This is a genomic window from Telluria sp. RT2P19 (genome assembly GCF_059685725.1).
On sequence record NZ_JCASIL010000010.1, the window covers coordinates 1 to 114,223 of the forward strand.

Consider the following 114,223-nt stretch of genomic DNA (forward strand, 5'->3'; position numbering starts at 1 on the left):
AGGGTGGAGAGCGTCGAGTAGTTGCAGCCGCTGAGGCTGGTTCAACAATGGCAGTTGTGCAACCAGCTTTTTGAACCGGGGCGCCTTCACGATTCACTCCTATGGACGACGATAGGGTTGGACCGCCGGGCAGCTCAACAGTTCAACGCTCATCCATATTTAACGTGTACATCGCCAACAATTATCGCAAGGCGACCATTTGCCACAGCTATAATTGTCTGATTGCAAGCCGCGTTTGGTCAGTCGAAGATGAACTTCTTGAAGGAAAACCTTGGGCGGCCGCTGGCCTATGTCGGCATCACGACGGTCAGCTTTCTCGTTCTGAACGCGATCAACGAATGGATGTTCCTGGAGCTGGAGCACGCACCTGGCATTAACTGGGTATTCTTGCCCGCGGGGATACGCCTGCTGGCGACCCTGCTGTTCGGATTCGCCGGCTTTGTCGGTCTATTGGTGGCAAGTTTCTACCTGAACTTCCATCATTTTATTTTCCAGGATGACGTGCGCGCAATCAGCGGCGCGCTGGCCGGCGCGGGAGGACCCTATCTCGCCTATCTGGTCGCCAAACACTGGTACAACCTGGGGCCGCGTCTCAAGAACCTGACTGCGCCAAGGCTGCTGATTACCGGGATCCTGTGCGGCGTGGTCAGTCCGGCTTTCCATCACGCGTTCATATGGGTCCAGACCGGGCTCGTGGACTGGTTCGCTCTCGCTGCGATGATCACGGGCGACATCGTCGGCATCATGTTTGCCCTGTGTCTGGCGAAAAGCATCATCAAGCTGACCGATCCGCGCGAAGTCGAGGATTATCATGGCTGATGCAACGGCCCGATATCGACCAGCGCCCCGGGCCGCCATGGTCAGGGCGGTGATGTGCAGCGCTTGCGTTGCTGCCGGTGCGCTCGCACCTTCGACGACCGGACCGGCATGGCGCTGGCGCCACCGCCAGCGCCACCGCTTCCTTCACCGGGTTTGATCAGAACTCTTCCCACTCGGCCTCATTGACCCTGGCTGGTGCTGCCGGCTTGCCAGCGGCCGGCTTTGCTCCCGGCTGGGCAGCTGCAGGCTTGGCCGCCGCACGCGGCGCCGGCCTGGCCAGCGCCGGGCATGCCGGCGGACGCTTGACCGCCACCGCGGGCGCGCTCGGCGTCACATGGCGCGCATCGAGCTTGAACACGTCGACCACCTGCGCCAGGCGTTGCGCCTGTTCCTGCAGGGCGGCCGTGGCGGCGGTCGCTTCCTCGACCAGGGCGGCATTCTGCTGGGTCGCGTTATCCATCTGTCCCATGGCCTGGTTGACCTGGTCGATGCCGGTGATCTGCTCCTGGCTGGCCGACGAGATCTCGCCCATGATGTCGGTCACGCGCTGGATCGAGTCGACCACCTCGCGCATGGTCGCGCCGGTGTGGTCGACCAGCCGGGTGCCGGTGTCGACTTTTTCGACCGAGTCGCCGATCAGCTGCTTGATTTCCTTGGCGGCGGCGGCCGAGCGCTGCGCCAGCGTGCGCACTTCCGAGGCGACCACCGCGAAGCCGCGGCCCTGCTCGCCGGCGCGCGCCGCCTCCACGGCCGCGTTCAGCGCCAGGATATTGGTCTGGAAGGCGATGCCGTCGATGACCGCGATGATGTCGACGATCTTGCGTGACGATTCGTTGATCGAGCCCATGGTGGCGACCACCTGCTCGACCGCCTGGCCGGCCTGGGTGGCGACGCCCGAGGCGGCGATCGCCAGCTGGTTGGCCTGGCGCGCATTGTCCGCATTCTGGCGCACGGTGCCGGTCAGTTCTTCCATCGAGGCGGCGGTTTCTTCCAGTGCCGCCGCTTGCTGCTCGGTGCGGCTGGACAGGTCGAAGCTGCCGGCCGCGATCTCGCTCGAGGCGCCGCTGATGGTCTGCGTGCCGCTGCGCACTTCGTCGACGATCTTCGACAGGGACGTGTTCATATTACCCAGCGCGCGCAGCAGGGCGCCCGTTTCGTCGAGCGCCTTGCTGTCGATGGTGACCGTCAGGTCGCCGGCCGCCACCTGTTCGGCGGCGTGCACCGCCTGGCGCAGCGGACGGGTGATCGAGCGGGTGAGCAGCCAGGCGAACACGCCGCCCAGCAGCAGGGCGCCGGCGGCCAGCGAGCCGATGACCCAGTTGCTGCGGCTGGCGGTATTGGCGATCAGGTCGGCGCTGGCGCTGATGCGCTGGTGCTGCAGATCGACCAGTTCCTTCACGCGTTCCTGGTAGGCCTTGGCCGCCGGGTTGAATTGCTGGGTCAGGATTTGCTCGGCCAGTTCGACATCGCCCTCGGCCTTGGCCTTGACCGCGCCGTCGCGCGCGCGGCTATAGGCGGCGCGGTGCTCCATCACCGACTTGAACAGCGTCGTCTCGTCGTCCCCGCTGATCAAAGGCTCGATCCGCTTGACCAGGTCGGCCGACAGCTTGCCGGTGGCGGCCGCGTCTTCCTTGAAGAATTCGGTCAACGATGGATCGCTGCTCTTGACGATGGCGGCGGTGCGGCGCACGGCGGCGAAGATCTGGGTGTACCACTCGGCGATCATGCGCTCCTTTGCCAGTGGTTCTGCCAGAATCGTCGATGTCTCGTGGGCGACCTGGTTCAGGCGCCAGACGCCGACGGTGGCGATGATGACGGTCATCAAGAGCGTGAGGGCGAAGCCGGCGGCCAGGCGCGTACCGATATTGAGTTTGATGAAATTGCCCATTATTTATCTAATTTGAAGTGGTGTTGGTCGCCAAACCAGCATGATGGTGCACGATATTGTCAATAGTGCATCAGAGTTGTATCAACACCATTGGCGGGAAAATATTGTGTCGCTCTAGCGTAAGAATTATTGCCCAACCGAAACCAAAATGCATCTGGAATAGTGGTTTTGTGTTCGTCCAGCGACAAGCTTTGCTTGCCCGAAACGGGCTAGTTGGCAGCTTGATATGAAGAAGTATTTGCAGGTTTAAGGTATAATTTCTATTTCCCGCGTGTGCCATTCGGCACCATCAGCACAATGACCAAATTCGTATTCGTCACTGGCGGCGTCGTGTCTTCCCTGGGCAAAGGGATCGCGGCCGCTTCCCTCGCCGCGATCCTCGAGAGCCGCGGCCTCAAAGTCACCCTGCTCAAGCTCGACCCCTACATCAACGTCGACCCGGGCACCATGAGCCCGACCCAGCACGGCGAAGTGTTCGTCACCGACGACGGCGCCGAGACCGACCTGGACCTTGGTCACTACGAGCGCTTCATCAGCACCCGCATGAAGAAGGTGAACAACTTCACCACGGGCCAGATCTATGAATCGGTGATCCGCAAGGAGCGCCGCGGCGAATACCTCGGCAAGACCGTGCAGGTCATCCCGCACATCACCAACGAGATCCAGGACTACATCCGCCGCGGCGCCGAAGGCGTCGACGTGGCGCTGGTCGAGATCGGCGGCACCGTGGGCGACATCGAGTCGCTGCCGTTCCTGGAGGCTGCGCGCCAGCTGTCGCTGCGCTCTGGCCGCAAGGGCGCCGCCTTCGTGCACCTGACCCTGGTGCCGTATATCGCCTCGGCCGGCGAACTCAAGACCAAGCCGACCCAGCACAGCGTGCAGAAGCTGCGCGAGATCGGCATCTCGCCGAACGCGCTGCTGTGCCGTGCCGACCGCCGCATTCCCGACGACGAGCGCGCCAAGATCTCGCTGTTCGCCAACGTCGAAGAGCAGGCCGTGATCTCGGTGTGGGACGTGGACACCATCTACAAGGTGCCGCAAGTGCTGTGCGACCAGGGCCTGGACGACATCATCCTCGAAGCCCTGGGCCTCGAGGCGCCGAAGGCCGACCTGACGATGTGGACCAAGCTGATTCACACGCTGGAAAATCCGCAGCACGAGATCACCATCGGCATGGTCGGCAAGTACGTCGACCTGATCGAATCCTATAAATCGCTGACCGAGGCGCTGCGCCACGCCGGCATCCATACCGAGAGCCGGGTCAACATCGAGTACCTGGACTCGGAAGAAATCGAGACCCGCGGCTGCGACCACCTGGCCAAGTACGACGCCATCCTGGTGCCGGGCGGCTTCGGCAAGCGCGGCGTGGAAGGCAAGATCGCCGCTGCCCGCTACGCCCGCGAGAACAAGATCCCTTACCTCGGCATCTGCCTGGGCATGCAGGTCGCGCTGATCGAGTACGCCCGCAATATGGCTGGCCTGCCGAACGCGAATTCGACCGAGTTCGACCCGGAAACCGACCAGCCGGTCGTGGCCCTGATCACCGAATGGCAAAATCATGACGGCAAGGTCGAGAAGCGCGACACCAACTCGAACCTGGGCGGCACCATGCGCCTGGGCGCCCAGACCTGCGCGGTGAATCCGGGCACGCTGGCGGCCGAGATCTATGGCAATGTCGTGACCGAGCGTCACCGTCACCGCTACGAAGGCAATAACTTCTACCTGCCGAAGGTCGAAGCCGCCGGCCTGACCGTGTCGGCGCGTACCCCGAACGAAGACCTGTGCGAGATCATGGAACTCCCGCGCGACGTGCACCCCTGGTACATGGGCGTGCAGTTCCACCCCGAGTTCAAGTCGACCCCGCGCAGCGGCCATCCGCTGTTCACGTCGTTCATCCGGGCGGCGCTGGCGCACCAGGCTTCCAACACCAATACCGCGGCCAAGGCTGAATCCAGCGTCGCGGCCTTGCAAGGAGACGCAGCATGAAACTCGCCGGATTCGACGTCGGCCTCGAGCACCCGATCTTCCTGATCGCCGGCACCTGCGTGATCGAATCGCGCCAGATGGCGATGGACACCGCCGGCACGCTGAAAGAGATCACCTCGGCGCTGGGCATCCCGTTCATCTATAAATCGTCGTTCGACAAGGCCAACCGCTCGTCGGGCAAGTCGTTCCGCGGCCCGGGCCGCGAGAAGGGCCTGGAGATCCTGGCCGCCGTGCGCCGCGAAATCGGCGTGCCGGTCCTGACCGACGTGCACGACGAAGAGATGATCCCCGAGGTGGCGAGCATCGTCGACGTGCTGCAGACCCCGGCCTTCCTGTGCCGCCAGACCGACTTCATCAACGCCTGCGCACGTTCGGGTAAACCGGTCAACATCAAGAAGGGCCAGTTCCTGGCCCCCGGCGACATGAAGAACGTGATCGACAAGGCACGCGCCGCCGCGCGCGAGGCGGGCCTGAACGAGGACAACTTCATGGCCTGCGAACGCGGCGCCTCGTTCGGCTACAACAACCTGGTGTCGGACATGCGCGGCCTGGCCATCATGCGCGAATCGAACTGCCCGGTGGTGTTCGACGCGACCCATTCGGTGCAGCTGCCGGGCGGCCAGGGCACCTCGTCCGGCGGCCAGCGCGAGCACGTGCCGGTCCTGTCGCGCGCCGCCGTGGCGGCGGGCATCGCCGGCCTGTTCATGGAGACGCACCCTGATCCGGCGAATGCGATGTCGGACGGTCCGAACGCCGTGCCGCTGGGCCACATGAAGGAACTCCTGACCACGCTCGTCGAGATCGACCGCATCGTCAAGAAGACCGGTTTCATGGAAACCAAGTTCAAGTAACAGCGCATCCTGGAGGCGTCCCGCGGCATGGCGCCTCCGCCCGATTTCCCCACCTTCTGGAGACTGAGAAACATGAGTGCTATCGTTGATATTATCGGCCGCGAAGTCATTGATTCGCGCGGTAACCCGACCGTCGAATGCGACGTGCTGCTGGAGTCCGGCGTGATGGGCCGCGCCGCGGTGCCGTCGGGCGCGTCGACCGGTTCGCGCGAAGCGATCGAGCTGCGCGACGGCGATCCGAAGCGTTACTTCGGCAAGGGCGTGCTGCAGGCCTGCGAGAATATCAACACCGAGATCTCCGAAGCGATCATGGGCCTGGACGCCAACGAGCAAGCCTTCCTCGACCGCACCCTGATCGATCTCGACGGCACCGAAAACAAGAGCCGCCTGGGCGCCAACGCCATGCTGGCGGTGTCGATGGCGGTCGCCAAGGCCGCGGCCGAAGAAGCCGGCCTGCCGCTGTACCGCTATTTCGGCGGTTCGGGCGCGATGCAGATGCCGGTGCCGATGATGAACGTCATCAACGGCGGCGCGCACGCCGACAACAACCTGGACATCCAGGAATTCATGATCATCCCGGTGGGCGCACCGTCGTTCAAGGAAGCCATCCGCTACGGCGCCGAGGTGTTCCACACCCTGAAGAAGATCCTGCACTCGAAGGGCCTGAACACCGCCGTGGGCGACGAAGGCGGCTTCGCACCATCGGTCGCGAACCACGAGGAAGCCATCAAGCTGATCATGCAGGCGATCGAGCAGGCCGGCTACGTGGCCGGCCAGGACATCGCCCTGGGCCTCGATTGCGCCGCCAGCGAATTCTTCAAGGACGGCAAATACGTGCTCGAAGGCGAAGGCGGCCTTTCCCTGAGCGCGGCCGACTTCACCAATATGCTGGCCACCTGGTGCGACAAGTACCCGATCATCTCGATCGAGGACGCGATGGCGGAAGGCGATTGGGACGGCTGGGCCACCTTGACCGCGGCGCTGGGCAAGAAGGTGCAGCTGGTGGGCGACGACCTGTTCGTCACCAATACCAAGATCCTCAAGGAGGGCATCCAGAAGGGCGTCGCCAACTCGATCCTCATCAAGATCAACCAGATCGGCACCCTGACCGAGACCTTCGCCGCCATCGAGATGGCCAAGCGCGCCGGCTACACCGCCGTGATCTCGCACCGTTCGGGCGAAACCGAAGACGCGACCATCGCCGACATCGCGGTTGGCACCAACGCCCTGCAGATCAAGACCGGCTCGCTGTCGCGTTCGGACCGCATGGCCAAGTACAACCAGCTGCTGCGCATCGAGGAAGACCTGGGCGACATCGCCAGCTATCCTGGCCGCGACGCGTTCTACAACCTGAAGTAATCCACTGGCCGGCAAAACGGGAGGGCGCCCGGCGCCCTTGCTGTTCGCCGGCCAGATCGCATCCATATTCTCCCTGCCATGCGCCTGATCACGATCGCCCTTGCCGCCTTGCTCGTGCTGATCCAGTACCCACTCTGGCTCGGCAAGGGGGGCTGGCTGTCCGTGGCCGACATGCAGGGCCAGGTCGAGGCCACGCGGCTCAAGACCGAGCAGCTCACCGCGCGTAACGCCAAGCTGGCGTCCGAGGTCGAAGACTTGCGGGAAGGCACCGGCGCGGTCGAGGAGCGCGCGCGCTACGACCTGGGGATGATCAAGCAGGGCGAGATCTTCGTGCAGGTGCTGCGCAAGGACGAGTTGCCGGTCGAATCGATGACCGTGCCTCCGCCACCGCCGCCACCGAAGAATGGCGCCAAGCCGGCGCCGACGCACTGATTGAACGTCATGAGCAAACAGAATTCCCCGATCGATCCCGCCAGCCTCGATTCACTCGATGCAATTGCAAACTGCCTGGCCGATGCCTTCGAAGATGGCGATGGCCTGGTCATTGGCGCTGCGTTGAAGGCGGTGGCGCAGGCGCCGGGGCTCGGTGGGCTGGCCGCGGCGGTGGGCGTGCCACGGGAGCAGCTCGCGACGGCCTTGGTGGCGGGGGAGTTCGACCTCGATCTCACGCTCGAAATCATGAAGGTCGTTGATTTGCATATGAGTGGCGGGCGTAGCGACGATTGAGTCGCCTTTACGTCCGCTTCAATCGTCGTTGAACGCGTGGGCGGCGCAGCCGCCCACCCCACGGTGTGCATATGCTGTTGAACGCGTGGGCGGCGTAGCCGCCCACCCCACGGTCTATGCGGATCGTGGGGTGGACGGCTTGGCCGTCCACGCGTTCGTGCGGCCCATACGGACCGCCACATCACATCATCAGCCGCCCACCCCACGGTCTATGCGGATCGTGGGGTGGACGGCTTGGCCGTCCACGCGTTCGTGCGGCCCATACGGACCGCAACATCACATCATCAGTTCTTCGAATCCGACGACGCCTCACCCTGGGTGTGGCCTGCACCTTGTTCCAGGAAGGCGCGCAGCATCCACGCGTTCTTTTCGTGGATTTCCATGCGCGTCGCCAGCATGCCGGCGCTTGGCTGGTCGTCGGCTGCGTCGGCGATGCGGAAGGCCGCACGCGCGGTGCGCGCCACCGCTTCCTGGCCGGCGACCAGCTGGCGGATCATTTCCTGCGCGCCCGGCACGTTCGGTTCTTCCTTGATGGTCGACAGCTCGGCGTAGCGCTGGTAGGTGCCCGGTGCGAAGTGGCCCAGGGCGCGGATGCGCTCGGCGATATCGTCCAGCGCGTTCCACAGCTCGGTGTACTGCTCCTGGAACATCACGTGCAGGGTCTGGAACATCGGGCCGGTCACGTTCCAGTGGAAGTTGTGGGTCTTCAGGTACAGCATGTAGCTGTCTGCCAGGACGTGCGACAGCGAGTCGACGATTTTCGCGCGGTCTTCGGTGCTGATGCCAATATCGATATTCATGTGCTTCCTCCGTGTCAGTGATGGGTACATGGTGTCGCTGTTCGAAAATGCAACAGTGTCATAACAGCATCAGCTTACCATCTTGGGCGAAAACGCGAAGGACGCCATCCGTATCCTGTCAAAACAACAGGGCGCCGAAGCGCCCTGAGAGATACTGCCGAGCCGGCACTAGGCCGGCGCGATCGACCGGCCTAGTGCGTGCTGCCGCTCGGCGGCATCATGGTCTGCAGCGGGCTGTCGCTGGCGAACAGCTGCGCGCAGTCGACCTTGTCGAAGGCGTAGTGCTTGCCGCAGAAGTCGCAGTTGATGCCCAGCTCGCCCAGCTCGGTCAGCGCCGATTCGACTTCTTCCTGGCCCAGCATCTTGAGCATATTGCCGACCTTCTCGCGATTGCAGCTGCAGTGGAACTCCGGGTAGAGCGGATCGAACACGCGGATGGTCTCTTCCCAGAACAGGCGGTGCAGCAGGGTCGAGATATCGGTCGAGAGCAGCTCTTCGCGCTTGACGGTCTGGCCGAGCATGGCGGCGCGATTCCAGGTTTCCAGGTCTTCGGCCTCGGTGGCCTGCTTGGTTTGATCTTCCTTGCCGCTGTGGCGCGGCAGCTTTTGCAGCAGCAGGCCGCGCGCGACCTTGTCGTCGGCCGCCAGCCACAAGCGCGTGTCCATCTGTTCCGAACGCAGCATGTAGTTCTCGATGACGGTCGCCATGTCGTCGCCGTCGAGCGGCACCACGCCCTGGTAGGGCTGCTGGCCCGGCACCTTGTCGGCCGGATCGAGCGTGATCACGAAGCGGCCCTTGCCGTTCACATTGAACATCTGCGACAGGGTGGCGTCGTCCGGGATCTCGACGTCGGGCGCCAGCTTGGCCGTCGCGCGCATGCGCAGGTCGGCGTCACATTCGACCACCAGCAGGCGCACCGGGCCGTCGCCGTGGATCTGCATCACGAGCGCGCCGTTGAACTTGAGGTTGGCCGACAGCAGGGCGCCGGCCGCCACCATCTCGCCGAGCAGCGAACGCACCGCTTTCGGGTAGGCGTGACGGGCCTGGATCTCGCGCCAGGTGTCCGAAATCTCGACCAGCTCGCCGCGCACGGCCGCATTGTCGAAGATAAATTTTTGCAGGGTGTCCCTGTTGGTGGTGCCAGTATCCGTAGTCGTCATTCTTTATCCGATTTTCTTGAGCTGCGTCTTGAACAGCCGGCCGCGCGCCACATAACTCGCGGCAATGCCTTCCAGGCGCAGCAGGTCTTCTTGTGTCAGTGTCCGCACCACCTTCGCGGGCGAACCCAGGATCAGCGAGTGGTCGGGAAACTCCTTGCCTTCCGTAACCAGGGCGCCGGCGCCGACCAGGCAACCCTTGCCGATCCGCGCACCGTTGAGCACCACGGCCTGGATGCCGATCAGCGAACCGTCGCCCACCGTGCAGCCGTGCAGCATGGCCTGGTGGCCGATCGTCACGTTCTGGCCGATGTCGAGCGGGTAGCCCATATCGGTGTGCATCACGGTGCCTTCCTGAACATTGCTGTTCGCGCCGATCGTGATGCGCTCGTTGTCGCCGCGCAGCGTGGCGCCGAACCACACCGACGCATGCGCCCCGAGCGTGACCTTGCCCACCAGGGTGGCCGTATCGGCCACGAAGGCCGATGGATCGATCTCGGGCGCATGCTCGCCCAGCTGGTAAATCGCCATGGATGTGCTCGCGGAAGATGGAAATGGCGCTATTTTACCGTTCCCGCCGCCCCGCCATGCAGCCATGCCACGTCTTGAAGTCGGGCAGATGGGGCCGCGGCGCCCGAATTCAACCGCCAAACCGTATAATCATCCGAACGACCGTACTAAAATTGGGAGATCCATGAAAGCCTCACGTTCCGAATTCCTGACTGTGCGGGGCCTGCGCCTGCACGTGCGCCACTGGGGGCAGGAGGGCGCGCCCAAGCTGTTCATGCTGCACGGCTGGATGGACGTGTCGGCCTCGTTCCAGTTCATGGTCGATTGCCTGGCGGGCAACTGGCATGTGATCGCGCCGGACTGGCGTGGTTTTGGCCAGAGTCAGCGGTCGGGTGCCGACACCTACTGGTTTCCCGACTACGTGGCCGACCTCGAGGTGCTGCTCGACCATTATGCGCCCGCTGAGGCGGTCAACCTGCTGGGGCACAGCATGGGAGGCAATATCGCCGGCATCTATGCCGGTGTGCGGCCGCAGCGCATCGCGAAGCTGATCAACCTCGAGGGTTTCGGGCTCCCGACCACCCGTGCGGCCCAGTATCCGGGGCGCGTGGCCAAGTGGCTGGACGAGTTGCGTGAGCCGCCCGAGATGCGCGGTTATGCCAGTTTGGATGAGGTCGCGGCGCGCTTGCGCAAGACCAATCCGCGGCTGGCGGTCGAGCGTGCGGCTTTCCTGGCGGCGCACTGGGCGGAGCAGGACCGCGATGGCCAGTGGAAGATACTGGGCGATCCGGCGCACAAGATGAGTTCGCCGTTGCTGTACCACGTCGACGAGATCATGGCTTGCTGGAGCGCGATCACGGCGCCGGTATTATGGGTCGAGGCCGAAGAGACGGATATGTGGCGCTGGATGGGGGCGAAGGATCAGGCGCGCGCCGAAGTCGACCGGCGGATGACTTATCTGAGCAGGGTGACGCCGCGCATGGTGCCGCAGGCCGGACATATGCTGCATCATGACCAGCCCGAGATGCTGGCGGCCATGGTCGAGGAATTTCTCGCGCAGTAAGAGCGCTGCTCGACGTTGGTGGCGGGGCTGTCCAGGACGATCCGGCGCACGATTTCCGGCAGCTGGCTGTGCAGCCACCTCCGTTCGGCATCATCCAGCGGCTCGGGCGCCTGCGCCAGCCCGGCGAGCCGCTCCAGCACGTCCGGAGCAATCCCGGCGCCCCTGGCAGCCCCGAGCGCCAGCACGAAGCGCTGCGCCACCGGCCTGATCGGCCCACCTTGCGCGCGATACCGCTGCAGCTCGCCCATCAGATACAGGGCGAGGGCAGGCGGCGGGACATCAGGCGGCGGCGCCGGCGGCATGCAGTTCACGCACCAGCGTTGCCACCAGTTCGGCAGCCGGCAAAGCGCGCGCCAGCGGCGCGCCCTGGCCCGCCCAGTGCGCCGCATAGTCATGGTTGCCGGCCTTGGCCGCGACGGCGTGCAGCTGCTTGGCCGCGTCGTAGGCAACCGGATAGGCAGCCGGCACGCCAGACGCCCCGTGCGCGATCAACCGATTGACGATCCCGCGCGCCGGCCGTCCCGACACCGCCGCCGTGAGTGCGGTGACCGCGGCGCGTTCGCTCTGCAGATTGGCGCGGTAAGCCTCGTTCGCCGCCGATTCGGGACTCAGTATGAAGGCGGTACCGAGCTGCGCGCCGGCCGCGCCCAGGTCGAGCGCGGCCCTGACGCCGGCGCCATCCATGATGCCGCCGGCGGCGATCACCGGCAGCCCCGTCCGCTTGACGAGCAGGCGCACCAGCACCGCCATGCTCAGCCGCTCGTCGGTCGCGTCAGGGTCGAACATGCCGCGATGGCCGCCGGCTTCGATGCCCTGGGCCACGATCGCATCGACGCCAGCCCGCTCGATCTGCAAGGCTTCGTGCAGGTTGGTCGCCGTGGCCATGGTGCGAATGCCGGCCGCGCGCAGGGCCGCCAGGCGTTCGGCGGCAGGCAGGCCGAAATGGAAGCTGACCACTTCCGGACGCAGCTCGAGCAGCATCCGGAACGCCTCTTCGTCATCGTTGAAGGTACGATAGATTTCCTCGAGCGCCGACGGCAGCGGCGCGCCGGCTTCGTCGAACAGCGGCGCCAGATGCGCCAGCCAGGCGGCTTCGACATCGGCATCGCGCCGGGCCGGCGCATGGCAGAACACATTGACATTGATCGGCTTCGCGGTCAGTGCCCGTGTTTCCTCGATCATCGTGCGCGCTTGTGCGACCGTGCCTGCGCCGATTCCCAGGGAGCCCAGCGCGCCGGCGTTCGACACCGCCGCTGCAAGCCGGGGCGTGGCCGTGCCGGCCATCGGCGCCTGGATGATCGGATGTGTGATGGATAACCGGGAGAAGAACGGGTGGGACGGTCGCATGGCTGACTCCTTTCGCGCTTGACTGTAATTCTCAAAAAGAGAATGAAGTGATGGTATCATTCTGTTTTGAGAAAAGATATATGGATACCGAATCTTTACGGATCTTTTGCGCGGTGGCTGCGGAACTGAGCGTGACGCAGGCCGCCGCGCGGCTCGGGCGGGCGCCGTCGAATGTCACGACCCGCATCCAGCAGCTGGAGGCCGACTTCGACGCCGAGCTGTTCGTGCGCATCGGTAAGCGTATCGCGTTGTCGACCGCAGGCGAACAGTTTCTTGCCTATGCCGAACGGCTGCTGGCGCTGGAAGACGAGGCGCGCCAGGTCGTGTCGAATGGCGCCTCGGGCGGCGTGCTGCGGATCGGCAGCATGGAAAGCACGGCGGCCAGCCGGTTGCCGGGCGTGCTGGCCGCCTACCACCTCGATCATCCAGGAACACGGCTGGCGCTGAGCACCGGACCGTCGCGCCAGATCATCGAGGCAGTGAGGACCGGGGCGCTGGATTGCGCGTTTGCCGCCTTGCCCGAAGACGGCGCGGATCTGGCCGACATGGCTCTGCAATCGATGCCGGTCTGGGAAGAAGAATTGCTGCTGTTGCTGCCGCCGGGCGACACGGACGCCGCTGACATCGGCAAGGTGACGGCGCGCTCCCTGGCCGCCTTCCCGCAGGGCTGCACCTACCGCAGCCTGGCCGAGAACCGGCTGGGCATCGCCGGCGCCCCCGACTGGCGCGTGCAAGAGATGAACTCCTACCATGCGATGATCGCCTGCGTGGCAGCCGGCGCCTGCGTGACGGTCTTGCCCGCGAGCGTGCTGGCGCTGAGCGGCGCCCCGGCCGCGCTGCAGACCCTGTCGCTGGGCCGCATGACGACCTGCCTGGTCTGGCGCGAGGGCTTTGCAACACCGGCGTTCCTTGCATTTGCCAGCCGGTCGCGCATGGTTGATACCCAACTGGGAAGACAGGTAAATGCGCGTACAATGTGACGTTCCAGATACTTCATTCGCGCCATGCTGAAAGTCGACCTGCACTGCCACTCCACCGTCTCCGACGGCATACTCGCCCCTGCCGACGTGGCCGCTTACGCGCGCAAGGGCGGGGTCGATGTATGGGCGCTCACCGACCACGACGAGATCAGCGGCATCAAGGCCGCGCGCAAGGCGGCGGGCGAACTGGGCATGCGCTTCGTGGCCGGGGTCGAGATCTCGGTCACCTGGGCCAACGAGACCGTGCACATCGTCGGCCTGCAGGTCGACGAGGACAATCCGGGCCTGGTCGCCGGCCTGGCCGCAACCCGCAACGGCCGCGAGCAGCGTGCCCGCGAAATAGCGGCGCAGCTGGAGCAAGCCGGCATCCCGGGCGCCTATGAGGGCGCGCTGCGCTTCGTCGCCAATCCCGACCTGATGTCGCGCACCCACTTCGCGCGCTACCTGTGCGAGATCGGCGTGTGCGAGACCACCTCCGAAGTATTCCGCCGTTTCCTCACCGAAGGCAAGCCGGGCTATGTGCCGCATCGCTGGGCCACGCTGGCCGAGGCGATGGGCTGGATCCGCGGCGCCGGCGGCATCCCCGTGATCGCGCACCCGGGCCGCTACCGCTTCAGCGACACGGCGCAGGGCGTCCTGTTCGACGAGTTCCGCCAATTGGGCGGCAACGCCATCGAGGTCGTCACCGGCAGCCACACGCCGGACCAGTACCAGACCTATGCCGAGCTGGCACGACGCTACGGCTTTCTGGCCTCGCGCGGGACCGACTTCCATGCGCCGGGCGAGGCGAGGGTCGAGTTCGCCGAGTTGCCGCCCTTGCCATCGCATGTGACGCCGGTATGGCATGACTGGTTTTGACACGCAAGCATCCACAACCCAACCCGCCGATGGCGGGTTTTGTTTTATTGGCAACGTCGAATAATAAATATTGTGCAGCGCAGCACAAGGCGGATATGTGGTCTATACTCCAATCAGAGTATATGAGGAGTATAAAATGCCATGAAGCTCGTAGCCCAGTCCCAAAAATTGCCTGATAGCGACAAGGTGACCGTCAATGTCGGCCTGGTAGACCTGGCCCAACTCGACCTGCTGGTAGAGGAAGGCTTTTATTCCAACCGTACCGATTTCGTCCGGACGGCAATCCGCAACCAGCTCCAGGTACACGCCGACGCCATCCGTCAGACGGTGACGCGCAAACGCTACGTCATGGGCATGTACCGTTACTCCCAGCGTGAGCTGGCCGAACTGGTGGCGTCCGGACAGCAGCTGGAAATCCACGTGCTGGGTCTGGCGGTCATCGAAGACGATGTGCCGGTCGCGCTGGCCAGGAACGCCATTGCCTCGGTCCAGGTCCTGGGCGCCTTCATCGCATCACCGGCCGTGCGCGAAGCGCTGGCCGACCGCATTCAATCCTGACACGGGAGTACAGTATGAAACCTTATGAACAATTTATCGGCCAAATGATGGAATCGGCGCGCCGCGTACAGGCGCGCGATCCGGCAGCGGCGACGGACATCATCCAGCAGGCGCTGGCCCAGGCCGGCCTGCTGGCGCCGCAGGCAGCGCCCGGCGCCGCGCAGGCGCGCCCCGAGTTCGTCGACCTGAATCCGCCCCCCGGCTGGAGCCGCGCCACCGCGCGCGCCCGTCCCGGTCCCAGGCATGGCGCGCGAGGCGTGCAGGCGGCGCCCGACTTGCCCGGCCGTTTCATCGCGGGCAGCCATCGCTGCGAAGCCGGTGCGCGCCGCTACAAACTGTATATCCCGGCCAGGGAGTCGGCCACGCCGCGAGCGCTGGTCGTCATGCTGCACGGCTGCACCCAGAACCCCGACGACTTCGCCGCCGGCACCGGCATGAATGCGCTGGCCGAGGAAGCCGGCTGCCTGGTGCTGTATCCCGAGCAGGACGGCGGCGCCAACCATTCGCACTGCTGGAACTGGTTCGAGCCCGGCCACCAGGCGCGCGATGCAGGCGAGCCCGGCATTATCGCCGACATGACCCGCCAGATCGTGAAGGAGTACGACGCCGACCCGTCGCAGGTCTTCGTGGCCGGCATGTCGGCCGGCGGCGCGATGGCGGCGGTGCTGGGCGCCGAGTATCCCGAGCTGTTCGCCGCGATCGGCGTTCATTCAGGCCTGCCGGCGGGCAGCGCGCGCGACATGATCTCGGGCCTGCAAGCCATGAAGAAGCCGGGGCGGTCGCGCAGCCTGCGCGAAGCGGTGCCGGTGATCGTCTTCCACGGCGATGCCGACCACGTGGTCAATTGCGCCAATGGCGAGGCGGTGCTGGACCAGTTCGTGGGCGCCCACGCCGGCCTGCGCGCCACGCCGCTGGAGGCCGGCGTGGCCGAATCCACCGAGGGCGGCCGGCGCAGCACGCGTCGCAGCTGGCGCGACGAAGCGGGGCGGACAATGGCGGAACACTGGATCGTGCACGGCGCCGGCCACGCCTGGGCCGGCGGCAACCCGGCCGGTTCACATACCGACGCGCTCGGCCCCAACGCCTCGCGCGAGATGTTGCGCTTTTTCCTGCAAAGGTAAATCCAGGCGCCAGGCCCGGCCCGCAATGGCTGGGTCTTGAATTCTGGACGGTGCAACCCAATCTTGGCATCCTGTCATCAACTTGCAGGAGATGTCTGCCATGAAGCGTATCGTGCTGTTCCTTGCCACTAACCTTGCCGTCGTGCTGGTACTGACGCTGGTCATGAACCTGCTCGGCCTGGGTCGCGTCGTGTCCGCGCAAGGACTCAACATTCCAGCCTTGGCGGTCATGTCCATCGTTATTGGTTTCACAGGCGCCTTCATCTCGCTCCTGATGAGCAAACCGATGGCCAAGTGGTCGACCGGCGCGCGGGTCATCGAGCAGCCGGCCAACGCCACCGAACAATGGCTGGTGCAAACCGTGCGGCGCCTGTCGGAACGCGCCGGCATCGGCATGCCCGAAGTCGCCGTGTATGATGGCGAGCCGAATGCCTTCGCCACGGGCGCCTTCAAGAACTCGGCGCTGGTCGCCGTGTCGACCGGCCTTCTGCAAAGCATGAACCAGGACGAGGTCGAAGCCGTGCTCGGCCACGAGGTGGCCCACATCGCCAATGGCGACATGGTCACGCTGACCCTGATCCAGGGCGTGGTGAACACCTTCGTCGTGTTCCTGGCGCGTGTGGTCGGTTTCTTCGTCGACAAGGTATTGTTCCGCAAGGAGGGCGAGGGCCCCGGCATCGGTTACTACGCGAGCGTGTTCGTGCTCGAGATCGTGTTCGGCCTGCTGGCCTCGATCATCGTCGCGTGGTTCTCGCGCCAGCGCGAATTCCGCGCCGACGCCGGCGCCGCGAAACTGATGGGCAGCCCGGTGCCGATGCAGCACGCGCTGGCCCGCCTGGGGGGCTTCGCGCCGGGCGCGCTGCCGCAGTCGATGGCCGCGTCGGGCATTTCCGGCAGCGGCGGCGGCTGGGGTGCGCTGTTCTCGACCCACCCGCCAATGGAGCAGCGCATCGCCGCGCTCCAGCAACTGCGTTGACAGATCAAGCATAAGGATCCACCGATGGGCCAATATTTCCAGATCCACCCCGAAAACCCCCAGGCCCGCCTGATCAAGCAGGCGGCGCAGATCGTCAGCAGCGGCGGCATTGTCGCGCTGCCGACCGATTCCGCCTATGCCCTGGTGTGCCGCCTGGATGACAAATCGGCGGTCGACAAGCTGCGCCGTATCCGCGGCGTCGACGACAAGCACCACCTGACCCTGCTGGTGCGCGACCTGTCCGAGGTCGCGCAGTACGCGCGTGTCGACAATGCGCAATACCGCCTGCTCAAGGCGACCATGCCGGGCCCGTATACCGTCATCCTGGAAGCGACGCGCGAATTGCCGCGCCGCTTGTCGCACCCTTCGCGCAAGACGATCGGCCTGCGCGTGCCCGAGAACCGCATCACGCTGGCGCTGCTCGAAGAACTGGGCGAGCCGCTGATCGGCACCACCTTGCAACTGCCGGGCGACGAGCACATGTTGTCCGACCCGGAAGAAGTGCGCGAGCGCCTGGAAAAGCAGATCGAGCTGATCATCGACGGCGGCGCCGGCCTGCTCGAGGCGACCACCATCATCGACCTGACCGGCCCCGAGCCGGAGCTGGTGCGCGAAGGGCGGGGCGATCCGGCGGCCTTCGGCCTGTAATGCCGGCTTAAGAATTCCACGGGACAAGTGTGTAGCGGCCTCTGTTAGAATCCCCCGTATGGATGAAACAATACGCAACATCGCCGTCTACGCGCTGCCCGTCCTTTTTGCGATTACCCTGCACGAAGCCGCCCACGCCTACGCCGCCAAATTTTTCGGTGACAACACCGCTTATTCCCAGGGCCGCATGAGCCTGAATCCGCTGGTGCACGTCGATATGTGGGGCACCATCGTGATTCCAATCATGATGTATCTGTTCACGCCCTTCGTATTCGGCTACGCCAAGCCGGTACCGGTCGATTTCAACCGCCTGCGCAATCCGAAGCGCGACATGGCCTGGGTGGCCCTGGCCGGCCCGATCGCCAACCTGATCATGGCCGCGATGTGGCTGCTGTTCGCGGCGCTGCTGGTGTTCTTCGGCGTCGGCGAAGCCTTCCCGCGCCGCATGGCCGAGGCCGGCATCCTGACCAACCTGCTGATCATGGCCTTCAACCTGCTGCCGATCCCGCCGCTGGACGGCGGGCGGGTCCTGACCAGCATGCTGCCCAATACGCTGGCCTATCAATTCGCGCGCATCGAGCCGTACGGCTTTTTCGTCGTGCTGGGCCTGGTGTTCCTGCAACTGGTGTCCTACTGGGTGGTGCCGGTGATGCAGCTGGGCCGCTGGATCGTGGACCTGATGGTCTTGCCGTTCACCTTCTTCCTGTTCTGAATGCGATGCAGCCCAACCCGCCGCGCGTGAAGATGCCGCATTTTCCAGCCGCGCTGCCGCCGTCGCCCTGGGTGGAGCGCTTCGTTTCCCTGGCGCCGCCGGGCGAGGCGCTCGACCTCGCCTGCGGCAACGGCCGCCACACGCGCCTGCTGGCGGCGCGCGGCCTGCAGGTGCTGGCGCTGGACGTCAAGCCGGACGCGCTGGCCGCCTGCGCGGGCGAACACGTCACTACCATGGAATACGATCTCGAGGCCGAGGGTTCGCCCTGGCCTTTCGAGGCGGGGCGTTTTGCGGCGATCGTGGTCACCAACTACCTGCACCGGCCCCTGTTCGCCCAGCTGGCGGCGAGCCTGCGGCCAGACGGGATCCTGATCTACGAAACCTTCGCGCAGGGGAACCAGGTGTACGGCAAGCCGTCCAATCCCGCCTTCCTGCTGGCGCCCGGCGAACTGCTGGAGCTGGCGCATGACGGCGGCCTGCAGGTGCTGGCTTACGAGGACGGCCACGTGGAGCGGCCGCATCCGGCCCAGGTGCAGCGCCTGTGCGCGGCGGGGGCGGCATTTGTCAAAACCGAGGCGCAGCTCGACCATATTGTGGTCAGGAATGAACCATAGGGGCGGGCTATCCGCTACAATCAGATTTTTTATTGAATGGCACGGCCAAGATTATGATTAAGGGCAGTATCGTTGCAATCGTCACCCCGATGTTCGAAGACGGCAGTCTTGACCGCGATTCCCTGCGCAAGTTGCTTGATTGGCACATCGCGGAAGGCACGGACGGGATCGTTATCGTTGGCACAACGGGCGAATCCGCCACCGTGTCGCCTGAGGAACATTGTGAGCTCGTCAAGCTGGCCGTCGACCATATCGGCGGCCGCATCCCGGTCATCGCCGGCACCGGCGGCAACTCGACCGCGGAAGCGATCGCTCTGACCCGCCACGCGCAAGAAGTCGGCGCCGACGCCTCGCTGCAGGTCGTTCCTTATTACAACCGTCCGACGCAAGAGGGCATGTATCGCCACTTCCGCACCATCGCGGAAGCCGTCGACCTGCCGATCATCCTGTACAACGTGCCCGGCCGCACCGTGGCCGACATGGCCAACGAGACCGTCGCGCGCCTGGCGCCGATCGACAACATCGTCGGCATCAAGGACGCCACCGGCAATATCGGACGCGGCATCGAGCTGCTCAAGATGGTCGACAAATCGTTCGCCGTTTATTCGGGCGACGATCCGACCGCGATGGCCCTGATGTTCTGCGGCGGCGCCGGCAATATCTCGGTGACGGCCAACGTCGCCCCGCGCGCCATGCACGAACTGTGCGCGGCCGCGATGGCCGGCGATATTGCCCGTGCGCTCGAGATCAACAACCGCGTGCTGGGCCTGCATGGCAAGCTGTTCGTCGAGCCGAACCCGGTGCCGGTGAAATGGGCGCTGGCCGAGATGGGCAAGATGCCGGCCGGCCTGCGCCTGCCGCTCGCGCCGCTGTCCGCTTCCTTCCACGAGACCGTGCGCGCTGCCCTGGTGGAAGCCGGCGTTCATTCCTAATCCCGCGCCCGCAAGGGTTCGGGCTCCTGACCTGATACTGAACGACATGACTAATAGCAAGTATTCGCCTTCCAACATCGCGCGTTCCAACTTCTCGCCCCTGGTGTCCGCTCCTGTCGCTGCGCGCGTGCTGACGCTCACGGCGATCGCTTTCAGCCTGGCGGCCTGCACCACCATCTTCGAAGGGGACAAGGTCGATTACAAGAGTGCCAAGAAGGCTGCGCCGCTGGACGTGCCGCCCGACCTGACCAAGCTGCAGCGCGACAACCGCTATGCGATTCCCGACGGCCGTGGCGTCGCCACCGCTTCCGGCCAGGCAGCTGCTGCAGCCGGCACCGGCGGCGGCTTCGTGCCGGGCGTGGCCGCGTCGAACCAGCAGATCGGCCCGATCTCCACCGATGCGGTCAGCGTGCAGCGCAACGGCGACCAGCGTTGGCTGGTGGTCAAGCAGACCCCGGAACAGCTGTGGCCACAACTGCGCCAGTTCTGGGAAGAGCAGGGCTTCGCCATCGAGTCCGAGTCGAGCACCACCGGCACCATGGAAACCGCCTGGGTCGAGAACCGTTCGAAGATCCCGCAAGACTTCCTGCGTAACGCCATCGGCCGCGTGTTCGACCGCGCCTACTCGACCGGCGAGCGCGACAAGTTCCGCACCCGCCTCGAGCGCCTGCCGGACGGCTCGACCGAGATCTGGGTCAGCCACCGCGGCGCCGAGGAAGTCCTCACCGGTCCGCAAAACGAGACCACCACCTGGACGTCGCGCGCCAACGATCCCGGCCTGGAATCGCAGTTCCTGGGCCGCATGGTCGCGATGCTGACCGGCACCAAGGAAGTGGCGACCGCCGAAGCGACCGTCGCCAACGCACCGGTGTCCCCGCAGCACGCCAAGCTGGTGGGCGACACGGTCGAGGTCGACGAAGGCTTCGACCGCGCCTGGCGCCGTGTCGGCCTGGCGCTGGACCGCGTCGGCTTCACCGTCGAAGACCGCGACCGCGTGCAGGGCATCTATTTCGTGCGCTACGTCGATCCGGACGTGGCCGAAAACAAGGATGGCTTCTTCAAGCGCCTGTTCTCGTGGGGCGGCAAGTCCGAAGACGAGCTCAAGGAAGCGCAGCGTTATCGCGTGCTGGTCAAGACCGAGCAGGGCGCCAGCGTCAGCAAGGTCACGGTGCAGAACAACGAAGGCCAGGCGGATACCTCGCCGACCGCGGGCAAGATCCTGAACCTGCTGCATACCGAGCTCAAGTAATCCCGGAACAGGCGCCGGCTTCGAGCCCGGCCACCTGCTGCCGACCCATCGTCCCCGCGCAGGCGGGGCCCAGGCTGCAAGCGCGTCGATAGCGCAGGCAGTACTTGGGTCCCCGTCTTCGCGGGGATGATGCTTTTGGGCTGACAGCATGGTGGAAGCGGGGGTGGTATTCACCCTGCGAAGGTATGGGCGAAAAAAAACCGGCCATCAGGCCGGTTCTTATTACCGAAGTAACGAATTACTTGGTGGTAGCAGCAGCGTCAGCAGCCTGGTCAGCCGAGGTCTGAGCAGCAGCAGCAGCGTCGGTTGCGGTGGTGGCAGCAGCAGCAGCGTCAGCGGCAGCAGCGTCAGCAGCAGCTGGTGCGGTTGCGTCAGCAGCTGGGGTTGCGGTTGCGTCAGCTGGAGCGGTGACAGCAGCTGGGGTTTCGGTAGCAGCTGGAGCGACTGGAGCTTCTTCTTTCTTAGCGCAAGCAGCCAGGGTCACAGCGAACAGGGAGGCGATCAGCAGGGTTTTTTTCATGGTTTTTCCTTAGTATTTACAAGAGTAGAACACTTGTTGCGAATAATAATTACCGGTAATTATTTCTCGGTCGAATTCTCGTGCCTTTAAACATAGCGTTAACGCCATAGACGCAACGGAACCTTCCTGATTGATATTATAGTCAATTTTACAGTTTCGCAATAGCTAACACATGCCGTAGCGAAAGAAATTTGCGCTTGAATAAGCTTCATATTGTTACAAGATGCAACGTGGCGCGGAAACATCGCTCCATGCGACTTATTGCCGTCTACAAGCCTGTTTTTGCCAGCTGTAATGCGGGCTGAGACTCTTGCCAGATAGCATCAAAACGCTGCTGCGATAACTCGCATGCCGGGGGCTGGTCAAAGGCGGCTTCGCCCCGCATATGGGCGCTATGGAAGCGGCGAACGATATGCCGGTCGTCGCCAATACAGAAGGAATCGGTGAGCTGGCGCAAGCCGCGCGGCGTCTGACGGCACTCGCACAGGTGGCCGTAGTCACGCAGCAGGCGCAGGAAGCGGGAGTAGTGGCGCTCGATGTACGCCGTGTCGTGCAGCGCCAGGCGCAGCCGGCCGCCGCGGGCACACCAGGCGCGCAGCGCCGCATCCATCCTGGTGCTGCCGAGCGGGAAAACGTCGAAGTCGGGATCGAACATGGCGAGCGTGGCCGACGAGGCTGCCACGCAAGCGTGGAAATGCGCCTCGCACTCGCGGCGGGTGTCGAAGGCAATCGACCGCGGCCCGCTCATCGACACCCCATCCATCAGCCGAGCTCGACCCAGCCGTCCTGATACCAGGTGTACAGCGCTTCGAGCACGTCGTCGGTCGCCTTGTCCAGCACGGCGCCGTCGATGCGGCGCGCATTGGCCAGCACGTCCAGCACCGCCTTGTCGGCGCGGCCGACGGCGAACGATTCGCCATTGATGAACACATGCTTGCCGCGGTACAGCATAAGCGTCTTGCTCGACAGCTTGATGCCGCGCTTGGCGGCGGTTTCCATGAACCGGCCGACGGTCAATGGCTTGGTGGGACCGGTGAAGAAGACATTGTGCTTCGGCTCGGACATGTGCTCGCCCAGGAAGACGGTCACGTCTTCTTCGTCCCAGCGTACCTTGTTCAGTTCGTCGATAATCGTTTCCAGCATATCGCGTGGAATCTCGGCCGGGTTCTTGGCGGGTTTCAATTCCGGATCGCCATAACGGCCCGGCAAATCGATCGAGTCGGCCATGAATTGCAGGAACGCTTCGCCCAATTCCTGGAACGAAGGGGAGCGGAAGCCGATCGAATACGTCATGCATTCGCCTTCGGCTATGCCGTCGTGGGCATAATGCGGAGGCAGGTACAGCATATCGCCCGGTTCGAGCACGAATTCTTCTTCCGGTTTGAAATTGGCCAGGATCTTGAGCGGCAAGCCTTCGACCAGGGTCAGGTCTTGCTGCGAACCGATCTTCCAGCGGCGCTTGCCGTGTGCCTGCAGCAAGAAGACGTCATAGGAATCGTAGTGCGGGCCGACGCCGGCGCCATCGGTGGCGAAGCTGATCATCAGGTCGTCGAGGCGGGCGTCCGGCACGAAGCGGAACTGGCGCAGCAGCTCGTCGGCACGCTCGTCGTACAGGTTCACGCCCTGGACCAGCATCGTCCAGTTCGGTTCAGTGCGGGCCGGGAGGTCGGTGAGGGGACCGTGCTGCATGTCCCAGTTGCCGTCGCGCTGGGTCACCAGACGCGATTCAACGTGATTCTGCCGGGCCATTTCTGCCAGTTTCTCGAACTTGAGCAGGGGCTTGAAGCCGGGGATGGCGCCGCGGATCAGAAGTGGTTTCTTGTGCCAGTAATCGCGCAGAAACTCGGCGGGAGTGATATTCCCGAGTAGCGGTAGTTTTTTCATGCGACATTATAACCAGCCGGACAAGTCACGGAACCCATCGGGGGTATAATCCGAGCCTTACAAAGAAAGGATGTGCGATGAAGATTGCCAAAGACACGGTTGTGACGGTTAACTACAAACTGTCCGATGCCCAGAACAACCTGATCGAAGAAGGCGTGCAGCCGATGGTATACCTGCATGGCGGCTACGAAAACACCCTGCCGAAGATCGAAGAAGAACTCGACGGCAAGGAAGCCGGTTATTCGTCGACGATCCAGGTCGAACCGGACGACGCCTTTGGCGACTACGAGCCAGAGCTGGTCAAGGTCGAAGACCGCGCCCGCCTTCCAGAGCCGATCGAGATCGGCATGCAGTTCGAAGGCGTGGCCGAGGGCGGCGACGATGGGCCGGTGATCTTCACCGTGACCGAGATCGCCGAAGACAAGGTGGTCCTGGACGGCAACCACCCGCTGGCCGGCATGGCGCTGCGCTTCGAGCTGTCGGTGATCGACGTGCGCGCAGCCACCGCCGAAGAAATCCAGCACGGCCACGTGCACGGCGCGGGCGGTCATCATCACGAGATGGAAGACAGCGAAGAGGGCGACCACTTCCGTAGCCAGCCGCTGCAGTAATTGCGGTGGTGGTGTGCTGAGTGTGGATTCCCGCCAGCGTGGGAATCACGGTTTCACGTTCAGCTATTACTGGCGAAATGCCCGGCCAGTTGCCTCGGCACGGCGTTCCCGTAAAGGCGGGAACCCGTGTCCCGAGACGGCGTCTCCGCGAAGGCGTCAACCCGGGTTCCAGGCACATCACGCCAACGCAGCGTCACTGTTTCGCCTCCCCCACCACGAACTGGGCATCCTTCCCCACCGTTACATTCACCTCGACCGCCTTCGTTCCCACCGACAGCTGTCCCAGGTTGCCGTTCCACTCGATCTCCGGCTTGCGTCCATGCGGCGGGCCGCTGTCGACCAGCAGCACCTTGCCGTCGAACGCGACCGCGCGCGCCTGGACCTGGCGCCGCACCGCCTCGAAACCATCCTTCTCCACCGGGTCGCGCCGCAACAGGCCGCGCAGGCCCGTCGGCTGGTCCAGGTAGAACGGCCGCACCGCGCCCTCCGAGAACAACACCAGCGCCTCGGCCTTGTCGCTGCGCGCGATCGCGAACAGCCGGTTCAGCCAGAAACGGTTCGCCACCGTGCGGTCTTCATACTCGCTGTTGCGGCCGGCCGCCGGCAGGAAGTGGTTGTTGCCGGCCGGCAGATTGATGGTGGCGTACAGCACCTTGCCGACCTTCCAGTGCGCATTTTCGGCATAGCTGCGAAAACGCGGGCTGGCCGAGAGCTGGGTCAGGTGGATCTTTTCGCGGCCCAGCGATTCCGGCTCGCCATGGAACAGTTCGCGCAGCCGGTTGAGACGCTCGATCGCATTGGTGCGGTTGGCCGAATTGCGGCAGGCGGTCCAGTCGCTGCCGGCCAGCGACACGATCATCGGCCGCTTGGCGCGCTCGAGGATGTCGCGCCGCTGCTGGTAGAGCCGGTCGCCGCAGCTTTCCTTCGCACCCTTGATGCCGTTCAAGACCACGAAAGCCAGCGATTTTTCGGATGAATCGGCCAGCGCCTGTTTCAGCCTCGCTTCGCCGTTGTCGCCGGCGCCATTGCCGATCACCCCGAACCGGTGTACGTGGTCGTCCGCCTTATCCCTGGCGCCGGCGGGCGGGGCACAGGACAGCAAGACAGCCAGCAGTCCGGCGAGCGGCAATGGCAGGCGCGGCGTCGGCATCAGGCGGCCAGGCGCTTGAGCTCGTAGAGACGTTCGAGCGCCTCGCGCGGGCTCAACGCATCCGGATCGATCGTATCGAGCGCGTTGCGCAGTTTGTCGTCCTGCGGCTCGGCAGCGAAGGCCGGGGCAGGGGCCTCGCCGATCTCTTCCTCGGCGATTCGCGCTGCGAACAGGTCGAGCTGTGGCGTCGCATCCAGCGCCTGCGCTTCCAGGCGCGCCAGGTGCTTGCGCGCGGCCTTGATCACCTGCGGCGGCACACCGGCCAGCTGCGCCACCTGCAAGCCATAGCTCTGCGAGGCGGGGCCGTCCTGCACCGCGTGCAGGAACACGATGCTGTCCTTGTGCTCGACCGCCGACAGGTGCACATTGGACGCGCTCGGGTAGGACTCGGGCAACTGGGTCAGCTCGAAATAGTGGGTCGCGAACAGCGTGAAGCTGCGGCTGGTGTCGATCAGGTGGCGCGCGATGGCCCACGCCAGTGCCAGGCCGTCGAAGGTCGACGTCCCGCGCCCGACCTCGTCCATCAGCACCAGCGAGTGCTCGGTGGCGCCGTTCAGGATGGCGGCCGATTCGGTCATCTCGACCATGAAGGTCGAGCGGCCATTGGCCAGGTCGTCGCTGGCGCCGATGCGGGTGAAGACGCGGTCGATCGGGCCGATGGTCGCGCTGGTGGCCGGCACGTAGCTGCCGACGTAGGCCAGCAGCGTGATCAGGGCCACCTGGCGCATGAAGGTCGATTTGCCGCCCATGTTCGGACCGGTAATCAGTAATAAACGGCGCTCGTTGGACAGCTTGCAGTCGTTGGCGATGAAGCGCTCGATCTGGTTTTCGACCACTGGATGGCGGCCTTCGACGATGTCGAGGCACGGCGCATCGCTCAAGACCGGCGCGCACCAGTTGTGGCGCAGCGCGTGGCTGGCCAGGGCGACCAGCACGTCGACCTGGGCCAGCGCGCGCGCGATGGTCTGCAGGCAGCCGATATGCGGCGCCAGGTCGGCCAGCAGCTGGTCGTACAGCATTTTCTCGCGCGCCAGCGCGCGGTCTTGCGCCGACAGCGCCTTGTCCTCGAAGGCCTTCAGCTCGGGCGTGATGTAGCGTTCGCAGTTCTTCAGCGTCTGGCGGCGGCGGTAGTCGTCCGGCACCTTGTCGGCCTGGCCGTTGGTGACTTCGATGTAGAAGCCGTGCACCTTGTTGTACTCGACCCGCAGGTTGGCGATGCCGGTGCGGGCGCGCTCGCGCGCTTCCAGCTCGACCAGGAACTGGCCGGCGTTCTCGGACAGCGCGCGCAGCTCGTCGAGTTCGGCGTCGAAGCCGCACGCGAACACGCCGCCGTCGCGCACCATCGCGGCCGGCTCTTCCATCACGGCGCGCTGGAGCAGGTCGAGGCACTCGCCCGGCGTGGAGAGATCGTCATGGATCTCGCGCAGCAGGCCCGTGTCGCCCGGCACGAAGCAGCGCGCCACCAGTTCGCGCACGGTCGGCAGCGCCTTGACGCCATCGCGCAGGCTGGCCAGGTCGCGCGGCCGCGCGGTGAGCAGGGCCACGCGCGTGGTGATCCGTTCGATGTCCGGTACCTGCGCCAGGGTCGACGACAGCGCATCGTTGGCGTCGGCCTGGACCAGCGCGGCGATCGACTGGTGGCGGCTGCGCGCAACGCACTGGTCGCGGCGCGCATGGTGCAGCCAGTGGCGCAGCAGGCGCGAACCCATCGCGGTGCGGCAGCCATCGAGCAGCGAGAACAGGGTCGGGGACTCCTGGCCGCGGATGGTTTCGGTCAGTTCCAGGTTGCGGCGGGTGGCCGCGTCCAGGCCGATGTATTCGTTCTCGGTTTCGCAGGCAAGCCCGCGCACGTGCTGCAGGCCGCGGCCCTGGGTCGATTGCGCGTAGCGCAGCAGCGCACCGGCCGCGCCGAAGGCGGCGCCCAGGCCATCGGCGCCGAAGCCGGTGAGGGTGGCCACGCCCAGCTGTTCCAGCAGCGCGCCGTGGCCCTTGACCACGTCGAAATGCCATTCGGGGACGCGCTGGAGATGGGCGTTCGCGCCATCGGTCTCGAACATGTCGGCGCAATCGGCGCGCAGGATTTCGGCCGGCGCGATGCGTTCGAGTTCATGCGCCAGGCGCTGTTCGACGCTGCGGGCGTCGCCCGAGAATTCCATCAGGCGCAGGTTGCCGCTGGCGAGCGACAGCCAGGCCAGGCCGGCGGTGACGGTCTTGCGCTGGTTGATCAGGCACAGCGCCAGCAGCGGGCGTTCGGCCTTCTCGGGCAGCAGGTCGGAATCGGTCAGGGTGCCGGGCGTGACCACGCGCACGACCTTGCGCTCCACCGGGCCTTTCGACAGGGCCGGGTCGCCGATCTGTTCGCAGATCGCGCACGATTCGCCCAGCTTGACCAGCTTGGCCAGGTAGCCATCGAGCGAGTGGAAGGGCACGCCGGCCATCTTGATCGGCTGGTCGCCCGACTTGCCGCGCGCGGTCAGGGTGATGCCGAGCACGCGCGAGGCTTTCTCGGCGTCGTCGAAGAACAGCTCGTAGAAGTCGCCCATGCGGTAGAACACCAGCATGGTGGGGTAGTCGGCCTTGATGCTCATGTACTGCTGCATCATGGGAGTGAGCTTTTCCGTCGCGCTGTGCTTGATCGCGGCGGCGTTGATTTCTTTGGGGGCGGTGGTCATGTCGTCTGAATCGGTACGGCTTGGCGCGTGGAAGGCCAGGACTTGCCATTTTACCCCGATCGACCCGGCGGTTCGCTGCAAACATCATCTTCCTGAACAAGAAGATACGCAGCGAACGCCGGGTCCACCGCGCCCGGATCAGGGTTTGGCCGCCGCCTTCGCCTGCGCAATCCAGCTATCGAACAGTTGCTGGTGGAATGTGATCCAGCCTTCCGTATGACGGGCGATATCGGCCTGCGATCCCTGGCCATTGCGCACGCGCTCGTTCTGCGCGCTGATGTCGGCGATCGGCAGCCGCATGACCTCGAACAGCTTGGCCGCCGCCGGGTTCTTCTCGGCCCAGGCGCGGTTCACGATGATGCGGGTCGTATTCACCGAGAAGCCATAATTGCTGCCATCGGCCAGGCGGGTGTCGGCGTTGCGCGGATTCGACGAGAACGGCACCTGCAGCCACACGACATCCTTGCCCGGCACCAGCACGCTGCTCACCCAGTACGGCGTCCAGGTGTAGTACAGGATCGGTTCGCCGCGCTGGTAGCGGCCGATCGTATCGGCGATCAGCGCCGCATAGCTGCCCTGCACATGCTTGACCGTCGCGCGCAGTTTGTAGCCGTCCATATGGTGCTCGACCATCGCCTCGCAGCCCCAGCCCGGATCGCAACCGGTCAGGTCGGCCTTGCCGTCGCCGTCATGGTCGAACAGCCTGGCGATGGCCGGGTCGCGCAGCTGGTCGATATTGGTGATGCCGTATTTGTCGGCCGTGGCCTTGTCGATCATGTAGCCCTGGGCGGCCGGGCCGGCATACTGGCCTGTGCGCAGCAGCTTGGCGTCGCCGCCCGCATTGTCGTAATAGTCCTGGTGCAGGGGGTCCCAATGCACCGCGAGAAAGGTCGCGTCGCCGTTGCCGATGGCGATGTGCGCGGTCGGATACGCCACTTCCTTGATCGGCTGCGTTTCATATCCCAGCTTTTCCAGGGCGCGATTCACGAGCATGGTCTGGAAGGTTTCCTCGGCAATCGGGCTTTGCAGCGCCTGCACCTTGGTGCCCTTGCCGGGCAGCCCGGCGTCAGGCGCCTGCGCCGCCGCCAGGCCGGTGGTCAGGGTCATGGCGGCCAGCGCCAGGGCCGCAATCCAGCGGAACTTGCGCTGCGCTTTGTAAGTCACGTTGAAGTGTTCAGTATGTTGCATCGATATCCTTTGTGCTGGTCTTATTTGGTGGCGACAGGCGTGGTGGGCGCCGCTTCGTCGGCACGAGCCGGTCCGCCTCGCACCCGGCGCAGGACGAAGCCGACGGGTCCGCTCAGGTACCAGTGGCGCGCGCCGCGGCGTGGTTGGCCCATGGCCTGGGTCAGGCGATCCAGCATGATGGCCAGCAGCACGATGCCGAGACCGCCCACGGTGGCCAGGCCCATGTCCAGGCGGCCAATACCGCGCAACACCATCTGGCCCAGGCCGCCGACCGCGATCATCGAGGCGATCACCACCATCGACAGCGACAGCATCAGCGACTGGTTGATGCCGGCCATGATCGACGGCGTGGCCAGCGGCAGCTGGACGCGGGTCAGCAACTGCCAGGGCGAGGCGCCGTAGGCGCGCGACGCTTCGATCAGGTCAGGGCGGACCTGGCGGATGCCGAGGTTGGTCAGGCGCACCAGCGGTGGCAGGGCGAAGATGATGGTGACGATCACGCCCGGCGCATTGCCGATGCCGAACAGCATGACCACCGGCACCAGGTAGACGAAGGCGGGCGTGGTCTGCATGGCGTCGAGCACCGGGCGCAGGATGTTTTGCGCGCGGTCGCTGCTGGCCAGGAAGATCCCCAGCGGCAGGCCGACCGCCAGGCAGAACACCAGCGAGGTCAGCACCAGCGACAGGGTGACCATCGCTTCCGGCCACACGCCGAGCAGGGACAGCACCAGCAGCGCCAGCGCGGTGCCGATCGCCAGCGTGCGGTTGGTGAACTGCCAGGCGAGCAAGGCGATAATGGCGATCACGACCAGCGACGGCGCGGCCAGGAGCACGTGGCTCGCGCCGTTGAGCGTGGCGTCGATCGGCGCGCGCACCGCCTGGAACAGGGGACGGAAATGCTCGACGACCCAGCCCAGGCCGTCGTTGATCCAGGCCTGCAGCGGCAACGCGCCATCGAGGATGTGCGCGAGGTCGACGCCACCGGCCTGCTCGGGCGCGACGCCTGGCGCTGCGGCGTCGAGCCAGGACGTGTCGCCTGGCGGGGTGGGCAGCCATGGGTTGACTTCGGCAGCTTGCGTGGCGTGGTCGAGGGCCGGCTGTGCTGCGCTAGCGTTGTTCGCGGTCGTACTGCTCATCATGCTTGTCCTTTCTGAATCTGCGTCTCGGCAATCGGCGGCGTGTCGCGGTCGAGGAATTTCAGCAGCGTGGTCTTGCTGATCGCGCCGCGAAAGCCGCCGTCGTCGGCCACCACCGGCACCGCGTACGGCAGCTGCGCCACCTGGCCGAACAGGCCGGCCACGGGTTCGTCGGCGTTGATGGTCTGAGCGTCCGGCAGGAAGGCGTGCGCCAGGCCCAGTGGACCGGTATGGCCTTCGAGTGCGCTGCGCAGGGAGTCGGCCGACACCACGCCCAGGAATTTGCCCGTGGGGCTCACGACATAGGCGAAGGCGCGATCCTGCTCCTCGAGCATCGACAGCGCCGCGCGCGAGCCGCGCGCGGGCGACTCGGACACCACGATCTGGCTCATGCGGGCGATGTCCCCGGCCTTGAAGACGGCCGCCGCATCGACGCCGCGCACGAATTCGCGCACGTAGTCGTTGGCGGGCTGGCGCAGGATGTCTTCCGGCGTACCCACCTGCACCACATGGCCATCCTTCATGATGGCGATGCGGTCGCCGATGCGCATCGCTTCATCGAGGTCGTGCGAGATGAAGACGATGGTGCGGCGCTTGATCTGCTGCAGGCGCAGCAGCTCGGACTGCATCTCGGTGCGCATGATCGGGTCGAGCGCCGAAAACGCTTCGTCCATCAGCAGGATCGACGGATCGCTGGCCAGCGCGCGGGCCAGGCCCACGCGCTGCTGCATCCCGCCGGACAGTTCGTCGGGGTAGCTGGCGGCATAGGCTGCAAGACCCACCTGGGCCAAGGCCAGCCGGGCCTGCGCATGGCGCTCGGCCCTGGGGATCCCGGCCAGCTCCATGCCGAATGCCGTGTTATCGAGCACGGTCAGGTGCGGCAGCAGCGCGAACGACTGGAACACCATGCTGATGTCCTTGCGCCGCAGGGCGCGCAGCTCGGCGTCGGGCAGGGTATTGATATCGTTGCCGTCGACGACGATGCGGCCGGCGGTCGGCTCGATCAGGCGATTGAGCATGCGCACCAGGGTCGATTTACCCGAGCCCGAGAGGCCCATGATGACGAAAGTCTCGCCCGCTTCGATGGTGAAGGTGGCGTCGAACACGCCGATCGTGCAACCGGTCTTGGCGAGGATGTCTTGCTTGTCGGCGCCCTGGCGAACCAGCGCCAGCGCGCTGTCGGGCTGATCGCCGTACACCTTGAAGACCTGGTCGATGATGATTTGTTTTGCCACGTGGTGGTTCTCCTTCGAGTTGGCGATGGATTGCAATCCTGCAGCCGTTGGCGTTGACGGCACCACGCCGCGCAGCGTCGCCAGTGCGAGCAGCAGCGGCACGCGGGGTGGCGCAAACGAGCGGACGCCCTCTCCGGACGGGCTGTGCCAATAGCAGGTATTTGCGCCAGGTAAAAGGGCAAGTGCGAACTTTTACCGACGCTGGCGCCGCGCAGTGCGCAGTGCCGGAATGTTCGACAGGGGCCGCGTCGAACGGGGTCGGGATATGGGCGCCGGGCCCAGGAAGTACGTCCACGCAAGCATGGCGAGTACGGTTATTGCAGGGAGTTGCTTGAGGTAATTATTGTGAATCGACATCCATTATAGGAGGTCTGCAAAGATAAGTCAATCTGATTTATTTATTAGGCGCTCGCCAAGGGCACACGGCGCACGCCATGGCGTGTTCAGCGCTTGTTGTTGCAGCGCCAGACGCCGGGCGCTGCTCCGACGAGCTTGCGAAGGTACGGCTACGACTGCGCGATACGGCTGGGCTACCTGCAGGATTCCACTATGGTGATGCGGCGGATCGGACCGATCAATGGGCTCACCGTCGCGAGTCCGGCCTGCATCGCCGCCCACGGAGCGCCCGAGACACCGGACCAGCTGCTGTCGCACCAGGCCCTCATGCAGGGCACCGAAGCCTGGCAGTTCCTAGATGGAGAGAAAATCGTGTCGGTCCGGCCCCAGGGGCGCTTCAAGGCCGACAACGGCACGGCGCTGGTCGCGGCCGCCCTGGCGGGACTGGGTATCGCTTATCTGCCCTATGGCCTGATGCAAGAATACCTGGATGCCGGCACACTCGTTCCCGTCATGACGCGCTATCCCCCGCCGCCGGCCGGCGCCTACGCCGTGCGCCCGCCTGGCCAGCATCCGGCGCGAAGATCCGCATCCTGACCGATCTGCTGGTGGCGTATTTCGACACGAAGCCGCCGATCGCCAGCGCCTGGCCTACCGACGATTTACTATGGAGCAAGGAAAACCATGATAGACATGATCATCGAACAGCGCCGCCGCAGCCTTGGCGGCGATTTCGAAGTCGGCCGCGTGCTGCCGTTCGCCAAGCGCCGCATGGTAGGGCCGTTCATCTTCTTCGACCATATCGGGCCGCTCGACCTGGCGCCGGGCGTCGACCGCAGCGTCGACGTGCGCGCCCATCCGCACATCGGCCTGTCGACGGTGACTTATCTGTTCTCGGGCCAGATCATGCATCGCGACAGCCTGGGCTTCGAACAGCCGATCCATCCTCACGAAGTCAACTGGATGACCGCGGGTAGCGGCATCACGCACAGCGAGCGCTTCGAGCACGCGCGGGCGCACGGCGACCACCTGCACGGCATCCAGGCCTGGGTCGCGCTGCCGGACGGGATGGAGGAAATCGATCCATCGTTCTCGCACCATTCCGGCGCCGACCTGCCGCAGTGGCAGGATGGCGGGGTGACCGGGCAGCTGATCGCCGGCAGCGCCTACGGCCTGAGCGCCGGCGCCAAGACCTGTTCGCCGCTGTTCTATGCCCATCTCGACATGCAGCCCGGATCGACCGCCGAGATCCCCGGTGGCTACCAGGAGCGCGCCCTGTACATCGCCACCGGCGCGGTGGAAGTGGACGGCATGCGCCACGAGAGCGGACGGATGCTGGTGCTGGGTGTCGCGGCGTCGCGCGCCAGGGCGCTGGAGCACGCGACCGTGATGGTGCTGGGCGGGGAACCGGTCGGCGAGCGCCACCTGTACTGGAACTTCGTCTCGTCCTCCAGGGACCGCCTGGCGCAGGCGGCGGCCGACTGGCAGGCGGGCAGGATGAAGCTGCCGGATGCGGACGACCAGGAATTCATTCCGCTGCCGGATGCGCCGCCACCGCCGGCACCGCCGGCCATGTCCTAGCGCCGCCGTTGGCGGCGGCGGTGAGGATGCGGCGAGCCGGCCGGGCCCGCGGCGCAAACGCGCGTCACGAACACCGCCCCTCCATGGCGATGCGCCCGTCGCACATGACCGTGAACCGGCCATCCTGGTCGCCTGCCTGCAGCGTGACGTGCGCACCCAGCGGCACCGGCTGACGAAAACGGCACCAGACGGTGGCGATCTCGCGCCCCGTCGATGCTTCGAGTAGCGAGCATGCCTTCGCGAGCGTGTATGCGCCGTGGATGATCGGCGCGCGCATGCCCATCAGCCGCGCCGACCATGGCCACAGGTGGATCGGGTTCCAGTCGCCCGACAAGGCGGCGTAGCGCCGGCCGGCGTCACGCGCGACCGTCCATCCGCCGAGCGCCTGGCCAGACGCTGCTTCGGGCGGCGGCGCGGCGCGGCCCGGGCGGCTGCCGCGCCGGATGAGATAGGTGCTGTCGCAGGAAAAGGCCAGGCGGTCGCCATCGAAGGCGCGCGTCTCCAGCACGGCGTGCAGCGCGCCGTTCGGGGCGGGGGGCGGCAACTGCAAGGTGGTCGTCAGCGCCAGCGGCGCGTCGGGCGAAACCGGATCCTGCATCGCCAGCCGGTTCTCGACATGGATCAGGCCCGGAATGCGGAACGGAATCGGGCAGGCCAGCATGGTCGCGAGCTGCGCGCGCTGCGCCAGCAGGTACAGGAAGGTAAGTGGAACCGCATCGCCCTTGAATCCAAACGCGGCGCGGTAGCGGCGCATGTGATCGCGGTCGATCCTGTCGAGGCGCCAGGTGGCGTCGACCTCGGCGGTCGACGAGCGCGCCGGTTGCTTGATCAGCGCCCGCAGCAGCATGGCGGCGCCAAAGGGCGGGAGCGAAGGCAGGGCAGCGAAGGACGAAGTGCTCATCCGCGCAGGATAACACCGCCGCCGTGGCGCGGCTGGCCAAGGCGGCGAAGGTCTTCGATGTGCCGACGATCCTGACGACCGTGCTGGAAGAGTGCGGCGGTCATATCATCAAGGAATTACAGGAACTGTTCCCGGAACAAAAGCCGATCGATCGCACTTTCATCAACACCTGGGAAGATTCGGCGGTCACCGACATCGTCCAGAAGAGCGGTCGCAAGCAGCTGCTGCTCGCCGGCCTGTACACCGAGATCTGCCTGGCGATGCCGGCGATCCAGGCCGCGGGCCAGGGCTACGACGTCTTCGTCGTCACCGACGCGTCCGGGGGCGTGAGCGAGGAAGCGCACGAGATGGCCGTGCGCCGCATGGTCCAGGCCGGCTGCACGCGATCACCTGGTTTGCCGTGCTGGCCGAGTGGCAGCGCGATTACGCACGCGCGGGCACGCTCGAGGGCGTATCCGCCATCATTCTCGACAATGGCGGCCCAGCCTCGGGGCCCTGTCGTGGGAAACGCAACTGCTCGCGACCCGCACCAGGAATTCGGCCTGACCGGATCGCCGTCGACGGCCGATGCCTGGCCGTCTTGCGTGGAACGTCGACTCAGGCCGCCTTGGCCTGGGTCACGCGCCGCGTGATGTGCGCCAGCGCCGCGTCGACCTGGTCGATCAGGATCAGGCACAAATCGCCCTCGTCCAGGCGGTCGAGGGCGCGGTCGATGGCCACGAACTCGCCATTGATTTCTTCGACGTGGCTGGTGCGGGTCGCGCCATCCAGGCCCGAACGCAGCAGCTTGATGACTTCGCCGTCGGCGCGGCCGCGCTGGCACTGGTCCTGGTACAGCAGCACGTCGTCGAACGACTTGCCCAGGATTTCGGTTTGCTGCGAGATGTCCTGGTCGCGGCGGTCGCCGGCGCCGCTGATTACCACCGAGCGGCGCTTGGCCGGCATGCCCTCGACCGCATTGACCAGCGCGGCGATCGCGTCCGGGTTGTGGCCGTAGTCGGCGATCACGGTCGCGCCGCGATAGTCGAACACATTGAAGCGGCCCGGCGCGTTGTCGCTCTCGCCGACGAAGGTCTTGAGGCCCAGGCGGATCGCGTCCCACGACGTGCCCACGCCCCAGGCCGCGGCTACCGAGGCCATCACGTTCTCGACCTGGAAGCCCACCACGCCGCCACGGGTGATCGGGACTTCCTTCAGGTCGATGCGTTCGCTGAACTTGCCTTGCGCGGCGACCAGGTAGCCTTCCTCGACGAAGACGACCCGGTGGCCCTGGGCGCGGTGCATCGCCATGATCGGGTTGCCGATGTCCTGGGCGAAGAAGGTGACTGCGCCGCGGGTTTTCTCGGCCATCGCCGCCACGGTCGGGTCGGCGGCGTTGAGCACGGCCATGCCGCCCACGGCCACGTTCTGCACGATCACGCGCTTGAGCACCGCGAGATCCTCGAGCGTGGTGATGTAGTTCAGGCCGAGGTGGTCGCCGGCGCCGATATTGGTCACCACCGCCACCTGGCATTTATCGAAGGCCAGGCCTTCGCGCAGCAGGCCGCCGCGCGCCGTCTCGAACACGGCGGCGTCGACGTCCGGGTGCAGCAGCACGTTGCGCGCGCTGCGCGGGCCGCTGCAGTCGCCGCTGTCGATACGGCGGCCTTCGATGTAGACGCCGTCGGTATTGGTCATGCCGGTGCGCAGGCCCGAGGCGGTGAGCAGGTGGGCGATCAGGCGCACGGTCGTGGTCTTGCCGTTGGTGCCGGTCACGGCTACTACCGGGATGCGGCCGTCGTCGCCCGGAGCATACAGGGTGTCCATGATCGCTTCGCCGATCGCGCGCGGCTTGCCGAACGAGGGCGCCAGGTGCATGCGAAGGCCAGGGGCGGCATTGACTTCGACGATGCCGCCGCCGACGTCTTCGATCGGCTTCAGGATGCTGTCGGCCACCAGGTCGACGCCGCAGATGTCCAGGCCGATCATGTGGGCGGCGGCGATCGCGCGCTCGGCCACTTCCGGATGGACGTCGTCGGTCACGTCGGTGGCGGTGCCGCCGGTCGACAGGTTGGCGTTGTTGCGCAAGACCACGCGCTGGCCCAGGCTCGGGACCGAGTCGGCGTTCATCCCCTGCTGCACCAGGGTGCCGAGGGCGATGTCGTCGAAGCGGATCTTGGTCAGCGAGGTCGCATGGCCGTCGCCGCGGCGTGGGTCGAGGTTGACCGCATCGACCAGCTCGCGCACGGTGTGCTTGCCGTCGCCGATCACCTGTGGCGGTTCGCGCCGTGCGGCGGCGACCATCTTGTCGCCCACCACCAGCAGGCGGTAGTCGTGGCCCGGCAGGTAGCGCTCGACCAGGATATCGTCGCGAAATTCGCTGGCGGCCTTGAAGCCGGCGTCGAGCTGCTCGCGGGTGGTGACGTTCACCGTCACGCCCTTGCCCTGGTTGCCGTCCTTCGGCTTGATGACGACCGGCAGGCCGATTTCCAGGGCGGCCGCCCAGGCGTCATCGGGGTCGCTCACGCTGCGGCCCTGCGGCACCGGCACGCCGGCCGCGTCCAGCAGCTTCTTGGTCAGTTCCTTGTCCTGCGCGATCGATTCGGCGATCGCGCCGGTGGCGTCGATCTCGGCGGCCTGGATGCGGCGCTGGCGGCTGCCCCAGCCGAACATCACCATGCTGCCTTCGGTCAGGCGGCGAAACGGGATGTTGCGGGCCACGGCGGCCTGCACGATCGAGCCGGTCGATGGGCCGAGGCGCACGTCTTCGTCGGTATCGCGCAGCTGTTTCAAGGCCGCCGCGAGGTCGAATGGCGTGTCGGCGCGCGCCGAGGTGATGAGTTGCTGGGCCAGGTCCAGGGCCAGGCGGCCGACGTCTTCCTCGCTGTACTCGACCACGACCTGGTAGATGCCGGCTTCGAGCGTCGCGGTGGTGCGGCTGAAAGTGACCGGGCAGCCGGCTTCGGCCTGCAGGGTCAGTGCCGTCAGTTCCAGCACCTGCGCCAGCGGCACCGTGTCATGGTGGCCGTAGGGCTGCAGGGCGCCCATTTGCGGAAAACGCACGCGCAGGCGCGCTTCGAAGCCATCCAGTGCGGCGATCGATTCTTCGTCCGGGGTGCACGCCACGATGGCCTCGACCGAGGTGTGGTGGCTCCAGAGGTTGGGGCCACGCAGGGCCCGTACGCGAGATACTTCCATAAACCGTCTTCCTTTACTCAGGGATTACTTCTTCGGCGTCGCGTCGAAGGCGCGCAGTCCGCCGCACAGCAGGTCGCTCGGCACGCCGAGGGCCCACGCGGCCGCCACGGCGGCCAGCACGTTTTCGGGGTATTTCACGGTCGACGGCTTCATCGCCGCCAGCGCGATCAGCGGCGTCTCGGCTTCGCCCGCGGCCAGCACGATGCGGCCATCGCGGGCGAACACCACGCGTTCTCCCGCCTGGCGGTGCGCGGCCACGGTCGGGTTATTCTCGTCGACCGCGTAATAGATCACGCCGCCGTCGCACAGCTCGGCCAGGCCAGCGACGGCGTCGTCGGCCGCGTTCAGCACCGCCACGCCTTCCGGCAGGATCACGTCGACCTGGCTGCGGATCACGTTGCGCATCGCATCCTGGTCGCGGATGTAGAACTCGGCCACGTCCTCGATGCCGTTCATGTCGGTCACCACGCCCACGGTGCAGCGGTCGTAGGGCAGGCCATCGGCCAGGATCGAGCGCGCGTTGGACTCGAACACGGCCGTCTCGACATTCCGGTTGATCAGGATGCGCTGGGCCGCCTCGACGCCCGTCGAGTCGCGGTGCGAGATCGTGCGCGTGTTCAGGTACAGGCCTTCGCCGTTGGCGACGCCGACTTCCTTGCGCGTGATGTTGACCAGGCAGCCGACCAGGCGCGTGATCAGGCTGCAGCCCTTGGAGCCGGTCACGCCGACCACCGGGATGCGCGCCGTCGCCTGTTCGGCGAACAGGTGCTCGACGATGTCCTTGCCGACGTTGCGCGGGGTGCCGCTGGCCGGCTTCATGTGGGCCAGCAGGCCCGGGCTGGCGTTGACCTCGATGATGGCGCCGCGCTGTTCTTCCAGGGGCCGCGAGATGTCCTCGCACACCAGGTCGATGCCGGCGATGTCCAGGCCGACGATGCGCGCGGCCAGGGCGGCGGCGCGGGCCACGTCCGGGTGCACCAGGTCGGTCACGTCGTCGGCGACGTTGCCGTTTACCTGGATCAGCACTTTCTGGCCATCCGCAGGGACGGAGTCGGGCGTCAAGCCCTGGCGCTGGAGCTGCAGCTGGTTTTCCTCGCTCTCGCGCGGCTTGACGGGGCTGAGCGGAAACTCTTCGCTCTCGCCGCGGCGCGGGTCGGTATTGATCTGGGTGTCGCACAGCGCGACCACGTCCTGGCGGCCGTCGCCGGTCACCCACACCGACTCGCCGCGCGCGGCAGCGACCACCTTGCGGCCGACCACCAGCAGGCGGTGTTCGTTGCCGGTGACGTAGCGCTCGACCAGTACGGACTTGCTCTCGCCCTCCACCGATGCGATCGTATAGGCGGCCTTGACTTCGGCTTCGGTCAGCAGGTTGAGCGACACGCCGCGGCCGTGATTGGCGTCGATCGGTTTGACCACCACCGGCAGCCCGATATCCTGCGCTTCATCCCAGGCGTCCTCCGGGCTGCGCGCGATCGCGCCCTCCGGCACCGGCACGCCGCAGGAAGAGAGCAGGGACTTGGTCATGTCCTTGTCGCTGGCAATACCTTCGGCGATCGCGCTGGTGCGGTCGGTCTCGGCGGTCCAGATGCGGCGCTGGAAGGCGCCGTAGCCGAGCTGCACGAGGTTGCCGTCGGTCAGGCGGATCGCGGGGATGCGGCGCTCGATGGCGGCGTCCACGATGTGGGCAGTCGACGGGCCCAGGCAGTGGCGGTCGACCATGTCGGTCAGGCGCGCGACCGCGCTGGAAAGATCGAACGGCTCGTCGTTGATCGCGGCCATCAGCAGGCGGTGGGCGACGTCCAGCGCGGCGCGGCCGACGGTTTCATCGCGGGTGCGGAAGGCCATCTTGTAGACGGCGTGCTCGCCGGTCGAGCGGGTCTTGCCGAAGCCGGTCTTCATGCCGGCCAGGTTCTGCACTTCGAGCACGATGTGTTCGAGGATGTGGCCGGCCCAGGTGCCGTCGCGCAGGCGCTCGAGGAAGCCGCCACGGTGGCCGACGCCGCAATGGTGTTCGACCAGTCCGGGGAGCCAGGCGGTCAGGCGCTCCGTGAAGCCGGGCAGAAGGTTCGATGGGTAGTCTTCCAGCTCGCCGATGTCGAGCCAGGCCTCGAGTACCGGACGGTAGGTCCAGATATTCGGTCCGCGCAGATACGTCACGCGCAGGAATTTGATGTCGTTCTTCTTGTTCATGTAATCGCTTTTGCCGCCGAACGCCTCTCTTCGCGCTGGCGACTTGTCCTTGGTTGCCTGACTACTTAAAACGGAGCCGAAAAGTCGGCCGTGTACGGCCCATGCGTGTACACTTGCCGGCCTGCTGCGCCGCAACATTCCTATTTACACGTTTTCCGTGTCATCCAAACGATACCCAGAAACGTTCTAGCGCTCTGTGGAGCGTTTCACGCAACGGCGTAACGACGGTCCTCGTGCATCGCCGAGCCGGCGCCATGTCCACCCTCATAGAACAACAGCCTGCTAGCGGGCGCAATACATGACAACTCAACAACCTGCTATTCCATCGTCGCTGCTACTTGCGGCCAGTTCAGTACCTGAACTGTGGCAAAGTGACGTCGCGAAACAGCTTGCACCAGGGGAAAACGTTTTAAGCAGCGTGGAGGTTGACCTCGACGCGAAATTACATTTTTCAAAAGGCCTGGTGCTGGTGACGAACCGTCGCCTGCTGGCGCGCGCGCCGGGCGCGACCCAGTGGCGCGACTGGCCGCACCGCGCCGGTACCGAATTGCGCCACCACGACCATGCCGGCGTGGGCCACCTGGAACTGGTCGACGCTCAAGAGCTGCTGGCCGCCTGGCGCTTTACCCTGGGCCAGAACCTGCACGCAATCCGCGTCGCCGACCATTTCCGCGACCAGGTCCAGAGCGTTGCCACCGGCATCGCCGTCCAGCCGCCCGACCAGCATACTTGTCCAAGTTGCAAGGCGCCGCTCGAGCCGGACCAGGAAGACTGTCCGATCTGCGAGAAAGTGCTGCATACGCCGCCGTCGACCTGGACCCTGTTCCGGCTGTGGCGCTTCGCCCAGCCGTATAAAGGGCAATTACTGCTGGGATTCTTGCTGATGCTGGGCTCGACCGGCGCGCACATGATCCCGCCGTACCTCACGATGCCGCTGCTGGACAATGTCCTGATCCCGTACCAGAACGGACAGCAGATCGATACCAGCCTTGTCTATATGTATATGGGCGGCCTGTTCGCGGCCGCGCTGCTGGCCTGGCTGCTGGGCTGGGCCAAGACCTATGTGCTGGCGCTGGCGTCCGAGCGCATCGGCGCCGACCTGCGCTCGACCACCTATGAACACCTGATGCGGCTGTCGCTGGAATTTTTTGGCGGCAAGCGCACCGGTGACCTGATGGCGCGCATCGGCAGCGGCTCGGACCGGATCTGCGTGTTCCTGTCGCTGCACCTGCTCGATTTCCTGTCGGACGTGCTGATGATCGTGATGACGGGCATTATTTTGTTCACGATTAACCCCTTGCTGGCGGTGGTGACCCTGCTGCCGCTGCCGTTTATTGCCTGGATGATCCATATCGTGCGCGACAAGCTGCGCACCGGTTTCGAGAAAATCGACCGCGTCTGGGGCGAGGTGACCAATGTTCTGGCCGATACCATTCCCGGCATCCGCGTGGTGAAGGCTTTTGCCCAGGAAAAACGCGAAGCAGCGCGTTTCCGCGAAGCCAACAAGCACAACCTGGCCGTCAACGACAAGCTGAACCGGGTATGGTCGCTATTTTCGCCGACCGTCTCCTTCCTGACCGAGCTCGGCCTGCTGGTGATCTGGTGCTTCGGTATCTGGCAGGTATCGCGCGGCGACATCACCGTCGGCACGCTGTCGGCCTTCATTGCCTATAGCGGCCGCTTCTACGTGCGCCTGGATTCGATGAGCCGTATCGTGTCGGTGACGCAGAAGTCGGCCTCGGCCGCCAAGCGCATCTTCGATATCCTCGACCACGTGTCGAGCGTGCCGGACCCGGCCAATCCCGTGAAAGTCGACAAGATAGAGGGCAATATCGAACTGCGCGAAGTCGGTTTCCGTTACGGTAACCGCGCGGTCAACCGCGGCATCTCGCTCAAGATCAAGGCCGGCGAGATGGTCGGCCTGGTCGGCCACAGTGGCTCGGGCAAGAGCACGCTGGTGAACCTGATCTGCCGTTTCTACGATGTGGCCGAAGGCGCGATCCTGCTCGACGGCCAGGATATCCGCTCGTTCGCGGTGGCCGACTACCGCCGCAATATCGGCCTGGTGCTGCAGGAGCCGTTCCTGTTCTTCGGCACGATTGCCGACAATATCGCCTACGGCAAGCCGCATGCGACGCGCGAAGAGATCATCGCGTCGGCGCGCGCCGCCCACGCCCACGAATTCATCCTGCGCCTGCCGCAGGGCTACGATTCGATGGTCGGCGAGCGCGGCCAGGGACTGTCGGGCGGCGAGCGCCAGCGCATCTCGATCGCGCGCGCATTGCTGATCGATCCGCCGATCCTGATCCTGGACGAAGCCACGTCGTCGGTCGATTCCGAGACCGAAAAAGAGATCCAGAAGGCGCTCGACAACCTGGTGCAGGGCCGCACCACGATCGCCATCGCGCACCGCCTGTCGACGCTGCACCGGGCCGACCGCCTGGTGGTGCTGGACCGCGGCGTGGTGGTCGAAGAGGGCAACCACGACGAATTGATGGCGCGCGAAGGCGCCTACCACCGGCTCTACGAGGCGCAGGCGCGCAACGTGGACCAGGACCTGGACGACAAGGACGCCTAAATGAGTACCGTTTCAACCATCCCGTTCCAGCTGCGCCGCGACAGTTTTGGAAAGCTCGTCATCACGCTGGAAAACGGCGAAGAGTGGGTCGGCGTGACGCCGGTGCGCGCCTTCCCGATCCAGGCGCCGACCAGGGGCATCTCGCTGGTGCGCGACGGCGGCAAGGAGGTCGCCTGGATCGACGACCTGGCCGACATGCCGGCGGATATCCGCACCCTGATCCATGAAGAGATCGAGGGCCGCGAATTCATTCCCGAGATCCTGGCCATCAAGGATGTCTCGAGCTTCGCCACCCCCTGCACCTGGAGCGTCAGGACCGACCGCGGCGACACCGAGTTCGTGCTCAAGGTCGACGAGGATATCCGCCGCATCGGCGAGGCGTCGCTGCTGGTGGCGGACAGCCACGGCATCAACTTCCTGGTGCGCGATATGTTCAAGATCGACAGGCACAGCCGCAAGATCCTGGACCGCTTCCTCTGACCCAGGTTTGAACCGGCGCTGGACGGTCAGTCGGTCCAGCGTTCGTCCACCCACATACCGCGGCTGGCGATCCCGCTACAGTCATCTCATCGGCCACACGGCCATGCTTCCAGGAGATGACAATGGATTCCATCAACCGCAACCAACCCGAGGAAAACCGCCGCGACCTCGGCGGCGTCGACGCCATCGAGCGCATCAAGGACATGATCGACGACGCCGACGCGTGCTTTTTCTGCACCGGAGACGGGCAAGGCCCGAGCCGCGGCGTGCGCCCGATGAGCGTGCGCGAGACCGACGACGCCGGCGCGATCTGGTTCTTGAGCAGCATCGACAGCTACAAGAACCAGGAGCTGCGGGCCGATCCGTCCGTGAAGCTGTTCTTCCAGGCGAGCAAGCATTCCGGTTTCCTGGAGCTGGACGGCCATGCGGAGGTTTCCCAGGACAAGGCGCGCATCAAGCAGTTGTGGAACCCGATGCTCAAGACGTGGTTCACCGAAGGCGAGGACGACCCCCGCATCACCGTCATCAAGATCACGCCCAGGACCGGTTACTACTGGGACAACAAGCACGGCGACACGGTTGCCGGCGTCAAGGTGGCCGTCGGCGCGGTGATCGGCAAGACGCTCGACGACTCGATCGAAGGTACACTGTCGTTCTGACATGGAAGAGGGGAGGCGGGCGGGTGCATTTCATCCTGGCGACGATCGGCTCGGCCGGCGACCTGTTCCCCTTCCTCTGGATTGGCCGCGCACTGCGTGAGCGTGGTCACCGGGTCGATTTTCTCGGGCCGCAACAGCATGCGCCCCATGTCGACGCGGCCGGGCTGACCTTCCACGGCCTGCCGGCCGACATGGCGGTGCTCGACCATCCCGACCTGTGGCACGCCACCCGCGGCCTGGCCGTGGTGTGGGAGGCGACAAGGCCGGCCATGGCGCGGCTGCCGCAGGTGGTCGAGGCACTCGCCAGCGAACAGCCGAACGAGGACCGGGTGCTGCTGGTCCACCCGCTGGCGCTGCCCGAGGCCGACCTGTGCCGCCATGCCTGTCCCGGCTTGACGATCGCAGCGGCCTACCTGGCGCCCTCCAATTTGCCAACCGTGCACGATCCCTTGCTGCTCGGCCCCTGGCCGGTGCCTGGCTGGGTGCCGCATGGCGCGCGGCGCTGGCTATGGCGTGCGCTGGCCGGGCGTTTTCTCGATCCGGTGGCGCTGCCCGGCCTGAACAAGGCGCGCGTGGAGCGGGGCTTGCCGCAGGTGGACAGCCTGGTCGACTATATTCCCTCCATTGCCGACCTGTCGGTCGCGCTGTTCCCGGCCTGGTTCGCGGCGCCGCCGCCGGACTGGCCGCAGCCCCTGTACCAGGCGAGTTTTCCGTTGTACGATCCCGATCCGGACGCCGCGCCGAGCGCCGAATTGCGCGCTTTCCTGGATGCGGGCAAGGCGCCGGTCGTGTTCACGCCCGGCACCGGCAACCGCCAGGCGCGCGCCTATTTCGAGGCGGCGGCCCAGGCGACGCGCGAACTCGGCTTGCGCGCGATCTTCCTGACGCCGCACCATGACCAGTTGCCGGCCGCGCTGTCGCCGGCTGTCTGCTGGCAGGCCTATGTACCGCTGAAAGCCTTGCTGCCCCATGTGGCGGCCCTGGTCCACCACGGCGGCATCGGCACCACGGCCGAGGCCTTGCGCGCAGGCCGGTCGCAACTGATCGTGCCGCTGGCGCACGACCAGTTCGACAACGCAGCGCGGGTGGTGGCGATGGGCGCGGGCGCGAGCCTGCATGCGGCGCGGGTCACGCCGGCACGCATGGCGCGGGCCCTGCAGCAGGTCGTCGACAACGCGCAGGTGGCGGCGCGCTGCGCCGAGGTCGCAGCCCGCTTCGCGGGTCAGTCCGGCATCGACGGCCTGTGCCAGCGACTCGAAGCCCTGGCTTGAGCACATTGTTGGCGAGCGCACCGACGTCGGGCGCGCGCGGGCGTCCAATGAAGCCTTCCCGATGACGCTGGAGGGCAGATGCCCGGCAAGAAACCGAACATGAAGAACATGGCCGAGGACGGCTACGTCCACGTACGCGGCGCGCGCGAACACAATCTCAAGAACGTCGACCTTGATATCCCGCGCGGGCAGCTGGTGGTATTCACCGGGGTCTCGGGCTCGGGCAAGTCCTCGCTCGCCTTCGGCACCCTGTATGCGGAAGCCCAGAGGCGCTACCTGGAATCGGTCTCGCCCTATGCGCGGCGGCTGTTCCACCAGATGCCGGTGCCCGAGGTCGACGAGATCGAAGGCTTGCCGCCCGCCGTCGCCCTGCAGCAGCAGCGCGGCACGCCGACAGCGCGCTCGTCGGTCGGCAGCGTCAGCACCTTGTCGAATTCGCTGCGCATGCTGTACTCGCGCGCCGGCGATTATCCAAGGGGCCAGGAACTGCTGTATGCGGAGTCGTTCTCGCCCAACACCCCGCAAGGGGCCTGCCCGCGCTGCTCGGGCCTGGGTCGCATCTACGACGTGACCGAACGCTCGATGGTGCCGGACGACAGCCTCACGATCCGCGAGCGGGCGATTGCCGCCTGGCCGCCGGCCTGGCATGGCCAGAACCTGCGCGACATCCTGGTCACGCTGGGGTATGACGTCGACACCCCGTGGCGCGACTTGCCGAAGAAGGACCGCGACTGGATCCTGTACACCGACGACAGCCCGACGGTTCCGGTCTACGCCGGGCTCACGCCCAAGGAAACCCGCGCCGCGCTCAAACGCAAGGACACGCCCAGCTACCAGGGCACGTTCACCGGCGTGCGGCGCTATGTGATGCAGACCTTCGCCAATACCGAAAGCGCATCCATGAAAAAGCGCGTGGCGCGCTATATGGTCAGCAACGCCTGTCCGGAATGCGAAGGCAAGCGCCTGCGCCGCGAGTCGCTGTCGGTGACCTTCGCCGGCCATGACATCGCCGAGATCGCGCGCCTGCCGCTGGCCCGGCTGGCCGAACTGCTCCAGCCCTACGCCGAGGGCAAGGACAAACCGGACAAGGCGCTGCACGCCGAGCAACTGATCGTGCGCCGCCGCATCGCGGCTGACCTGGTCGCGCGCCTGGACGTGCTGCTGGCGCTGGGCCTGGGCTACCTGGCGCTGGAGCGCAGCACGCCGACCCTGTCGCCCGGCGAATTGCAGCGCCTGCGCCTGGCCACGCAGGTGCGTTCGAGCTTGTTCGGAGTCGTGTATGTGCTCGACGAACCCTCGGCCGGCCTGCATCCGGCCGATACCGAAGCGCTGCTCGACGCGCTGGCCCAGCTGAAGGCGGCCGGCAACTCGCTGTTCGTGGTCGAGCATGCGCTGGACGTGATCCGGCAAGCCGACTGGCTGGTCGACGTCGGCCCGCTGGCCGGCGAGCGTGGCGGCCAGGTCCTGTATAGCGGCGCACCGGAAGGACTGCGCAAGGTTGAACTATCACAGACGCGGCGCTACCTGTTCGGCGAGGCGCCGCCGCCCCAGCGTCCCCCGCGCGCGCCGACCGGCTGGTTGACGCTCGAAGGCGTCCACCGCAACAACCTGCGCGACCTGGAAGTCGCTTTCCCGCTCGGCGTGTTGACGAGCGTGACGGGCGTGTCGGGCTCCGGCAAATCCAGCCTGGTGAGCCAGGTGCTGGTCGAGCTGGTGAGCAGCGCGCTGGGGCAGGGCGGCGTGGCGCACGAGGAACCCCCGGACGAGCCGGACCTGGAGCGCGACGAAGCGCTTCCGCTGGAGGGACGCATCGTGTCCGGGATGGAGGGCGTGCGGCGGCTGGTGCGGGTCGACCAGAAGCCGATCGGCCGCACGCCGCGCTCGAACCTGGCGACTTACACGGGCTTGTTCGACCAGGTAAGGAAACTCTTTGCCGCAACCAAGGATGCGAAGAAGCGGCGTTACGACGCCGGCCGGTTCTCGTTCAACGTGGCCAAGGGCCGCTGCGAGCACTGCGCGGGGGAGGGCTTCGTGATGGTCGAGCTATTGTTCCTGCCCAGCGTGTATGCGCCATGCCCGACCTGCGAAGGGGCGCGCTATAACGCCGAGACGCTGGCGGTGACTTATCGCGGCAAGAACATCGCCGAGGTGCTGGGCATGACGGTGGGCGAGGCGATCGAATTCTTCAAGGATGAACCGGTGGTCGAACGCTCGCTCGAAGTGCTGAGCGAGGTCGGCCTGGATTACCTGCGCCTGGGCCAGCCGGCCACCGAATTGTCGGGCGGCGAGGCGCAGCGCATCAAGCTGGCGTCCGAACTGCAGCGCGCCACCCGTGGCAATGCGCTGTATGTGCTGGACGAGCCGACCACCGGCCTGCACCCGGTCGACGCCGACCGCCTGATGGTGCAGCTGAACCGGCTGGTCGATGCCGGCAATACGGTGATCGTGGTCGAGCATACGATGCGGGTGGTGGCAGGCAGCGACTGGGTGATCGATGTCGGGCCCGGGGCGGGGGACGAAGGCGGGTCCATCGTGGCATCCGGTCCGCCGGCGGACGTCGCGCGCAGCAAGACCAGCCGCACGGCCCCTTACCTGAAGGCGCACCTGAGCTAAGGCGCACCCGAGCCAAGTCGCACCCGAGCCAAGTCGCACCCGAGCCAAGGCGCACCCGAGCCAAGGCGCACCCGAGCCAAGGCGCGCACCCGAGCCAAGGCGCGCACCCGGGCCCGGCATGCCCAGCGGTGCGCCAAGAGTGTGTCGATTTTGATAATATCGCCAGCTTCGCAGGCGGGCGCACGCCCGCGCACGACCGTGCTACTTCAGTGCGCGCCAAATTTCACATTTGAGTTACACTGAGGATATTTTTTTTCTAACATATCAACAGGCATGGCCGGTCCAACCATCGAAAACAGCGAGTTTCGCCGCATTCTTACGCGCAACGTCGCGCTGCCTTTGGGCATGAGTATCCTCAGTGCGATTGTGTTCGTGGGCATTATTGCCTACCTGATCAATAACCTGACCTGGGTCGAGCATTCCCAGAAGGTGATCAGCAACGCCCACGAGATCCGCAAGCTGTCCGCCGAAATGGAAGCCGGCATGCGCGGCTACCTGCTGGCGGGGGACGAGGAATTCCTTTCTCCCTATACGCTGTCGGCCCGGCAAATGGACACGAGCATCACATCGCTGGGCGAGCTGGTCAAGGACAACCCGGTCCAGATGGATCGCGTGACCCGCATCGGCCAGGTCCAGCAGCAATGGGAGAGCTTTGCCCAGGAAATGATCAAGCGGCGCCGCGCGAACGATGTGACCTATATCGATGCAGTGACCAGCGGTCGCGGAAAAGTGCTGACCGACGAGATGCGCCGTCATTTCGACCTGGTGCTGGCCAGCGAATCGCGCCTGCTGCAGGAGCGCAGCGATACCGCGCGCAGCACGACGTTCTGGTCGGTGGCGATCTTCCTGCTGCTCAGCGCCGTGGTCGGCGCCAGCCTGGCCGCCTTCGGCCGGCGCCAGCTGGTGCGCCTGTCGGACACCTATAACGACGTGCTGGCGCACGAGGCCGAACACAACGAGAAGCTGCGCCACCAGGACTGGCTGCGCACCGGCCAGAACGAACTCAATATGCGCAGCGCCGGCCAGATCAACCTCGAGCCGCTGGCCGACGCCTTGCTGCCCTATGTGGTCAAGTACCTCGGCGGCGTGATCGGCGCCATGTACGTGCGCAGCGACGATGGCGCCATGCGCCGTATCGGCGCCTATGGCTTCAAGCATGCCGAGACCGAACGCGCCGAGATCATCGCTCCGGGCGCCACCCTGGCCAGCCAGGCGGCCGAGGAAAACCGCCTGATGGTGCTCGACCAGCTGCCGCCCGACTATGTCAAGGTGGGTTCGAGCCTGGGTGAGACGGCGCCGCGTGCCGTGGTCATCGCGCCGTTCCACAACCATGGCAAGGTCAAGGGCGTGTTCGAGATCGCCTTCCTGCGTCCGGTGGAACAGCGTGACCGCGAATTCCTTGGCTTTATCGCGCAGTCGGTCGGCGCCGCCATGGCGGCCGTGCTGTATCGCCAGCGCCTGCAGGACGCGCTGGAAGAAAGCCAGACCCTGAACGAAGAACTCCAGGTGCAGCAGGAAGAGCTGCGCACCGCCAACGAAGAACTGGAAGAGCAGTCGCGCGCGCTGGAAGAATCGCAGTCGGCGCTCGAGAATCAGCAGGCCGAACTGCGTACCACCAACGACCAGCTGGCCGAACAGGCGCTGAACCTGGACATGAAGAACTCGGCCCTGCAATCGGCGCAGGAGCAGTTGCAGCACCGCGCCGTCGAACTCGAGAGCGCGAGCCGCTACAAGTCGGAATTCCTGGCCAATATGTCGCACGAGCTGCGCACGCCGCTGAACAGCTCCCTGATCCTGGCCAAGCTCCTGGCCGACAACAGCGCCGGCAACCTCTCCGACGAACAGGTGCGCTTCGCCCAGACGATCTATTCTGCCGGCAACGACCTGCTGCAGCTGATCAACGACATCCTCGACATCTCGAAGGTCGAAGCGGGCAAGCTGGAACTGGTGCCCGAAGACGTGCCGGTGCGGCGCGTGGTCGAGGGCCTGGCGCGCACCTTCGAGCCGCTGGCGCGCCAGAAGTCGCTCGAGTTCAAGATCAATGTCGAGCCAAGCGTGCCGCCCAGCCTGCATACCGACCGCCAGCGCATGGAGCAGATCCTCAAGAACCTGCTGTCGAATGCGGTGAAATTTACCGAACTCGGTTCGGTCAGCCTGTCCGTGTCGACCACGCCGGAAGGCGACGTCGCCTTCCGCGTGCAGGATACCGGCATCGGCATCGCGCCGGACCAGCAGGACAAGATCTTCGACGCCTTCCACCAGGCCGACGGCACCACCAGCCGCCGCTTCGGCGGCACCGGCCTGGGCCTGTCGATCACCCGCGACCTGACCCGCCTGCTGGGCGGCAGCGTGGCCGTGGCGAGCGCACCGAACGAGGGCAGCGTGTTCACCCTGGTGCTGCCGCGCGGGATCCCGGCGGTGCCGGCGCCGGCCGAACTGCCGACGGCGTCGGCACCGCTGCCGCACTACATCCCGGCGCCGACGCCGGCCCCGGCCCCGGCCCCGGCGACCGCGACCGCGACCGCGGCCAGCGCCGAGCCATTCAACAGCTTCCCGGATGACCGCGACAAGCCCGCCAATGGCCGCCGCACCGTGCTGGTGGTCGAGGACGAGGCGTCGTTCGCGCGCATCCTGTACGACCTGGCGCGCGAACTCGATTACCGCTGCCTGGTGGCGATGAGCGCCGACGAAGGCCTGGCGCTGGCCGTCAGCCAGCGTCCCGACGCCGTGCTGCTCGACGTGCGCCTGCCTGACCGTTCGGGCCTGACCGTGCTGCAGCAGCTCAAGGACAATCCGTCGACCCGCCACATCCCGGTGCACGTCATCTCGAGCATCGAGAACGGCGGCGAAGCCCTGCACCTGGGCGCGATCGGCTATGCGCTCAAGCCGACCAGCCGCGAAGACCTGGAAGAGGTGTTCCGCAAGCTGCAAGAGAAATCGACGCAGAAGATCAAGCGCGTGCTGCTGGTCGAGGACGACGAGCGCCAGCGCGAGAGCGTGGTGGCCCTGATCGCCGACGACGACGTCGAGATCGCGGCCGTAGGCACCGCCACCGAGGCGCTGAGCTACCTGAAAAAAGATGTCTTCGACTGCATGATCATCGACCTCAAGCTGCCCGACATGCAGGGCGGCGAGCTGCTCGAGCGCATGTCGCAGGAAGAGCTATGCTCGTTCCCGCCGGTGATCGTGTACACCGGGCGCAACCTGACGCGCGACGAAGAGGCGCAACTGCTGCGCTACTCGCGCTCGATCATCATCAAGGGCGCCCGTTCGCCGGAGCGCCTGCTGGACGAAGTGACGCTGTTCCTGCACAAGGTGGAGTCCGAGCTGTCGACCGAGCGCCAGAGCATGCTCAAGGCGGTGCGCGGGCGCGACCGCGTGTTCGAAGGCCGCACCATCCTGCTGGTCGATGACGATGTGCGCAACGTGTTCGCGCTGACTTCGGCGCTGGAGCAGCGCGGGGCCAGGGTCGAAGTCGGCCGCAACGGCTTCGAAGCGATCGCCAAACTGGACGACGTGCCGGGAATCGACCTGGTGCTGATGGATATCATGATGCCGGGCATGGACGGCCTGGAGGCGACGCGTCGCATTCGCGCCGACGGCCGCTTCGACCGCCTGCCGATCATCGCCATCACCGCCAAGGCCATGAAGGACGACCAGGAGCAGTGCCTGGCCGCCGGCGCCAACGATTACCTGGCCAAACCGATTGACCTCTCGCGCCTGTACTCGCTGCTGCGGGTCTGGATGCCGACCCTGGAGAGAATTTGAGCCATCCGCCGACCGACTTCGACATCGAGCTGCGGATGCTCGTCGAAGCCGTCTATTTGAAGTATAACTATGACTTCCGCGACTACACCGGCGCTTCGCAAAAGCGCCGCGTGCTGGTCGCCATGCGCGAAATGGAATGCGAGACGGTGTCGGAGCTGCAGTCGAAGGTGCTGCACGAGCCGAACGGCTTCGCCCAGCTGCTGCAATACCTGACGATCCCCGTCACCGAGATGTTCCGCGACCCGGATTATTTCTTGGCGGTGCGCGAGCAGGTCGCGCCTTTCCTCAAGACCTATCCGTCGCTGAAGATCTGGGTGGCCGGCTGCAGCACCGGCGAAGAGGTGTATTCGCTGGCCATCTTGCTCAGGGAAGAAGGGCTGCTCGAGCGCAGCATCATCTACGCCACCGACATCAACCCCGAGTCGCTGGACGCCGCGCGGCGCGGCGTGTTCCCGCTCGAGCGCATGCGCCTGTACACCGAGAACTACCAGAAGTCGGGCGGCAAGGCCGCGTTCTCGGACTATTACACGGCGGCCTATGGCGGCGCGCTGTTCGAGCGCAGCCTGATGGATAACGTGACCTTCGCCGACCACAGCCTGTCGACCGACAGCGTGTTCTCGGAGACCCATTTCGTCAGCTGCCGCAACGTGCTGATCTACTTCAACCGGCGCCTGCAGGACCGCGTGCTCGGCCTGTTCCACGATTCGCTGTGCCACCGCGGCTTTTTGGGCCTGGGCAGCAAGGAGAGCATCGACTTCTCGAGCTATGCCGAGCGCTTCGAACCGCTGGCCAAGCGCGAGCGCCTGTTCCGCAAGGTGTCGCCGTGAGTCTGCAGCAGCAACTGGCAGCGGCGCTGGGAACACGCCGCATCGAGATGGTCGTCATCGGCGGCTCGGCCGGCGGCGTCGACGCCCTGGTCGGCCTGCTGCCTGCGCTGCCGGAAGGCTTCGCGCCGGCGGTGACCTGCATCCTGCACGTGCCTGCGGACCGCGAGAGCCGCCTGGCCGAGCTGTTCGCCATGCGCACCGCCCTGCCCGTGCGCGAGGCGCGGGACAAGGAACCGATCCAGTCCGGCACCGTGTATTTCGCCGGCGCCGGCTACCACCTGTCGGTCGAACAGGATCGCAGCTTCTCGCTCAGCTGCGAGCCGCCGGTGCAGTTCGCCCGGCCGGCAATCGATATACTGATGGAATCGGCCGCCGACGTGTATGGATCCGCGTTGGCGGGTATACTGCTGACCGGCGCTAACTTCGACGGCGCCGAAGGCATGTGCCGCATCCGCGAGCGCGGCGGCCTCACCATCGTCCAAGACCCTGAAGAAGCGCAGGCCAGTACCATGCCCGGAGAGGCAATCCGGCGCTGCGCACCGCACCTTGTGTTGCCGCTGCAGGCGATTCGCAGCGTGCTGCCCCTGTTGGAGACCCCATGAGCCAGGACCCAAGCAAGATACTGATCGTCGACGACCTGCCCGAGAACCTGCAGGCGCTCGAGGCGCTGCTGCGTCACGATCAGCGCACCATCTACCAGGCGGCGTCGGGCGAACAGGCGCTGGCGCTGCTGCTCGAGCACGAGTTCGCGCTGGCCATCCTCGACGTGCAGATGCCGGGCATGGACGGCTTCGAGCTGGCCGAGGTGATGCGCTCGACGACCCGCACCCGCCACATCCCGATCGTGTTCGTGTCGGCGGCCGGGCGCGAGCTCGATTACGCCTTCAAGGGCTACGAGAGCGGGGCGGTCGACTTCATGTACAAGCCGCTCGATGCCGACGCGGTGCGCAGCAAGGTCAATGTCTTCGTCGCGCTCGACCAGCAGCGCCGCGAGACCCGGCGCCAGGTGCTGGCGCTGGAACAGAGCCGGCACGAGCAGGAAGTGCTGTTGCGCGAGCTGAACCAGACCCAGCAAGAGCTGCAGCGCTCGCTGCGCATGCGCGACGAATTCATGTCGCTGGTGGCGCACGAGCTGCGCACGCCGCTCAACACGCTGTTCCTGGAAACGCAGATGCGCAGCCTGCAGATCAAGCGCGGCAATATGGCGGCTTTCGGTCCGCAGCAGATGGAAGCGATGGTCCAGCGCGACGAACGCCAGATCAAGTCGATGATCCGCCTGATCGACGACATGCTCGACGTCTCGCGCATGCGTAGCGGCAAGCTGTCGATCCGTCCGGCCAAGGTGGAATTGATGTGCCTGCTCGAGCGCGTGGTCAGCGACCTGTCGCTGCAGGCGGCGACGACCGGCAGCTCGCTGACCTTGCGTGCGCACGATGGCGTGACCGGCTGCTGGGACGAGTTCCGCGTCGAGCAGGTGATCGTGAACCTGTTGACCAACGCCATGCGCTACGGCTGCGGCCAGCCGGTCGAGGTCAGCGTCGAGCGCGACGGCGAGATGGTAAGGATCGACGTGCGCGACCAGGGGAAGGGCATTGCCCCCTCGGACCTGGAGCGCATCTTCGAGCCCTACGAACGCGGCGCCCGCAACGGCGAACCGAAGGGGCTTGGCCTGGGCCTGTACATCTCGCGCCAGCTCGCCATCTCCCACGGCGGCGAGCTGCGCGTCGCCAGCAAGCCCGGTGAAGGCTCGGTCTTCAGCCTGGTCCTGCCCTGCACCGACGTGCCGGTCTGCGCCGAAGCCGACTTCTGACCCGCCACCCAGTAATGGGGGCGGGCCCAATGCCCTTCAGTCAAGCCGCGGCGCCTTCCTGAGTTAGTCAGGACGTCGTTTCCGCGGTGGTGGGAACCTGGGTTGCAGGCGTCTCGAGGACGTTCGCAGACGTTGGGTTTGCGCCTTCGCGGGAACGACGTGCACGAGCGCTGAACTTCGCGGTATTCGACGCCGACACTGGTTATCTGCCGAGAAATTGGCCAATAAATCTCCTCTGACCCTCATTGTTGGGCTATTGCCTGTGGGGAGGGCAAGCAAGACGGCGGTTGCAGGCGCTTGCTATTTGCGACACACTGTCCGCGTTTGGTTTGAGCCGCTCTGTTGCCAGGGTGACAGAGTAATACTTGACTGATAGCTAAAATCAATCAAGAATATCTAATCAATCAATTTCACAAACGACGGGCAGGGCGGTAAACTGCTTGTCATACGTTTCATCAACCCCCAAACAGGAGATTACATGTCCCTCATCAACACCCAGATCAAGCCGTTCAAAGCAACCGCTTACCACAACGGCAAGTTCATCGACCTGACCGAAGAGAACTTCAAGGGTACCTGGTCGGTGGTGATGTTCTACCCGGCCGACTTCACCTTCGTCTGCCCGACCGAACTGGAAGATCTGGCAGCATTCCAGCCTGAATTCGAAAAGCTGGGCGTCAATGTCTACGGCGTGTCGACCGACAGCCACTTCGCCCACAAGGCATGGCACGACACCTCTGACGCGATCAAGAAAGTGAACTACCCGCTGATCGGCGACCCGACCGGCGTCCTGTCGCGCAACTTCGAAGTCATGATCGAAGAAGAAGGCATGGCACTGCGCGGTACTTTCGTGATCAATCCGGAAGGCCAGATCAAGATCATGGAAGTGCACGACAACGGCATCGGCCGCGACGCATCGGAACTGATGCGCAAAGTCAAGGCAGCCCAGTACGTCGCTTCGCACCCAGGCGAAGTCTGCCCAGCCAAGTGGACCGAAGGCGCGGAAACCCTGACCCCGTCGCTGGACCTGGTCGGCAAGATCTAAGCACTAAGCAGTAGTCAAGTAGCACCCGTGAACGGGCCGCTGCGGCGGCCCGTTGCACGCCCGGTCTGTGCAAGTACAAGTAGATAAACAAAAGGAAAATACATCATGCTGGACGCAACCCTCAAGAAACAGTTGCAAGCCTATCTGGAAAAAGTGGTGCAGCCGATTGAGCTGGTTGCATCGCTGGATGACTCGCCAAAATCGCGCGAAATGGATGAGCTGCTCAATGAGATCGCAGCCCTGTCCGACAAGATCACAGTGCGCCAGCAAGCCAATGAGCGCACCCCGTCGTTCGCGATCAACCGCGTCGGCACCGATATCGGCGTGCGCTTCGCCGGCATCCCGCTGGGCCACGAATTCACCTCGCTGGTGCTGGCCCTGCTGCACGTCGGCGGCCATACCATCAAGCTGGAACAATCCGTCATCGACCAGATCGCAGCCCTGGACGGCGACTACGTATTCGAGACCTACATCTCGCTGTCGTGCCATAACTGCCCGGAAGTCGTGCAGGCACTGAACACGATGTCGGTCATTAACCCGCGCATCAAGGTCGTGACGATCGATGGCGGCGTCTTCAAGAAGGAAGTGGAAGACAAGCAGATTCTGGCCGTGCCGATGATGTTCCTGAACGGCCAGCATTTCGGCCAGGGCCGTACCAGCGTCGAAGAGATCCTGTCGAAGATCGACGTCAACGGCGGCGCCAAGAAGGCAGCCGAACTGAGCCAGAAAGACCCATTCGACGTGCTGATCGTCGGCGGCGGGCCCGCCGGCGCGGCAGCCGCGATCTACGCCGCCCGCAAGGGCATCCGTACCGGCGTACTGGCCGACCGCTTCGGCGGCCAGGTGCTCGATACGCTGGCGATCGAGAACTTCGTGTCGCTCAAGGCCACCGACGGTCCGAAGTTCGCCGTCGCCCTGGAAGAGCACGTCAAGGACTACGACGTCGACATCATGAATACCCAGCGCGCCAGCAAGCTGGTGGGTGGCAAGCTGATCGAAGTGCATACCGAGAGCGGTGCGGTGCTCAAGTCGAAGTCGGTGATCATCGCCACCGGCGCCCGCTGGCGCGAGATCAACGTGCCGGGCGAGAAAGAGTACAAGAACCATGGCGTGGCGTATTGCCCGCACTGCGACGGCCCGCTGTTCAAGGGCAAGCGCGTGTCGGTGATCGGCGGCGGCAACTCGGGCGTCGAAGCGGCGATCGACCTGGCCGGCATCGTCAAGGAAGTCACCCTGATCGAGTACGGCAATGAGCTGCGCGCCGATGCGGTCCTGCAGCGCAAGCTGGTCTCGCTGCCGAACGTCAAGGTGATCAAGTCGGCCCAGACCACCGAGATCCATGGCGACGGCAAGATCGTCAACGGCCTGAGCTACAAGGACCGCACCACGGGCGCACTGCATCGCGTGGACCTGGAAGGCGTGTTCGTGCAGATCGGCCTGGTGCCGAACGCCGAATGGCTCAAGGGTACGATCGACCTGTCGGCGCATGGCGAGATCGAAGTCGACGCACGCGGCCACACCTCGCTGCCGGGCGTGTTCGCCGCCGGCGACGTGACCACCGTGCCGTTCAAGCAGATCGTGATCGCCGTGGGCGAGGGCGCCAAGGCGTCGCTGGCAGCCTTCGATCACCTGATCCGCCTGCCGGTGGAAGAGGAAGAGGAAGAGCAGAAAGCCGCCTGATGGGAAAGCGGGCCCGCAAGGCCCGCTGCTGTAGAAGAACAAACGCCGCCTCCCTGTGGGACGCGGCGTTTTTCGTACGTCGGTTGGCGGCGCCGACGACCACGCGTCGGTGGCGTTGCCGCCAATACGCTAGAGACGTCAGTGGAACGAGAACAGCAAGGCGGACGACAGGGCGCCGGATTCCAGCAAGAACCATGTGGCAGCACTGGCAAGGGCCAGATGGACTGCGGTCCACGTCATAGGGCGGCGAGACATGATGGTTCTCCTGAAGTAGCAAAGCTGTGAATGATGGACACGATAGTAAATGGCTGGCGGGACAGGCGGCATCGGTCAACTATCCGTCCTGTTGTAGGACTAACGCCTGTCGCAAAACTGTGTCGCACAATTGACACAATCAGCTTAGCACTAGCCTATTAACGTTGCGACCCCGCCAAAAGTTGACGTCCTACGCCTGAAGTAGGTTGAGTCCTATGGTCGAGTTATCGCCGTGCTAATAAAGTCGGTATCACCATGACCCGACACGACCCCACTCTCATGCACCGCGGCCTGCTCGCCGTGCGCCGCAACACCATCCGACGCCTTCTCAACGGCGTGTTCGGCATCGCGCACCTGCGCGATGGCCAGCAACGCGTCATCGACAGCGTACTCGATGGCAAGGACACCCTCGCCATCATGCCTACCGGCGGCGGCAAGTCGCTGTGCTACCAGATCCCGGCCAAGATGCTCGAAGGGATCACGGTCGTCGTCTCCCCGCTGATCTCCCTGATGAAGGACCAGCTCGAGAAGCTCGAAGAGATCGGCATCCGTTCGGTGCAGGTCAACAGCAGCCTGTGCGCCGAAGAAGAACACGCCGCCATCGACGCCATCGCCAGCGAATCGTGCGAGATCGTGTTCTGCACGCCGGAACGGCTGGTCTCGCCCGAATTCATCGACGTGCTGCGCAAGGTGACGCTGGACATCGTCGTGATCGACGAAGCGCACTGCATCTCGCAGTGGGGCCACGATTTCCGCCCGGCCTACATCGGCCTGGCCGCGGCGATCGAAGCGATTGGCCGCCCGCCGGTACTGGCGCTGACCGCCACCGCGACCGACGAGGTGATCGCCGACATCGGCAAGCAGCTGGGCCGCAAGCTCAACGTCATCAACACCGGCATCTACCGTCCCAACCTGCATTACCGCGTGCAGCAGGTGACCAGCGCGCGCGAAAAATACGAGCAGGCGCTCAAGCTCGTGCGCGAGACGGCCGGCGTCGGCATCGTCTACGCCGCCACCATCAAGGTGGCCGAAGAGATGCTGGCCGTGCTCGAGGAAGCCGGCGAATCGGTCACGCTCTACCACGGCAAGCTGTCGGCGGCAGAGCGCAAGCTGAACCAGGACCTGTTCATGGAAGGCGAGCGACGCGTGATGGTGGCGACCAATGCCTTCGGCATGGGCATCGACAAGAGCGATACGCGCTTCGTGATCCACCTGCAGATCCCGGCCAACCTGGAGTCGTATTACCAGGAGTCGGGCCGCGCCGGGCGTGATGGCCTGGACGCCGAGTGCACCTTGCTGTTCCTGCAGGACGACAAGCGCCTGCAGCAGTTCTTCCTGATGAAGCATTATCCGGATGCCGAGGAGCTGCAACTGGTGCATGCCAGCGTGCGTACCCTGGGCGAAGAAGGACCGGTGAGCCTCAAGCGCCTGGACGCCGCGCTGGAAGACATCGCCGATTCGAACATCAAGGTCTGCCTCAAGCTGCTCAAGGACGCCAAGCTGCTGCGCCAGAACCGCAAGCTGGAGTACATCGCCAGCGCGACCGAGCCGCGGCCCGGCGTGTTCGCGCGCCTGGCCCAGGTCTATGTCCAGAAGCAGGAACACGACAAGGAAGCGCTGAACCAGATGGTCGGCTACGCCGTCAGCGGCTACTGCCGCTGGAAGCTGATGCTCGATTACTTCGGCGACCCGGCGCCGGGTTTCGAACAGTGCTGCAAGTGCGACAACTGCCTCAATCCGCCCGTCATGAGCCTGCCCGAGGACATCGTCATCCGCGACGACGAGTTCGATCGCGAGCCGGCGCTTGACGCGCCCAAGCCGAAGTTCGAGGTCGGCGCGCGCGCCAGGTCGTCGAAGTACGGCGAAGGCGTCGTGGTCGCCGTCGCCGGCGAGCAGGTGACGGTCGAGTTCCCGGACGGGGAAAGCCGCAACTTCATCGCCGACTTCCTCGACCAGGTGGCCAGCTAAGGGGTGCCAATGGGAGACATGGTTGTCGTTCGCAAGGAAGGCCTTTACTGCGTACCAGGGGATTTCTACATCGACCCGTGGCGGCCGGTGGCGCGCGCCGTCATTACCCATGCCCACGGCGACCATGCGCGCGTCGGCCATGGCCACTATCTCGCGGCCTCGCCCGGCATCGGCGTGCTCAAGTCGCGCCTGGGCGATATCTCGGTCGATCCGCTGGAATACGGCGAGAAGATCGTCCACAACGGCGTCACCATCTCGCTGCACCCGGCCGGCCATGTGCTGGGCTCGGCCCAGGTACGCATGGAGTGCGGCGGCGAAGTGTGGGTGGCCTCGGGCGACTACAAGGTCGAACCCGACAAGACCTGCGCGCCGTTCGAGCCGGTGCGCTGCGATACCTTCATCACCGAATCGACCTTCGGCCTGCCGATCTACCGCTGGCAACCCGAACAGCAACTGATGGACGAGATCAATGCCTGGTGGCGCAAGAATGCCGAGGAAGGCCGCTGCAGCGTGGTGTTCGCCTATTCCTTCGGCAAGGCCCAGCGCATCCTGGCCGGACTCGATCCGTCGCTCGGGCCGATCGTCTGCCACGGCTCGGTCGAGCCGCTGAACCGCGCCTACCGCGCCGAGGGCGTCGACATTCCGCCGACCGTGCTGGTGAGCGACATCGACAAGGCCGCGCTGCGGCGCGCGCTGGTGGTGGCACCGCCGTCGGCCAGCGGCTCGCCGTGGATGAAGCGCTTCGGCGACTACAGCGACGCCTTCGCCAGCGGCTGGATGCTGCTGCGCGGCGCGCGGCGCCGGCGCGGCGTCGACCGTGGCTTCGTGCTGTCCGATCACGCCGACTGGCCGGGCCTCATGAGCGCCATCAAGGCCACCGAAGCCGAGCGCGTAATCGTCACCCACGGCTCGATCCCGATCCTGGTGCGCTGGCTGTGCCAGAACGGGCTCGACGCCTCGGGCTTCGAGACCGAGTATGGCGACGAGGAAGAGGACGAGTCGACGCCGCCGGCCGGCACGACGGCCTCGAAAGACGCAGCGGCGCAGACGCCGGCAGGACCGGCCGATGCGTGAATTCGCCCGCCTCTACGCCGACCTCGACGAAACGACGTCGACCACCCGCAAGCTCGACGCGCTGCAGGGCTACTTCGCCAATGCCGCGCCCGAAAATGCGGCCTGGGCGGTGTACTTCCTGGCGGGCGGCAAGCCGCGCCAGGCAGTGCCGACCAAGTTGCTGCGCCAGTTCGCGATCGACTACGCGGGCCTGGACGAATGGCTGTTCGACGAGTCCTATCATGCGGTCGGCGACTTCGCCGAGACCATCGCCCACATCCTGCCCCCGCCGACCGAGCGCGCCGACATCGGCCTGGCCGAGTGGATGGAACAGCGCATCGGGCCGCTGCGCGGCGCCGATCCGGGCCGCATCCGCGAAGCCCTGTTCATGTACTGGAACGAGCTGGATTGGCGCGAGCGCTTCCTCTTGGTGAAGCTGATCGGCGGGGGCTTCCGGGTCGGCGTCTCGAAGCTGTTGGTGACGCGCGCGCTGGCCGCGATCGCCGCCGTTGACAGCAAGCTCATTGCCCAGCGCCTGATGGGCTGGACCGACGGCCGCGTGAAGCCGACCGCCAGCGGCTTTCTGCAGCTGATCGCCGAGCAGTCCGACGAAGAGCACAAGCTGCGCGGCGGCCAGCCTTACCCCTTCTTCCTGTCGCACCAGTTGAACGGCGATCCGGCCTCGCTGGGCGAGCTGGATGACTGGCTGGTGGAGTGGAAGTACGACGGCATCCGCGCGCAGCTGGTGCGGCGCGACGGCCAGAACTTCCTGTGGTCGCGCGGCGAAGACCTGATTACCGAGCGCTTTCCCGAGCTCGCCGCGGCGCGCCTGCCTGACGGAATGGTGCTCGATGGCGAGGTGCTGATCTGGCAGCCCGGCTCAAGCATGCCTGCGCCTTTCGCCGACCTGCAGAAACGCATCGGCCGCAAGACCCTGTCCGCCAAGCTGCTGGGCGAGTTGCCTGCGGTGCTGTGCTGCTACGACTTGCTGGAACTGGACGGCGTCGACCTGCGCGGCCTGCCGCAGCACGAGCGGCGCGCCTTGCTGGAGGTCGAGGTGGCCAAGCTCGAGCAACCGCAGCTGCGCCTGTCGCCGCTGGTCCATGCCGACAGCTGGGAACAACTGGCGACACTGCGCGCCGGCTCGCGTGCGCGCAGCGTCGAGGGCATGATGCTCAAAAGCCGCGGCGCGCAGTATGGCGTCGGCCGCACCAAGGACGTCGGCACCTGGTGGAAGTGGAAGATCGACCCATACGCCATCGACGCCGTGCTGCTGTATGCCCAGCCGGGCAGCGGGCGGCGCGCTTCGCTCTACACCGACTACACCTTCGCCGTGTGGGATGGCGAGGGCGCCGAGCGCAGGCTGGTGCCGTTCGCGAAAGCGTATTCCGGCCTCACGGATGCCGAGATCGCCCAGGTCGACAACGCCATCCGGCGCACGACCATCGAGAAGTTCGGGCCGGTGCGCTCGGTGAAGCCGACCATGGTGTTCGAGATCGGCTTCGAAGGCATCGCGCTGTCGCCGCGCCACAAGGCGGGGATCGCGGTGCGCTTTCCGCGCATCCTGCGCCGGCGTACCGACAAGCCGGTCGAGGAAGCCGATACGCTCGAAACGCTGAAGGGCTTGCTGAAGGCGGCCACGGCATGACTCACAATCCGGTAAGCAGCCGTATCGACGCATGGCTGTCCAGCCGCGGCTGGACCGCCTTCCCGTTCCAGCGCGCCGTGTGGAAGGCGGCGCTGAAGGGCGAGTCGGGCCTGCTGCATGCGAATACCGGTGCCGGCAAGACTTTCGCGGTCTGGTTCGCGGCCCTGCAGCGCGCGGGCCTGGAAACCGGCCGTGCCAAGTCAGGCCTGCACGTACTGTGGATCACGCCGATGCGTGCGCTGGCAGCCGACACCCAGCGCGCGCTCGAGGATTCGGCCGCCGAGCTGCTGCCCGAATGGCGCATCGGTGCGCGCACCGGCGACACCAAGCCGGCCGAGCGCGCGCGCCAGACGCGCAGCATGCCGGCAGCGCTGGTGACGACGCCCGAGAGCCTGTCGCTCATGATCAGCAATGCGGCGGCGCTGGAACAGTTCCGCAACCTCGACATGGTCATCATCGACGAGTGGCACGAACTGATGGGCAGCAAGCGCGGCGTGCAGGTGCAACTGGCGCTGGCCAGGCTGCGGCGCTGGCGTCCCGGGTTGCTGGTGTGGGGCGTGTCGGCCACGATGGGCAACCTCGACCTGGCGCGCCAGGTATTGCTTGGGGGGGACGACGGCGCACTGGTCGAAGGCGATACGCGCAAAAAAATCGTCGTCGACTGCCTGATCCCCGAGAACGTCTCGCGCTTCCCCTGGGGCGGCCACCTCGGCCTGCAGATGCTGCAGCCGGTCATTCGCGAAATCGAAGGCCACGAGGCGACGCTGGTGTTTACGAATACCCGCTCGCAGGCCGAGATCTGGTACCAGAACATCCTGGAGGCGCGGCCCGACTGGGCCGGCGTGATCGCGCTGCACCACGGTTCGCTCGACCGCGAGGTGCGCGAGTGGGTCGAGCTGGGTCTCAAGAACGGGATATTGAAGGCGGTGATCTGCACCGCCAGCCTCGATCTTGGCGTGGACTTCCTGCCGGTCGAGCGCGTGCTGCAGATCGGCAGCGCCAAGGGTGTCGCGCGCCTGCTGCAGCGCGCCGGCCGCAGCGGCCACGCGCCGGGCCGCGTCTCGCGCGTGACGCTGGTGCCGACCAACAGCCTCGAGCTGCTGGAGGCGGCCGGCGCACGCAAGGCGGTGGCGGCGCGACGTATCGAGGGCCGCTACGTGCCGAACAAACCGTTCGACGTGCTGGTCCAGCACCTGGTGACGGTGGCGCTGGGCGGAGGCTTTCGCTCGGAAGAACTGTACCAAGAGGTGCGCCGGGCCTGGTCGTACCGCCACCTGACGCACGAAGAGTGGCAGTGGGCGCTCGACTTCGTGGCGCGCGGCGGCCAGAGCCTGACCGTCTATCCTGAATACCGGCGCGTGCTGCCCGACGACGAGGGCGTGTACCGCGTACCCGACAGCGCCATCGGCCGCCGGCACCGGATGGGCATCGGCACCATCATGTCCGACGCCACGATCCAGGTGAAGTACATGAGCGGCGGGCGGATCGGCAGCGTCGAGGAATCGTTCATCTCGCGCCTGAAGCCCGGCGACCGCTTCCTGTTCGGCGGCCGCATCCTGGAATTCGTGCGGGTGCACGAGCTGACGGCCTTTGTAAGACGCGCCACCGGCACGCGGGGCGCGATCGCGCGCTGGCAGGGCGCCAAGATGCCGATGTCGAACGAACTGGCCCACGCCGCGCTCGAAGAGCTGCGCCTGGCCGACCAGGGCGTGTTCGACGGCCCCGAGATGCGCGCCATCGAACCGCTGATCGACATCCAGCAGCGCTGGTCGGCGCTGCCCACGAGCGAAGTGCTGGTGCTCGAATCGATGAAGAGCCGCGAGGGCCACCACCTGTTCGTATATCCGTTCGCGGGCCGCTCGGTGCATATGGGCCTGGCGTCGCTGATGGCGTTTCGCGTCGGCCGGGCGCAGCCGATCACGTTTTCGATCGCCATCAACGACTACGGATTCGAGCTGATGGCGCCGGAGCCGGTCGACTGGGCAAGCATGTTCGCCGCGCCGACGGGCGCGGGCGTCGCGCTGTTCGATACCGAGCGCCTCCTTGAAGACGTGATCGACAGCCTGAACGCGACCCAGTTGTCGCAGCAGCGCTTTCGTGAAGTGGCGCGCATTGCCGGCCTGGTGTTCTCGGGCTATCCGGGGCAGCCGAAGTCGAACCGCCAGCTGCAGGCCTCGTCCTCGCTGTTCTTCGAGGTGTTCCGCAAGCACGACGCGGCCAATCTGCTGCTCACCCAGGCCGAGCGCGAGGTGATGGAGCAGGAGCTCGAATTGACGCGCCTGCGCGACACGCTGGCCGAGCTGCATGCGCGGCGCGTCGCCTATCGCGAAGTAAAACGCGCGACGCCTTTCGGCTTCGCCCTGATGGTCGAGCGCTTCCGCGAGAAAGTCAGCACCGAGAAACTGGGCGACCGCGTAGCGCGCATGCTGCGCGAACTCGAGAAAGCGGCGGCGGCATGAAAAGCGCACAGGTCCAGGTGGCTGGCGAATCGCTCCTGCTGCTGCCGGAAAAGGCGATCTATTGGCCGCGCGAAAGGATGCTGATCATCGCCGACGTCCACTTCGGCAAGGCCGCGTCCTTTCGCGCGCTCGGGGTGCCGGTGCCGCGTGGGACGACGTCGGAAAACCTGGCCGGGCTCGACGCCCTGGTCGCCTGCCACGATGCGCGCCAGGTGGTGTTTCTGGGCGACTTCCTGCATGCGCGCGCGGCCCATGCCAGCTCGACCCAGCTCGCCATGCTGGCCTGGCGCCAGCGCCATCCCGAGCTGGGCCTGATGCTGGTGCGCGGCAACCATGACTTGCATGCGGGCGATCCGGCGGCGGCGCTGGGGATCACGCTGGTGGACGAGCCGCATGCGATCGGGCCGTTCGCCTTCTGCCACCATCCCGGCGTCGACGCGCCGGGCTATGGCCTGGCCGGGCACGTGCACCCGGTATATGTGCTGGCGACGCGCTTCGATGCGCTGCGGCTGCCGTGTTTCGTGGTCGGCGAGCAAGGATTGATCTTGCCGTCGTTCGGCGCCTTCACTGGCGGGCATGCGGTCAAGCCGGGTCCCGGCGACCATATCTACGTGACCTCGGGCGACGCCGTGCACGCCGTGTGCTAGCGACGCGACCATTGGTTCGTGAGCGTACCGACCTGGGACTTTCGCACAGGTACTGTCTAGCAGGACTGACGGCGGTGTCATGCCGTCTGCTGATCAAGGAGATTGCCATGAAAAAACGCATCCTGATGTGTTCGCTGCTGGCTGCCCTGGCACCGGCCGGCATGTTGCTGGCCACGAGCAGCGCGGCGCTGGCGCAGGTCGCGCCGCAGGGCCGCACCGTGACGCCCGCCATCGAAGGTTTCCATGTCGAGAAAGTGCCGAGCCTGGAGCAGGGCGCCGCCCTGCATTTCCATGTCTATGGAACGCGCAACGCGGCGGTCACCGTGAATATCGACGGCGCTACCCGTGGTGTACAGATGCAGGAGACCGATCCCGGTCAGTACAGCGGTAGTTATGTGATTGGCAACCATGACCGTTTCCAGCCGGGTAGCCGCGTGACGGCCGAGATGCGGCTGGGGAGCCAGATCGCCACGACGGTGTTGCGCGATGGCCTGGTAACCGGCGCGGCGCAGGGCCAGTCGCAAGAACCCGTGCGGCAGCTGGCCTCGAAGGACGCCGGTGTGGCGGCGGCCGCCCCGGGCGCATCGCCACCCCCACCGCCGCGCACGACCGAGCGGCCACGGGTGGCGCGTTACTGCACCAGTTGCGCCGTTGTCGAGAAAGTCGAGATCGTGCGCGAGGCGACGGGGGGAGCGCGGCCGCTGGCCAGCGATGTGCAGGCGGCCCAGCGTTATCGGGTAACCGTGCGCTTCGATACGACCGAGGCGACCCAGGCGGTCGAGTATGACAATCATCCAGGGTACCGCAAGGGCGACCGGGTGCGTGTGATCGATGGGGTGGTGTCGCTGGATAAGGAGTAACCGGGGAGTGGTCACGGCCCCGCGCCTGCCGCCCGTCGTTGCAACGAAGGCGGAAACAGTGCCACGGGCGCTGTTCCCGCCAGATTTGCACGCGCGACGATCGCGCGGGCTGCCCAGCTTGGCGCCTGGGCGGGAACGACGGTTGGGGGCTGACTGACGAGTGCGTGACGCTGCCGATCAAGCCGTCGCCAGCACCTGGTCGTCACCGGGCGCTTCAAGCTCGGCCTTCTGCCTGGCGCCGCCCTTGGTACGCGAACGCGACGGTGGCAGCCGGCGCAGCGTCTTGAGCGACTCGGCATCCTTGATGCCAATCGTGCGCTGGTCCACCGTGATCAGGCCGATCTCGTTGAATGCCGACAGCGTGCGGCTGACGGTCTCGAGCGTCAGGCCCAGGTAGCTGCCGATCTCGTGGCGCGTCATGCGCAGATTGAACAGCTTGCTGGAATACCCCATCGCGGCGAAGCGGTCGGCCAGCGAGACCAGGAAGCGCGCCACGCGGGCCTCGGCCGACAGGGCGCCGAGCATGCCGATCATGGTCTGCTCGCGCACCAGTTCGCGGCTCATCACGCCGTACATCATGTTCTCGAGCTCGCTATGCACGCGGCCCAGCGCGGTCAGTTTCTTGAACGGCAGCAGGATCAGGTCGCAGTCCGACAGGGCCACCGCCTCGGAGGCATAGTGGCGGGTATGGATGCCGTCGACGCCCAGCATGTCGCCTTTCATGGGGAAGCTCAGCACCTGCTCGTTGCCGAATTCGTCGATCAGCACCGTCTTGAGGAAGCCCGAATTGACGATATACAGGGTGTCGAAGGCCTGGCCGATCGTGTGCACGCGCTGGCCGGTCTTGAACTGCACATGCTGGAACAGCAATTCTTCGGAGCTCACCGATACGCTGGCAGGAATACGGAGCAGGTCGCACACTTCCTTGAGGTTGGACCAAAGCCGTCCCTGGCGCTGGCGTCCGGCTTCCATCGGGGAATGCAGGGTCGGCTGGGTGACGTTGCGTTGTTCTGACAGTGGCTGGGACAGCATGCTCATCTCCGGTAAGGAACTCAGGTTTCACGCGATCCCAGCGGCACGGCAGAGTGCGGTTGCGCGTCTGCAATGCCATGGTTACTTGTATGGCTGCCACCGTGTGGCTGACGCAGTGACTTGGATCGCAAGCAAGTCGAAACGCTGAATTCAGTATGCCAACACGAGTCCGGCACGAATATCAGCGTTGCCTGAATATGTAGGTAGGACAGATGGGGCAGCAGTAGGAATACTCCTACTACCAAACACGCCGCGCGAATGGCGGCAAGTTGCAGAACAGGAAAAATCGGAGAGGGGACAGCTTGCCGCGCACCCGGGCGGCATTGGCGCTGGCGCCGCACCAAAGCCACGGGCGGCGGTCAAAGGACATCAGTGCATTATGCTTTCATCGGCGACAGCAGCCGGTGCGCGACGGCATACTGCACCATCTCGGACAGCGAACTCATCCCCATTTTCTGCATGATCCGGGTCTTGTGAGTGCTAACTGTCTTGACGGACAGGTGCAAGCCGTTGGCGATGTCGGTGATCGACTTTCCGCTCACCAAATGTGAAAAGACTTCGAATTCGCGGTCCGAGAGCTGCTTGTGCAGCAATTGTTCGCTAGGCGCCATGATGTTCAGCGCCAGCTGCTCGGCCACTTCGGTACTGATATAGGGGCGTCCCGACGCCACCTTGCGAATCGCCCCCACCAGTTGCGTGCCTGCGCTTTCCTTGGTGAGATAGCCCTGGGCGCCGGCCCGGATGGCGCGCACCGCGTATTGCTCTTCCTCGTGCATGGTCAGGATCAGGATGGCCAGCTTGGGCGCTTCGCTGCGCACCTGCCGGATCAGGTCGACGCCGCTGCGGCCCGGCATGGACAGGTCGAGCAGGAGCAGGTCGAAGCCGCCCTGGCGCACCAGCGACAGGACCTCGAAGCCATTGGTGGCTTCGCCCACGATGTCGACTTCCTCGGCGCCGTCCAGGATGCGTTTGAGCCCCTCGCGCATGATCGTGTGATCATCGGCGATGACGATTCTTACCATTATCGATTCCTCGAGCCTGTAGTAGTCTCCTACCCAGGATCAGCAAAAAATCTATTGTAGCCGTAAATACATAATGCGGGGCAAAATCGGGTCAGGTGGCGGCCGGCTCGGCAATCAGCCGGTGCACCAGCACCGGCTTGGTCGTATGCGACAACACCTTGTTGGTGACGCTGCCCAGCAGCAGCTGGTTCCAGCCGCTGCGGCCGTGCGAGCCCATGAAGATCAGGTCGCAGCCTTCCTGCTCGGCCACGTCGACGATCTTCAACGCCGCCGAATCGGAAAATGCGGTCATGCACTGGCACTGGAGGTTGGCCCCGGCGCAGGAACGCGTGATCTTGCCCATGTATTCCTCGCCCATGCGCCGCATCTGGGCCAGGTAGTCTTCTTCGCTGGGGTACGAGGGCGGGATGATCTCGACGTAGACCGGGTACTGGTATTCGGGGGCGACGAACAGGGCGAGCACCTCGGCGCCCATCTGTTGCGCGAACTTGACGCCGGCGCAGGCGGTGTGTTGCGATACGGCCGAACCGTCGGTGGTGATCAGGATCTTGCGGTACATGATGTTTCTCCTCCTTGGTCACGTCCATTCTGACGACTCGGCGCAGGATGGCGGTTTGTGAGATGCAAACAGTTGAGTTCAATCAAACGAACACATACTGAAGCGATGCAACACTGAACTAGGGAAAATGAGCTGCGATTACAAAATACAACACCCACCTTATAAAAAGCATCAGGAACACACGATTTTGATTGTCGCGGAATTAAGTTTCCATGTCCATTTTGTTGCATTGCCTTCTCTGAGATTTACCTGCGGCAACCACGCTGCTACACTCGCTTTAATTACTCCACCGTAATTTTTACGGCCCAAACGGCCAGGTGGATGCAGCAGACAACCGAATTGCAGAGCTGATTGCACATTTATACATTATGGAGAAGCAGGGATCATGACCAACGCCGCTGACGATTTCGACGCACTATTCGAGGAAGTGGCGGCGCAGCGCACCAGCGCGCTGCCAAGTCCCGCGCCTGCACCAGCGCCCTTACCTGCGCCGGCCGAGGCCATCGGTGACGAGGACGACCTGGAGTCCCTGTTCGACCAGGTGGCCGCCAGCGCCGCGCCTGCCGCAGCCGCGGCGGTGGCCGCGCCTGCCGCGGCCGCGCCAGCCGCTGTAGCGCCAGCCGCCGCGTCCTCTGCAACCACGCATGACGAAGGCGGCATGTTCGAGCGCCTGGGCGGCATCGTCCGCCTGCTGCATGATTCGCTGCGCGAGCTGGGCTACGACAAGGCGCTGACCGAGGCCTCGTCGCAGATCGTCGACGCCCAGGACCGCCTGGAATACGTCGCCACCCTGACCGAACAGGCCGCCAACAAGGTGCTCAACACCCTGGACGAAGGCATGCCGGCGCAAGACCTGCTGCAAAAGAAGGCCAAGGACATGGAAGAGCGCTGGGCCGACCTGTTCGAGGGCAAGCTGAGCCTGGACGAATTCAAGGCGCTGGCCGGCGATTCGCGCCAGTTCGCGTCGGTCGTCAACGAGGCGACCGAAGCCGAGCGCGCACGCCTGCTCGAGATCATGATGGCCCAGGATTTCCAGGACATCACCGGCCAGCTGATCAAGAAGGTCGTCAAGATCACGCAGACCGTCGAGAGCGAGCTGGCCCAGCTGCTGCGCGACAACGCGCCACCGGATATCAAGGAAAAGCTGGCGAAGAAGGAACAGCCGGCCGCCCCAGCCCCGCTGATGCAGGGCCCGTCGGTGCCGGATACGGCGCTGAACCAGGACAATGTTGACGACCTCCTTGCCGATCTGGGATTCTAATGGACGATATGCTGAAGGATTTCGTCGTCGAGGCGATGGATCTGGCGGTCAACGTAGAAGAACACCTGCTGCGCCTCGAACGCGACCCGGACAACAAGGAAACGCTCAATGCGGTGTTCCGGTCGTTCCATACGATCAAGGGTGGCGCCGGCTTCATGGGCCTGCCCGCGCTGGTCGCGGCCTGCCACCTGACCGAGAACCTGTTCGACGCGCTGCGCACCGGCGCCGCGCCGGTCACGCCGCTGGCGATCGAAGCCGCGCTGCAGGCGTCGGGCTTCGTGGCCGACCAGCTGGGTGACCTGAACAACGGCACGCCGCCGGAAGGCTTGGCGCAGATGCCGGGTGACCTCGAACGCATCCTGATGGATGCGATCGAAGGCAAGGACAATGCGCCGGCCGCGGCCCCCGTCGCCCCCGTGGTGGCCGCACCCGTCGCCGTCGTCGCGCTCGAGACGGTGGCGCCGGCAGCCATCGGTGACGAAGGCCTCGACTGGACCGGCATGTATAACGCCGTGGTGCCGGCCGCGCATGCGATCGCCAGCGGCCATGCCGCGGCGCCCGCTGCCGCGCCGGTCGCCGCCGCCGCGCCGCTCGCCGCCTCCACCCCCGTCGCCGCTGCAGCCACGCCGGCCGCGGCCGGCAAGAACTGGGACGGCGTCGAGCGCCGCACCGACAACAAGGCCGCCGTCGCCGCGCCGGCCAAGGACGAGAGCATCCGTATCGACGCGGTCAAGCTCGACGCGCTGCTCGAAGTGGCGGGCGAATCGGTGCAGGCCGCCAACCAGGCCGCGGTGCTGCTCGAGCGCCTGCAGCAGTTCAAGTTCGAAGGCCAGGCCGCGGTGCTGATCGCGACGCTGAGCGAAACCCTGGAGCGCGCCTCGCGCTACTCGGCCGAGCTGCAGCGCGCGACGCTCGCGACCCGCATGCAACCGGTGGGCCGCCTGTTCCAGAAATTCCCGCGCCTGGTGCGCGAGCTGGCCAAAGACCTTGGCAAGGATGTCGAGCTGACCATCGAAGGCGCTGAAACCGAGGTCGACCGCGTGGTGGTGGACAGCCTGTACGACCCGCTCGTGCACATGCTGCGCAACGCCCTGGACCATGGCGTCGAATCGCCCGAAGAGCGCGTCGCCGCCGGCAAGCCGGCCAAGGCCTTCATCCTGCTCAAGGCCTGGCAGGAAGCCAACAGCGTCATGATCGTGCTGCAGGACGACGGCAAGGGCATGGACCCGGTCAGGCTGCGCAAGAAGGCGCTCGACAAGGGCCTGATCGGCGAGAACGGCGCCCAGAGCGACGAAGACGCCTACCAGCTCGTGTTCCTGCCGGGCTTCTCGACCAAGGAAGTCGCTTCCTCGGTGTCGGGCCGCGGCGTGGGCATGGACGTGGTCAAGACCGCGGTGGAGAAGAACCGCGGTGCAATCCGCATCGAATCCTCGCTCGGCAAGGGTACGCGCTTCGCGATCCGCCTGCCGATCGAGCTGTCGATCGTGCCGACCATGCTGGTGTCGACCTCGGGCGCGCAACTGGCGCTGCCGATGGCCGTCGTCGAGCGCGTGGTCGAACTGCCGGACAACTTCGCCTGCGTCGGCGGCGCGCCGGTGCTGAAAGACCAGGGCCGCCCGCTGCCGGTGCGCTCGCTGGCGCTGGCGCTGGGCTACGAGGCCGCGCTGGAAAAAGTCGGCATCGTCATCAACGCCCCGCAGCCTTACATCCTGGCAATGGAGGCGGTCGACGGCACCGCCGACCTGGTGATCAAGCCGATGACCGCGCTGACGGTCGAGGGCATCACCGGCACCGCGCGCTCGGCCGAGGGCGAACTGGTGCTGGTGGTCGGGTTGTCGTTCCTGATGGATGGGTGCAGGAGCAGCGTCAGGCTTGCAGCCTGACGCGTAGACTGGACGGCTTTGCCGTCCACGTGCCGATAGTTTGCAGCAAGATCATCCGGTGCGACCCGAGGCCGGCGAATGTCAACCGAAAGCCAGCGACGCTAACTGAAGCCAGCGAGTGCCAGCCAAAAGCCAGCGACGCTAACCGAAGCCAGCGAGTGCCAGCCAAAAGCCAGCGACGCTAACCGAAGCCAGCGAGTGCCAGCCAAAAGCCAGCGAGTGCCGGCCAAAAGCCAGACAAAAGCCAGACAAAAGCCCGTGTCATCGACACAGGCTTTTTTTATTTGCATCAGGCAAACCACTTGCAAATATTATTTGCCTCGTGTTAATGTCTTTGGCATAAACGTGCGTCGCCCCAGCTTGGTGCGGCACTGCACAATTATGGCATAATCGAAAACCCGGCCCTGTCAGCCGTACATTGACGGGGCCGCGCTTCACCTCACCGCACTACTGGATCGACCATGCAAAAAACGCTCTACGACAAACTCTGGGATTCCCATGTCGTGCGTGCCGACGCCGATGGCACCACAGTCCTCTATATCGACCGCCACCTGGTGCACGAAGTCACCAGCCCGCAAGCCTTCGACGGCCTGCGCGAGGCAGGTCGCGGACTATGGCGCGTCTCCGCGAACCTGGCCGTGGCCGACCATAACGTGCCGACCACCGACCGCGCGCAAGGCATCCTTGACCCGACCTCGCGCCTGCAGGTCGAGACGCTCGACGCCAACACCAGGGCCTTCGGCCTGACCTATTTCGACATGAACGACAAGCGCCAGGGCATCGTGCACGTGATCGGGCCCGAGCAAGGCGCGACCCTGCCGGGCATGACCGTCGTCTGCGGCGACTCGCACACCTCGACCCACGGCGCCTTCGGCTGCCTGGCGCACGGCATCGGCACCTCGGAAGTCGAGCACGTGCTGGCCACGCAAACCCTGCTGGCCAAGAAATCGAAGTCGATGCTGGTGAAGGTCGAGGGCGACCTCAATCCCGGCGTGACCGCGAAAGACATCGTGCTGGCCGTGATCGGGAAGATCGGCACCGCCGGCGGCACCGGCTACGCCATCGAATTTGGCGGCGGCGCCATCCGTGCGCTGTCGATGGAAGGCCGCATGACGGTCTGTAATATGGCGATCGAAGCGGGCGCCCGCGCCGGCATGGTGGCGGTGGACGACACCACGATCGCCTACGTCAAGGACCGCCCGTTCTCGCCCAGGGGCCAGCAATGGGAACAGGCCGTCGCCTACTGGCGCACGCTGCACACGGACGACGGCGCCCGTTTCGACACCGTCGTCGAACTCGATGCGAAGGACATCCAGCCGCAAGTGACCTGGGGCACCTCGCCCGAGATGGTCACCGCGATCGACGGCCGCGTGCCCGATCCGCAGGACGAACCCGATCCGGTGCGCCGCGGCGCCATCGAAAAGGCGCTGGCCTATATGGACCTGGCGCCGAATACCCCAATCGACGAGATCCTGATCGACAAGGTGTTCATCGGCTCGTGCACCAATTCGCGCATCGAAGACCTGCGCGCCGCGGCCGAAGTCGTGCGCGGCCGCCATCGCGCGGCGAATGTGAAGCTGGCGATGGTGGTGCCGGGTTCGGGCCTGGTCAAGGAACAGGCCGAGCGCGAAGGGCTGGACCGCATCTTCGTCGATGCCGGCTTCGAATGGCGCGAGCCGGGCTGCTCGATGTGCCTGGCGATGAACGCCGACCGCCTGGAGCCGGGCGAGCGCTGCGCCTCGACCTCGAACCGTAACTTCGAAGGCCGCCAGGGGCAGGGCGGACGCACCCACCTGGTGTCGCCGGCGATGGCGGCGGCGGCGGGCATCGCCGGCCGCTTTGTCGACGTCCGCGCGCTCTGATGCGTTAACAGGGCACGACCGTATATCAGTAACAGGAAGATCATGAAAAAAGCACTCGCACTGTCCCTCATCGCCATCTTGCTAGCTGGCTGCAACACGATTTCGGGCATCGGTCGCGATGTCTCGAAAGTGGGCCAGGTCGTTACCAGCGCTGGCGGTAGGTAAGGCCTGGCCCCCCCGCCTGCGCGGGGATGACGTGATTGGGATCCCCGCGCAGGCGGGGACAAGCTTGGATCCCCGCCTGCGCGGGGACGACATGCGCCGCGTTGGCGGCGCGAGGGAAACTTAGATGGACAAATTCACCGTACACCAGGGCCTGGTGGCGCCGCTCGACCGCGCCAATGTCGATACCGACGCCATCATCCCCAAGCAATTCCTGAAATCGATCCGCCGCACCGGCTTCGGCCCGAACCTGTTCGACGAGTGGCGCTACCTGGACCACGGCGAGCCGGGCCAGGATTGCCTCAGCCGTCCGGTCAATCCGGACTTCGTGCTGAACCAGCCGCGCTATGCCGGCGCGTCGATCCTTCTCACCCGCAAGAACTTCGGCTGCGGCTCGTCGCGTGAGCACGCCCCATGGGCGCTGCAGCAGTACGGTTTCCGCGCCGTGGTCGCGCCGAGCTTCGCCGACATCTTCTTCAACAACTGCTTCAAGATCGGCCTGCTGCCGATCGCCCTGAGCGAGGAAGAAGTCGAAACGCTGTTCCAGGCGGTGAAGGCCAACGACGGCTTCGAGCTGGTGATCGACCTGGAAGCCCAGCGCATCGGTACGCAGGACGGGAGCCTGTCGTATGGCTTCGCCATCGATGATTTCCGCAAGTACTGCCTGCTGAACGGCCTGGACGACATCGGCCTGACCCTGCGCCATGCGGACGAGATCCGCGCCTTCGAACAACGCCACGTCGCGGCCCAGCCATGGCTCGCCAACACCATCTGAACAAAGAAAGCAGCTGAATGAAAATCGCGATCCTGCCGGGTGACGGCATCGGCCCGGAGATCACCGCGCAAGCAGTGAAGGTATTGAACGCACTCGGCGAATCGTTCGAGATGGAAAGCGCGGACGTCGGCGGCGCCGGCTACGCGGCCCATGGTCACCCGCTGCCGGAAGGTACCCTCAAGTTGGCCAAGCAAGCCGATGCGGTGCTGTTCGGCGCCGTCGGCGACTACCAATACGACTCGCTCGAGCGCGCGCTGCGGCCCGAGCAAGCCATCCTCGGCCTGCGCCGTGAGCTGGCCCTGTTCGCCAACCTGCGTCCGGCGATCCTGTACCCCGAGCTGGCCGGCGCCTCGACCCTGAAGCCCGAAGTCGTCTCCGGCCTCGATATCCTGATCATCCGCGAACTGACGGGCGACATCTATTTCGGCAAGCCGCGCGGCGTGCGCGAATGCCCCGACGGCCCGTTCAAGGGCCAGCGCGAAGGCTTCGACACCATGCGCTACGCCGAAGGCGAGATCCGCCGCATCGCCCATGTCGCCTTCCAGGCGGCAAGGAAACGCGACAAGCGCGTGACCAGCGTCGACAAGGCCAACGTGCTCGAGACGTTCCAGTTCTGGCGTGATATCGTGACCGACGTGCACCAGCAATACCAGGACGTCGCGCTCGAGCACATGTACGTCGATAACGCGGCCATGCAACTGGTTCGCGCGCCGAAGAAGTTCGATGTGATCGTTACTGGTAATATGTTCGGCGATATTCTGTCCGATGCCGCCGCCATGCTGACCGGTTCGATCGGCATGCTGCCGTCGGCTTCGCTCGACGCCAACAATAAGGGTTTGTACGAACCGTCGCACGGCTCGGCGCCCGACATCGCGGGGCAGGGCGTGGCCAATCCGTTGGCAACGATCCTCTCGGCGGCGATGATGCTGCGCTTCTCGCTCGGCCTGACCGAACAGGCGGACCGCATCGAGAACGCCGTCAAGCGCGTGCTGGCGCAAGGGTTGCGTACGCCGGATATTTTCGAAGCAGGGTCCACCAAAGTGGGCACCGAAGAGATGGGCGACGCGGTGGTCGCGGCGCTCTCATAAAGTTTTCTAAAACGCCAAGGGAAGATGATGAAATTAGTAGGTCTGGTAGGTTGGCGCGGCATGGTCGGCTCGGTCCTCATGCAGCGCATGCAAGAGGAAGGCGATTTCGACCATATCGAGCCGGTGTTCTTCACCACCTCGAATCCGGGCGGCGCCGCGCCGAAGATGGCGAAAAACGAAACCACGCTCAAAAGCGCTACTGACATTACTGAGCTGTCGAAATGCGAGATCATCATCTCCTGCCAGGGTGGCGACTACACCAGCGAGGTGTTCCCGCAACTGCGCGCGGCCGGCTGGAACGGCTACTGGATCGACGCCGCGTCGACCCTGCGCATGAACGATGACGCGGTCATCGTGCTGGACCCGGTCAACCGCAGCGTGATCGACGCCGCCTTGTCGAAAGGGGTCAAGAACTACATCGGCGGCAACTGCACCGTGTCGTGCATGCTGATCGGCCTGGGCGGCCTGTTCGAAGCCGGCCTGGTCGAGTGGATGACCTCCATGACCTACCAGGCGGCATCGGGCGGCGGCGCGCAGCACATGCGCGAACTGCTGACCCAGTTCGGCACGATCAACAGCTCGGTCAAGTCGCTGCTGGACAATCCGGCATCGGCCATCCTCGAGATCGACCGCACCGTGCTGGCGACCCAGCACGGCTTGTCCAGCGACGAAACGAAGCAGTTCGGCGTGCCGCTGGCCGGCAACCTGATCCCGTGGATCGACAAGGACCTGGGCAACGGCCAGTCGAAAGAGGAATGGAAGGCCGGCGCCGAGACCAACAAGATCCTGGGCCGCGGCGCGGGCCTCGATGCCAAAGCGATTCCGGTGGATGGCCTGTGCGTGCGCATCGGCGCCATGCGCTGCCACTCGCAGGCGCTGACCATCAAGCTGACCCGCGATGTGCCGCTGGACGAGATCAACGACATCATCGCCTCGCACAACCAGTGGGTGAAGGTGGTGCCGAATACCCGCGAAGCGTCGATGCGCGACCTCTCGCCGGCAGCGGTGACGGGCGGCCTGGGCATCCCGGTCGGTCGCCTGCGCAAGATGTCGATGGGCGACGATTACCTGTCGGCCTTCACGGTCGGCGACCAGCTCCTGTGGGGCGCGGCCGAGCCGCTGCGCCGCATGCTGCGGATCGTGCTCGAACGTTAAGCCGGCTTTGTTGCCTTTAAGGCAACTTACATGGTATCAGGTTATCGAATGCCCCGTTCGCGGGGCATTCGCTTTGAAGAAGGTGCATACTGCGGCCGCTGGTGTGCGTCGGGAGCTTGCGTGCTCCAGAGCATGATGTTATGTTGAGACTCCGGGAAACCGTCTTTCCCTCGGCCAACTCATTTCGCTGCTAACTATGCATTTTTCGCACCAATCTCCGCTCATGGCATCCGCGCTGAAATCGGTCACCGCCGCCGTGGCCAGTGCAGTGGTATTGTCTTCCGCCGCCCATGCGGCCGGACTCGGAAAATTGACAGTGCTGTCGGCGCTTGGCCAGCCGCTGCGCGCCGAGATCGAGCTGACGGCCAGCGCCGGCGAAGACCCGGCGAGCATGGCGGTCAAGCTGGCGAACCCGGAAGCCTTCCGCGCCGCGAACATCGAATTCAATCCCGCGCTGCTGTCGCTGCGCTTCGCGGTCGAGGATCGGGTTGGGCGCCAGGTCATCCGCGTCAGCTCGACCCAGCCGCTGAACGAGCCGTTCGTCGACATGCTGCTGGAGCTGACCTGGAATAACGGTCGCCTGGTGCGCGAATATACCTTCCTGCTCGACCCGGCCGAACTGCGCGCGACGCAGCCGGCCCAGGTGGCGGCGCCGCCGCAGGCCCGGCCAGCCACGCCGAGCGCGCCGCCAGGCCAGGCGCCGGCGGCAGCTTCGCCCACGCAGGACGAGGCGCGCATCGCCGCCGCGCGTCGCGGTGCCGAGCGCCAGGCGCGCGAAGCCCGTAGGCGCGACGCCGAGGACAGTTACCGCGTGCGCCGCGGCGACACGCTCAGCGGCATCGCCACCCGCGTCAAGCCGGCCGACATCTCGCTCGACATGATGCTGGTCGCGCTGTACCGCGCGAACCCGGACGCCTTCATCGGCAACAACATGAACCGCCTGAAGTCGGGCCAGATCCTGAGCATCCCGGATGCCGACACCATGCGTGGCGGCGCCGGCCAGTCGGAAGCGCGCGGCGTGGTCGTGGCCCACGCGGCCGACTTCGACGCCTACCGCAACAAGCTGGCCGGCCAGGTCGCGAGCAGCGCGCCGAGCGCCACGCCGCAGGGCGGCCAGAGCGCCAGCGGCCGCGTCACCGCGCGTGTCGAGCGGCAGCCGACCGCCGTCAGCGAAGCGCAGGACAAGCTGCAGCTGTCCAAGGCGGCGCCCGCTGCCGCCGGCGCGCCCGACGACGGCACCGCCAGTGTCGAGGATACGGTCGCCAGGGAGCGCGAACTGGCGCAGGCCGAGGCGCGCGTGAAGGAACTCGAAAAGAACGTCAACGAACTCGAAAACCTGATGGCGGTGCCGAGCCGCTCGGGCGCCGAGGCCGAACAGGCTGCTACTGCTGCGGCAGCTGCGGCAGCGAGCGCAAAGACAGCCGAGAAGCCGGCCCCGCGTCCGCGTCCCAAGCGCCAGCAGCAGGAGCCGCCAGAAAAAAGCTTCGTCGACACGATCCTGGACAATATGCTGTACATCGGCGCCGGCGCGCTGGTGCTGCTGCTGGCCGCGCTGGGCATCTCGCAGCGCCGCAAGCGCAACGCGCAGGCCGTCAAGCCGGTACCGTCCGAACCGTCGGTGCTGGGCGTGCCGGGCGCGAGCGCCCACTCGCTGTTCGCCGAGAGCGGCGGCCAGAGCGTGGACACCAATAACAGCGTATTCAATTCAAGCTTCGCCCCATCGGCCAGCCAGCTCGACACCAACGAAGTCGATCCGGTCGCCGAAGCCGACGTCTACATCGCCTATGGCCGCGACGCCCAGGCCGAGGAAATCCTGAAGGAAGCGCTGCGCACCCATCCGGAACGTCATCCGGTGCGCCTCAAGCTGCTCGAGATCTACGCCACGCGCAAGGACGCACGCGCCTTCGAGGCCCAGGCGCGCGAATTGCACGCCCTGACCGGCGGGACGGGCGCCGAGTGGTCGCAGGCCGCGGCGCTCGGCCTCGCCCTGGAGCCGGCCAATCCGCTGTACGCGGACGCCGCGCCAGTCCCGAGCCCGACGCCGTCGCCGCAGGAGCGCGACCAGCAAGCCATCCTGTCGCAGCAATTCGAGGACGCGTTCCGCGGCGGACCATCGGTGGGCGCCGGCCTTGCCGCGGGCGCCGCGGCCGGTACTGCCGCCGGCGCCGCGCTGACGCTGGACAAGGCCGCCGAAGACCGCACGGCCGCGCCGGCGCCTGACGCCCGCAACGACGACAACGCGCTCGACTTCGACCTCGGCGGCCTGACCTTCGAGCCGGTAGGCAATACCGACCGGGAGCCGCCAGCGGCCAGCCGTCCAGACCCGGATGCGACCGCGGTGCCGGACCTCGAATTCGACATGGCGCCGTTGGTTGCTCCCACGACTGCGCCAGCGACCGCTTCGGTGGCCGAGCAGAGCAAGCACGCGCCGGACGCGAACGACCTCGATTTCGACATGGACTTCGGTGCGCCGCAGACCGCGCAGCCGGCGGCCGCCGCGATCGAGGAGGACGACGACTTCACGCTCGAGCTGTCGCCGCAGTCGCAGGTGCAGGCGACCCCGGTCGACATGGCCGGCCTGGCCAAGGACTTCGAAGGCCTGCCGCCGCTGCCGGGCAGCACGCCGCAGCCGACCGTGGCGCAGGCCGATCCGCTGCATGATCTCGATATGATGGACTTTACTGCGCCTACGACGCCGGTGACGCCGGCCGCGCCTGCGCTCGTCGACGCGCCCGCGCGTTCGTCGACGGCAGCCGGCGGGTCCGAAGATCCGCTGTTCGACCTGGACACCATGGACTTCGGTTTGCCGGACGAGCCGCGCGCACCAGGCGGCGCCGAGCCGAAGGACTTCGGCGCGCGCCAGGACGACCCGTTCGACGCCTTCGACCTGCCGGAAACCCCGGCCCCGGTCCCGGCGCCGCAAGAAGTGTCGGCGCGCGACGCCTTCCAGGCTGGCGCCACGCCTGCCGACGACAAGGCCGCGCCAATGTTCGACCTGGCCGATTTCGACCTCGACCTGCCGCCATCCGCGCCGGCCACCGCTAAGCCCGTGGCGGCCGACCTGGATCCATTCGACGCCGCGCCGGACCAGATGTCACCCGAGCACATGGAGATGGAGACCAAGCTCGATCTCGCCATCGCCTACCAGGAGATTGGCGACAAGGAGGGCGCGCGTGAACTGCTTGACGAAGTCATCAAGGGCGGCAATACCGAGCAGGTCGGCAAGGCCAGCGCAATGAGGGAACTGCTGGCGTGACGCGAATTGCATTGGGTGTCCAGTACATCGGCACCGGTTGGAACGGCTACCAGAAACAGCCGGAACGTCATACGGTCCAGGACCGCCTCGAGATCGCGCTCGAGAAGTTCGCCTGCGTCCCGCTGCACACCACGTGCGCCGGGCGCACCGACGCCGGCGTGCATGCGATCGAGCAGGTCGTCCATTTCGATACCGACCTGGATCGCCCCACCCAGTCCTGGGTGCGTGGCGTGAACGCGTTCCTGCCCGAATCGATCGTGGTGCGCTGGGCGGCCGTGGTCGAGCCGGACGCCGACGGCCAGGATTTCCATGCGCGCTTCTCGGCGCGCTCGCGCACCTACCATTACGTGCTCTACAACCACCCCAATCCGTCGGCCCTGCTGGCCAAGCGGGCAGGGTGGGTATTCCGTCCGCTCGACGTCGAGCGCATGCGCGAAGGGGCGCGGCACCTGATCGGCACCCACGATTTCTCGAGCTTTCGCGCGTCGGGCTGCCAGGCGAATACGCCGGTCAAGGACATGCACGAGGTGCGCATCGAACGCCACGGCGACATCATCGTGTTCACCCTGCGCGCCAGCGCCTTCCTGCATCATATGGTGCGCAATATCGTCGGTTCGCTGATCTATATCGGCACCGGGCGCAATGAGCCGGACTGGATGCGCGAGGTGCTGGCGGCGCGTTCGCGCGACGCCGCCGCGCCGACCTTCATGCCGGACGGCCTGTATTTCGCGAAGATCGAGTACGATCCGAAGTGGAAGCTGCCGCAGGAGGCGTCGACGCCCCTGCCGTGGCTGTGACCGGTTTTCCAGGAAGAGCCATGCAACGCACCCGTATCAAGATCTGCGGCATCACCCGCGAGCAAGACCTGCGCGCGGCGGTCGACTGCGGCGCCGACGCCCTCGGTTTCGTGTTCTATCCGAAGAGCCCGCGCTATATCACGCCCGCGCGCGCCGCCCAGTTGTGCGCGATCCTGCCGCCGTTCGTCAGCGGCGTGGCGCTGTTCGTGAACCCGACGCTGGACGAAGTGCACGAAGTGGCGGGAGCGATACCGCTGGGGCTCATCCAGTTCCATGGCGACGAAACGGCAGAGCAGTGCGCGGCCATCGCGGCGGCCGTGCAACGGCCTTTCGTGCGCGCCTACCGCATCAAGCCTGACACGCCGCCCGCGGCTTTGCTAGAATGTGAAGCTGCATACCGCGCCGCCAGTCCCTGGTTCTCGGGCCTTCTGCTCGACACTTACGTGGACGCCTATGGTGGCGCAGGAAAGGTCTTCGATTGGTCTCTTATTCCAAAAGAGCTCGCGCCTCGGGTCGTTTTGAGTGGTGGGTTGAGCGTACACAACGTCCTTGACGCGACCGTCTATGTCCGTCCCTTTGCCGTCGACATCAGCAGTGGCGTCGAACAAGCGAAGGGAATCAAGGATGCCCGCAAGATCGCCGACTTCATCGCGGCGGTGCGGGCGGCCGATGCCACCATCGAAAGCGAGTCGCACCATGACCACGAAAGACACCATCACGGCCCAGCTTAGCGCTGCGCCCCTGTTCAAGACCCCGGATTACGCCTTGCCCGACGCGGTCGGGCACTTCGGCCCGTATGGCGGCAGCTTTGTCGCCGAAACCCTGTCGCACGCGCTGGCCGAGTTGAACGAAGCCTATGCGAAGTATGCGCAGGATCCTGAATTTCTCGAGGAATTCCGCTACGAGCTGGCGCACTTCGTCGGCCGTCCGTCGCCGGTGTACCACGCGCGGCGCTGGTCCGAGCTGGCCGGCGGCGCCCAGGTCTACTTCAAGCGCGAAGACCTGAACCACACCGGCGCGCACAAGATCAACAACGTGATCGGCCAGGCCCTGCTGGCGCGGCGCATGGGCAAGCAGCGCATCATCGCCGAGACCGGCGCCGGCCAGCACGGCGTGGCGACCGCCACCATCTGTGCGCGCTTCGGCCTGGAGTGCGTGGTGTACATGGGCGCCGAGGACGTCAAGCGCCAGGCGCAGAACGTCTACCGCATGAAGCTCCTGGGCGCGACCGTGGTGCCGGTGGAGTCGGGCTCCAAGACCCTGAAGGACGCGCTCAACGAGGCGATGCGCGACTGGGTCACGAATATCGAGAACACCTTCTACATCATCGGCACGGTGGCCGGCCCGCACCCGTATCCGATGATGGTGCGCGACTTCCAGTCGGTGATCGGCGAGGAATGCCGCCTGCAGATGCCGGCCATGGCGGGACGCCAGCCGGATTACGTCGTCGCCTGCATCGGCGGCGGCTCGAACGCGATGGGCATCTTCTATCCATATATCGGCGAACCGGGCGTGCAGCTGGTCGGCGTCGAGGCGGCGGGCGAGGGGCTGGCTTCGGGCAAGCATGCCGCTTCTCTGACGGCCGGCATCCCGGGCGTCCTGCATGGCAACCGCACGTACCTGCTGCAGGACGAGAACGGGCAGATCATCGAGACGCATTCCGTATCCGCGGGCCTGGATTATCCGGGCGTCGGACCGGAGCACGCCTGGCTGAAGGATTCGGCGCGCGCGCAGTACGTCTCGATCACCGATGAGGAAGCGCTGCAGACCTTCCACGATTGCTGCCGCATCGAGGGAATCATCCCGGCGCTGGAATCGTCGCATGCGATCGCCTATGGCGTGAAGCTGGCGGCGACCCTGCCGAAGGACAAGATCATCCTGGTCAACCTGTCGGGCCGCGGCGACAAGGACATGCACACGGTGGCGCAGCGGATGGGGCTGGATTTCGGCTGAAATCCGGTTTTCGCCTGGCTCCGGTCGCGAGGCGGCCGGAGCACCGCATCATCCACGACCCCATAAGGAAGAACAGCATGTCCCGCATCGAACCAACATTTGCCGCGCTTAAAGCGCAAAACAAGACCGGTCTGGTCACTTTCATCACCGCCGGCGACCCTGGTCCCGAGCTGACCGTCCCGCTGATGCACGCCCTGGTGGCGGGCGGCGCCGACGTCCTGGAACTGGGCGTGCCCTTCTCCGACCCGATGGCCGAAGGCCCGGTGATCCAGCGTGCCTGCGAGCGCGCGCTCAAGTTCAATGTCGGCCTGAAGGACGTGTTCGCCTTCGTGCGTGAATTTCGCCAGACCGACCAGCAAACGCCGGTGGTCCTGATGGGCTACGCCAATCCGATCGAGCGCATCGGCCAGGCTGAATTCATCCGCTGCGCGAAAGAGGCGGGCGCGGACGGCGCCATCGTCGTCGACTACCCGCCGGAAGAATGCGCCGATTTCGCCGGCGCCATGCGCGATAACGGCCTCGACCTGATCTTCCTGCTGGCGCCGACATCGACGACCGAGCGGGTAAAACAGGTCGCCCGCCACGGCGGCGGCTTCAGCTACTACGTCTCGCTGAAGGGCGTCACCGGCTCCGGGGCGATCGACACCGACGACGTCGCCCGCCGCGTGAACGCCATCCGCGAACACGTGAAGCTGCCGATCGGCGTCGGCTTCGGCATCCGCGACGGCGCCACCGCGAAAGCGGTCGCGCAAGTCGCCGACGCCGTGGTGATCGGCAGCCGCATCATCCAGGAGATCGAAGCGCACCCCGCGGACCAGGCCGTCGACGCCGTCCGCAGCTTCACCGCGGGCATCCGCACCGCCCTCGACGCCCGCTAACCCATGCATCAGGGTCGACTTCAAGGGTGATCAAATCTCCGACCCTAATGGCAAGGATTTGCTTGTTGACTGATGTTTGGTTGCAAGGATCTTGTGATAAATTGGCAATTCCAATTGATTGACGGGAGGCGCAATGAAGCGGCAGATCAGGCATGTGGGCGTGGTGCAGTGTGGAAAGGTGCTGGCGGCGATTTATCTTGTCATTGCGATTCCGATGGTGGCGCTCATGTTGCTGGCGTCAGGCGTCAGCGACCAATCATCGGCCATCGGCATTGGCGGGGCCGTCTTCATGGTGCTCATGTATCCGGTGCTTGGCTTCGTGAGCGGCGTTATCGGCGCCTGGCTGTATAACCTCGTCGCTGCGCGTGTCGGCGGGATCGAATACACGACCGTCGACGTGTGATCCATGCGGCGCCGTCCCGGGCGGGGCGTCGCGGTGCTTATCCGGGGTGGGTAATGAAGAAACGGCAATTGTTAGCTTGCCATCATTCGACAAGCGCTGGCCGAGCGGCTACACTACGCCTCTTCAAAAGATTCGCCGCAAAGGAGAGAACATGAGTTGGTTGGAAAAGCTGCTGCCCCCTCGGATCCAGCGCTCCGATGCCGCTAACCGCAAGACCATGCCGGAAGGCCTCTGGGTCAAGTGCCCGTCGTGCGAGTCGGTGCTGTATCGTGCGGACATCGAGTCCAATCTGCACGTGTGCCCGAAGTGCGACCACCATATGCGCATCCGTGCCCGCGACCGTCTCGATGCCCTGCTCGACGAAGGCGGCCGCTACGATATCGGCCAAGAGACATTGCCGGTCGATACCCTGAAGTTCAAGGACAGCAAGAAGTATCCTGATCGCCTGAAGGCGGCCATGGACGCCACCGGCGAAACCGATGCGCTGATCGTGCAGGGCGGTTCCATCATGAGCCTGCCGGTCGTCGTCGCCGCCTTCGAATTCGAATTCATGGGCGGCTCGATGGGTTCGGTCGTCGGCGAGCGCTTCGTGCGCGGCGCCCAGGTGGCGCTCGAGCAGAAGGTGCCGTTCATCTGCATCACCGCCACCGGCGGCGCCCGCATGCAGGAAGGCCTGCTGTCGCTGATGCAGATGGCCAAGACTACCGCCATGCTCACCAAGCTGGCCGAGAAAAAGCTGCCGTTCATCAGCGTGCTGACCGACCCGACCATGGGCGGCGTCTCGGCCTCGTTCGCCTTCATGGGCGACGTCGTCATCGCCGAGCCGAAAGCCCTGATCGGCTTTGCCGGCCCGCGCGTGATCGAGAACACCGTCCGCGAAAAACTGCCGGAAGGCTTCCAGCGCGCCGAGTTCCTGGTCACCAAGGGCGCCGTCGACATGATCGTCGACCGCCGCAAGATGCGCGAAGAAATCGCGCGCCTGCTGGCCCTGTTGCAAAACCAGGCGACCGAAGTCCTGGCCTGACCAACACGATGAAGGGCGGCCGGCGCGGGCAAGCGAAAGCTGCGCCATGCCGGTCGCTCTTTTCATTTCCGCACCGTCCCACGTGTAAGCTACCGTAAGCACCATGTCCCCACTTCCGACCACCTTGCCCGACTGGCTGGCCCTGCTCGAGTCGCGCCACGCCGAAACCCATATCGACATGGGCCTCGATCGCGTCCGCGCCGTCAAGGAGCGCCTGCAGCTGGCCTTCGATTGCCCGGTGATCATGGTCGCCGGCACCAACGGCAAGGGTTCCACCTGCGCGATGCTCGAATCGGTCCTGCTGCAGTCCGGCTACCGCGTCGGCCTCTACATCAAGCCGCACTTCCTCGACTTCAACGAGCGCGCCCGGATCAATGGCGAGATGGCCTCCGATGAAGCACTGGTCAACGCCTTCAACGACGTCGAAGCGGCACGCGGCGGCACCGACCTCACCTATTTCGAATTCACCACCCTGGCCATCGCCCACCTGATCTCGAACAGCGGCGTCGACGTCGCCATCCTCGAAGTCGGCCTGGGTGGACGCCTGGATGCGGTCAACGTCATCGATGCCGACGTCTCGATCGTCACCAGCATCGACATCGACCACACCGCCTACCTCGGCGACACGCGCGAACAGATCGGCTTCGAGAAGGCCGGCATCTTCCGCCCGGGTAAGACCGCCATCTGCAGCGATCCGGTGCCGCCGCAATCGCTGATCGAGCACGCCGAACAGATCGGCGCCGACCTGTGGCTGCTGGGTCGCGATTTCAACTACCAGGGCGACCAGCAGCAGTGGAGCTATGGCGGGCGCAGCCAGCGCCGCAACTCGCTGGCCTATCCGGCCCTGCGCGGCGCCAACCAGCTGCTCAACGCTTCGGCCGCGCTGGCCGCGCTCGAAGCGCTGCGCATGCAACTGCCTTGCGGCGCCCAGGAAACCCGCGCCGGCCTGGCGCTGGTCGAGCTGCCGGGCCGTTTCCAGGTGCTGGCGGGCCGCCCGACCCAGGTGCTCGACGTCGCCCACAACCCGCACGCCGCCGCGACGCTGGCCCAGAACCTGGGCAATATGGGCTTCCACCGCTTTACGTATGCCGTGTTCGGGATCATGGAAGACAAGGACATCGACGCCGTAATCGCGCCGATGGCCGGCATCATCGACCACTGGTGCGTGACGGCGCTCGATTCGCCGCGCTCGGCGCAGCCTGAAGTACTGGCCGGGAAGCTGGCCGAACTCAGGCCGGCCGGCGCCAAGGACGACGATTTTTCGGTGAGCAATTTTGCAACGCCGGCAGAGGCCTACGCGAATGCGCTGAGCCGGGCAGGGGAGAATGATAGAATTGTGGTCTTTGGCTCTTTCTACACGGTTGCAGGCGTCATGGCGGCCCGTAAATCGAGTCTTCACTGACTTCTTCATCCTACTACCTGAACCACATGGGCTTGTTCTCGTTCGGCAATAAAAACAAGCAAGAAACTGTCCGGGACAGCGGGCACTTCGTCAAGGAAGACGACGCCGCCTATACCGAGCGCGCGCGTTCCAAGCGCGCCAGCTCCGCCGGCGACAGCGCCCGCCGCACCAGTCGCGGCGACCCGATCCTGCCCGAGAAGAAGCGCGCCCGCCGCCGCCTGGTCGGGGCCATCGCGCTGGTGCTGGCCGCCGTCGTTGCGCTGCCGATGCTGCTCGATTCCGAGCCGAAGCCGCTGGCCACCGACATCGCCATCCACATCCCCGACAAGGACAGGGCCGCCCCGCTGCCGGTGCCATCCGAGCAGGTCGCGCCATCGGCCAGCGTGGACAGCGACGAGGAAATCGTCGAGCCGGTGCCGGCGCCGCCCGCCGGCACCCGTGCAAGCGACACCACCGCGCCCGGCGCGACCCCGCCCGTCAGCGACCCGCCGCCGATGCGTATGCTCGAGCCGGCCAAGCCCACCAAGCCTGTCGAGCCACCAAAACCGGAGCCGAAGCCCGAGCCGGTGAAGCCGAAGACCGAGCCGGTCAAGGCGGAGCCGAAGCCCGTCGTCAAACCCGAACCGAAGCCGGAAAAGAAACCCGAGCCCGCCAAGAAGCCGGCCGAGACCCATCCGAAGGCCGAGGATGTCGCCAAGCCCGCGCCGCGCGACGACGCCGCGCGCGCCATGGCCATTCTCGAAGGCAAGCCGGCCGAGCCACAGAAGGCGCAAGGCCCGGCGCCGCGCTTCGTGGTGCAGGTCGCGGCCCTGGGCAGCCAGGAAAAGGTAACTGAACTGCAAGACCGGCTGCGCGCCGCCGGCATCTCGTCCTTCACCCAGAAGTCGGGCGAGCTGATCCGTGTGCGGGTCGGCCCGTTCAGCAAGGAAGAGGCCGAGAAGGTGCGCGCCAAACTGGGCGGCATCGGCCTGTCCGGCACCATGGTGCCGCTCTGACCTGACCCAGTAGCGTGACGATTTTCGACTACCTGGTGCTGTTCGTGCTGGTCTGTTCCGTTGTCATCAGCACCCTGCGCGGCCTGGTCAAGGAAATCCTGTCCTTGCTGGGCTGGATCGTCGCCTTCGTGGTGGCCAATGCCTACGGCGCGCAGCTCGCGCCGCTGCTGCCGGAAGTCATTCCCGGCGACACGGCGCGCCTGATCGTGGCCTTCATCGCGCTGTTCCTGGGCGTGCGAATTTTGATGGGCCTGCTGTCGCTGGCGATCGGGGCCCTGGTGGAAGCGACCGGCCTGTCGCTGGCCGACCGCGGCCTCGGAGGATTGTTTGGATTGGCGCGCGGCATTGTAATCGTGCTGGCCGGCGTCATATTGTGCGGGATGACGGACATCCCGCGCCAGGCGTTCTGGCAAGAAGCCCTGTTGTCGCCGATCGCCGAGACCGGCGCCCGCACCGTCAAGCCTTTCCTGCCGGCTGCCATGGCGCAGCACGTGAACTTTTGAATCCAGCTTTCAAAGCAATCATCAGCCTCATCGCATCAACGTAAGAACTTTTTTGTAATCAAGCACTCAAGCTTTTAGGAGCACACCATGTGTGGCATCGTCGGCGTCGTCTCTCACTCTCCCGTCAACCAGCTGCTGTATGACGCATTGCTGCTGCTGCAGCACCGCGGCCAGGATGCGGCGGGCATTGCGACCAATCACAGCAGCATGTTCTCGATGTTCAAGGCGAATGGCCTGGTGCGGGACGTGTTCCGCACCCGTAATATGCGTTCGCTCCAGGGCAATACCGGGATCGGCCACTGCCGCTATCCGACCGCCGGCTCGTCGAGCGAGGAAGAGGCGCAGCCGTTCTACGTCAACGCACCGTTCGGCATCACGCTCGCCCACAACGGCAACCTGACCAACCAGGCAGTGCTGAAGGATGAGCTGTTCCGCAACGACCGCCGCCACATCAACACCGATTCCGACTCCGAAGTACTGCTCAACGTGCTGGCCCACGAAATCCAGGAAGCGGCCGACGGCTACTCGCTGGACGCCGACGCCGTGTTCAAGGCGGTCGCCGCCGTGCACCGCCGCGTGCGCGGCGCCTACGCCGTGGTGTCCCAGATCGCCGGCCACGGCATGCTGGCCTTCCGCGACCCGTTCGGCATCCGTCCGCTGTGCCTGGGCATCAATGAAACCGAGCAGGGCAACGAATACCTGGTGGCCAGCGAATCGGTCGCCCTGGAAGGCCTGGGCTTTCGCTTCGTGCGCGACATCGCGCCGGGCGAGGCGGTCTTCATCGACCAGAACAACCAGCTGCACGAGCGCCAGTGCGCCGAGAATCCGTCGCTCAACCCGTGCGCCTTCGAATTCGTCTACCTGGCCCGCCCCGACTCGGTGATCGACGGCGCCTCGGTCTACGCCACCCGCCTGCGCATGGGCGAGTACCTGGCCGACAAGGTCAGCCGCGAGATCCCGGTCGACGAGATCGACGTCGTGATGCCGATCCCCGATTCGTCGCGTCCGGCCGCGATCCAGCTGGCGCTGAAGCTGGGCGTGGAATACCGTGAAGGCTTCATCAAGAACCGCTACATCGGCCGCACCTTCATCATGCCGGGCCAGGGCATGCGCAAGAAGTCGGTGCGCCAGAAACTGAACGCGATCAGCTCCGAGTTCAAGGACAAGAACGTGCTGCTGGTCGACGATTCGATCGTGCGCGGCACCACCAGCCGCGAGATCGTGCAGATGGCGCGTGAAGCCGGCGCCCGCAAGGTGTTCTTCGCCTCGGCCGCGCCGCCGGTGCTGTACCCGAACGTGTACGGCATCGACATGCCGACCCGCGACGAACTGATCGCCCACGGCCGCACGACCGAAGAAGTGTGCCGCGAGATCACCGCCGACCGCGTGGTGTACCAGGACGTCGACGCGCTCAAGCGCGCGATCTCGGATGTCAATCCGGCGCTGAAGAACTTCGAGGCTTCGTGCTTCGACGGCGTGTATGTCACCGGCGACGTGACCCCGGAGTACCTGGACCGCCAGGAGTCGGCGCGCCACAACCCGGCCAAGAAGGAAGTCGAGGATCCGGTGCGCACGCAGCTCAACCTGAACCCGCCGGTCGCCGCCGAGTAAGCCATGTCGGACCAGAAGAGCTACGGCTTCACCACCACCATCCTGCACAACGATCGTCGCAAGGCGATCGAGCACGGTTCGCTGCACAGGCCGGTGCACACCTCGGTCGCCTTCGGCTATGCCGACGCACGCCAGCTGGCGTCGGTATTCCAGGGCAAGGAACCGGGCTTTCGCTATGGCCGCCAGGGTAATCCGACGGTGTCGGCCCTGGAAGACAAGATCAGCAAGATGGAAGACGGCGTCGCCACCCTGTGCTTCGGCACCGGCATGGCGGCGATCGGCGCGCTGTTCCAGGCGCTGCTCAAGGCCGGCGACCAGATCGTGTCGTCCAGCTTCCTGTTCGGGAACACCAACAGCCTGTGGCAGACGGTGGCGGCCCAGGGCGTGGATGTCGCCTTTGTCGACGCCACCGACGTGGCCCAGGTCGAGGCGGCCTTGTTGCCGAGCACGCGCATGGTGTTCGTCGAGACCATCGCCAATCCGCGCACGCAGGTGGCGGACCTGGCGCGCATCGGCGAACTGTGCCGGGCGCGGGGCATCCTGTACGTGGTCGACAACACGATGACCACGCCCTGGCTGTTCCGTCCGAAGGATGTGGGCGCCGGCCTGGTGGTCAACTCGTTGACCAAGTCGATCGGCGGGCATGGCATCGCGCTGGGTGGCGCACTGACCGATACCGGCCTGTTCGACTGGGCGGGGTATCCGAACATCGCCCAGAACTTTCGCAGGCAGGCACCTGCCGCGCAAGGCATGGCGCAATTGCGCGCCAAGGCGCTGCGCGACTTCGGCGCCGCGCTGGGGCCGGAAGCGGCGCACCACATCGCGGTCGGGGCCGAGACGCTGGCGCTGCGCATGGAACGCACCAGCGCCAACGCGCTGGCGCTGGCGACGATGCTCGAAGCGGACGAGCGCGTGGCGGCCGTGCATTATCCGGGCCTGGCATCGCATCCGCAGAACGGGATCGTCAAGGCCTTGTTCCGTTCCGGTGGCTCGCTGCTCAGTTTCGAGCTCAAGCAAGAGATTGATCCGTTCGACTACCTGAACCGCCTGCAACTGGCAATCCCGGCGTCGAACCTGGGCGACAACCGGACCCTCGTGATCCCGGTGGCGCACACGATCTTCTTCGAGATGGGGCCCGAGCGGCGCGCCAGCATGGGCATCGCGGAAGGTTTGATCCGGGTGTCGGTGGGCATCGAGGACACGGACGACCTGGTCGGCGACTTCCGCCAGGCGCTGGACGCGTAAGGCGAGTAAAAGATGGGTTGATGGGGCCGGCGATAGCCGGTCTTGTCATATTTGCGGTTGAGCCCAGCCGTAAAACACGGCTATCATGGACTTTTACCAGCCCAGCCTTGCCAAGTGCCCATGAAACGATTCCTGTCCTGCCTCTCCCTTTCGGTCGCCATGGTGGCCGGCGGCGCCGCCTTCGCAGGCGAGCTCGAGGATGCCAACGCCCTGTTCGAGAAAAAAGACTACGCCGGCGCGCTCAAGATCTATACCAGGCTGGCCAACGCCGGCAATCCGCAAGCCCAGCAGCAACTGGGGCAGATGTACTGGTACGGCGAAGCCGGCGCGGTCGACGAAGCCAGGGCCAGGGAGCTGTTTGAAAAGTCGGCCGCCAAGGGCAACAAGGTCGCTGCCGATTCGCTCGCGGTCATGCAGCAGCGCGTGGAGCGCCGCGCCGAGATCGATTACTGGATCAAGGGCTACGACGGCGCCGACCTGCAGTCGGGCGAATACCGTTGCCCGTCGCCCCGCATCCCGGCGGTGTCGAAGGTGAACGACGACATCGAGCGGGTGAACAAGGCGGTGACCAACTGGCAGGATTGCTACAACAAGATGGTGACCAACCTGAACGCGCAGTCGCCGCTGACCAAGCGCATCCCGCCCGATATCGCCAAGCTGATGAACAAGCAGGAAACGGAAGCCTCGACCGCCTACCTGGAACAGGTGCGCCAGAACATCGCCGAAGGCGCGAAAGTCAATTCGAAGATGGTGCTGGCCGATTTCGCCGCCTGGCGCAGCGCGACCGAAGCCTTCGTGGAGCAGCACAATTCAGTGGTCAACAAGGCCAAGAACTAGGCTGCAAAAGGAAGCGCCGGCACATGGCCGGCGCAGGTACTTGAAGCAGATACTGCCGATTAGTTCCAGCTACGCATCAAGCCAACCGCCAGCCCCTCGAGCGCGAACTCTTCGTCTGGCGTGACCTGGATCACGCTGAAGTCGGGATTTTCTGGCAGCAGCTCGACCAGGTCGCCCGTCTTGCGGTAGCGCTTGACGGTGACTTCTTCGCCCAGGCGGGCGACGACGATCTGGCCGTTCTTGGCGCTGTCGATTTTCTTGACCGCCAGGAAGTCGCCATCCATGATGCCGGCATCGCGCATCGACCAGCCCTTTACTTTCAGCAAAAAGTCGGGCCGCGCCGCGAACATCGCGGTGTCGACGTTATAGGTCGCTTCGACGTGTTCCTGGGCCAGGATCGGATTGCCGGCGGCGACGCGCCCGACCAGCGGCAGCGACATCAGGGAAGGCGGCGGCATCGGGATCTGCACGGCGGTGGCGCCGACCAGGCGGATGCCGCGCGAAGTGCCCGGCGAAATCTCGATCGCGCCCTTGCGCGCCAGCGCTTGCAGGTGTTCTTCGGCCGCATTGGCCGAGCGGAAACCCAGTTCGGATGCGATCTCGGCCCGGGTCGGAGGGAAACCCGTGTTCTCGATCGCTTCCTTGATCAGGTTAAGGATCTGTTCTTGCCTTGCAGTGAGCTTGAGCATAAATATCTTGCGGAAACGGGTTGTAGAGGTAGACTGTATTTTTGTACAGTATTCTGCTATACGCAAGGGATATACACGAAAAAGCGCAAAAAAAGCGCACAAGAAACGAAAAACCCGCGCTTGTCCAGTGTAATTGTCGAGTGAGGGGCACTTGGAAACGCAGGTCTTGACGGCCATGTTCCCATTTCGCCCAATCCACGCTATACTAGCTGGCTGTTCCCTTCCCACACTCGTCTTGACGCCGAGGTGGGCATTTGTTTAAAACGTCCTCAAGGAGTAATGCATGCGTCATTATGAAATCGTTTTTATCGTCCATCCGGACCAGAGCGAGCAAGTCCCGGCGATGATCGAACGTTACAAGGCCACGGTGACCAGCCGCGGCGGTAACATCCATCGCGTGGAAGACTGGGGTCGCCGCCAGATGGCTTACCAGATCCAGAAGCTGCCGAAAGCACACTACATCTGCCTGAACATCGAGTGCGACAACGAGACCCTGGTCGAGCTGGAAACCGCATTCAAGTTCAATGATGCCGTCCTGCGTCATCTGACCGTCAAGATGAAGAAAGCAGAAACCGCACCGTCGCCGATGATGAAATCGGTGCAGCGCGAAGACGCAGCCAAGAGCCACCGCGCAGAAGCAGCCGCTCCTGCAGCAGCTCCAGCCGCTGCCGCTGCCTAAGTCTTTCCCAGGAATCCAGCAGCAAGCAGTAGAAGAACCGGGTGAACCAGCTCCAGCTCGTGGCGACCATCGCCGAGCGTGACGTACTGCGCTACACCCCGGCCGGCGTGCCGATCGTTTCAGCCATCCTGATGCACAGTTCGCATCAGCGAGAGGCGGGGATCGATCGCCTGGTCGAGTTCGAAGTCCCCGCGTTCGCCGCGGGCGAGATTTCGGGCAGGTTCCAAAGCGCCGAACTTGGCGCCAGCTACCGCTTCGATGGCTTCCTCGCACGGAAAAACCGCAACAGCAAAGCCCTGGTGTTTCACATCATTGATTTCAGTGCCGCCTAGTTCGGCAATTTAGATATACAGGAGCCTCAAATGGCATTCGGTAAAAAGTTCGACAAAAACAAAGCTAAAGAAAAACTCAAGCGCAAACAGCAGAACCCGCTGTTCAAGCGCAAGAAGTTCTGCCGCTTCACCGCCGCTGGCGTTGAGCAGGTTGACTACAAAGACGTCGACACCCTGAAGGACTTCGTCCAGGAAAACGGCAAGATCATGCCAGCACGTCTGACCGGCACCAAGGCGCACTACCAGCGTCAGGTCGACACCGCCATCAAGCGCGCCCGTTACCTGGCGCTGCTGCCGTACACCGACCTGCATCACGGTTAATCGTCGGTCACGACAGTCAGATATCCTGGAGATAAAACATGCAAGTTATTCTGTTGGAAAAAGTTATCAACGTCGGCAACCTGGGCGACGTCGTCAAAGTCAAGGATGGTTACGCACGTAACTTCCTGATCCCACAAAAGATGGCCCGCCGCGCTACCGCCGGCGCCGTCGCCGAGTTCGAAGCCAAGCGCGCCGAACTGGAAAAAGCAGCCGCCGAGAAACTGGCAGCCGCCCAAGCCCAAGGCGACAAGCTGAGCGGCCTGACCGTCACCATCGGCCAGAAGGCCGGCGTCGACGGCCGTCTGTTCGGTTCGGTCACCAACGCGGACATCGCCGAAGCGCTGACCAAGCAGGGCTTCCCAGTCGAGAAGGCAGCTGTTCGCCTGCCGACCGGCCCGCTGAAAACCACCGGCGAATTCCCGGTTGCAGTCGCCCTGCACACCGACGTCGTGTCGGAAATCACCATCGCTGTCGTGGGCGAAGCTGCCTGAGCGAATGCTGAACTGAAGTAAAAGCAGTGCACGAAAAAGCCGGGTTCTCCCGGCTTTTTTGCTTTTGAAACTCACCAATTATGACAGCCGTGTGACAGGAGAAGGTATAATGCCGCCCATGAACGCAGCACCCCTCGACCCGCAAATAGAAGCCCTGCGCATCCCCCCGCATTCCATCGAAGCAGAGCAATCCGTCATCGGCGGCCTGCTGCGCGATAATGCCGCCTGGGACCGCATTGCCGACTTCATGCACGCGGAAGACTTCTACCGTTACGATCACCGCATCATCTTCGAACAGATGGTCCGCCTGATCAATGCCGGCAAGCCGGCCGACGTGATCACGGTCTATGAAGCCTGCAACCAGCTCGGCAAGGCCGACGACATGGGTGGCCTGCAATACCTGAACGCCATGGCGCAGAACACGCCATCGGCCGCGAATATCCGGCGCTATGCCGAGATCGTGCGCGACCGCGGCATCCTGCGCCAGCTGATCACCGTCGCCGACGACATCTCGGGCAACGCCTTCAATCCGCAGGGCAAGGAAGTCAAGCAGATGCTCGACGAGGCGGAATCGCGGATCTTCGCCATCGCCGAGCAGGGCGCGCGCGGCGCCCAGGGCTGGCTGGCGGTGCAGCCGCTGCTGACCCAGGTGGTCGAGCGCATCGACGAACTGTACTCGCGCGAAAACCAGGGTGAGATCACCGGCGTGCCGACCGGCTTCATCGACCTCGACCGCATGACGTCCGGCCTGCAGCCGGGCGACCTGGTCATCGTCGCCGGCCGTCCGTCGATGGGCAAGACCGCGTTCTCGGTCAATATCGGCGAGAACGTCGCGATCGAGGCCGGCCTGCCGGTCGCCGTGTTCTCGATGGAGATGGGCGGCGCCCAGCTGGCCATGCGTATGCTCGGCTCGGTCGGCCAGCTCGACCAGCACCGCCTGCGTACCGGCCGCCTGAACGACGAGGACTGGCCGCGCCTGACGCACGCCATCCAGAAGATGAACGATGCCCAGCTCTACATCGATGAAACGCCGGCACTGAATCCGATCGAGATGCGCGCGCGGGCACGACGCCTGGCGCGCCAGTGCGGCAAGCTCGGGCTCATCATCGTCGACTACCTGCAGCTGATGCAGGGTTCCAAGCCGGGCGACAACCGCGCCTCCGAGATCTCGGAGATCTCGCGTTCGCTGAAAGGCCTGGCGAAAGAGCTGCAGTGCCCCGTGATCGCGCTGTCGCAGCTGAACCGCTCGCTGGAGCAACGTCCGAACAAACGTCCCGTGATGTCCGACTTGCGCGAATCCGGCGCTATCGAACAGGATGCTGACGTGATCATCTTCCTGTACCGCGACGAAGTCTATAACCCGGATTCGCCCGACAAGGGCACCGCCGAGATCATTATCGGCAAGCAGCGTAACGGTCCGATTGGGGCGATTCGCCTCACCTGGATCGGCCAATACACCAAGTTTGGCAACTACAGTGGTAACCTCGCCGTCTATCAGGGCGACTAAGCCGCATACCGCGGCCGGCATCACGCCGCACACCATGCCGTCGCTTTTCCCGGAGCGGCGGCAATACCGAGAGAAAAACGGAGAAAAACAATGTTTGGACGCTTCCTGCCCAAAGAGGGCAATTTCTTTGAACTGTTCAACCAACACGCCGCACTGTGCGTGAAGGGTGCGCATGAGATGGTTGGCCTGATGACCAATTTCGATGACCTGGAAACCCGCACCCACGCGGTCGAGACCATCGAGAAACAGGCAGACAAGATCACCTACACCACGGTCGACCTGCTGCACAAGACCTTCATCACGCCGCTCGACCGCGACGACATCCACAAGCTGATCACCCGCATGGACGACATCCTCGACATGATGGAAGACGCGGCCCAGACCGTCTCGCTGTACGACCTGCAGGCCGTGACGCCAGAGGCAAAACGCCTGGCCGAGCTGTGCCTGTCGTGCTGCCTGAAAGTGCAGGAAGCCGTGTCGATGCTGCACGACATGGACAACGCGCCGAAGATCGTCGCCATCTGCGAAGAGATCGACCGCTTCGAGTCGGACGCCGACCACGTGATGCGCGCCGCAATGTCCAAGCTGTTCCGCGATGAACCGGACGTGCGCAACCTGATCAAGATGAAGGCCATCTACGAGATCCTGGAAACCGTGACCGACCGCTGCGAAGACGTGGCCAACATCATCGAAGGCATCATCGTCGAGAACGCGTAAGCGTCGCTCCGAGCGGTTAACGATTATGGAAACTCTACAAATCAGCATCTACGTGCTGGGCATGCTGGTGGCGCTCGCGCTGGTCTTCGACTTCATGAACGGCTTCCACGACTCGGCGAACTCGATCGCCACCGTGGTCTCCACCGGGGTCCTGAAGCCGCAGCACGCCGTCGCGATGGCCGCCTTCTTCAACTTCATCGCGATCTTCGTGGTCAACATGAAAGTGGCGCAGACCATCGGCAAGGGCACCATCGATCCCCACGTGGTCGACCACTACGTCATCTTCGGCGCCCTGGTCGGGGCGATCTCCTGGAACCTGATCACCTGGTACTACGGCATCCCGTCCTCGTCCTCGCACGCCCTGATCGGCGGCCTGGTCGGCGCCGCGGTGGCCAAGGCCGGCACCGGCTCGCTCGTCTCGGGCGGTCTGCTCAAGACCGTCGCCTTCATCGTGGTGGCGCCGCTGCTGGGCTTCGTGCTCGGTTCGGTCATCATGCTGATCGTGGCCTGGGTATTCGTGAAATCGACGCCGCGCAAGGTCGACGGACTGTTCCGCAAGCTGCAGCTGGTGTCGGCCGCCGCCTACTCCCTGGGCCACGGCGGCAATGACGCGCAAAAGACCATGGGCATCATCTGGATGCTGTTGATCGCAGCCGGCTATGTCAGCGCCAACGACGCGCATCCACCGGCATGGGTCATCATCTCGTGCTACGCCGCGATCGCCTTCGGCACGCTGTTCGGCGGCTGGCGCATCGTCAAGACCATGGGCCAGAAGATCACCAAGCTCAAGCCGGTGGGCGGCTTCTGCGCCGAGACCGGCGGCGCCATGACGCTCCTGATGTCGAGCGCCTTCGGCATCCCGGTGTCGACCACCCACACCATCACCGGCGCGATCGTCGGCGTGGGCGCCGCGCAGAAGGCTTCGGCCGTGCGCTGGGGCGTGGCCGGCAACATCGTGTGGGCCTGGATCTTCACCATTCCGGCCTCGGCGTTCATCGCCGCGGTGGCGTGGTGGGTCGGCACCCACATCATGTGATCGAGCAGATCGTGTACCAGGAAACGGAGCCGGGCGGCTCCGTTTTTTTTGGGCGCTGTACCCGTTGCCTGTGGATGAGCATTGAGCTGCTGAGCTGACCGGCGGTCCAACCCCTGTCGACGTCGATAGGAGCGCACGGTGAACCCCCCTGTTCGCCACGCTGTTCTCCCTGCTGGCGCTGCTGAACCAGCCGCAGCGCCAGCAGCTGCTGGCCGCCCTGCAGTGATCAACAGCTAGCGATGACAGCGCCTTTTGCGTGGCGTTGCCCGTGGCTCAGCGCATCAGGCCTTCGTTGGTGCCCGTGCCGGTACCGGCGTTCTTCATGTTTTCAAGATCGGTCTTGTCGACGCTGCTGGCGTTGTTGGCGGTCTGGCCCCGTTTGCGCGGCAGGTAGGTGCCGATCGGGACATAGCGCTCTTCCCGCACACTGGCGGCGGCGCCGTCACCCCCCGGAGCGGTGGACGCGCAGCCGGCAAGCAGCAACGCTGCCGCGGGGACAATCAGGGTAATCTTCATCGATCTGCTTTCGTGGACTGGGTGGACGGGCGGCCTGTGGATTGATGGCCAGCGTCCATTCTACCGAAGCAGGGCAGGAGCCCGCCTCTCAAATCTGGCAGCTGACGCGTGGCGTGCGCCGTGCTAGCCGAGATCGACTTCGAGGCCTTCACGGGCCAGGACCACCTGCAAGCCGAACAGGCGTCCCGCGTGGCGCGCCATCGCCTCGGCGAACACCGACTCGAGCTCGTCGTCGCCGCGCGTCGGCTCATGGTGGGTGCAGTACAGCGCGCGCGCGCCGACCCGCAGCGCCATCTCGAGCGCGCCGTCGAAGGTGCCATGGCCCCAGCCCAGCTTGGACGGGTATTCGTCGCGCGTGTACGAGCAGTCGACGATCAGGGCATCCACGCCGCGCATGACGGCGTCCATGCGGCGCTCGCGCGCGCGCAGGTGTTCTTCGCAGGCGGCGTGCTCGCAGCTTTCGGCTGGATGCGGGTTGGGCCAGGGTTCGTGGTCACCCGTGAAGAACAGCGACTTGCCGTTGCAATCGATACGGTAGCCGAGATTGAGCACCGGGTGGTTCATGACCACGTTCGACACCACGGCGTCGGCTACCTCGATCGGCTTTTCGATCTCGAGCGTGCGGTAGTCGATGGTGGCGCTCATCTGGGTTTCGCTGACCGGGAAGTAGCTGTTTTGCAGCTGCACGCCCATCACGTGCTCGATGCCGTGGCCTGTCACTTCATCATGCGCGCCATGCAGGCGCACCCGGTTGCCCTTGATGAACAGCGGGGTGAAGAAGGGCAGGCCGTGGATGTGGTCCCAGTGGCTGTGGGTGATGAAGATGTTGGCCGCCACCGGTCCCTGCTGGATCAGGTGCTGGGCCAGCGGGAACAGCCCGGTGCCGCCGTCCAGGATCAGGAGCGCGCCGGCGTCGGTGCGCACTTCGATGCAGGTGGTATTGCCGCCGTAGCGCGCGGTGCGCGGACCTGGCGACGGGATCGATCCTCGCACTCCCCAGAAGCAAAATTTCATGGCAGGCCTCCCGTCATGATCGTGTAGTTATTATTGTAGACAGTTCGATCATAGCGGTTTGTATCCTTCCGGCATAGGTATCAATCAAGGCTATGCTGTTTGCCCCGCCCGGCACCGCTCAAGCGTCGGCGGCCTCGCGCATCCGTGCCAGCAGCAGATCGCGTTCGGCGGCGTTGGCGGCGAGCGCCGCCGCGCGTTCGAATTCGGCGCGGGCTTCCCGGCGCCGGCCGAGCTTGAACAGCAGGTCGCCGCGCACGCTGGGCAGCCAGTGGTAGCCGTCCATGCGCCTGTCTTGCAGCAGCCGGTCGGCCAGGGCGAGACCGGCCGCGGGGCCGTCGGCCATGCCGACCGCCACCGCGCGATTGAGTTCGACCACCGGCGAAGGCTGGACCCGGGCCAGCTCGCCATACAGGTCGGCGATGCAGCGCCAGTCGGTCAGGTCGAAGCGGTGCGCGCGCGCATGGCAGGCGGCGATCTCGGCCTGCAGCAGATAGGGACCGCGCGCTGCACCAAGCCGCGCGGCGCGCGCGAGGGCGGCCAAACCACGTTTGATCAATATCCCGTCCCAGCGCGCGCGGTCCTGTTCGAGCAGCAGCACCGGCCGTCCGGCCGCATCCAGGCGCGCCGCCATGCGCGAGGCCTGCAATTCCATCAGCCCCACCAGGCCATGCACCTCGGGTTCGTTCGGCGCGAGCCCGGCCAGGATGCGGCCCAGGCGCAGCGCCTCGTCGACCAGGGCCGGGCGCATCCAGTCGGCGCCGGCAGTGGCGGTATAGCCCTCGTTGAAGATCAGGTAGACCGCTTCGAGCACGGCGCCCAGGCGCTCGCCCAGCTCGGCGGGCGGCGGCAGCTCGAACGGCACCCGGGCGTCGCCCAGGGTGCGCTTGGCGCGCACGATCCGTTGCGCCATGGTGGCTTCGCTCACCAGGAAGGCGCGCGCGATATCGCCGGTGGCCAGGCCGCCGAGCAGCTTCAGGGTCAGCGCCAGGCGCGCGTCGAGCGACAGCACCGGGTGGCACGCGGTGAACATCAGGCGCAGCAGGTCATCCTTGACCACGTCGCGGCGCCTGGCGTCGAGGTCGTCCACGAAGTCGGGCACGCTCGCCTCTTTTCCTCCCGCCTCCAGGGCCAGGAGGTCGAGGCCGATCTGTTGCAGCTTGCCCCGCAGGCTGCGGTCGCGCCGCAGCAGGTCGAGGGCGCTGTTGCGCGCGACCGTGAGCAGCCAGGCGCCGGGCCGGTCCGGGATGCCGTCCTGCGGCCAGCGTTCGAGCGCCGCCACCAGGGCGTCCTGGGCCAGTTCCTCGGCCAGTCCGACGTCGCGCACGATGCGCGCGATGCTGCCGACGATGCGACCGGATTCGATCCGCCACACCGCCGCGACGGTGTCTTCGACCCTGGGCGTCATTGCCCTTCTTGCGCACGCACGCGTTCGATGGTCTCGGACGGGGCGAAGTCGTCCAGTTCGAATACCTGGCGCACTTCGATCTCGGCGTCCAGGCCGGGGCCCTGCGGATTCGGGAAGCGGCGGGTCCATTCGAGCGCTTCCTCGCGCGAGCGGACCTGGATCAGGGTATAGCCGGCGATCAGCTCCTTGGTTTCGGTGAACGGGCCGTCGACCACGCGCCGCTCGCCGCCTTCGTAGCGGATGCGCCAGCCCTGGCTGGTCGGCTTGAGTCCATTGCCGTCGAGCAGGACGCCGGCGCGCGCCAGCTCCTGGTGGTAGTCGTTCATTTCGGCCAGCAGCGGCTCCTGGGGCATTACCCCGGCCTCGGTTGCGGCGCTGGCCTTGACGATGATCATGAAACGCATGGTGTTCTCCTGGGGTGATTGGCCCGCGGCGGCAAGCCTTCATTGACCACGACGAATGGCGACCGGCACTTTCGACAACCGCGGAGAAATGATCGACGACGCCTGCTAGCGCATGAAGCAGGGCGCCAGCGCGCGCACCTCGACCGTGGCCCATTCGGCGGCCGGACACTCGGTGGCGAGGGCGACGGCCTCGTCGCGCGAGTCGACATCGACCATGAAGAATCCGCCGACCATTTCCTTGGCCTCGGCGAACGGACCGTCGACGATGCGCGCCTTGCCGGCAGGACCGGTGACGCGCACCGCGGTATCGAGCGACGCCAGCGATTCGGCCGCCAGCAGCAGGCCGCGTTCCCTCAGGTCTTCGCCCCAGCGCAGCATGCGCTCGTAGGTGGCGCGACCCTCGGCATCGCTGCGCACAGCGCGCTGGCCGATCGGCTCGTGAATGAGCAGCATATGGGGCATGGGATCTCCTGTGGTGGTTGCGCCGGACTATTCTACGACTTCATCAATAGCCAAGGCACGCTGCGCCGCGGCATGCTTGGCCTTCGTTCGAACCGTGTCAAGGCAGCCTGCCGTTCGGATTGGCCGACTCGGAAGGAATGATCTCGGCGTGGGCCTGGTTCCGCTCGAGACCGGACATGTGGTTTCCCTTGGCGTCACCCACCAATAAAAACGCCCGCCGGTGAGGGCGGGCGTCGGTGGTCACGCTGGCGTCATGCTCAGAGCACGTCGCTCGCGTGGTCGGCCAGGCGCGAGCGTTCGCCGCGCGCCAGGGTCACGTGGCCGCCGTGGCTCCAGCCCTTGAAGCGGTCGACCACATAGGTCAGGCCGCTCGAACCTTCGGTGAGATAAGGCGTGTCGATCTGCGCGATATTGCCCAGGCACAGGATCTTGGTGCCGGGACCGGCGCGCGTGACCAGGGTCTTCATCTGCTTCGGCGTCAGGTTCTGCGCCTCGTCGATAATGAGGAACTTGTTCACGAAGGTACGGCCGCGCATGAAGTTGAGCGACTTGATCTTGATGCGCGAGCGGATCAGGTCTTGCGTCGCCGCGCGGCCCCAGTCGCCGGCGTCGCCGTCCGACTTCATGAGCACTTCCAGGTTGTCGTCGAAGGCGCCCATCCAGGGCGACATCTTCTCTTCTTCGGTGCCTGGCAAAAAGCCGATATCCTCGCCCACCGGGACCGTCACGCGGGTGACGATGATCTCGTTGTACTGCTTGGTTTCCAGCACCTGCGCGAGGCCCGCCGCCAGCGCCAGCAGGGTCTTGCCGGTACCGGCCTGGCCCAGCAGGGTGATGAAGTCGACCTCGGGATTCATCAAGAGGTTGAGGGCGAAGTTCTGCTCGCGATTGCGCGCGGTGATGCCCCAGACGTTGTTCTTGTTGTGGCTATAGTCGCGCAGGGTCTGCAGCACGGCGGTCTTGCCGTTGATCTGCTTGACCTGGGCGTACAGCGGCGACTGGCCGTCCTTCGGTTCGAGGAATACGAACTGGTTCACCAGCAGGGTTGGAATCAGGGGGCCGGTGACGCGGTAATAGGTTGCCGACGAGCCGTTCTTGTTCTCTTGCCACGATTCGACGTCCTGGCCGTGCCGGTCCCAGAAGTCGTCCGGCAGCTGGACGATGCCCGAATACAGCAGGTCGGTGTCTTCCAGCACGTGGTCGTTGAAGTAATCCTCGGCCGGCAGGCCGATGGCGCGCGCCTTGATGCGCATATTGATGTCTTTCGACACCAATACGATGGCGCGGCCCGCCATTTGCTGCTCCAGCGCGCGCACGACACCCAGGATCTGGTTGTCGGCCTTGCCGGACGGCAGGCCTTCGGGCAGGGCGGCGCTGTTCAGGCGGGTCTGGAACAAGAGGCGTCCCTTGGCGTCCTTGTTGCCCAGCTTGGACAGCGGGATGCCGGACTCGATCGCGTCGTCGTCGACGTTGGCGATCAGGGCGTCGAGCGTGCGCGAAACCTGGCGCGCATTGCGCGCCACTTCGGACATGCCCTTCTTGTGGTTGTCCAGCTCCTCGAGCGTCATCATCGGCAGGTAGACGTCGTGCTCTTCGAAGCGGAACAGCGAGGTTGGGTCGTGCATCAGCACATTGGTGTCGAGCACGAAGACCTTGGTGGTGCCGGAACGGTCGGCCTTGCGGCTGGTGGACGATTTGATGGTGACTTCGACCGGCTTGTGCTTGGCCGGATGCGGTTGATCGGCGTCGGTCTCGCGCAGCTTGGCCGAGACCGGCGCCGCCGCGGGCGCGCCAGGCTTGGCCGGCTTGCGGGCGGCGGGCGCTTCATTGGCGGCGGCGCTTGGCGCCGCGGCGGCCACACGGGTCGGCGCCGGCGCCTGGGCGGCGGCCAGCGTATCGGAAGCCTTGCGGCGTGCGCGCGATTTCGGCGTCGGCACGGCCTGGCCGCTGATCAGGTCCTCGACGTCGTCGGCCTGGGCCGACACGGGACGTACGGGCGACTTGCCGGGTTCGGCCTTGGGGTAATCTTTTGCCAGCAGCATGGTCGCTGGCTGGGTAGGCATCTTTGGCAGTGGCATCAGGTTCTCAATCTAAAAAAGTCTGGATGGACGTGCGCGCGCGGGCCACGTGGCGCGCTGCCGCACGGATTCGATGCTACTAACGTGGGTTGCGGAAGAACCGCACAATGAACGGCGAGGAAAAATGTTTGCAGGTTGGCCGAGCCCGGAAATGCGCCGGCCCGGCGGGGAACCGGATTCGGGGAGTGCGAATGTGTTACGGGTTGACTCAAAATATGGGATAGCGATCCAGCAGGTTGAACAACTGGAGCCATCCATGTATTCAGGGCTGGCTCTTCAAAAATTCCAGCACTTCGGTGACGTGATCGTTGACTTTCACGCCACGCCATTCTTTCACCAATCGGCCTTGAGCGTCAATGACAAACGTACTGCGCTCGACCCCACGCACCTGTTTGCCATACATATTTTTCATCTTCATGACATTGAACTGCGTGCAGACGGCTTCGTCCGGATCGGAGATCAGTTCGAAAGGCAGGCCCAGCTTGCCCTTGAAGTTCTCGTGCGAGCGCAGCGAATCGCGGCTCAGGCCGACGACGTCGGCGCCCAGCGCCTGGAATTCGGGCCAGGCTTCACGAAAGGCGATGCTCTCGGTGGTGCAGCCGGGGGTATTGTCTTTCGGGTAGAAGTACAGCACCGTGTACTTGGCGGGACGGCCCAGCAGGTCGAAGGTCTGGCCGCCGGTCATCGGGGCGGAAAATGGGGCGATGGTTGCTTGGCTCTCGGCCACGGGCTTCTCCTGGCAGTAACAGCGCTGTGCGCTGCGGTATTATCCTCCCGGCGCATGGTGGCGGGGAGCGGCACTGGCATGATAATCGTCCATACGGTCTGCCGCTAGTGCCCGCCTGAGCAGAAACACACTATTTACGCCGATTTGAAAATGTTTCTGCCAATTTAAGACTCGGCTAATCCAGTCAGGCGCCGATGATCAGCGCCAGCGTGACCTTGCGGCCTTCGCCCATCAGCACGTTATAGGTGCGGCAGGCGGCCTGGCTGTCCATGCTTTCGACGCCGATGTGCATGGCCGACAGGCCGGCCACCAGGCGCGGGTGGACGAAGCGCTGGCGCTCGCCGGTGCCGAGGATGACGACGTCGGGCGCGTCCTTCGCGATGTCCTCGAAATGGGCGGCGGTGAGGTCTTCGAAACGGGCGACGTTCCAGGGCCGCGGCGGGATCTCGGGGAGCACCGTCAGGCTGTAGTTGAAGCGCTCGGCATTGATTTCGACGCCCGAAGCGTCGTAGCCGGTGACGGTCTGGTATTGTTGAGTGTTGTCGGAATGAAGCTTCATGATTTGCTGACTCAGGTAAGTGGCCTCGCCGGCGGGCGGCAAAAGCCCATTGTAACCGGATCGGCAAGGTTGCCTAAACGGGGCGCTTTCGGCAGAATGGTATTTTTCGCACTGCAACAGAGTACGCTCACACCAGGGGAAATTTTGAGACCGATCGCCAAATCGAACAAGCTCGACGATGTCTGCTATGAAATCCGCGGACCGGCCCTGGACACGGCGCGCCAGATGGAAGAAGACGGCCAGAAGATCATCAAGCTCAATATCGGCAACCTGGCCGTGTTCGGCTTCGACGCGCCGGACGAGATCGTGAGCGACATGATCCGCAATATGCACGGTGCTGCCGGTTATACCGATTCGAAGGGCATGTTCGCGCCGCGCAAGGCCGTCATGCACTACACGCAAGAAAAGAATATCGCCGGCGTGGGCATGGACGACATCTACCTCGGCAACGGCGCCTCGGAACTGATCGTGATGTCGATGCAGGGCCTGTTGAACAACGGCGACGAAGTGCTGGTGCCGGCGCCGGACTACCCATTGTGGACCGCGGCCGTGAGCCTGGCCGGCGGCGCGCCCATCCACTATGTGTGCGACGAGAAGGCGGGCTGGCTGCCCGACATCGAGGACATGCGGCGCAAGATTACGCCGAACACGCGCGCGATCGTCGTCATCAACCCGAACAACCCGACCGGCGCCCTGTATCCGCGTGAAGTGCTGCTCGACATCATCGAGCTGGCGCGCCAGCATCAACTGATCGTCTACGCCGACGAAATCTACGACAAGACCCTGTACGACGGTGCCGAGCACGTCTCGATCGCGTCACTGGCCGACGACGTGCTGTTCGTGACCCTGAACGGCCTGTCGAAGAACTACCGTTCCTGCGGCTACCGCGCCGGCTGGATGGTGGTGTCGGGCGAGAAGCGCCACGCGAAAGGCTATATCGACGGCCTGAACATGCTGGCCTCGATGCGCCTGTGCGCCAATGCGCCGGGCCAGTTCGCGATCCAGACCGCGCTTGGCGGCCACCAGAGCATCAACGACCTGGTGGGGCCGGGCGGGCGCCTGCTCAAACAGCGCGACCTCGCGCACAAATTGCTTACCGATATACCGGGTGTGTCCTGCGTCAAGCCAAAAGCCGCGCTCTACATGTTCCCGCGCCTCGATCCGAAGATGTATCCGATCACGGACGACCAGCAGTTCATCTGCGAACTGCTGTCCGAGGAAAAAGTGCTGCTGGTGCAAGGCACCGGCTTCAACTGGATCGCCCCGGACCATTTCCGGCTGGTGTTCCTGCCCAATTCCGACGACCTGACCGACGCTTGCGGACGCATCGCGCGCTTCCTCGACGGTTACCGACGACGCCATGCCTGAACAGGGCAGGCGTCCTGACCATCAAGAGAAACAGATTTTATGAAACCGATTCAAGTTGGCCTCCTGGGCATCGGCACCGTCGGTGCCGGCACCTTCAACGTCCTTCAACGCAACCAGGCCGATATCCGCCGCCGTGCCGGACGCGGCATCGAGATTGCCATGATTGCGGCGCGCAATATCGAGCGCGCGCGCGAAGTGACTGGCGGTACGGTCGAGATCGTGGCCGATCCGTTTGCAGTGGTCAACAATCCCGCCATCGACATCGTGGTCGAGCTGATCGGCGGCTACGAGCTGCCGCGCGAGCTGGTGCTGCAGGCAATTGCCAACGGCAAGCATGTGGTCACCGCCAACAAGGCGCTGCTGGCGCTGCACGGCAACGAGATTTTCGCGGCGGCCCAGGAAAAAGGCGTGATGGTGGCCTTCGAGGCGGCCGTGGCCGGCGGCGTGCCGATCATCAAGGCGCTGCGCGAAGGCCTGACCGCCAACCGCATCGAATCGGTGGCCGGCATCATCAACGGCACCACCAACTTCATCCTGTCCGAGATGCGCGAGAAAGGCCTGGATTTTGCGACCGTGCTCAAGCAGGCGCAGGAGCTGGGCTATGCCGAGGCCGACCCGACCTTCGACATCGAGGGGGTCGATGCGGCCCATAAGCTGACCATCATGTCGGCGATCGCCTTCGGCATCCCGGTGCAGTTCGACAAGGCCTATATCGAAGGCATCAGCCAGCTGCAGGCGGCCGATATCCGCTACGCCGAACAGCTCGGTTACCGCATCAAGCTGCTGGGCATCACGCGCCGCACCCTTACCGAGGCGGGGGAGGGCGTCGAATTGCGCGTGCATCCGACCCTGATCCCTGCGACGCGCCTGATCGCCAATGTCGAAGGGGCGATGAATGCGGTGCTGGTGCAGGCCGATGCAGTCGGCGCTACCTTATACTATGGCAAGGGCGCCGGTGCGGAACCGACCGCCTCGGCGGTGATCGCCGACCTGGTCGACGTAACCCGCCTGCTGACCGCCGACCCTTACAGCCGCGTGCCGCACCTGGCCTTCCAGCCGAACCAGATGACCGACGTCGCCATCATGCCGATGTCCGAGATCACCAGCAGCTACTACCTGCGCGTGCACGTGCAGGACAAGCTGGGCGTGATGGCCGACCTGACCCGCATCCTGGCCGACGGCGGCATCTCGATCGACGCCGTGCTGCAGAAAGAGCCGGGTGACCAGCTCGATATCGACATCATCATGCTGACGCACCAGACGCGCGAAAAGAATATCGACGCGGCGATCGCCAAGATCGAGGGACTGCCGGCAGTGATCGGCAGGGTGACGCGGATTCGCCTCGAAGCGCTGGGCTAAGCTAGGCCTTTTTAACACCGCCATCTACCGCACGTCGCTCATGCGGAGGCGGGAACGCAAGTCTGGATGTGTAGCCGCAGCGCTTGACGTAGCGGCAAGTCACATCGGCCTGGGTTCCTGCCTGCACGGGACCGGCGCATTCTGGCCGAAGGCGCGTGGCTGGCGGGTCTTCGTCATCGTCGAGATTGGCCGTGGTAAGTGCGAGCAGATCCTGCTCGATGTGCTCGAACAGCACATTGGCGACGCTGGCGTAGCTGATCTGGAAGTTAGCGGAAGTCATCTGCAAATTCTACCTTCGCTAAATGGCACCAATGTGCCGGATCAGGCCGAATTTGACCGGTTTCAATCCCCCATCATCCACGCTGCGCACTTTCGGCGAGCACGCTTGCCGCAGCCGGCAGTCGGTGGTGGTACTGTCGCTTCGTAGCGTCGGGTAACACTCGCAGTATTAGATGCGAATACGCAACCATGGATGTGAGAAACAACGTTTGTTCCGCTGTGCTTGCCGTTGTACATTACGCACTCCATAACACCGAGCTTCCAGCATGCGCCAACCGAGCCAGTTTTCCCTGCTGACCCAACGCCGTTTCGGCCCGTTTTTCTGGACCCAGTTCCTGGGTGCCTTCAACGATAATCTGTTCAAGACGGCGTTGCTGGTCGTCATGACCTATGACGCAGTCAACTGGACAACGCTCGATCCCTCCCTGCTGAACAACCTGATCCCGGGCCTGTTCATCCTGCCCTATGTCCTGTTCTCGGCCACCTCCGGCCAGATCGCGGACAAGTTCGACAAGGCCAGCCTGGCGCGCATCGTCAAGATCGCCGAGATCGCCATCATGGCGGTCGCCGCCATCGGCTGGATGACCCATACCCTTTGGCTCCTGATCGCGGCCGTGATCGGCATGGGCATGCATTCGACCCTGTTCGGGCCGGTCAAGTACGCCTATCTGCCGCAAAACCTCAAGCCCGACGAACTGGTCGGCGGCAATGGCGTGGTCGAGATGGGGACCTTCGTCGGCATCCTGCTGGGCGAGGTGGCCGGTGCGGTGCTGGTCGGCTACAAGCCGAACGGCATCATGCTGGTAGCCGGCGCCACGCTGGTGTTCGCGGTGCTGGGCCTGGCCACCGCCTGGCGCATCCCGCCATCGCCGGCGCCGGCGCCCGAGCTGCGCATCAGCCGCAACTTCATTGCCGAATCGTGGCGCAACCTGGCGTTCTCGCGCCAGAACCGCACCGTGTTCCTGTCGATGCTCGGCAATTCCTGGTTCTGGTTCTATGGCGCCTTGCTGCTGGCCCAGTTCCCCGTGTTCTCCAAGGATTACCTGATGGGCGACCACAGCGTGTTCGTGCTGCTGCTGACCGTGTTCTCGCTCGGCATCGGCGCCGGTTCGCTGCTGTGCGAACGGCTGTCGGGCCACAAGGTCGAGATCGGCCTGGTGCCGTTCGGCTCGATCGGCCTGTCGGTGTTCGGCATCGACCTGTATTTTGCCAGCGAAGCGTTCACGGCCGGCGGCGCGGTGGTGGACTGGATGACCCTGCTCGGCCAGCCGGGCGCGCTGCGCATCCTGGGCGACCTGGTGATGATCGGCGTGTTCGGCGGCTTCTTCATCGTGCCGCTGTTCGCCCTGATCCAGACCCGCTGCGACCAGAAGCACGTTTCACGCACGATCGCCGGCATGAACATCCTGAACGCAATCTTCATGGTGGCGTCCGCCGGCGTCGCCATCCTGCTGCTGGGGCAGGGTTTCAGCATCCCCGAACTGTTCCTGGCCACGGCCCTGCTCAATGCCGTGGTGGCGGTGTACATCTTCTCGCTGGTGCCGGAATTCCTGATGCGCTTCCTGGCCTGGCTCCTGATCCATACCGTGTACCGGGTGCGCACCGTGGACACCTCGCGCATTCCGTCGGAAGGCCCGGCGGTATTGGTGTGCAATCACGTCAGCTATGTGGATGCGATCGTGATCAACGCGGCCAGCCCGCGCCCGATTCGCTTCGTGATGGACCATCGCATCTTCAAGACGCCATTCTTGCGCTGGATCTTCCGCGCCGTTAACGCAATCCCGATCGCGCCGGCCAAGGAAGACCCGTGGACGATGGAAAAGGCGTTCGTCGACATCGCCCATGCGCTGCACGATGGTGAGCTGGTGTGTATCTTCCCGGAAGGGCGGCTGACCACGACCGGCGAGATGAGCGAGTTCCGCAGCGGCATTGCAAAAGTCGTGGAGCGCAGCAAGGTGCCGGTGATCCCGATGGCGCTGCGCGGCCTGTGGGGCAGCTGGTTCACGCGCGACAAGAGCAATCTGTTCGGCCGCCGCATCGCGCGCGGCATGCGTTCGCAGCTGTCGCTGGCGGTGGGGCAGCCGGTGGCGCCGGAGCTGGCGACGCCGGAGTACCTGCAGCAGCAGGTGATGGCGCTGCGTGGAGACTGGAAGTAAGCGCTTCGGCCTCAGTCTTTACTGGCGGCCTGCTTGCGCGGCCGGTGCCTGCGGTCGCCGGCCGATCCAGGTGGCGCGGTGCCACAGGCTTTCCAGCGGGCCTTGCGCATGGCGCCGCAACCACCAGCTGCTGAAGCGGATCTGCAGGATGGCCAGCGCGACGCCGATGACGAGGCAGATGCTGGCCCCCGTGAACGCGTAGAGGCCGAGGCCGAAACCGTAATACAGCGTCGTGCCGACCAGCGACTGCGCCACGTAGCTGGTCAGGCTCATGCGCCCCATCGGCGCCAGGCGTGACAGCAGGCGGGCGCCTGCGCTGCGCCGGTACAGCAGCACGAACAGCGCCACCAGCAGCGCGGCGAACGCCAGGTTCGACCACGAGGTGACGATCACCTGCAGGGGACGCCGCACGCCTTCCGCCATCACCAGTGCATCGAGTGACTTGCTCAAGGCGAATAAAGGCACGAACCCGAGCAGCGCGCCCAGGCCGATGCGGCGCCAGCGGGCGGCGGCCTCGCTGCTTGTTGCGAACAGCCCGCTGCGGCAGGCCAGCATGCCGAGCATGCACAGCGCCGGAATCTGCAACACCCTGCCGTTTTCCCAGCTCCACAAGAGGGCGGCGGTCTTGCCGTTGGTCAGGTTGCCGGCCCATACCTGGCGCATCGAGCCGTGCATCAGGTAGTCGTTGGCGCGGCCAAAGTAGGCCCATGAGGCCGGGTCGGGCAGGGTGGCGGCGGGGACCGGCAGCGCGCGCCATAGTGCCATCCAGGCCGGGGGTTGCAACAGCAGGACCAGCGCCAGCGCCAGCACGATGCGGTTGCCCAGGCGCGCCACCGGCAGCAGCGCCAGGGCCAGTACCGCGTAGATCGACAGGATGTCGCCCTGGTAGAACAAGGAATTGACCAGGCCGAAACCGAGCAGCACGGCCATGCGCCAGACGAAGCGCGCCCTGAAATCGTCGCCCAGCGCGGCGCGCTTGTCGAACTGCAGGGCAAAGGTGAAGCCGAACAGGAAGGCGAAGATCGCATACGCCTTGCCGCCGAACAGGAAGAAAGCCGTGCTCCAGACACCCTTGTCGAGCGCCGCCAGCCATGCCGGAACCCAGGCGGGCGCACCATACAGGTCGAAGCGCTCGATATGATGCAGGAGCATGATTGCCAGGATGGCGAAGCCGCGCAGGGCGTCGACCTGCGCGATGCGGATCGGGGAAGTGGGCATGGGTGCTCCGAAAACGGGTGACCGATTATAGGTGGCAACGCTTCCACTCAGATTGGACGCGGTGAATTCCATGCAATGGTCATACTTGTTTGCGGCGCCAGGACGGTACATGCAGTCAATGCGTGGCAGATGTGCAAGTTCGCGGCTGTCTCTGATATAATTGTTGGCTAGTCGGGGCGTAGCGCAGCCTGGTAGCGTACGTGCATGGGGTGCACGGGGTCGGAGGTTCGAATCCTCTCGCCCCGACCAAGAGAATCAACGAAAAAGGCCAACCGCAAGGTTGGCCTTTTTCGTTTCGCCGCGCAGGCGGGATGGCGCTTGCCGGACGCCTGCCGGCTTACGCGACAGCGCGCATGCGACCGCTCACGCGCTCGCCTGTCGCATGGGTTCGGCTTGCTCGCCTGGCTGCTCGGCCAGGAACCTGTGAATCTGCGCCACCACGGCCGCGCCTTCGCCCGCCGCCGCCGCGACGCGCTTGGTGGAGCCGGCGCGCAGGTCGCCCACGGCGAACACGCCCGGCACGCTGGTCTCGAGATCGCGTCCGCCATGCTGCCCGGTGGCGTCGTAACCGGTCAGCACGAAGCCCTTGCGATCCAGTTCCACGCCGCACTCGAGCAGCCAGTCGCTGTTGGGATCGGCGCCGATGAACAAGAACAAATGGTGGGTGTCGAACACCACTGGCGCGCCGCCGCTGCGGCTGCGGCAATGCACCCTCTCCAGGCCCGACTCGTCACCTTCGAGCGCGGCCAGTTCGAGACGGGTGTGCAGCACGATGTTGGCGGTGGCGGCGATGCGCTCGATCAGGTAGCTCGACATGCTCGCCTCGAGTCCGTTGCCGCGCACCATCAGGTGCACGGTCTTCGCATGTCCGGCCAGGTAGACGGCGGCCTGGCCGGCCGAGTTGCCGCCGCCGACCAGCACCACGGTCTGCTGCCGGCATATCTTCGCTTCGACCGGCGAGGCCCAGTAGTACACGCCACGGCCCTCGAAACGCGACAGGTCCGCCAGGTCCGGCTTGCGGTAGCGTACGCCGGCCGCCAGCACGACGCTGCGCGCCCGCGCGCAGGCGCCGTCGTCCAGCTCGATGCGCAGCGGCCGCTGGCGACACAGCAGGCGCATCGCCGGCGCCGGGATCGCGATCTCGGCCCCGAACTTGCTGGCCTGCACAAACGCGCGGCTGACCAGGGCATGGCCCGAGATCCCGGTCGGGAAACCGAAGAAATTCTCGATGCGTGCGCTGGCGCCGGCCTGGCCGCCGTAGGCGCGCTGTTCCAGCACCATCACCGACAAGCCTTCGGATGCGGCGTAGACGGCGGTGGCCAGGCCAGCCGGGCCGGCGCCGACGACCAGCACGTCGCAGACCGTCTCGCGCCGGATGCGCGGCAAGGTGCCCAGGAAGCGGCCGACCTCGGACAGGCTCGGGTTCTTGAGCACGAAGCCGTCGGGCATCGCGACCAGCGGCCAGTCGTGCTCCTGGCGCCAGTGTTCGCGTACCAGCTCGGCGGCGTCGATGTCGCAGGCCGGGTCGCGCCGCGTGTAGGGCTGCGCATTGCGCGATAAAAAACTCTCGAGTTCGAACAGGCGCACATGGCCGGGCGGCCCGATCAGGATCGGTCCGGTAGGCTGCTCGCCGATCAGGCGCGCGCGGCGCAGCATGAAGGCGCGCATCACGCGTTCGCCCAGCACCGCCTCGGCCATCAGGAGCGCGCGCAGCCCCTCGGGTTCCAGCACCAGGGCTTCCAGGCGGCCGACCGCTACGCCGTCGACCAGCGGCGGACGGCCCGACAGCTGCGATACCTCCCCGGTGAACTGGCCGGGCTCGAACAGGTGCACTTCGACGCGGTGGCCGAGGGCATTGCTGCGGCTGCAGCGCAGCTGGCCGGACAGCACGACGACCATGCCCGGCGAATCGACCAGCGCCCGGAACACGAAGTCGCCGTCGTGCCAGCTGCGTTCGGTTGCAAACCTGCGGATGCGCTTGATGTCGTCGTCGCCCAGGACCGGATAGACCTGGTGGCCGCGGGTCTTGAGGTCGATCAGGTAGCGCGGATCGATGATGGACGGTTCCGGCAGGCCGTCTTGCGTGCTGTCGTTCATGGGGGCTCTCGGCTGGTCTGGATGCTGTTTCGATGGAAGGCTGGCGACTGCATGGTAATGCAGGCCGGCCGCTTTGTAAGCTATACCCTAAGTCGGGTGCGCAATGGGAGCGGATCGCTTCCAGTTCAGCGCTGGCGCTGCAGCAGGCGGAACAGGGCGGCCGGCGCCAGCAGGCGCTGCAGGCGCACCAGTACCCGGCGCAGCGAGCCCAGGTCTTCGCGCTGGCGCGCCAGGCGGCTGGCCAGCAGGCGGTCCTCGAGGGCGTCGACCCGCGCCACCGTCTCGCGCACGATGTTCGCCAGCACGTCGGCCTGGTCGCACAGCAGGTGGATCAGGAGTTCGCTCGACGAGCGCAGCGGGGCGCCCTGGCGCATGTCCTGGCGCAGGCGCTCGATCGAGGCTGGCGGCTTCCTGCGCGCGCTGATGGCGGCGTGCGGGGTGGCGCGGACCCACCGGGGGCGTGATCTCTGCGCTGTCGAGCGAAAAGCCGTGCAGCACGTCATTGACGACGGCGGTCAAGGCGTTGTCGGCCAGCTCGATGCGGCTCGAGCGCGATCCCTGGTGCAGGGTCTCGTTGAACTCGTCGGCCAGCGCGGCGTGGGGCGCAACGAGCGCTCGCTGGCGCTGTTCGACAGGTTGAAGCGCAGCCAGATGAATTGTTCCGTTGCGGTTCGCGCATCCAGGCCCGGGCCTCGTGCGCGCAGGTCAAGGCGGCGATGGCGCCGCGCCGAAACAGGGATTTCCATACCAGGCCCGAAGCGTCGGAACCGTCATTGAAACCAGGACCCGCCTTCTGGGTCATTGACCTTCCTGGGCAATAAACGATAGGCAATTGTAGAGTGTTCGGGACGGGCGATGTTGCGTTCGGCTGGCGCCAGTAGGTACTGGTCATGTCATCAAGCTGAAACCAAAGCTCGCTACGATTGCTCCTGTGTCTCTCCGCGTGATCCCTCAACCGGATACTGCGTTTTTCCGTCGGCTTCACGGTCGACGGATTTTTTTTATCCGCGCCATGGGTGGCGCTGCGCGACGGGCCGCCTGGCTCTAGCTCACTGAAAGGAAACGCATGCAAGTCTCGCAGCTCGAGCGCCGCGGCGCGGCGCCGAACGACATGGCTGACAACGCCGTTGCCAATCCCTACGCGGGCGCAAGCCATGTCGTACGCCAGGGCATCCTGATCCAGGCCAGCCTGGGCATGCGCAGCGCGGTCGAATTCCTGAAGCAGCATGGCGTGCATGGCGCCGTGATCCACCGTGTGCTGATGGGCGAGAACATGCGCGCTGACGACCAGGCCGCGCTTTCTGCGGCGGCGCTCGACGATCACGCGGCGATCGATGATCCCTGCATGTGAATGACGCGGTGCCTGCGTGCGGCGCAGGTATGCAAGGGCATCACGCGTGTTCGGTCAGCTCGCGCAGGATGGCGCACTGGCCGGCCGGGCGCACCGAATCGCAACGCCCGCGCAGGTTCGACAGTTCGGTACGTAGCTTGCTCAGTTCGACGATCTGGCGGTCGATCTCCGACAGCTGATGGTCGACCAGGGCATTGACGCCGCTGCAGGAGCGTTCCGGCGCGTCCTGGTAGCCGAGCAGGGTCTCGACCTCGGTCAGGGACATGCCCAGCGACCGGCAGCGGCGGATGAAGTGCAGCCGCTCGGCATGGCTGGCATCGTACAGCCGGTAATTCGCCTGCGACCTGACCGGCGGCGGCAGCAACCCTTTGGTTTCGTAGAAGCGGACCGTCTCGGACT

Annotated in this window: 103 protein-coding genes and 1 tRNA gene (1 of these 104 cut by a window edge); 70 read left to right on the top strand and 34 right to left on the bottom strand. The window is 65.2% G+C overall.

Annotated features, from left to right (window positions below):
* The first annotated feature begins 249 nt into the window (after positions 1-249).
* Complete coding sequence (locus AC56KW_RS13595; RefSeq protein ID WP_497171219.1) at positions 250-819, top strand: hypothetical protein; 570 nt, start codon at positions 250-252, stop codon at positions 817-819.
* 157 nt (positions 820-976) lie between these two features.
* Here the strand turns inward: AC56KW_RS13595 and AC56KW_RS13600 are convergent, their stop codons facing one another.
* The gene (locus AC56KW_RS13600) at positions 977-2,707 is read right to left on the bottom strand and encodes a methyl-accepting chemotaxis protein (RefSeq protein WP_497171220.1); all 1,731 of its coding nucleotides are present in this window, start codon (positions 2,705-2,707) and stop codon (positions 977-979) included.
* Between the two features lie 297 nt (positions 2,708-3,004).
* On the opposite strand from AC56KW_RS13600, the gene pyrG reads away from it, so the two are divergent.
* The 5 genes from pyrG (at position 3,005) to AC56KW_RS13625 (ending at position 7,629) form a co-directional block, all read left to right on the top strand.
* Complete coding sequence (gene pyrG, locus AC56KW_RS13605) at positions 3,005-4,693, top strand: CTP synthase (protein WP_497171221.1); 1,689 nt, start codon at positions 3,005-3,007, stop codon at positions 4,691-4,693.
* Entirely contained in the window at positions 4,690-5,544 is an 855-nt protein-coding gene (gene kdsA, locus AC56KW_RS13610) for a 3-deoxy-8-phosphooctulonate synthase (protein WP_497171222.1), read from the top strand. Before pyrG ends, kdsA begins: the two co-directional genes overlap by 4 nt.
* Positions 5,545-5,616: 72 nt before the next feature.
* On the top strand, positions 5,617-6,903 hold the full coding sequence (gene eno / locus AC56KW_RS13615; protein WP_497171223.1) for a phosphopyruvate hydratase: 1,287 nt from the start codon (positions 5,617-5,619) through the stop codon (positions 6,901-6,903).
* Between the two features lie 78 nt (positions 6,904-6,981).
* Positions 6,982-7,335, top strand: a complete 354-nt coding sequence (gene ftsB, locus AC56KW_RS13620; protein WP_497171224.1) for a cell division protein FtsB — start codon at positions 6,982-6,984, stop codon at positions 7,333-7,335.
* Positions 7,336-7,344: 9 nt separating this feature from the next.
* Positions 7,345-7,629: a helix-turn-helix domain-containing protein gene (locus AC56KW_RS13625; RefSeq protein ID WP_497171225.1), complete on the top strand. Its 285-nt coding sequence runs from the start codon at positions 7,345-7,347 to the stop codon at positions 7,627-7,629.
* A gap of 284 nt (positions 7,630-7,913) precedes the next feature.
* On the opposite strand, the gene AC56KW_RS13630 is transcribed toward AC56KW_RS13625, so the two are convergent.
* The 3 genes from AC56KW_RS13630 to AC56KW_RS13640 all read right to left on the bottom strand — a co-directional run bounded on the left by AC56KW_RS13630 (position 7,914) and on the right by AC56KW_RS13640 (position 10,117).
* On the bottom strand, positions 7,914-8,429 hold the full coding sequence (locus AC56KW_RS13630) for a Dps family protein (RefSeq protein ID WP_497171226.1): 516 nt from the start codon (positions 8,427-8,429) through the stop codon (positions 7,914-7,916).
* Between the two features lie 191 nt (positions 8,430-8,620).
* Complete coding sequence (gene hslO / locus AC56KW_RS13635; RefSeq protein ID WP_497171227.1) at positions 8,621-9,589, bottom strand: Hsp33 family molecular chaperone HslO; 969 nt, start codon at positions 9,587-9,589, stop codon at positions 8,621-8,623.
* A 3-nt stretch (positions 9,590-9,592) separates the two neighbouring features.
* Positions 9,593-10,117 (bottom strand): gamma carbonic anhydrase family protein, encoded by a 525-nt coding sequence (locus tag AC56KW_RS13640; RefSeq protein ID WP_497171228.1) that lies wholly within the window; start codon positions 10,115-10,117, stop codon positions 9,593-9,595.
* Positions 10,118-10,280: 163 nt separating this feature from the next.
* Between AC56KW_RS13640 and AC56KW_RS13645 the strand changes: the two genes are divergently transcribed.
* Positions 10,281-11,159 (top strand): alpha/beta fold hydrolase, encoded by an 879-nt coding sequence (locus AC56KW_RS13645; protein ID WP_497171229.1) that lies wholly within the window; start codon positions 10,281-10,283, stop codon positions 11,157-11,159.
* Here AC56KW_RS13645 and AC56KW_RS13650 read toward each other — a convergent pair.
* On the bottom strand, positions 11,105-11,470 hold the full coding sequence (locus AC56KW_RS13650; protein ID WP_497171230.1) for a hypothetical protein: 366 nt from the start codon (positions 11,468-11,470) through the stop codon (positions 11,105-11,107). The two genes, AC56KW_RS13645 and AC56KW_RS13650, sit on opposite strands and share 55 nt — an antisense overlap.
* Positions 11,439-12,506 (bottom strand): NAD(P)H-dependent flavin oxidoreductase, encoded by a 1,068-nt coding sequence (locus tag AC56KW_RS13655; RefSeq protein ID WP_497171231.1) that lies wholly within the window; start codon positions 12,504-12,506, stop codon positions 11,439-11,441. Before AC56KW_RS13655 ends, AC56KW_RS13650 begins: the two co-directional genes overlap by 32 nt.
* Positions 12,507-12,586: 80 nt before the next feature.
* Between AC56KW_RS13655 and AC56KW_RS13660 the strand changes: the two genes are divergently transcribed.
* From AC56KW_RS13660 to bamC, 10 genes are all read left to right on the top strand, one after another.
* Entirely contained in the window at positions 12,587-13,486 is a 900-nt protein-coding gene (locus tag AC56KW_RS13660) for a LysR substrate-binding domain-containing protein (RefSeq protein ID WP_497171232.1), read from the top strand.
* 24 nt (positions 13,487-13,510) lie between these two features.
* A complete protein-coding gene (locus tag AC56KW_RS13665; RefSeq protein ID WP_497171233.1) occupies positions 13,511-14,344 on the top strand; it encodes a 3',5'-nucleoside bisphosphate phosphatase in 834 nt (277 codons plus the stop codon).
* Positions 14,345-14,485: 141 nt separating this feature from the next.
* Positions 14,486-14,902, top strand: a complete 417-nt coding sequence (locus AC56KW_RS13670) for a CopG family transcriptional regulator (protein WP_497171234.1) — start codon at positions 14,486-14,488, stop codon at positions 14,900-14,902.
* Between the two features lie 14 nt (positions 14,903-14,916).
* Complete coding sequence (locus tag AC56KW_RS13675) at positions 14,917-16,023, top strand: extracellular catalytic domain type 1 short-chain-length polyhydroxyalkanoate depolymerase (protein WP_497171235.1); 1,107 nt, start codon at positions 14,917-14,919, stop codon at positions 16,021-16,023.
* Positions 16,024-16,123: 100 nt separating this feature from the next.
* A complete protein-coding gene (htpX, locus tag AC56KW_RS13680; protein ID WP_497171236.1) occupies positions 16,124-16,999 on the top strand; it encodes a protease HtpX in 876 nt (291 codons plus the stop codon).
* Between the two features lie 24 nt (positions 17,000-17,023).
* Positions 17,024-17,647, top strand: a complete 624-nt coding sequence (locus AC56KW_RS13685; protein ID WP_497171237.1) for an L-threonylcarbamoyladenylate synthase — start codon at positions 17,024-17,026, stop codon at positions 17,645-17,647.
* Positions 17,648-17,705: 58 nt separating this feature from the next.
* The gene (locus AC56KW_RS13690; RefSeq protein WP_497171238.1) at positions 17,706-18,359 is read left to right on the top strand and encodes a site-2 protease family protein; all 654 of its coding nucleotides are present in this window, start codon (positions 17,706-17,708) and stop codon (positions 18,357-18,359) included.
* A 5-nt stretch (positions 18,360-18,364) separates the two neighbouring features.
* Positions 18,365-18,973 carry a class I SAM-dependent methyltransferase gene (locus AC56KW_RS13695; protein ID WP_497171239.1) on the top strand — a complete coding sequence of 203 codons (609 nt, stop codon included), beginning with the start codon at positions 18,365-18,367 and terminating at the stop codon, positions 18,971-18,973.
* Between the two features lie 53 nt (positions 18,974-19,026).
* The gene (gene dapA / locus AC56KW_RS13700; RefSeq protein ID WP_497171240.1) at positions 19,027-19,905 is read left to right on the top strand and encodes a 4-hydroxy-tetrahydrodipicolinate synthase; all 879 of its coding nucleotides are present in this window, start codon (positions 19,027-19,029) and stop codon (positions 19,903-19,905) included.
* A gap of 46 nt (positions 19,906-19,951) precedes the next feature.
* Positions 19,952-21,154, top strand: a complete 1,203-nt coding sequence (gene bamC / locus AC56KW_RS13705) for an NlpB/DapX family lipoprotein (protein WP_497171241.1) — start codon at positions 19,952-19,954, stop codon at positions 21,152-21,154.
* A gap of 238 nt (positions 21,155-21,392) precedes the next feature.
* On the opposite strand, the gene AC56KW_RS13710 is transcribed toward bamC, so the two are convergent.
* From AC56KW_RS13710 to AC56KW_RS13720, 3 genes are all read right to left on the bottom strand, one after another.
* Positions 21,393-21,674 (bottom strand): hypothetical protein, encoded by a 282-nt coding sequence (locus tag AC56KW_RS13710; protein WP_497171242.1) that lies wholly within the window; start codon positions 21,672-21,674, stop codon positions 21,393-21,395.
* A 268-nt stretch (positions 21,675-21,942) separates the two neighbouring features.
* Complete coding sequence (locus AC56KW_RS13715; protein ID WP_497171243.1) at positions 21,943-22,437, bottom strand: DUF7931 domain-containing protein; 495 nt, start codon at positions 22,435-22,437, stop codon at positions 21,943-21,945.
* Positions 22,437-23,558 carry a ribosomal protein uL16 3-hydroxylase gene (locus AC56KW_RS13720; protein WP_497171244.1) on the bottom strand — a complete coding sequence of 374 codons (1,122 nt, stop codon included), beginning with the start codon at positions 23,556-23,558 and terminating at the stop codon, positions 22,437-22,439. Before AC56KW_RS13720 ends, AC56KW_RS13715 begins: the two co-directional genes overlap by 1 nt.
* Positions 23,559-23,635: 77 nt before the next feature.
* Between AC56KW_RS13720 and AC56KW_RS13725 the strand changes: the two genes are divergently transcribed.
* Entirely contained in the window at positions 23,636-24,169 is a 534-nt protein-coding gene (locus AC56KW_RS13725) for an FKBP-type peptidyl-prolyl cis-trans isomerase (protein WP_497171245.1), read from the top strand.
* Positions 24,170-24,362: 193 nt separating this feature from the next.
* Here the strand turns inward: AC56KW_RS13725 and AC56KW_RS13730 are convergent, their stop codons facing one another.
* The 5 genes from AC56KW_RS13730 to proV all read right to left on the bottom strand — a co-directional run bounded on the left by AC56KW_RS13730 (position 24,363) and on the right by proV (position 31,550).
* The gene (locus tag AC56KW_RS13730) at positions 24,363-25,319 is read right to left on the bottom strand and encodes a hypothetical protein (RefSeq protein ID WP_497171246.1); all 957 of its coding nucleotides are present in this window, start codon (positions 25,317-25,319) and stop codon (positions 24,363-24,365) included.
* Entirely contained in the window at positions 25,319-27,991 is a 2,673-nt protein-coding gene (gene mutS, locus AC56KW_RS13735) for a DNA mismatch repair protein MutS (RefSeq protein WP_497171247.1), read from the bottom strand. The genes AC56KW_RS13730 and mutS overlap by 1 nt, the downstream gene beginning before the upstream one ends.
* Positions 27,992-28,129: 138 nt before the next feature.
* A complete protein-coding gene (gene proX, locus AC56KW_RS13740) occupies positions 28,130-29,179 on the bottom strand; it encodes a glycine betaine/L-proline ABC transporter substrate-binding protein ProX (RefSeq protein WP_497171248.1) in 1,050 nt (349 codons plus the stop codon).
* 20 nt (positions 29,180-29,199) lie between these two features.
* On the bottom strand, positions 29,200-30,315 hold the full coding sequence (proW, locus tag AC56KW_RS13745; protein WP_497171397.1) for a glycine betaine/L-proline ABC transporter permease ProW: 1,116 nt from the start codon (positions 30,313-30,315) through the stop codon (positions 29,200-29,202).
* Entirely contained in the window at positions 30,315-31,550 is a 1,236-nt protein-coding gene (proV, locus tag AC56KW_RS13750) for a glycine betaine/L-proline ABC transporter ATP-binding protein ProV (RefSeq protein ID WP_497171249.1), read from the bottom strand. Before proV ends, proW begins: the two co-directional genes overlap by 1 nt.
* Positions 31,551-32,042: 492 nt before the next feature.
* Between proV and AC56KW_RS13755 the strand changes: the two genes are divergently transcribed.
* Positions 32,043-32,483 (top strand): LysR substrate-binding domain-containing protein, encoded by a 441-nt coding sequence (locus AC56KW_RS13755; RefSeq protein WP_497171250.1) that lies wholly within the window; start codon positions 32,043-32,045, stop codon positions 32,481-32,483.
* An 87-nt stretch (positions 32,484-32,570) separates the two neighbouring features.
* Complete coding sequence (locus AC56KW_RS13760) at positions 32,571-33,467, top strand: pirin family protein (protein ID WP_497171251.1); 897 nt, start codon at positions 32,571-32,573, stop codon at positions 33,465-33,467.
* Between the two features lie 64 nt (positions 33,468-33,531).
* Here the strand turns inward: AC56KW_RS13760 and AC56KW_RS13765 are convergent, their stop codons facing one another.
* Positions 33,532-34,368 (bottom strand): MaoC family dehydratase, encoded by an 837-nt coding sequence (locus AC56KW_RS13765; protein WP_497171252.1) that lies wholly within the window; start codon positions 34,366-34,368, stop codon positions 33,532-33,534.
* 23 nt (positions 34,369-34,391) lie between these two features.
* On the opposite strand from AC56KW_RS13765, the gene AC56KW_RS13770 reads away from it, so the two are divergent.
* Entirely contained in the window at positions 34,392-35,000 is a 609-nt protein-coding gene (locus AC56KW_RS13770; protein ID WP_497171253.1) for an isochorismatase family protein, read from the top strand.
* On the opposite strand, the gene cphA is transcribed toward AC56KW_RS13770, so the two are convergent.
* Positions 34,966-37,545 carry a cyanophycin synthetase gene (cphA, locus tag AC56KW_RS13775; protein ID WP_497171254.1) on the bottom strand — a complete coding sequence of 860 codons (2,580 nt, stop codon included), beginning with the start codon at positions 37,543-37,545 and terminating at the stop codon, positions 34,966-34,968. The two genes, AC56KW_RS13770 and cphA, sit on opposite strands and share 35 nt — an antisense overlap.
* 24 nt (positions 37,546-37,569) lie before the next feature.
* On the bottom strand, positions 37,570-39,738 hold the full coding sequence (locus AC56KW_RS13780) for a cyanophycin synthetase (RefSeq protein WP_497171255.1): 2,169 nt from the start codon (positions 39,736-39,738) through the stop codon (positions 37,570-37,572).
* Between the two features lie 298 nt (positions 39,739-40,036).
* Between AC56KW_RS13780 and AC56KW_RS13785 the strand changes: the two genes are divergently transcribed.
* The 17 genes from AC56KW_RS13785 (at position 40,037) to AC56KW_RS13865 (ending at position 65,356) form a co-directional block, all read left to right on the top strand.
* Positions 40,037-42,316: a cyanophycin metabolism-associated ABC transporter gene (locus tag AC56KW_RS13785; RefSeq protein ID WP_497171256.1), complete on the top strand. Its 2,280-nt coding sequence runs from the start codon at positions 40,037-40,039 to the stop codon at positions 42,314-42,316.
* Complete coding sequence (locus AC56KW_RS13790) at positions 42,317-42,796, top strand: cyanophycin metabolism-associated DUF1854 family protein (protein WP_497171257.1); 480 nt, start codon at positions 42,317-42,319, stop codon at positions 42,794-42,796.
* A gap of 122 nt (positions 42,797-42,918) precedes the next feature.
* On the top strand, positions 42,919-43,455 hold the full coding sequence (locus AC56KW_RS13795) for a pyridoxamine 5'-phosphate oxidase family protein (RefSeq protein WP_497171258.1): 537 nt from the start codon (positions 42,919-42,921) through the stop codon (positions 43,453-43,455).
* 23 nt (positions 43,456-43,478) lie between these two features.
* Complete coding sequence (locus AC56KW_RS13800; protein WP_497171259.1) at positions 43,479-44,726, top strand: glycosyltransferase; 1,248 nt, start codon at positions 43,479-43,481, stop codon at positions 44,724-44,726.
* Positions 44,727-44,804: 78 nt separating this feature from the next.
* Positions 44,805-47,339 carry an excinuclease ABC subunit UvrA gene (gene uvrA, locus AC56KW_RS13805; RefSeq protein ID WP_497171260.1) on the top strand — a complete coding sequence of 845 codons (2,535 nt, stop codon included), beginning with the start codon at positions 44,805-44,807 and terminating at the stop codon, positions 47,337-47,339.
* Positions 47,340-47,612: 273 nt separating this feature from the next.
* Positions 47,613-51,107: a response regulator gene (locus tag AC56KW_RS13810; protein ID WP_497171261.1), complete on the top strand. Its 3,495-nt coding sequence runs from the start codon at positions 47,613-47,615 to the stop codon at positions 51,105-51,107.
* Between the two features lie 35 nt (positions 51,108-51,142).
* Entirely contained in the window at positions 51,143-51,934 is a 792-nt protein-coding gene (locus AC56KW_RS13815; RefSeq protein WP_497171398.1) for a CheR family methyltransferase, read from the top strand.
* Positions 51,931-52,536, top strand: coding sequence for a chemotaxis protein CheB (locus AC56KW_RS13820; RefSeq protein ID WP_497171262.1), 606 nt, complete (start codon positions 51,931-51,933; stop codon positions 52,534-52,536). Before AC56KW_RS13815 ends, AC56KW_RS13820 begins: the two co-directional genes overlap by 4 nt.
* Positions 52,533-53,744: a hybrid sensor histidine kinase/response regulator gene (locus AC56KW_RS13825; protein ID WP_497171263.1), complete on the top strand. Its 1,212-nt coding sequence runs from the start codon at positions 52,533-52,535 to the stop codon at positions 53,742-53,744. The genes AC56KW_RS13820 and AC56KW_RS13825 overlap by 4 nt, the downstream gene beginning before the upstream one ends.
* A gap of 478 nt (positions 53,745-54,222) precedes the next feature.
* Positions 54,223-54,786: an alkyl hydroperoxide reductase subunit C gene (ahpC, locus tag AC56KW_RS13830; RefSeq protein ID WP_005662712.1), complete on the top strand. Its 564-nt coding sequence runs from the start codon at positions 54,223-54,225 to the stop codon at positions 54,784-54,786.
* Positions 54,787-54,891: 105 nt separating this feature from the next.
* On the top strand, positions 54,892-56,466 hold the full coding sequence (gene ahpF, locus AC56KW_RS13835) for an alkyl hydroperoxide reductase subunit F (RefSeq protein ID WP_497171264.1): 1,575 nt from the start codon (positions 54,892-54,894) through the stop codon (positions 56,464-56,466).
* 510 nt (positions 56,467-56,976) lie between these two features.
* The gene (locus tag AC56KW_RS13840) at positions 56,977-58,689 is read left to right on the top strand and encodes a RecQ family ATP-dependent DNA helicase (protein WP_497171265.1); all 1,713 of its coding nucleotides are present in this window, start codon (positions 56,977-56,979) and stop codon (positions 58,687-58,689) included.
* 9 nt (positions 58,690-58,698) lie between these two features.
* Complete coding sequence (locus tag AC56KW_RS13845; protein WP_497171266.1) at positions 58,699-59,763, top strand: ligase-associated DNA damage response exonuclease; 1,065 nt, start codon at positions 58,699-58,701, stop codon at positions 59,761-59,763.
* On the top strand, positions 59,756-61,390 hold the full coding sequence (locus AC56KW_RS13850; RefSeq protein ID WP_497171267.1) for an ATP-dependent DNA ligase: 1,635 nt from the start codon (positions 59,756-59,758) through the stop codon (positions 61,388-61,390). The genes AC56KW_RS13845 and AC56KW_RS13850 overlap by 8 nt, the downstream gene beginning before the upstream one ends.
* On the top strand, positions 61,387-63,849 hold the full coding sequence (locus AC56KW_RS13855) for a ligase-associated DNA damage response DEXH box helicase (RefSeq protein ID WP_497171268.1): 2,463 nt from the start codon (positions 61,387-61,389) through the stop codon (positions 63,847-63,849). The genes AC56KW_RS13850 and AC56KW_RS13855 overlap by 4 nt, the downstream gene beginning before the upstream one ends.
* Complete coding sequence (gene pdeM / locus AC56KW_RS13860; RefSeq protein ID WP_497171269.1) at positions 63,846-64,496, top strand: ligase-associated DNA damage response endonuclease PdeM; 651 nt, start codon at positions 63,846-63,848, stop codon at positions 64,494-64,496. The genes AC56KW_RS13855 and pdeM overlap by 4 nt, the downstream gene beginning before the upstream one ends.
* 107 nt (positions 64,497-64,603) lie before the next feature.
* Entirely contained in the window at positions 64,604-65,356 is a 753-nt protein-coding gene (locus tag AC56KW_RS13865) for a hypothetical protein (protein ID WP_497171270.1), read from the top strand.
* Between the two features lie 177 nt (positions 65,357-65,533).
* Here AC56KW_RS13865 and AC56KW_RS13870 read toward each other — a convergent pair whose 3' ends face one another.
* From AC56KW_RS13870 to AC56KW_RS13880, 3 genes are all read right to left on the bottom strand, one after another.
* Positions 65,534-66,328: a Crp/Fnr family transcriptional regulator gene (locus AC56KW_RS13870; RefSeq protein ID WP_497171399.1), complete on the bottom strand. Its 795-nt coding sequence runs from the start codon at positions 66,326-66,328 to the stop codon at positions 65,534-65,536.
* A 437-nt stretch (positions 66,329-66,765) separates the two neighbouring features.
* Complete coding sequence (locus AC56KW_RS13875) at positions 66,766-67,410, bottom strand: response regulator (protein WP_497171271.1); 645 nt, start codon at positions 67,408-67,410, stop codon at positions 66,766-66,768.
* Positions 67,411-67,501: 91 nt separating this feature from the next.
* Complete coding sequence (locus AC56KW_RS13880; protein WP_497171272.1) at positions 67,502-67,969, bottom strand: universal stress protein; 468 nt, start codon at positions 67,967-67,969, stop codon at positions 67,502-67,504.
* Between the two features lie 385 nt (positions 67,970-68,354).
* Between AC56KW_RS13880 and AC56KW_RS13885 the strand changes: the two genes are divergently transcribed.
* The 20 genes from AC56KW_RS13885 (at position 68,355) to AC56KW_RS13980 (ending at position 91,059) form a co-directional block, all read left to right on the top strand.
* Positions 68,355-69,230 (top strand): protein phosphatase CheZ, encoded by an 876-nt coding sequence (locus AC56KW_RS13885; protein ID WP_497171273.1) that lies wholly within the window; start codon positions 68,355-68,357, stop codon positions 69,228-69,230.
* Positions 69,230-71,113, top strand: a complete 1,884-nt coding sequence (locus AC56KW_RS13890) for a chemotaxis protein CheA (RefSeq protein WP_497171274.1) — start codon at positions 69,230-69,232, stop codon at positions 71,111-71,113. Before AC56KW_RS13885 ends, AC56KW_RS13890 begins: the two co-directional genes overlap by 1 nt.
* A 461-nt stretch (positions 71,114-71,574) precedes the next feature.
* On the top strand, positions 71,575-72,975 hold the full coding sequence (gene leuC / locus AC56KW_RS13895) for a 3-isopropylmalate dehydratase large subunit (protein ID WP_497171275.1): 1,401 nt from the start codon (positions 71,575-71,577) through the stop codon (positions 72,973-72,975).
* A 42-nt stretch (positions 72,976-73,017) separates the two neighbouring features.
* Positions 73,018-73,140 (top strand): hypothetical protein, encoded by a 123-nt coding sequence (locus AC56KW_RS13900; protein WP_497171276.1) that lies wholly within the window; start codon positions 73,018-73,020, stop codon positions 73,138-73,140.
* A 124-nt stretch (positions 73,141-73,264) separates the two neighbouring features.
* The gene (gene leuD / locus AC56KW_RS13905; RefSeq protein ID WP_497171277.1) at positions 73,265-73,912 is read left to right on the top strand and encodes a 3-isopropylmalate dehydratase small subunit; all 648 of its coding nucleotides are present in this window, start codon (positions 73,265-73,267) and stop codon (positions 73,910-73,912) included.
* A 17-nt stretch (positions 73,913-73,929) separates the two neighbouring features.
* Positions 73,930-75,000, top strand: a complete 1,071-nt coding sequence (leuB, locus tag AC56KW_RS13910) for a 3-isopropylmalate dehydrogenase (protein WP_497171278.1) — start codon at positions 73,930-73,932, stop codon at positions 74,998-75,000.
* 27 nt (positions 75,001-75,027) lie between these two features.
* Positions 75,028-76,155, top strand: coding sequence for an aspartate-semialdehyde dehydrogenase (gene asd, locus AC56KW_RS13915; RefSeq protein ID WP_497171279.1), 1,128 nt, complete (start codon positions 75,028-75,030; stop codon positions 76,153-76,155).
* 223 nt (positions 76,156-76,378) lie between these two features.
* Entirely contained in the window at positions 76,379-79,411 is a 3,033-nt protein-coding gene (locus tag AC56KW_RS13920) for a motility hub landmark protein FimV (protein ID WP_497171280.1), read from the top strand.
* Positions 79,408-80,208 carry a tRNA pseudouridine(38-40) synthase TruA gene (truA, locus tag AC56KW_RS13925; protein WP_497171281.1) on the top strand — a complete coding sequence of 267 codons (801 nt, stop codon included), beginning with the start codon at positions 79,408-79,410 and terminating at the stop codon, positions 80,206-80,208. The genes AC56KW_RS13920 and truA overlap by 4 nt, the downstream gene beginning before the upstream one ends.
* Before the next feature lie 20 nt (positions 80,209-80,228).
* Positions 80,229-80,939 (top strand): phosphoribosylanthranilate isomerase, encoded by a 711-nt coding sequence (locus AC56KW_RS13930; RefSeq protein ID WP_497171282.1) that lies wholly within the window; start codon positions 80,229-80,231, stop codon positions 80,937-80,939.
* Positions 80,905-82,161, top strand: a complete 1,257-nt coding sequence (trpB, locus tag AC56KW_RS13935) for a tryptophan synthase subunit beta (RefSeq protein ID WP_497171283.1) — start codon at positions 80,905-80,907, stop codon at positions 82,159-82,161. Before AC56KW_RS13930 ends, trpB begins: the two co-directional genes overlap by 35 nt.
* 77 nt (positions 82,162-82,238) lie before the next feature.
* Positions 82,239-83,039, top strand: coding sequence for a tryptophan synthase subunit alpha (gene trpA, locus AC56KW_RS13940; protein WP_497171284.1), 801 nt, complete (start codon positions 82,239-82,241; stop codon positions 83,037-83,039).
* A 133-nt stretch (positions 83,040-83,172) separates the two neighbouring features.
* The gene (locus tag AC56KW_RS13945; RefSeq protein ID WP_497171285.1) at positions 83,173-83,442 is read left to right on the top strand and encodes a hypothetical protein; all 270 of its coding nucleotides are present in this window, start codon (positions 83,173-83,175) and stop codon (positions 83,440-83,442) included.
* 151 nt (positions 83,443-83,593) lie between these two features.
* A complete protein-coding gene (accD, locus tag AC56KW_RS13950; RefSeq protein WP_497171286.1) occupies positions 83,594-84,466 on the top strand; it encodes an acetyl-CoA carboxylase, carboxyltransferase subunit beta in 873 nt (290 codons plus the stop codon).
* Between the two features lie 103 nt (positions 84,467-84,569).
* A complete protein-coding gene (folC, locus tag AC56KW_RS13955) occupies positions 84,570-85,868 on the top strand; it encodes a bifunctional tetrahydrofolate synthase/dihydrofolate synthase (RefSeq protein WP_497171287.1) in 1,299 nt (432 codons plus the stop codon).
* A 26-nt stretch (positions 85,869-85,894) separates the two neighbouring features.
* On the top strand, positions 85,895-86,863 hold the full coding sequence (locus tag AC56KW_RS13960) for an SPOR domain-containing protein (RefSeq protein WP_497171288.1): 969 nt from the start codon (positions 85,895-85,897) through the stop codon (positions 86,861-86,863).
* 14 nt (positions 86,864-86,877) lie between these two features.
* Positions 86,878-87,366, top strand: coding sequence for a CvpA family protein (locus AC56KW_RS13965; RefSeq protein ID WP_497171289.1), 489 nt, complete (start codon positions 86,878-86,880; stop codon positions 87,364-87,366).
* An 87-nt stretch (positions 87,367-87,453) separates the two neighbouring features.
* Positions 87,454-88,977 (top strand): amidophosphoribosyltransferase, encoded by a 1,524-nt coding sequence (gene purF, locus AC56KW_RS13970; protein WP_497171290.1) that lies wholly within the window; start codon positions 87,454-87,456, stop codon positions 88,975-88,977.
* A gap of 3 nt (positions 88,978-88,980) precedes the next feature.
* Positions 88,981-90,222, top strand: coding sequence for a cystathionine gamma-synthase family protein (locus tag AC56KW_RS13975; RefSeq protein WP_497171291.1), 1,242 nt, complete (start codon positions 88,981-88,983; stop codon positions 90,220-90,222).
* A gap of 120 nt (positions 90,223-90,342) precedes the next feature.
* The gene (locus AC56KW_RS13980; RefSeq protein WP_497171292.1) at positions 90,343-91,059 is read left to right on the top strand and encodes a tetratricopeptide repeat protein; all 717 of its coding nucleotides are present in this window, start codon (positions 90,343-90,345) and stop codon (positions 91,057-91,059) included.
* A gap of 59 nt (positions 91,060-91,118) precedes the next feature.
* On the opposite strand, the gene lexA is transcribed toward AC56KW_RS13980, so the two are convergent.
* Positions 91,119-91,748, bottom strand: coding sequence for a transcriptional repressor LexA (gene lexA, locus AC56KW_RS13985; RefSeq protein WP_497171293.1), 630 nt, complete (start codon positions 91,746-91,748; stop codon positions 91,119-91,121).
* A 283-nt stretch (positions 91,749-92,031) separates the two neighbouring features.
* Between lexA and rpsF the strand changes: the two genes are divergently transcribed.
* The 7 genes from rpsF (at position 92,032) to AC56KW_RS14020 (ending at position 96,831) form a co-directional block, all read left to right on the top strand.
* Entirely contained in the window at positions 92,032-92,427 is a 396-nt protein-coding gene (gene rpsF / locus AC56KW_RS13990; protein WP_497171294.1) for a 30S ribosomal protein S6, read from the top strand.
* Positions 92,428-92,468: 41 nt separating this feature from the next.
* A complete protein-coding gene (priB, locus tag AC56KW_RS13995) occupies positions 92,469-92,759 on the top strand; it encodes a primosomal replication protein N (protein ID WP_497171295.1) in 291 nt (96 codons plus the stop codon).
* A gap of 30 nt (positions 92,760-92,789) precedes the next feature.
* Complete coding sequence (rpsR, locus tag AC56KW_RS14000; RefSeq protein ID WP_005666071.1) at positions 92,790-93,080, top strand: 30S ribosomal protein S18; 291 nt, start codon at positions 92,790-92,792, stop codon at positions 93,078-93,080.
* A gap of 38 nt (positions 93,081-93,118) precedes the next feature.
* Positions 93,119-93,571: a 50S ribosomal protein L9 gene (gene rplI, locus AC56KW_RS14005; RefSeq protein ID WP_208280557.1), complete on the top strand. Its 453-nt coding sequence runs from the start codon at positions 93,119-93,121 to the stop codon at positions 93,569-93,571.
* A gap of 109 nt (positions 93,572-93,680) precedes the next feature.
* On the top strand, positions 93,681-95,078 hold the full coding sequence (locus AC56KW_RS14010; protein WP_497171296.1) for a replicative DNA helicase: 1,398 nt from the start codon (positions 93,681-93,683) through the stop codon (positions 95,076-95,078).
* Between the two features lie 90 nt (positions 95,079-95,168).
* The gene (locus AC56KW_RS14015; RefSeq protein ID WP_497171297.1) at positions 95,169-95,795 is read left to right on the top strand and encodes a DUF47 domain-containing protein; all 627 of its coding nucleotides are present in this window, start codon (positions 95,169-95,171) and stop codon (positions 95,793-95,795) included.
* A 25-nt stretch (positions 95,796-95,820) separates the two neighbouring features.
* Positions 95,821-96,831, top strand: a complete 1,011-nt coding sequence (locus AC56KW_RS14020; protein WP_497171298.1) for an inorganic phosphate transporter — start codon at positions 95,821-95,823, stop codon at positions 96,829-96,831.
* A 273-nt stretch (positions 96,832-97,104) separates the two neighbouring features.
* On the opposite strand, the gene AC56KW_RS14025 is transcribed toward AC56KW_RS14020, so the two are convergent.
* The 8 genes from AC56KW_RS14025 to AC56KW_RS14060 form a co-directional block, all read right to left on the bottom strand.
* Positions 97,105-97,347 carry a hypothetical protein gene (locus tag AC56KW_RS14025; RefSeq protein ID WP_497171299.1) on the bottom strand — a complete coding sequence of 81 codons (243 nt, stop codon included), beginning with the start codon at positions 97,345-97,347 and terminating at the stop codon, positions 97,105-97,107.
* 123 nt (positions 97,348-97,470) lie between these two features.
* Entirely contained in the window at positions 97,471-98,361 is an 891-nt protein-coding gene (locus tag AC56KW_RS14030; protein WP_497171300.1) for an MBL fold metallo-hydrolase, read from the bottom strand.
* Between the two features lie 118 nt (positions 98,362-98,479).
* Positions 98,480-99,766, bottom strand: a complete 1,287-nt coding sequence (locus AC56KW_RS14035) for an RNA polymerase sigma factor (protein WP_497171301.1) — start codon at positions 99,764-99,766, stop codon at positions 98,480-98,482.
* On the bottom strand, positions 99,763-100,170 hold the full coding sequence (locus AC56KW_RS14040; RefSeq protein ID WP_497171302.1) for a YciI family protein: 408 nt from the start codon (positions 100,168-100,170) through the stop codon (positions 99,763-99,765). The genes AC56KW_RS14035 and AC56KW_RS14040 overlap by 4 nt, the downstream gene beginning before the upstream one ends.
* A gap of 105 nt (positions 100,171-100,275) precedes the next feature.
* Positions 100,276-100,632: a YciI family protein gene (locus tag AC56KW_RS14045; RefSeq protein WP_497171303.1), complete on the bottom strand. Its 357-nt coding sequence runs from the start codon at positions 100,630-100,632 to the stop codon at positions 100,276-100,278.
* 257 nt (positions 100,633-100,889) lie between these two features.
* Positions 100,890-102,710 carry a PhoH family protein gene (locus AC56KW_RS14050; RefSeq protein WP_497171304.1) on the bottom strand — a complete coding sequence of 607 codons (1,821 nt, stop codon included), beginning with the start codon at positions 102,708-102,710 and terminating at the stop codon, positions 100,890-100,892.
* 262 nt (positions 102,711-102,972) lie between these two features.
* Positions 102,973-103,437, bottom strand: a complete 465-nt coding sequence (locus tag AC56KW_RS14055) for a peroxiredoxin (protein WP_497171305.1) — start codon at positions 103,435-103,437, stop codon at positions 102,973-102,975.
* 184 nt (positions 103,438-103,621) lie between these two features.
* Complete coding sequence (locus AC56KW_RS14060; RefSeq protein ID WP_497171306.1) at positions 103,622-103,996, bottom strand: Mth938-like domain-containing protein; 375 nt, start codon at positions 103,994-103,996, stop codon at positions 103,622-103,624.
* Between the two features lie 144 nt (positions 103,997-104,140).
* On the opposite strand from AC56KW_RS14060, the gene AC56KW_RS14065 reads away from it, so the two are divergent.
* Entirely contained in the window at positions 104,141-105,364 is a 1,224-nt protein-coding gene (locus AC56KW_RS14065; RefSeq protein WP_497171307.1) for a pyridoxal phosphate-dependent aminotransferase, read from the top strand.
* Positions 105,365-105,403: 39 nt separating this feature from the next.
* Complete coding sequence (locus AC56KW_RS14070) at positions 105,404-106,723, top strand: homoserine dehydrogenase (protein ID WP_497171308.1); 1,320 nt, start codon at positions 105,404-105,406, stop codon at positions 106,721-106,723.
* A gap of 1 nt (position 106,724) precedes the next feature.
* Here AC56KW_RS14070 and AC56KW_RS14075 read toward each other — a convergent pair whose 3' ends face one another.
* Positions 106,725-107,003 (bottom strand): hypothetical protein, encoded by a 279-nt coding sequence (locus AC56KW_RS14075; protein WP_497171309.1) that lies wholly within the window; start codon positions 107,001-107,003, stop codon positions 106,725-106,727.
* 265 nt (positions 107,004-107,268) lie between these two features.
* Here AC56KW_RS14075 and AC56KW_RS14080 point away from each other — a divergent pair, with 265 nt between their 5' ends.
* Positions 107,269-109,158 carry an MFS transporter gene (locus tag AC56KW_RS14080; RefSeq protein WP_497171310.1) on the top strand — a complete coding sequence of 630 codons (1,890 nt, stop codon included), beginning with the start codon at positions 107,269-107,271 and terminating at the stop codon, positions 109,156-109,158.
* An 18-nt stretch (positions 109,159-109,176) separates the two neighbouring features.
* Here AC56KW_RS14080 and AC56KW_RS14085 read toward each other — a convergent pair whose 3' ends face one another.
* The gene (locus tag AC56KW_RS14085) at positions 109,177-110,376 is read right to left on the bottom strand and encodes a DUF418 domain-containing protein (RefSeq protein ID WP_497171311.1); all 1,200 of its coding nucleotides are present in this window, start codon (positions 110,374-110,376) and stop codon (positions 109,177-109,179) included.
* A gap of 172 nt (positions 110,377-110,548) precedes the next feature.
* On the opposite strand from AC56KW_RS14085, the gene AC56KW_RS14090 reads away from it, so the two are divergent.
* Positions 110,549-110,625, top strand: a tRNA-Pro gene (locus AC56KW_RS14090).
* A 114-nt stretch (positions 110,626-110,739) separates the two neighbouring features.
* On the opposite strand, the gene AC56KW_RS14095 is transcribed toward AC56KW_RS14090, so the two are convergent.
* Together AC56KW_RS14095 and AC56KW_RS14100 are read right to left on the bottom strand one after the other, a co-directional pair.
* A complete protein-coding gene (locus AC56KW_RS14095; protein ID WP_497171312.1) occupies positions 110,740-112,473 on the bottom strand; it encodes an FAD-dependent oxidoreductase in 1,734 nt (577 codons plus the stop codon).
* A 125-nt stretch (positions 112,474-112,598) separates the two neighbouring features.
* The gene (locus AC56KW_RS14100) at positions 112,599-112,976 is read right to left on the bottom strand and encodes a CorA family divalent cation transporter (RefSeq protein ID WP_497171313.1); all 378 of its coding nucleotides are present in this window, start codon (positions 112,974-112,976) and stop codon (positions 112,599-112,601) included.
* 563 nt (positions 112,977-113,539) lie between these two features.
* Between AC56KW_RS14100 and AC56KW_RS14105 the strand changes: the two genes are divergently transcribed.
* Entirely contained in the window at positions 113,540-113,824 is a 285-nt protein-coding gene (locus tag AC56KW_RS14105) for a hypothetical protein (protein ID WP_497171314.1), read from the top strand.
* Between the two features lie 40 nt (positions 113,825-113,864).
* On the opposite strand, the gene cadR is transcribed toward AC56KW_RS14105, so the two are convergent.
* Positions 113,865-114,223 carry the 3' portion of a Cd(II)/Pb(II)-responsive transcriptional regulator gene (cadR, locus tag AC56KW_RS14110; RefSeq protein ID WP_497171315.1) on the bottom strand. It continues 43 nt past the right edge of the window, so only the last 359 of its 402 coding nucleotides appear in the window; its start codon lies beyond the right edge, outside the window; it ends in the stop codon at positions 113,865-113,867.

Excerpts from the sequence above, each read along its gene's own strand:
- ahpF (WP_497171264.1), top strand. The coding sequence starts at position 54,892 with ATGCTGGACGCAACCCTCAAGAAACAGTTGCAAGCCTATCTGGAAAAA.
- proX (WP_497171248.1), bottom strand. The coding sequence starts at position 29,179 with ATGCAACATACTGAACACTTCAACGTGACTTACAAAGCGCAGCGCAAG.
- AC56KW_RS13945 (WP_497171285.1), top strand. The coding sequence starts at position 83,173 with ATGAAGCGGCAGATCAGGCATGTGGGCGTGGTGCAGTGTGGAAAGGTG.
- AC56KW_RS14040 (WP_497171302.1), bottom strand. The coding sequence starts at position 100,170 with ATGCGTTTCATGATCATCGTCAAGGCCAGCGCCGCAACCGAGGCCGGG.
- AC56KW_RS13675 (WP_497171235.1), top strand. The coding sequence starts at position 14,917 with ATGAAACCTTATGAACAATTTATCGGCCAAATGATGGAATCGGCGCGC.
- eno (WP_497171223.1), top strand. The coding sequence starts at position 5,617 with ATGAGTGCTATCGTTGATATTATCGGCCGCGAAGTCATTGATTCGCGC.
- AC56KW_RS14070 (WP_497171308.1), top strand. The coding sequence starts at position 105,404 with ATGAAACCGATTCAAGTTGGCCTCCTGGGCATCGGCACCGTCGGTGCC.
- AC56KW_RS14030 (WP_497171300.1), bottom strand. The coding sequence starts at position 98,361 with ATGAAATTTTGCTTCTGGGGAGTGCGAGGATCGATCCCGTCGCCAGGT.
- leuC (WP_497171275.1), top strand. The coding sequence starts at position 71,575 with ATGCAAAAAACGCTCTACGACAAACTCTGGGATTCCCATGTCGTGCGT.
- AC56KW_RS13975 (WP_497171291.1), top strand. The coding sequence starts at position 88,981 with ATGTCGGACCAGAAGAGCTACGGCTTCACCACCACCATCCTGCACAAC.
- AC56KW_RS13815 (WP_497171398.1), top strand. The coding sequence starts at position 51,143 with ATGCTCGTCGAAGCCGTCTATTTGAAGTATAACTATGACTTCCGCGAC.
- AC56KW_RS13795 (WP_497171258.1), top strand. The coding sequence starts at position 42,919 with ATGGATTCCATCAACCGCAACCAACCCGAGGAAAACCGCCGCGACCTC.
- AC56KW_RS13825 (WP_497171263.1), top strand. The coding sequence starts at position 52,533 with ATGAGCCAGGACCCAAGCAAGATACTGATCGTCGACGACCTGCCCGAG.
- AC56KW_RS13660 (WP_497171232.1), top strand. The coding sequence starts at position 12,587 with ATGGATACCGAATCTTTACGGATCTTTTGCGCGGTGGCTGCGGAACTG.
- AC56KW_RS13930 (WP_497171282.1), top strand. The coding sequence starts at position 80,229 with ATGCAACGCACCCGTATCAAGATCTGCGGCATCACCCGCGAGCAAGAC.
- AC56KW_RS14105 (WP_497171314.1), top strand. The coding sequence starts at position 113,540 with ATGCAAGTCTCGCAGCTCGAGCGCCGCGGCGCGGCGCCGAACGACATG.
- AC56KW_RS14045 (WP_497171303.1), bottom strand. The coding sequence starts at position 100,632 with ATGCCCCATATGCTGCTCATTCACGAGCCGATCGGCCAGCGCGCTGTG.
- asd (WP_497171279.1), top strand. The coding sequence starts at position 75,028 with ATGAAATTAGTAGGTCTGGTAGGTTGGCGCGGCATGGTCGGCTCGGTC.
- AC56KW_RS13855 (WP_497171268.1), top strand. The coding sequence starts at position 61,387 with ATGACTCACAATCCGGTAAGCAGCCGTATCGACGCATGGCTGTCCAGC.
- cphA (WP_497171254.1), bottom strand. The coding sequence starts at position 37,545 with ATGGAAGTATCTCGCGTACGGGCCCTGCGTGGCCCCAACCTCTGGAGC.
- leuD (WP_497171277.1), top strand. The coding sequence starts at position 73,265 with ATGGACAAATTCACCGTACACCAGGGCCTGGTGGCGCCGCTCGACCGC.
- AC56KW_RS14060 (WP_497171306.1), bottom strand. The coding sequence starts at position 103,996 with ATGAAGCTTCATTCCGACAACACTCAACAATACCAGACCGTCACCGGC.
- AC56KW_RS13885 (WP_497171273.1), top strand. The coding sequence starts at position 68,355 with ATGACCAACGCCGCTGACGATTTCGACGCACTATTCGAGGAAGTGGCG.
- pyrG (WP_497171221.1), top strand. The coding sequence starts at position 3,005 with ATGACCAAATTCGTATTCGTCACTGGCGGCGTCGTGTCTTCCCTGGGC.
- AC56KW_RS13715 (WP_497171243.1), bottom strand. The coding sequence starts at position 22,437 with ATGGATGGGGTGTCGATGAGCGGGCCGCGGTCGATTGCCTTCGACACC.
- AC56KW_RS13765 (WP_497171252.1), bottom strand. The coding sequence starts at position 34,368 with ATGAGCACTTCGTCCTTCGCTGCCCTGCCTTCGCTCCCGCCCTTTGGC.
- uvrA (WP_497171260.1), top strand. The coding sequence starts at position 44,805 with ATGCCCGGCAAGAAACCGAACATGAAGAACATGGCCGAGGACGGCTAC.
- AC56KW_RS13870 (WP_497171399.1), bottom strand. The coding sequence starts at position 66,328 with ATGGAAGCCGGACGCCAGCGCCAGGGACGGCTTTGGTCCAACCTCAAG.
- trpA (WP_497171284.1), top strand. The coding sequence starts at position 82,239 with ATGTCCCGCATCGAACCAACATTTGCCGCGCTTAAAGCGCAAAACAAG.
- AC56KW_RS13600 (WP_497171220.1), bottom strand. The coding sequence starts at position 2,707 with ATGGGCAATTTCATCAAACTCAATATCGGTACGCGCCTGGCCGCCGGC.
- rplI (WP_208280557.1), top strand. The coding sequence starts at position 93,119 with ATGCAAGTTATTCTGTTGGAAAAAGTTATCAACGTCGGCAACCTGGGC.
- AC56KW_RS13655 (WP_497171231.1), bottom strand. The coding sequence starts at position 12,506 with ATGCGACCGTCCCACCCGTTCTTCTCCCGGTTATCCATCACACATCCG.
- AC56KW_RS13720 (WP_497171244.1), bottom strand. The coding sequence starts at position 23,558 with ATGAAAAAACTACCGCTACTCGGGAATATCACTCCCGCCGAGTTTCTG.
- AC56KW_RS13725 (WP_497171245.1), top strand. The coding sequence starts at position 23,636 with ATGAAGATTGCCAAAGACACGGTTGTGACGGTTAACTACAAACTGTCC.
- AC56KW_RS13695 (WP_497171239.1), top strand. The coding sequence starts at position 18,365 with ATGCAGCCCAACCCGCCGCGCGTGAAGATGCCGCATTTTCCAGCCGCG.
- AC56KW_RS13845 (WP_497171266.1), top strand. The coding sequence starts at position 58,699 with ATGGGAGACATGGTTGTCGTTCGCAAGGAAGGCCTTTACTGCGTACCA.
- AC56KW_RS13900 (WP_497171276.1), top strand. The coding sequence starts at position 73,018 with ATGAAAAAAGCACTCGCACTGTCCCTCATCGCCATCTTGCTAGCTGGC.
- AC56KW_RS13875 (WP_497171271.1), bottom strand. The coding sequence starts at position 67,410 with ATGGTAAGAATCGTCATCGCCGATGATCACACGATCATGCGCGAGGGG.
- AC56KW_RS14100 (WP_497171313.1), bottom strand. The coding sequence starts at position 112,976 with ATGACGTGCTGCACGGCTTTTCGCTCGACAGCGCAGAGATCACGCCCC.
- AC56KW_RS13840 (WP_497171265.1), top strand. The coding sequence starts at position 56,977 with ATGACCCGACACGACCCCACTCTCATGCACCGCGGCCTGCTCGCCGTG.
- AC56KW_RS13890 (WP_497171274.1), top strand. The coding sequence starts at position 69,230 with ATGGACGATATGCTGAAGGATTTCGTCGTCGAGGCGATGGATCTGGCG.
- AC56KW_RS13645 (WP_497171229.1), top strand. The coding sequence starts at position 10,281 with ATGAAAGCCTCACGTTCCGAATTCCTGACTGTGCGGGGCCTGCGCCTG.
- purF (WP_497171290.1), top strand. The coding sequence starts at position 87,454 with ATGTGTGGCATCGTCGGCGTCGTCTCTCACTCTCCCGTCAACCAGCTG.
- dapA (WP_497171240.1), top strand. The coding sequence starts at position 19,027 with ATGATTAAGGGCAGTATCGTTGCAATCGTCACCCCGATGTTCGAAGAC.
- AC56KW_RS14020 (WP_497171298.1), top strand. The coding sequence starts at position 95,821 with ATGGAAACTCTACAAATCAGCATCTACGTGCTGGGCATGCTGGTGGCG.
- hslO (WP_497171227.1), bottom strand. The coding sequence starts at position 9,589 with ATGACGACTACGGATACTGGCACCACCAACAGGGACACCCTGCAAAAA.
- AC56KW_RS14095 (WP_497171312.1), bottom strand. The coding sequence starts at position 112,473 with ATGAACGACAGCACGCAAGACGGCCTGCCGGAACCGTCCATCATCGAT.
- AC56KW_RS13625 (WP_497171225.1), top strand. The coding sequence starts at position 7,345 with ATGAGCAAACAGAATTCCCCGATCGATCCCGCCAGCCTCGATTCACTC.
- folC (WP_497171287.1), top strand. The coding sequence starts at position 84,570 with ATGTCCCCACTTCCGACCACCTTGCCCGACTGGCTGGCCCTGCTCGAG.
- AC56KW_RS13785 (WP_497171256.1), top strand. The coding sequence starts at position 40,037 with ATGACAACTCAACAACCTGCTATTCCATCGTCGCTGCTACTTGCGGCC.
- AC56KW_RS14010 (WP_497171296.1), top strand. The coding sequence starts at position 93,681 with ATGCCGCCCATGAACGCAGCACCCCTCGACCCGCAAATAGAAGCCCTG.
- AC56KW_RS14080 (WP_497171310.1), top strand. The coding sequence starts at position 107,269 with ATGCGCCAACCGAGCCAGTTTTCCCTGCTGACCCAACGCCGTTTCGGC.
- AC56KW_RS14075 (WP_497171309.1), bottom strand. The coding sequence starts at position 107,003 with ATGACTTCCGCTAACTTCCAGATCAGCTACGCCAGCGTCGCCAATGTG.
- AC56KW_RS13850 (WP_497171267.1), top strand. The coding sequence starts at position 59,756 with ATGCGTGAATTCGCCCGCCTCTACGCCGACCTCGACGAAACGACGTCG.
- AC56KW_RS13865 (WP_497171270.1), top strand. The coding sequence starts at position 64,604 with ATGAAAAAACGCATCCTGATGTGTTCGCTGCTGGCTGCCCTGGCACCG.
- rpsR (WP_005666071.1), top strand. The coding sequence starts at position 92,790 with ATGGCATTCGGTAAAAAGTTCGACAAAAACAAAGCTAAAGAAAAACTC.
- AC56KW_RS13595 (WP_497171219.1), top strand. The coding sequence starts at position 250 with ATGAACTTCTTGAAGGAAAACCTTGGGCGGCCGCTGGCCTATGTCGGC.
- AC56KW_RS13960 (WP_497171288.1), top strand. The coding sequence starts at position 85,895 with ATGGGCTTGTTCTCGTTCGGCAATAAAAACAAGCAAGAAACTGTCCGG.
- AC56KW_RS13710 (WP_497171242.1), bottom strand. The coding sequence starts at position 21,674 with ATGAAAAAAACCCTGCTGATCGCCTCCCTGTTCGCTGTGACCCTGGCT.
- AC56KW_RS13630 (WP_497171226.1), bottom strand. The coding sequence starts at position 8,429 with ATGAATATCGATATTGGCATCAGCACCGAAGACCGCGCGAAAATCGTC.
- lexA (WP_497171293.1), bottom strand. The coding sequence starts at position 91,748 with ATGCTCAAGCTCACTGCAAGGCAAGAACAGATCCTTAACCTGATCAAG.
- AC56KW_RS13980 (WP_497171292.1), top strand. The coding sequence starts at position 90,343 with ATGAAACGATTCCTGTCCTGCCTCTCCCTTTCGGTCGCCATGGTGGCC.
- ftsB (WP_497171224.1), top strand. The coding sequence starts at position 6,982 with ATGCGCCTGATCACGATCGCCCTTGCCGCCTTGCTCGTGCTGATCCAG.
- AC56KW_RS14050 (WP_497171304.1), bottom strand. The coding sequence starts at position 102,710 with ATGCCACTGCCAAAGATGCCTACCCAGCCAGCGACCATGCTGCTGGCA.
- accD (WP_497171286.1), top strand. The coding sequence starts at position 83,594 with ATGAGTTGGTTGGAAAAGCTGCTGCCCCCTCGGATCCAGCGCTCCGAT.
- AC56KW_RS13670 (WP_497171234.1), top strand. The coding sequence starts at position 14,486 with ATGAAGCTCGTAGCCCAGTCCCAAAAATTGCCTGATAGCGACAAGGTG.
- AC56KW_RS14025 (WP_497171299.1), bottom strand. The coding sequence starts at position 97,347 with ATGAAGATTACCCTGATTGTCCCCGCGGCAGCGTTGCTGCTTGCCGGC.
- AC56KW_RS13880 (WP_497171272.1), bottom strand. The coding sequence starts at position 67,969 with ATGTACCGCAAGATCCTGATCACCACCGACGGTTCGGCCGTATCGCAA.
- AC56KW_RS13730 (WP_497171246.1), bottom strand. The coding sequence starts at position 25,319 with ATGCCGACGCCGCGCCTGCCATTGCCGCTCGCCGGACTGCTGGCTGTC.
- AC56KW_RS13780 (WP_497171255.1), bottom strand. The coding sequence starts at position 39,738 with ATGAACAAGAAGAACGACATCAAATTCCTGCGCGTGACGTATCTGCGC.
- AC56KW_RS13760 (WP_497171251.1), top strand. The coding sequence starts at position 32,571 with ATGATAGACATGATCATCGAACAGCGCCGCCGCAGCCTTGGCGGCGAT.
- AC56KW_RS14035 (WP_497171301.1), bottom strand. The coding sequence starts at position 99,766 with ATGACGCCCAGGGTCGAAGACACCGTCGCGGCGGTGTGGCGGATCGAA.
- AC56KW_RS13920 (WP_497171280.1), top strand. The coding sequence starts at position 76,379 with ATGGCATCCGCGCTGAAATCGGTCACCGCCGCCGTGGCCAGTGCAGTG.
- kdsA (WP_497171222.1), top strand. The coding sequence starts at position 4,690 with ATGAAACTCGCCGGATTCGACGTCGGCCTCGAGCACCCGATCTTCCTG.
- AC56KW_RS13810 (WP_497171261.1), top strand. The coding sequence starts at position 47,613 with ATGGCCGGTCCAACCATCGAAAACAGCGAGTTTCGCCGCATTCTTACG.
- AC56KW_RS13685 (WP_497171237.1), top strand. The coding sequence starts at position 17,024 with ATGGGCCAATATTTCCAGATCCACCCCGAAAACCCCCAGGCCCGCCTG.
- AC56KW_RS14015 (WP_497171297.1), top strand. The coding sequence starts at position 95,169 with ATGTTTGGACGCTTCCTGCCCAAAGAGGGCAATTTCTTTGAACTGTTC.
- AC56KW_RS13665 (WP_497171233.1), top strand. The coding sequence starts at position 13,511 with ATGCTGAAAGTCGACCTGCACTGCCACTCCACCGTCTCCGACGGCATA.
- proW (WP_497171397.1), bottom strand. The coding sequence starts at position 30,315 with ATGAGCAGTACGACCGCGAACAACGCTAGCGCAGCACAGCCGGCCCTC.
- pdeM (WP_497171269.1), top strand. The coding sequence starts at position 63,846 with ATGAAAAGCGCACAGGTCCAGGTGGCTGGCGAATCGCTCCTGCTGCTG.
- leuB (WP_497171278.1), top strand. The coding sequence starts at position 73,930 with ATGAAAATCGCGATCCTGCCGGGTGACGGCATCGGCCCGGAGATCACC.
- trpB (WP_497171283.1), top strand. The coding sequence starts at position 80,905 with ATGACCACGAAAGACACCATCACGGCCCAGCTTAGCGCTGCGCCCCTG.
- AC56KW_RS13690 (WP_497171238.1), top strand. The coding sequence starts at position 17,706 with ATGGATGAAACAATACGCAACATCGCCGTCTACGCGCTGCCCGTCCTT.
- AC56KW_RS13790 (WP_497171257.1), top strand. The coding sequence starts at position 42,317 with ATGAGTACCGTTTCAACCATCCCGTTCCAGCTGCGCCGCGACAGTTTT.
- AC56KW_RS13640 (WP_497171228.1), bottom strand. The coding sequence starts at position 10,117 with ATGGCGATTTACCAGCTGGGCGAGCATGCGCCCGAGATCGATCCATCG.
- ahpC (WP_005662712.1), top strand. The coding sequence starts at position 54,223 with ATGTCCCTCATCAACACCCAGATCAAGCCGTTCAAAGCAACCGCTTAC.
- mutS (WP_497171247.1), bottom strand. The coding sequence starts at position 27,991 with ATGACCACCGCCCCCAAAGAAATCAACGCCGCCGCGATCAAGCACAGC.
- bamC (WP_497171241.1), top strand. The coding sequence starts at position 19,952 with ATGACTAATAGCAAGTATTCGCCTTCCAACATCGCGCGTTCCAACTTC.
- rpsF (WP_497171294.1), top strand. The coding sequence starts at position 92,032 with ATGCGTCATTATGAAATCGTTTTTATCGTCCATCCGGACCAGAGCGAG.
- htpX (WP_497171236.1), top strand. The coding sequence starts at position 16,124 with ATGAAGCGTATCGTGCTGTTCCTTGCCACTAACCTTGCCGTCGTGCTG.
- AC56KW_RS14085 (WP_497171311.1), bottom strand. The coding sequence starts at position 110,376 with ATGCCCACTTCCCCGATCCGCATCGCGCAGGTCGACGCCCTGCGCGGC.